Source organism: Nocardia sp. NPDC051833 (assembly GCF_040681225.1).
Classification (GTDB): Bacteria; Actinomycetota; Actinomycetes; order Mycobacteriales; family Mycobacteriaceae; genus Nocardia.
Map to the genome: position 1 here is coordinate 3,246,146 of NZ_JBFAYK010000001.1, position 115,343 is coordinate 3,361,488.

The window sequence follows — 115,343 nt, forward strand, 5'->3', positions numbered from 1 at the left end:
CCGCGATCGGCGCCGCCTCCGCCGGGCTCGCCACCGCGAGCCCGGCGCAGCCCGCCCAGCCCGCGACGGCCCAGCCGGTCGTCTTGCAGACCGGCTCGGCCGTGATCGACCTGCTCGCCTACTTCGCCGCGGGCTGCTTCGGCAGCTGGAGCCCCGCTCCGCCGCCGCACTGCGTCACGCAGTAGCGGCGCGATCCCGGCCGGTCCGGCCCCCGACCTGCGCCGACGCGCGGTCGGGGGCCTTTCCCGTTTCGGCGGAATCCGGGAACCGCGCTCGCGCGCTATCCGGTCGGCTTAGGGTGAGGGACCGGCGAGCAACCAGGAAGAGCCGATGCACATCTTTCGTCCGACGTCCCTGGCCACCGGCGTCTCGGCGGTCATCGCGGCGGCCACTGTCCTGATCGTGCCCGGCCGAGCCGCGGCCGCGCCCGAATCGTGTGCGCAGTGGACGACGCGGACCATCGCGACCGGCTACGGCGTGCTGGAGAACCTCGCGTTCGACGGCCGCGGCAACGTTCTGCTGTCGGAGCAATCGGCCACCGGCGCGAGCGGATCGGTGCGGCGCCTGGCCGCCGACGGCACGAGGTCGGTCGCCGTGGGGGATGTCGACGGGCCCGGCGGCGTCCTCGTCGTCGGCGACACGGCCTATTTCACCACCGGAAACAGCGTCACGGCCGCGCTGATGGGCCGCGCGGACGGGACAATTCGGGCGCTCGACCTCGCCACCGGCACGGTGACCACGGTCGCCACCGGCCTGACGATGCCGAACGGCCTGGCGCAACTGCCGAACGGCGATTTCATCGTCAGCAAGGACGTCGGCGCCGGTTCCATGACGCGAGTCTCGGCATCCGGCGTGACGGCGCCCTACGCGCCGCAGCTCACCTCCACCAACGGTCTGGCCTTCGACCGCGCGCGCGACCGCCTCGTCGTCTCGACGACCTTCGACCCGGCGACGGTGGTCACCTTCGTCGACTACGCCGACCCCGCCCGGCCCGCCCCGCAGACCGTCGTGCCCGGCTTCGGCCCGCTGAACTCGGCGGACGACCTGACCGTGGGGCCCGACGGCACCGCCTACGTGGCGCTCAACCTCGCGGGCCGGATCGAGCGGGTCGACCTGGATACCCGACAGAGCTGCGCGATCGCCCACGGGCTCCCGCTGTCCTCGTCGGTCCGCTTCGGCGCGGGCCCTGGCTGGAACCCCGACGCCCTGTATGTGACGAGCTTCCTGGGAACAGTCACCGAACTGATCCCACCCGGACCCTGAGCGCGCGGGCGATCACCCAGCCGTCCTCAGGCCGGGACGTTGGCCTCGTAGCCGAGCTTCCGGAGGGCGGCCTTGATCTTGGCCTGGGCCTCGTCGAGGGACTCGGGCGTGGGGGCGGTGTCGGCGCCGGAGATGTCGAAGTCGCCCATGGTGTAGGCGGGGAAGACATGGGTGTGCAGGTGGGGGACTTCCAGGCCCGCGATGAGCAGGCCGGCGCGGGGGGCGTCGAAGGCGATGCGGACGGCCTGGCCGATCTGCTGGGCGAGGCCGGTCATCCGCGCCATGACGGCGGGGTCGACGTCCTGCCACTGGTCGATCTCGGCGCGCGGCACGATGAGGGTGTGGCCCTGGGTGACGGGGGCGATGGTGAGGAAGGCGACGAACTCGTCGTCCTCCCAGACGAAGCGGCCGGGAAGCTGTCCGGCGATGATCGCGCTGAAGACGGATGCCATAGCGGCGAGCCTAGCTAGATCGCCACGAAATGCGACAGGATGCCCTGCACCTCGTAGATGTCGACCTGGCGGTTGAACCGCTGCTTGACCGGCTCGTTCCCACTGCCGATCCAGATGTAGAGCTCGGCGTCGAGGTCGAAGGTGCCCGCGGTCTCGACGGCGAAGTGGGTGATCGAGCGGTACGGGATGGAGTGGTAGCTGACCTTGCGGCCGGTGACGCCCTGCTTGTCGACCAGGATCAGCCTGCGGTTGGTGAACAGCATCGCGTCGCGCACCAGGATGAAGGCCGAATAGACCTGCTCACCCTGGCCGAACAGCTTGGCGTACTCCTGCTGGGCGGCGGCCGGGTCGATCCGGCCCGCGTTGCCCATCATTCCGTCGAGTAGTCCCATGCCGTGCTCCCCTCGCGCGTTCCCCGGCCGCCGGGGACCCAGCATCATTGTCCCCCAAGCGAACCCGCTGTGGGTGGCGTGTGCGGGTGAATTCCCGGTGCCGGGAGCGGGCGCGGATGGGCCGTCGCGGTCGGGCGGCCGCCGCCGGATATCCCGACCGGGCAGCAAGCCGGGGCGTGCGAAGTGCGTGCGAAGTGCGCGACTAATCTGTCACGCGTGCGCGTACTCGTCATCGGTTCCGGAGCCCGTGAACATGCCCTCGTCCTGGCGCTGCGCCGGGATCCGTCGGTGACGGCGGTGATCGCCGCCCCCGGTAATCCGGGCATCGGCCAGCACGCCCAGCTGCGTCCTGTCGATCCCTGCTCGGCCGAGGCCGTGGTCGCCCTGGCCACCGACGTCGCCGCCGACCTCGTGGTGATCGGGCCCGAGGTGCCGCTGGTGCTCGGGATCGCCGACGCCGTGCGGGCCGCCGGATTCCCGGTGTTCGGCCCGTCCGGTGACGCGGCGCGGATCGAGGGCTCCAAGGCGTTCGCCAAGGACGTGATGGCGGCGGCCGGCGTGCGCACCGCGCACAGCGAGATCGTCGACAACCCGGCCGACCTGGACGCCGCGCTCGACCGCTTCGGCCCCACCTGGGTGGTCAAGGACGACGGCCTCGCCGCCGGCAAGGGCGTCGTGGTGACCGACGACCGCCGCGCGGCCCGCGATCACGGCGCCGAGCTGCTCGAACAGGGGCACCCGGTGCTGCTGGAGTCCTTCCTGGACGGCCCGGAGGTGTCGCTGTTCTGCCTGGTCGACGGCGAGACCGTGGTCCCGCTGCTGCCCGCCCAGGACCACAAGCGCGTCGGCGACGGCGACTCCGGCCCCAACACCGGCGGCATGGGCGCCTACACCCCGCTGCCGTGGCTGCCCGAGGAGACGCTCACCGAGATCGTCGAGGACGTGGTGAAGCCGGTCGCGGCCGAGCTGGTCCGCCGGGGCAGCTCGTTCTCCGGCCTGCTGTACGCGGGCTTGGCCGTCGGCACCAACGGTCCCGCGGTCGTCGAATTCAACTGCCGCTTCGGCGATCCCGAGACCCAGGCCGTGCTGGCGCTGCTGGACAGCCCGTTCGCCGAGCTGCTGCACGCCACCGCCACCGGCCGCCTGGCCGAGGTCGAGCCCCCGCGCTGGAAGGACGGTTCCGCGATCACCGTCGTGCTGGCCGCCGAGAACTACCCGGCCCGCCCGCGCACCGGTGACGTGATCACCGGCGCCGAAGACGGTGCGCTGGAAGGCGACACGCTGGTGCTGCACGCGGGTACCGGGCAGCGCGAGGACAAGGCACTGGTCTCCGCGGGCGGCCGCGTCCTCAACGTCGTCGGCGTCGGCGCCGACCTCGCCGAGGCCCGCGAACGCGCCTACGCCCGCCTGGCCCAGATCAAGCTGCCCGGCAGCCACTTCCGCACCGACATCGGCGCCACCGAGGTCGTCGTCCCGGAGCGCAAGGGGTAGTACCTCCACATCATTCGAGCTGTTCCATCGCCGTGCGGACCCAGGTGCGAACCTGCTCGCTCTCGTCGTCGGCGTAGCGGGCGATGAGCGGCAGTGTGCCGTCGGCTTCCGCGAGGATGAGGGCTTGCACAGCCCACTGGCGGGTGCCGCGATCAGCGAGTGCGTCGACGGCGATCTGGATGGCCTCCGGTGTCTTCGATCGCCCGAGGTAGGGAAGCAGCGCGGCCCGTGGGTTGTCGTCGGTGAGCTCGTGGAACAGTGCCAGGATCTCGGCATAGTTCTGCGGGCCCGCGATCTTGTCCAGTGCCTCTGCCGCCCACCACTGCAAATCGGACGGCATGGGTGGATTCCGCCGCAGCTGGGCGATCAGTGCCGCGATCGCGTCCTGATCCCCGTACGCGGCCGGATCGGCGAGATTGTGCAGCAGATGAGCCCGGATACCCTCCCGGTGCCGTGATTCGGGTCCCGGAATCTTCTCGTCCAGGTTGGCGAGCCAGTCCGTGTAGACCGGAATCGCCTGCGGATCGGTCCCCGCGTAGTTGTCGAGGTCGGTGAGTCGATAACAGCGAACTCCGACGGCGGCGAGGTCGTGGGCAAGCCGTAATTCGAAGCCGCCGGTACCGTCCCGATACTGCGCCGGCACGTCGGCCAGCCAGTCGTCCCCCTCGGGCATCCCGGGATAATTCGATCCGGACCAGGTCGGCTTCGCCGGTTCCGCCGCCTCCTGCACGCGGGCCTTCGCTCGTGCCGCGGCGGCGGCCTCGGCGATGTCTTCGGTGCCCGACTCGATTCGATTGATCTGCTCGCGAAGCCGTTGCAGATTCAATGCTCGATCGTGGTTTTGCGTCATTGTCGGTCGCAGGAGAGGCGAATCATCAAGGGGTGTGCGGCGATTCTGGTCCGGAGTGGTTTCGGGTCAGGTGAGTTGGAGGCCGTGCATGGCGAGCCAGGCCTGGGGGTCGACGTGGTTGCCGTTCTGGACGATTTCGAAGTGCAGGTGGGGGCCGGTGGAGTCGCCGCGGTTGCCGATGCGGGCGATCTGCATGCCCGCGGGGACGCGTTCGCCGGGGGAGACGAAGAAGTCGTACATGTGGCCGTAGATGCTGATGGTGCCGTCGTCGTGGCGGATGCGGACCCACAGGCCGAAGCCCTGGGCCGGCCCCGCTTCGACGACCGTGCCGTCGGCGACGGCGTAGATGGGGCTGCCGATGGGGGCGGCGATGTCGATGCCGCGGTGCATGGTGCCCCAGCGGGAGCCGAAACCCGAGGTGAACGCGCCCTTGGCGGGCAGGCTGAAGCCGCCGATGGACGGGGTCGACCCGGGCGTCACGACGCCGGGGACCACCGGCGCCCGCGTCCCCATCCAGTCCTGCCACTCACCGGAGGCCGCGGCCGCCGCCTCGGCCTTCGCGCGCTCGAGGGTGGCGCGGGCCGCGGCCGCGACCACCGCCGCCTCGCGGCGCTTCTCGCCGTTGGCGATGGCGGCGAGCAGGCGCGTCGTCGACTGCGGATTCGGCGCGAGCTCCGGGACATAGGCGATCGCGACGCGCTGCGCTTCACCCGGGGCCAGCGGGCCACCCTCGACGTCGCTGCCGATCCGCCCGTCCGCCGCGACGAACACCGCGACGATCGCCACGCCCGCGATCAGCACGCGCTGCTCGATCAGTATCCGCCGCAACTGATCCCGGCTCGGCCGCCGCTCCCACAGTGCCTCGGCCCGTGCCCTGGGGCGCAGCCAGAACACCGTGCGGACATCGCCGTCGCGCAGTTCTCCGGCGATCGCACCGACCGTCGGATGCTCGCCGAGCCAGGTCGTCACGCGCTCGCGCGCACCGACTTTCGCCGGCAATTGCGCACGCCAATTCGCCCGCAGCACACGGCCGTTGATGCCGACGACGCGCTTGCTCGCGGTCGGCTTCGAGTTGTCTTCGGCGCCAAGGGATTCCGGAGACGCCGAGTCCGTACCGTCGGGTCGGTCGCGGACCGGCGGGCCACCCTCCGGCTCGCGGCTTTCCCCGGCCGCGGAACCTCGGCGGTCCGCGGCGGCCCGCTCGCGAGTCCCGCCCGCGGCTGCCTCGGCATCGTCCTCGACCGGCGACGCGGCGGCACGATCGACCGTGTCCGCCTTCGTCCGCCGCACTCGCCCCGCCGTCCTTACCCACTCCATGGTGCCCCCGCGGCCCTGCCCCGACGCGGCCTGACCCGCCGCGCCGGTGGCTGCGTATTCGCTGTCGGAGCCATTGTGCCGACCATATCTGTCAACGTCCGCAATCGGGTGCTCTACCGTCAGTCGGGTGTCCAGAGAATCGCGCCGGTCGACCATTCCCCCCTTCTACGTGATGGATGTGTGGAAGGCGGCCGCGGAACGGGCCAGGTCGCACGGGGACGTGCTGGTGCTGGCGGCGGGGCAGCCATCGACCAAGGCGCCCGCGCCGGTGTTGCGGGCGACCAAGGCGGCGATCGACGACGAGCTGCTCGGATACACCGAGACGTTCGGGATCCTGCCGCTGCGGGAGGCGATCGCGGAGCACCACCGGCGGACCTACGGGTACGACGTGCACCCGGACGAGGTCGTGGTGACCACGGGCTCGTCGGGCGCGTTCACGCTGATCTTCCTGGCCGCGTTCGACGCGGGCGACACCGTGGTGGTGGCCCGGCCGGGCTACCCCGCCTACCGGAACACGCTGACCGCGCTCGGCTGCGAGGTCGTCGAACTCGACTGCGGCCCGCAGACCCGGTTCCAGCCGACGGTGGCGATGCTCGAGGCCCTGCCCGAGCCGCCCGCCGGCCTGGTGGTGGCGAGCCCGGCCAACCCGACCGGCACGATGATCGACCCGGCCGAGCTGGCCGCGCTGGCGCGCTGGTGCGAGCAGCACGGCACCCTGTTGATCTCCGACGAGATCTACCACGGCATCACCTTCGACGACGCCACGCCGACCGCGTCGGCCTGGGAGACCTCCCGGCAGGCGGTGGTGATCGGCTCGGTGTCGAAGTACTTCTCGATGACCGGCTGGCGGCTGGGCTGGATGCTGGCCCCGGCCGACCTGCGCCCGGCGCTGCAGCGGCTGGCCTCGAACATGACGGTGTGCCCGCCCGCCATCTCCCAGTACGCCGCCGTGCACGCGTTCGGCGCGGAAGCCAAGGATGAGCTGGACGGCCACGTGCGCCGGTACGCGCGCAACCGCGCGCTGTTGCTGGAGGGCCTGCCGAGTATCGGCATCACCGAACTCGCCCCCGCCGACGGCGCGTTTTACGCCTATGCCGATATCGGTCATCTGACCAACGATTCCCGGGCCTGGTGCGCCGAGGTGCTCGAGCACACCGGCGTCGCGCTGGCACCCGGTCTCGACTTCGACACCGTGCACGGCATTCGCACGGTTCGCTTCTCCTTCGCGGGCTCGGGCGACGACATCGCCGCAGCACTGGACCGGTTGGGAAGGTTCCTGAAGGGTTGATCGGCACCGCTGTCAACAGTGATGTGCGACAACAACTTTGCCTAGTACGAACACTTCCGTGCCGGGATGCGGTAAAACTCAGTTATCCCGATTTCCCGCGTTTCCCCGATGACGATTGCGCACGGTTGAACTGATGATGACTGGCACGATGGCACGGTGACCACCGCGACGACCCCGAAAGGCGAACGGCGTCGCCAGGCCCTGGTGGCGGCGGCGGCTGAACTGTTGCTCGAAGGCGGCTTCGACGCTGTACGACATCGCTCGGTGGCGTCGCGGGCCGATCTTCCGCTCGCCTCGACCACCTACTACTTCGAATCCCTGGAAGATCTGATCGCCAGGGCCGTGGAATTCAGCGGCGCGATCGAGCTCGACGCGATGCGTCGCCGGGTCGGTGAGGTCAGCCATCGCAGGCGCGGTACCGACGCGACCGTCGACCTCGTTCTCGACCTGCTGGTCGGCCCCGACGACAGCGATCTGGACGCGCGCGGTCAGCTGATCGCCCGCTACGAGCGCTCGGTCGCCTCGGCTCGTCATCCCGAGTTACGCGAGGTCCAGCTCCGACTACGCACGCAGCTCGAAGAACTGCTCGCCGACGTGCTGCGCCGCTCCGATCGAGTGGTGCGCCCCGAGCAGTTGCGCAGGCTCGTCGCGGTGGTGGACGGCGCCGTGGTCGCCGCCCTGATCGAGGGTCACCCGGAGCCGAGGCGGCCCGCACGGGCCGGTCTGCTGGAGATGATCGACATCGTCGCCCCGCCGGTGGTGCCCAACATGATGCCCCAGCAGCTGGAACGGGCGCGGCAACTAGACTGAGTGTTCGTGAGCCTTGTCCCGAACGTCCTCGCCACCCGATACGCCAGCCCGGAGCTCGTCGCGCTCTGGTCGCCCGAGAACAAGATCGTGCTCGAGCGCAAGCTGTGGCTCGAGGTGCTGCGGGCGCAGTCGGCACTCGGCATCGATGTCCCCGCGGGCGTGCTCGACGACTACGAGCGCGTGCTCGAACACGTCGACCTGGCCTCGATCGCCGAGCGTGAGCGGGTCACCCGCCACGACGTGAAGGCGCGCATCGAGGAGTTCAACGCGCTGGCCGGGCACGAGCACGTGCACAAGGGCATGACCAGCCGCGACCTCACCGAGAACGTGGAGCAGCTGCAGATCCGGCTCTCGCTCGAGCACGTCTACGACCACGGTGTCGCCATCGCGGCCCGGCTGGCCGAGCGCGCCGCCGAGTACCAGGCGCTGGTGATGGCGGGCCGCTCGCACAATGTCGCCGCGCAGGCCACGACGCTGGGCAAGCGCTTCGCCTCGGCCGCCGACGAGGTGCTCGTCGCGCTGACCCGGCTGCGCGAGCTGATCGACCGCTACCCGCTGCGCGGCATCAAGGGCCCGATGGGCACCGCCCAGGACATGCTCGACCTGCTCGACGGTGACGCGGGCAAGCTGGCCGCGCTCGAGCAGCAGGTGGCCACGCACCTCGGCTTCGCGAAGGTCTTCACCAGCGTCGGCCAGGTGTACCCGCGCTCGCTGGACCACGACGTGCTCTCGGCGCTGGTGCAGCTGGGCGCGGGCCCGTCGTCGTTCGCGCACACCATCCGGCTGATGGCGGGCCACGAGCTGGTCACCGAGGGCTTCCAGCCCGGCCAGGTCGGGTCGTCGGCGATGCCGCACAAGATGAACACCCGCTCCTGCGAGCGCGTCAACGGCCTGCAGGTGGTGCTGCGCGGCTACGGCTCGATGGCGGCCGAGCTCGCCGGCGCGCAGTGGAACGAGGGTGACGTGTTCTGCTCGGTGGTGCGCCGCGTCGCGCTGCCGGACGCGTTCTTCGCCATCGATGGCCAGATGGAGACCTTCCTGACCGTGCTCGCCGAGTTCGGCGCCTACCCGGCGGTGGTCGCCCGCGAGCTGGACCGGTACCTGCCGTTCCTGGCCACCACCCGCATCCTGATGGCGGCGGTGCGGGCCGGGGTCGGCCGGGAGACCGCGCACGAGGTCATCAAGGAGCACGCCGTCGCGGTGGCGCTGGCCATGCGCGAGCAGGGCCGCGAGCCCGACCTGCTGGACCGGCTCGCCGCCGACGACCGGATGCCGCTGGACCGCGCCGCGCTCGACGCCGCGCTGGCCGACAAGTCCGCGTTCATCGGCGCCGCGTCCGATCAGGTCGCCGAGGTCGTCGCCCAGGTGCAGAAGCTGGTCGAGGCCAACCCGGAGGCCGCGCGCTACACGCCGTCGCCGATTCTCTGAGTCCCGGTGCGCGTCAGCCCGCCGCTGTCGCTGTGGCAGCACCGGCGGCGGGCGATCGCACGGCGGGTCCGTGCGGCGTTTCGCTACCGTACTCGGGTGAATCCGTACACGATCTTCGCCGACATCATCGCCGGGCAGGCGCCCGCCTCCAAGGTCTACGAGGACGATGATGTGCTGGCGTTCATGGACATCCGTCCGGTGACGCCGGGCCATGTGCTGGTGGTGCCGAAGGCGGCCGCGCCGAGCCTGGCCGAGCTCGATCCCACCCTCGGCGGCAAGCTGTTCCAGGTCGGGCAGCGGATCGCCGCCGCGTTGCGGTCCAGTGAGGTGGCCGCCGACGGGGTGAATTTCTTTCTCGCCGACGGGGTCACGGCCGGGCAGGAAGTCTTCCACGTGCACCTGCACGTGATCCCGCGGACGCCGGGCGACGGTTTCGGGCTGCGGGCCCGGCCGACGTCGCCCGCCCGCGCCGATCTCGATTACCTGGCCGGGTCGATTCGCGGCGCGCTGTCCCGCTGACCTGCCTTTTCGGGCGAACCGGTCATTGCATACCGGTAAGTTTGCTGAAGAAACGCCCGAAACGCCGAATGCTTCCAGTTCGTTCACCTCTGGGTTACTTTGGACTGTCATTGGCATGCGGTTATGGAGGGTGGATCGTGCGTCGTACAGGTGTTGCTGCTGCAGTGCTGGCTTTCGCCATCGCGGTGATCGGACCCACGGTGGTGCACCCCGCCCCCGCAGCCGCCGCGCAGATCATCGGGGTGAACAACCTCAGCCCCACCCGCACGGCGATCACCGTCGCCTCGCCCGCGATGGGCCGCAATGTCGACCTGCAGGTCCTGCACCCGGCGGGCGGCGGCTCCCGCCCCACGTACTACCTGCTCGACGGCCTCGATCCCGGCGTCGGCCAGAGCACCTGGACCAACGCGACCGACGCCGAGGCCTTCTTCCGGACCAAGAACGTCAACGTCGTGATGCCGACCGGCGGGCAGGCCAGCTACTACTCCGACTGGATCTCCGACGACCCGCGCTTCGGCCGGTACAAGTGGGAGACCTTCCTGACCCAGGAGCTGCCCGGACTGATCGACGCGGAGTTCGGCGGCAACGGCGTCAACGGCATCGGCGGCCTGTCCATGGGCGGTAACGCGGCCTACATCCTGGCCGCGCGGCACCCCGGGCTGTACCGGGCCGTCGCCGGCTACAGCGCGTGTCCCGACAGCGCGATGGCGGCGGGCGCGATCATGTTCTCCATCGCCAACCGCGGCGGCAACCCGCTCAACATGTGGGGCGCGCCCGGCAGCCCCGAGTGGGCCTCGCACGACCCGGCCCTGATGCTCGAGGGGCTGCGCGGCAAGGCGCTCTACATGTCCACCGGCACCGGCATTCCCGGCCCGCACGAGGCCGAACTGAAGCCGCAGCTGGCGGAGAACATCTTCCTCGGCGGGCCGATCGAACTCGGCGTCAACACCTGCATGGTCGCCTTCGATCAGCGCCTGCGCGGTGCCGGGATCGGCGCCAAGATCGACTACCACCCGGTCGGCACCCACTCGTGGTCCTACTGGCAGGACGCGCTGCACGCCTCCTGGCCGACCATCGGTCCCGCGCTCGGGGCCTGAGAGCTTCTTTCCCAGCGGCCCGGTTCGACGGCTACCAGCCCGAGAGCCGGGCCGCGGTGCGTTCGGGGCTACCTGGTTCGCCGCCGGAGCGCGACGCCCACGATCACGCCGAACACCGAGAGCCCGGCGACGAGCAGCACATAGCCCGCGGGGAAGCCGAGGATCTCGACGTACTCCCGGCTCACCACCCGGTCGCGGACGATGTCGTCGTTCGCGGCGGGGCCGAAGGCGAAATCGGTGGTGATGGTCGCGGGCCGGGGGATGGAGACGGCGAGCTCGGTGAGGTAGGTCCGGCCCGCCGCGAGGGCGGTCAGGCCGGGATCGGTGAGTTCGGCGATGGGGGCGGCGAATTCGGTGTACGTGGACTGCGTCGCGGTGTCGGCGTCGGTGCGCGTCACCCGGTGATCGCTGAAGACGTACAGGTGGACCGACTGGGAGCCGGTGGCAGCGGCCGACATGCGCATCGGATACACGAGCCGGTCGGAGTCGAAGGTCAGCCGGACCGGATCGAGCGCGCCGGAGAGGGGTTTCGCGCTGGTCAGCCGCATGGCGACGAAGGACCAGCCCTCGCGGAGATAGGGGTCGAGGGTGGCACTGACCTCGGGGCGGAGCTGATAGCCGTTGGCATCCAGCCATTCCCGGACGCCGGTGAGGTCGCCGCCGCGCAGGGTGGTCGCCTCCAGCGGGCCGAGCTGCACCTGCCCCAGTACCTCGGGCCCGGAACCAGGCGCGGCGCCCGAAGTGTCGCCGGAGGAGTAGTCGCTGCCGAACCAGTGGTACTCGGTGACGACGTCGGGCGCGGTGAGCCGGGACAGCTCGCTGAACGAGGCCGCCGTGCCCGCCGCGACGGTCGCCGGTGTCGGCGTCGGCACGATCAACGCCGCGTCGGCGCCGTCGAACCGCATGCCGAGGCGCATGAGCACGGTCTCGCGGGTGCCGTCCCACCCCAGCACCGCCGTCTCGCTGTCGACCCGTGCCGAGTTTCCGCCGCTGACCACCCCGCCGCACGCGCACGCTGTCGCCGGTGTCATCGCCGCGGACCCCGCCGCCAGCACCACCCCGACAGTCACGACGAACGATCGAACCGCGTACCGCATCCCCATGCGAGCAGGCTACGCACTCGCCGCCACGCGCACATGCGCAGAAATACTCACCGAGCGGGCCCGGCCCGGCCGCCGCCCCGGCCGAGTTGGCGGGCCCGGCCGCAAAGGTCCGGCTACGGTGGACCCATGGCTGGCGAGAATGAGACGGTGTCGGCGCCGATCGCGAAGAAGGTGCCCTTCGAGCGGGTGCATCACGGCGACACGTTCGTCGACGAGTACGAGTGGCTGCGGGACAAGGAGAACCCCGAGGTCATCGCGTACCTGGAGGCCGAGAACGCCTTCACCGAGGCGCAGACCGACCAGCTGCAGCCGCTGCGGGACAAGATCTTCGACGAGATCAAGGCGCGGACCCAGGAGACCGACCTCTCGGTGCCGACCCGGCTCGGCGAGTTCTGGTACTACTCGCGCAGCTTCGAGGGCAAGCAGTACGGCGTGCACTGCCGCTGTCCCATCGACGCGAACGCCGACGGCATCGACGCGTGGACCCCGCCCCAGCTCGAGGTCGACACGGTGATCGAGGGCGAGGAGGTGCTGCTCGACAGCAACGTCCTGGCCGAGGGCCTGGACTTCTTCGCGCTCGGCGCGTTCTCGCTCAGCCACGACGGCACCCTGCTGGCCTACTCGGTCGACAGCACCGGCGACGAGCGCTACACCCTGCGGATCAAGGATCTGCGCACCGGTGAGCTGCTGCCCGACGAGGTGGCAGGCGCCGCGCCCGGCGCGACCTGGTCGCTGGACGGCACGCACATCTTCTATCAGACCGTCGACGAGTCCTGGCGGCCCGACACCGTGTGGCGGCACCGTGTCGGCACGGCGTCCGACGCCGATGTGACGGTGTTCCACGAGCCCGACGAGCGCTACTGGGTCAGTGTCGGCGCGACCCGCTCCGAGAAGTACCTGATGATCTGGCTCGGCTCCAAGATCACCACCGAGGGCTGGGTGCTGGAGTCCGACAATCCCGAGGGCGAGTTCCGGGTGCTGCTGGAGCGTCGCGAGGGCGTGGAGTACTCGGCCGAACACGCGGTGATCGGCGGCGAGGACCGCTTCCTGATCCTGCACAACGACGTGGTCGACGGCGTGAAGGCGGAGAACTTCGTGCTCGCCGAGGCGCCTGCCACCGATCCGTCGAACATGACGATCCTGATCGGGCACCGCGAGGACGTGCGGCTCGAGGACATCGACGCCTTCGCCAACCACCTGGTGCTCGGCTACCGCCGCGACGCGCTGCCCCGCCTGTCGGTGTGGCCGCTCACCGCCGACGGCTACGGCGAGCTCACCGAACTCGACTTCGGGCTCGAATTGTTCTCCGCCGGTGCGGGTTCCAGCCCCGAGTGGGAGCAGCCGACGCTGCGGGTCGGCGTCACCTCCTTCATCACCCCGATGCAGGTGTTCGACTACGTGCCCGCCACCGGTGAGCTGCTGCTGCGCAAGGAGCAGCCGGTGCTCGGCGGTTACGACGCGAACGATTATGAACAGCACCGGGATTGGGCGGTCGCGCACGACGGCACCCGGATCCCGATCTCGATCATCAAGCGCCGCGGGCTCCCGGCGGGCCCGAAGCCGACGCTGCTCTACGGCTACGGCTCCTACGAGGCCAGCATCGACCCGTCGTTCTCGGTCTCGCGGCTGTCGCTGCTCGACCGCGGCATGGTGTTCGCGGTGGCGCACGTGCGCGGCGGCGGCGAGATGGGCAGGCTCTGGTACGAGCACGGCAAGACGCTGCTGAAGAAGAACACCTTCACCGACTTCGTCTCCTGCGCGAGCCATCTCATCGACACCGGGGCCACGGCGGCGGACCGGCTGATCGCCGACGGCGGCAGCGCGGGCGGTCTGCTGATGGGCGCGGTCGCCAACCTGGCGCCGGAGCTGTTCACCGGCATCCTCGCCAACGTGCCGTTCGTCGACCCGCTCACCTCCATCCTCGACCCGTCGCTGCCGCTGACGGTGATCGAATGGGACGAGTGGGGAAACCCGTTGGCCGACAAGGACGTCTACGAGTACATGAAGTCGTACTCGCCGTACGAGAACGTCGAGGCCAAGGACTACCCGGCCATCCTGGCCATCACCAGCCTCAACGACACCCGCGTGCTCTACGTCGAGCCCGCCAAGTGGATCGCCAAGCTGCGCGACACCAAGACCGGTGACAGCGAGCTGCTGCTCAAGACGGAGATGAGCGCTGGCCACGGCGGCGTGAGCGGGCGCTACGAGAAGTGGAAGGAAGTCGGCTTCGAGTACGCCTGGGTACTCGACAAGGTCGGCCTCGCGGACGCGTAGGGATGAGTGCGGACGACGCGCTCGGGACGAAACGACCGTCCCGAGCCCTGCCGATGGTGATCATCGCCCTCATGGTGGGCTTCATCGTGCTGGCGTTGCTCAATCCGTGGTTCTGGATCGGCGAGGCGCTGGTCCTGGCGTCGCTGCCGGTCCTGGCGCGATGGGAGAAGCGCAAGCTCGCTCGGTAGTCGCGGGGTCAGGCCTTCGGGGCGAGGAGCTTGCCGAGCAGCGTGGTGAGCTGGGTGCGTTCGTCGGCCGTGAGTGCCGCGAAGGTGTCGTCCAGGAAGGCCGGGGTGGCGGCCTCGGCCCGGCGTAGCCGATCGCTGCCCGCTTCGGTGAGGGTGACGGCGTAGGAGCGCCGGTCCAGTGGATTGCGTTCGCGGCGAACGTATCCCGACTTCTCCAGGTCGTCGCAGACGGTCACCATCACGCTGCGGTCGATTCGCAGTTCTGCGGCGAGTGTCTGCTGAGAGCAGGCGCCGACCTCGGCCAGCATCTTCAGCACCAGGTGCTGGCCGACACCGAGGCCCTGCGCGGTCGCGTGCGCTTCGGCGGCGCGGGCGACGGCGGTCGAGGCCCGGCACAGGGCGATATCGGGGCGCTCGGCGGCGAGGCGGGGGAAGTAGGGCATGGCACTCCTCGGGCGGGTGTCTCCATTAAATCATCTGTGCGCAGATTGTTTGACGGCAGACGATTTGAGTCCTACGGTCGGAATCATCTGAGCGCAGATAGTTCTGTGCTGGACGATCTTCGGCGCTAGGAGCCCGCATGACCCTCGATCTGACCCCTGACCAGCTGCTGTCCACCACCAGGGCGGTGCGCAAGCGACTCGACTTCGATCGGCCGGTGCCGCGCGAACTGATCGAGGAGTGTGTCGACCTGGCCACCCAGGCGCCGACCGGGCGCAACCGGCAGCGCTGGCATTTCCTCGTGGTCACCGACGCGCGGCGCAGGCGGGTGCTCGCCGACATCTTCCGGCGGTCGCTGGTGCTGGGCGAGGCGGCGCCGCTGACGGCGCGGGACCGGGAGCGGATGCAGGTGGATCCGGAGTCCACGGCTCGGGTCTTCGACGGCCTGCGGTACCTGGCCGACAATATCCACCGGGTGCCCGCGTTCGTGATCCCGGCGGTGGAGGGACGCACTGATCGCGCGTCGGTGGAGATCCAGGCGGGGACCTGGGGCTCCATCCTGCCCGCGGTGTGGAGCTTCATGCTGGCCGCGCGGGCACGGGGGCTCGGTACGGTGTGGACCACCGCGCAGGCGCCGCTGGAGCGGGAACTCGCTGCGGCCCTTGATGTCCCGTATGACGAGGTGATGCTCGCCGCGTTCCTGCCGCTGGCCTACACGATCGGCACGGATTTCAGGCCGGCGGTGCGCGTGCCTCGTGCGGAAACACTGCACTGGCAGCGGTGGTGAGGCGTGCGCGGATGTTCGTCGGGGCGTCATCGGTGGAGCACGCGGGTGTCACCTGGGGCTGACACCGTAGGTTCATGAACGCTGAGCTGATCGTTTCCGTATCCGGGATCCGGGACACGACCCGCGACGCCGCGATCGAGTTCGCGGCGGAGATGGACCAGCGGGATGTGCGGCTGTCCCTGCTGGTCGCGCCCCGGTTGAAGAACAAGTACCGGCTGGTCGACGATCCGGCGACGCAGTCGTGGTTGCGCGGCAGGCGGCTCGAGGGCGATGCGATCGTGCTGCACGGCTACGACCAGGCGGCCACCAAGACCCGTCGCGCGGAGTTCGCGAGTCTGCCGAGGCACGAGGCCACGCTGCGGCTCAAGGCGGCCGACCGGGTGATGGAACAGGTGCAACTGCGCACCCGGCTCTTCGCCGCGCCGCGCTGGGACGCCTCGGCGGGCGCGCTGGCCGCGCTGCCCGATGTCGGCTTCCGGCTCGCGCTCGGCCTGACCGCCGTCCTCGATCTGGAACGCGATGTGGCCCAGCGCGCCCGGGTGTACGGAATCGGTGAGGGATTCCGTGCCGAGCCGTGGTGGTGCCGGGCGCTGGTGATGGGCGCGGCGCGCACCGCCCGGCGCGGCGGCGTGCTGCGGCTGGCGATCTCGGCCGCGCAGTTGCAGCGCTCGGGTCCGCGCCAAGCGATGCTCGACGCCGTCGACCTGGCGCTGTACCACGGCGCCCGCAGCGACGTGTACCGCTGGGAGCCGTTCACCGCGGCCAGGGCTGCCTGACCGGCCACCGTCGCGCGCGTCGGCGATCAGGCGCGCGACGGTGGCCCTCTGTCACGGCTGGGGGTGCGGCAGAGCCACTTCGGGCGCGGCGTCATGGGTGAACCCGCCCGCTTGCTCGCGGGTCAGTGGGGTTCGCCACGGGTTGTCTTCCAGCTGGCGCAGGCCGCGCCGGATATCGGCGAGCAGGAGTTCGGCCATGTCCACGGTGAAGCCGTGCCGGAACACCGCGCGCATGATCGTCTCGTCCTGCCGGTCGGCGGGCAGCGGATAGGCGGCGATGAGCCAGCCGCGGGCGCGGAGCCGATCGGACAGATCGTAGAGGTTGTAGTCGGCGCCCTCGGTGAGCCGCCAGGCGACCGCGGTGATCCCGCGATCGGGTTCGGCCGCGTGGATCAGCTCGAACGGGCCGACCGCGGCCAGGCCTTTCGCGAAGTGCCGGGCGACGAGATAGATCGCCGACTGCACGCGGGTGTAGCCCTCGCGGCCGAGCCGGATGAAGTCGTAGTACTGGGTGATCACCTGCCCGCCCGGCCGGGAGAAGTTGAGGTTGAAGGTGGGCATGTTGCCGCCGAGGTAGTCCACGTCGAAGACCAGCTCGCGGGGGAGATCGGCGGCTTCGCGCCAGATCACCCAGCCGACCCCGAGCGGCGCGAGACCCGTCTTGTGCCCGGAGGCGTTGATCGATTTCACCCGGGGCAATCGGAAGTCCCACACCAGCTCCGGCGCGGTGAACGGGCCGAGGAAGCCGCCGCTGGCCGCGTCGACGTGGATCGGGATGTCCGGGCCGCCCGCGGCGTGCATGCGGTCCAGTTCGGCGCTGATGGCGGCAACGTCCTCGAACAGACAGGTGAAGGTCTGACCGAAGGTCGGCACCACCGCGATGGTGTTGTCGTCGCAGTATTTCGGCAGATCGTCGGGGTGCAGGGTGTAGCGGTTCGCGCGCAACGGCACCTGCCGCAGTTCCACGTCGAAGTAGCGGGCGAACTTCTCCCAGCAGACCTGGACCGGGCCGCTCACCAGGTTGGGCACGCCGGTGCCGCCACGGGCTCGCCAGCGGAATTTCGCCGCGAGGCCGCCGAGGATCGCGGCCTCGCTGGAGCCGGTGGTCGAGGTGCCGAGCGTGGCCGCGGGATCGGGGGCCTGCCACAGGTCGGCGAGCATGCGCACGCAGCGCTTCTCCAGCTCGGCGGTCTGCGGGTACTCGTCTTTGTCGACGATGTTCTTGTCGATCGATTCGGCCATCAGCCTGCGCGCCTGATCGTCGATCCAGGTCGTGCAGAAGGTGGCCAGGTTCATCCGCGCGACGCCGTCGAGAATCAATTCGTCGTGCACGATCTCGTAGGCGACATCGCCGGGTAGTTCGGCGGCGGGAAAGCCGCCGTGCGGAGCGGGGCGGGTGAATCCGGGAAGGCTGAAAAGGTCTTGGGATCGGAGATTCTCGGCCACGGTTCCTCCAGTCAGGAGCTGCACTGCCAGGTGATAGCTCTGATGGCATTCTGCAACGATTACATAGCGTATGCCCTCGATTCGAGCCTACTTGGCAGATGCTGAACAGTTACTATGCTTGGGCAGTTGGTCAAGGGTTTCCGCTAGTTGTGCATCCACAGCAGGAGGCAGCGCTGATGACGGGCTCCGCGACGAAAGCCGCGACGACGACGAAGTATTTGTCCTGGGTGACATTGGCGCTGATGACCACGAGTTCGGTGGCCAGCCTCCGCTCGGCGCCCACGATGGCGGTCTACGGACTCGCCTGTGTATTCCTCTACATCATTCCCGCGATTCTGTTCCTGCTACCGACCTCGCTGGTCGCCGCGGAACTCGCCTCGGGCTGGCAGGGCGGCGTCTACAAATGGGTCGGGGACGGGCTGAACAAGCCGCTCGGTTTTCTCGCCGTCTGGTGTCAGTTCGCCATGACGATTTTCTACTACCCGAGCTTGCTCGCTTATGTGGCAAGTACTTTCGCTTACATCATCGATCCGTCGCTGGCGTCCAACGGCCTGTATGTGGCGATCGTGATCATCACCGTGTACTGGGCAGGCGTTTACGTGTCCTCGCAGGGCACCAAGACGGTGGCCGGGCTGTCGAGTATGGGCCTGGTGATCGGCACGCTTATTCCCGGCACCGTGCTGGTGGTGCTCGGTCTGGTGTTTCTCGCGCAGGGTAATCCGTCTGCGGCGCCGATGGATTCGAGTCACCTGCTGCCCGCCTGGACCGGGCTGGCCAGCCTGGTGCTGATCGTGAACAACTTCCTGTCCTACGCGGGCATGGAGATGAACGCGGTGCACGTGTCGTCGCTGAAGAACCCGGCCAGGGAATTCCCGAAGGCGATGTTCCTGGCGATGGGCCTGGTGCTGGTCATCTTCATCCTGCCCGCGCTGGCGATCAGCTGGGTCGTCCCATCCGCCAGCCTGAGTCTCACGGCCGGTGTGATGCAGGCGTTCGACGGCTTCTTCAGCCACTTCGGCGTCGGCTTCCTCACCCCGATCGTCGGCATCGCGCTGGTGGCGGCCGCGGTCGGCGGCATGCTCACCTGGCTGGCCGGACCGTCCAAGGGACTGTTGCTGATCGGGCGCAGCGAGGGTTATCTGCCGCCCTGGCTGACCACGATGAACAAGCACGGCGTGCAGCAGAACATGCTGGTGGCGCAGGGCGTGTTCACGACCTTCATCGCGCTGCTCTACGCCTTCATCCCGAATGTCTCCAGCGCGTACTGGATTCTGTCGGTGATCACCACGCAGGTGTATCTGATCATGTACGTGCTGATGTTCGCGGCGGCCGCCAAACTGCGCCGCGACGATCCCGATCATCCGCGCGGCTATCGGGCGCCCGCCCTGTTCGCGCTCTGCGGTCTCGGCGCCGTGTCCTCGATCGCGGCCTTCGCGATCGGCTTCGTGCCGCCTTCGCAATTCGGTGCGGGCAGTCCGTGGGTGTATCTGCTCATCGTCGGCGGCGGCATGGGCATCGTCGGTCTGCTGATCCCGTACCTGTTCTACCGAAATCGCAGGGACAGCTGGAAACTCGCCGTTCCGGAAGGGGAGCAGGTATGACGACCGGAGACGCCCCCGAACACAAGCGCCGCTGGATCTACATCACCGCGGGTGTGCTGCTGGTGGTGTTCGCGCTGATCGGTCTGCTCACCTTCAGCGAGATCCGCGAGAGCACCCAGGCCACCGCCAAAGCCGAACAGCTGCACAACAATCTGGTCGCGGCCGGCCTGCCCGCACCGGAGCCGCAGGTGATCGCCGACGCGCTCGGCGAGGACGGCGGCTCGGTCTGCCAGGATCCGAGTTCGCCGCTGATCAAGGCGAAATACCAGGCCTCGATCACCAACGGCGCCGCAGGGCCGGGGCAGCGCCCGGTGATCGGCCCGCGCGACACCACCCAGGCGGTGGCCCTCACCATCGCCGTCTACTGCCCGGATCGCCTGTCGGACTATCTTTCTCATCTCGACACCCTGAAGCTGGACGACACCACGAAGTGAGGCGCGAGCGATGACGGATACCCCCGAAGTGGCTGCGTTGCGCACCACGATCGCCGGGCTGATGGGCCGGGCGAAGAAGGATCTCACCGAGCTGGTTTCGCTCAAATCGGTCGCCGACCCGCGCCAGTTCCCGCCCGAGGGCTGCGAGCAGACCGCGCAGTGGGTGGCCGACGCCTTCGCCGCGGCCGGGCTGACCGAGGTGGGCCTGCACGAGACGCCCGACGGCAGCAAGGCCGTCATCGGGCACAAGCCGGGCCCGCCCGGCACACCGACGGTGCTGCTCTACTGCCACTACGACGTGCAGCCCCCGCTGGGCGACGACGCCTGGAACACGCCGGTCTGGACGCTCACCGACAAGGATGGTCGCTGGTTCGGCCGTGGTGCCGCCGACTGCAAGGGCAATATCGTCACCCACCTGACGGCCCTGCGCGCGATCGGGCCGGACTTCCCGATCGGGATCAAGGTGGTGTCGGAGGGCTCCGAGGAGCAGGGCACCGGCGGGCTGGAGAAGTTCGTCGTCGCCAATCCCGACCTGCTCGCCGCCGATGTGATCCTGGTGGCCGACTGCGGCAACTTCGCGGTCGGCGTGCCCACCTTCACCCAGACCCTGCGCGGGAACGTCAATGTCGTGGTCACGGTGAAGACGCTGGCGGGGCCGATGCACTCCGGCATGTTCGGCGGCCCGGCGCCGGACGCGCTGGCCGCGATGATCCGGCTGCTGTCGTCGCTGCGGGACGAACACGGCAACACCACCATCGACGGGCTCACCGACGATCAGAAGTGGACCGGCGTGCAGTACCCGGTCGAGGACTTCCGGGCCGACGCGGGCGTGCTCGACGGGGTCGACCTGCTCGGCAGCGGCACCGTCTCGGACATGGTGTGGGCCCGGCCCGCGCTGACCGTGCTCGGCATGGACGTGCCCGCCGTCGTCGGATCGTCGGCGGCGATCCAGCCGAGCACCAGGGCCCGGCTCAACCTGCGCATCCCGCCGGGCACCGAACCCAAGCAGGCCCTCGACCTGCTGGAGAAGCACCTGCGCGCACACCTGCCGTGGAACGCCCAGCTCGAGATCGAGGTGGAGGCGCTCGGCGAGCCGTTCGTCGCTTCTGAACAGGGACCGGCGCGCTCGGCGCTGGAGCAGGCGATGGCGACCTCCTACGGCAGGCATGTGACCACCGAGGGGCAGGGCGGCTCGATCCCGCTGTGCAATGTCTTCGCCGACACCTACCCCAAGGCCGAGATCATGCTGATCGGCGTCGAGGAGCCGAAGTGCCTGATCCACGCGCCCAACGAGAGCGTCGACCCGACCGAGATCGAGCACATGGCGCTGGCCGAGGCGCTGTTCCTCAGCACCTACCGCTGATCAGAACTGCGCCTGGTCCTCCGGCTGGATCACCCGGAATTCGGTCCCGGCCGGGGCCATCTCGGTCAGCCTGCCGAAGTAGATGCCCTGCGCCGCCGGCTCGACGATCCCGAAGTGGACCGGGACGGCGGTGCGGGGATTGACCGCGCGCAGGTAGTCGACGGTGTCCCAGATCCGCATCCACGGCGCGACGGCCGGGATGGCGAGCACGCCGACCGGGACCGGCGGCACCCACAGCGAGTCGCCGGGGTGCACCAGCTGGGCCGGATCGGCCGCGGTGCCGAGCTGGAAGACCGTGTTGTCGATCACCGGGATGTCCGGGTGGATCACGGCGTGACGACCGCCACCGCCGGTGATCTGCAGGTCGCCGATGTCGAGCACCTGGCCCGCCGAGACCGGCTCCCAGCCCTCGCCGCGCTGCTGGGCGGTCTGCGGGTCCGACAGCAGGCGGGCAGCCGGGTTGGCCTCGATCAGCGCCTCGATCCGGGTCGGATCGATGTGGTCGGGATGCTGATGGGTCACCGCGATCGCGTCCAGTCCGGTGATGCCCTCGAAGCCGTGCGCGAAGGTGCCGGGATCGAACAGCACTTTCACGCCGTGCAGTTCCACGAGGATGCAGGAATGACCGAAGTGGGCGATGCGCATACCCGATGCTATCGCCGCCGATCCCGGTGGGCCCGGAGGCGGAAGCGGAGTGTGGCCACGCAGGGCCCTCGGGGGTCGGCGCCATCGAACACATCCGCCGCTACCCCGGAAGGCGGGTACGACGGCCGGGTCAACTAGGATTTCCGAGGTAACCCCCCACACCACATGAGGAGCAACGCGTGGCACGAGTCGTGGTCGAGGTCATGCCGAAGGCCGAGATCCTGGACCCCCAGGGACAGGCCGTGGTCGGCGCGCTCCCGCGTCTGGGATTCGCTGGAATCTCGGATGTGCGGCAGGGCAAGCGATTCGAGCTCGAGGTGGACGAGAGTGTCTCCGACGCCGAGCTCGAGCAGATCGCCGAGGCGCTGCTGGCCAACACGGTGATCGAGGACTGGAAGGTCGTTCGGGTCTCGTGAGCGCACGCATCGGCGTTATTACTTTTCCGGGCACGCTCGATGATGTCGACGCCGCCCGCGCGGTGAAGCTGGCGGGCGCCGAGGCCGTGAGCCTGTGGCACGCCGACGCCGACATCAAGGGCGTCGACGCGGTCATCGTGCCCGGTGGCTTCTCCTACGGCGACTACCTGCGCTGCGGCGCCATCGCCCGGTTCGCGCCGGTGATGGGCGAGGTCGTGCGCGCGGCCGGTCAGGGCCTGCCGGTGCTCGGGATCTGCAACGGCTTCCAGGTGCTGTGCGAGGCCGGGCTGCTGCCGGGCGCGCTGACCCGCAACGAGGGCCTGCACTTCATCTGCCGCGACGAGTGGCTGCAGGTCGAGGCGACGAACACCGCCTGGACCTCCCGCTACGAGCAGGGCGCGCAGATCCTCATCCCGCTGAAGTCGGGCGAGGGCCGTTACCAGGCGTCGCAGCAGGTGCTCGACGAGCTCGAGGGTGAGGGTCGCGTGGTTTTCCGCTACGCGGGCGACAACCCGAACGGCTCGCAGCGCGGCATCGCGGGCATCTCCTCGGCCAGCGGCCGGGTCGTCGGCCTGATGCCGCACCCCGAGCACGCCACCGAGGCGCTGACCGGCCCGAGCGACGACGGTCTCGGCATGTTCTTCTCGGTGATCGACAGCCTGATCAACGCCTGATTTTTGGAGCGCTGGCGCGCTCGAGTCGCGGCCCCTCCTGTCCCGCCGATCAGGCACCGTTGCTTGCTCCTTCGTCGCCTACGCAACGGCGCCTGATCGGCGGGACGGCCGCGACGGCCGACTGCGTCGGCCTGCCCCTCCTCGAGGTCGGGGCGTGGTGGTTGCTAGGGCAGTCGGTCGATGATGTCGAAGTCGACGCCTTCCGCTTTTGCCAGGTGGGCCGGGCCGACGGCCTGGTTGCCGAGGAAGCCGTTGCGGGTGGACGGGCCGTCCAGGACGATGCCGTCGGCGAGCCTGGCCGAGATGGTCGGGACGTCCAGGGTGCCGACGGTGTCGGCCAGCGTGCGCAGCAGGTGGACGGCCTCGTAGGTGGAATTGCTGAACGTCGTCAGCGCGGGGGCGAAGGCGCCGTGGTGCTCGCGGTAACGGGTGCGGCGGTCGCGGCCGGCGGCGGTGTGCTCGTCGACGAAGAAGCTCGACGCGACGAACATGTTGGCATTGGCCGCCGGGCCCGCGCTGAGCAGCACGTTCTCGTCGACGGCCGGACTCAGCCGCGGCATGATCGCGGGCAGGCCGGTGGCGGTGAACTGGCGATTGAAGCGGGCGGTGTCGGCGCCGACCATCAGGATCAGCACCGCGTCGGCGCGCAGCAGGGCCGGGCTGTCGAGGAACACGTGGAAATCGGTGGTGCCCAGCGGCACGTACTGCTCGAGCACGAGGTCGGCCGGTGAGGGCAGCGCGCGGCGCAGCGCGTTGACGGTCTGCCGCGGCCAGATGTAGTCGTTGCCGATCACCGCCCAACGGCGTACGCCCAGCTCACGGGCCATCCAGGCGACGGCGGGCACGGTCTGGTGATCGGGATGCTCGCCCACCAGCAGGACGCCGGGGCGCTCGTCGGGCAGGCCCTCGTGATCGGTCGCGTAGAGGTAGGGAACCCGGCCGTCGACGGCGTCGGCGACGGCGCGGCGCACGGCGGAGGTGTGCCAGCCGGTGATCGCGCCGACCATTCCGGTCGCCAGGAACGCGTCGACTTCGGCGGCCACCTCGTACGGCGGACGGCCGCCGTCGAGGGTTGTCAGCCGAATTTCCCGGCCCAGAATTCCTGTCCCGCTATTGATTTCGTCGACGGCCAGGGAAATGGCGGCGGTGCACGACGGTGCGATGATGCCACCGGGGCCCTGAGTGGGCACGATCGAGAGAATCTCGATCGTTTCGTCCCGACTCTCGTCGAACGTGGGCATTCTGTACTCTAACGCCTAGTGCGAACAGGTTTGTTCGAATGAATGTGTCGGCAGGTGGGAATGCAATCGGTGTCCATCATAAGTGGGTGTTCCACGCTGCACGGCGCGCTGCGCTCGGCAGAACGTAACTGGGTGCGCCAGCTGGAATCGGCGTTGTCGGCCGACAATCTCACGGCCGACCACTGGGCGATTCTGTCGCAGTTGTCCACCGACGACGGCATGACCATGTCGGAATTGGCGGCGGCCGCGCGGCTGGCGCCGTCCTCGGCCACCCGGCACGCCGATCATCTCGCCGAGCGCGGGCTGATCTTCCGGGTCGCCGCCACCGACGACCGCCGCCGGATCCTGATCGGGCTCAGCAGTCTCGGGGCGAAGCTGGTCACCAAGATCCGGGCCGAGGAACAGCTCGCGGAGGAAGAGCTCCGTGCCCGCTTGGGCGCGCGGCGCTACAGCGAGCTGGCCGCCGCGCTGTCCGTCATCGCCGAGCTCTAGCCGGAATTCACCGGGCGCCGGACGAATCTTCCCCAGGCCCGGTAGCGGTCCCGGGCGATGGTCGGCAGGTAGGCCGGGACCAGCGCACCCGGTGTCTGGTCGGCGAAGGCCGACACGTCCCGGCACAGGTGGGCCTGATCGGTGTACCCGCAGGCCGCCGCGACCTCGGCGGCCGGTGTGCCCGCCAGCAGCTCGTCGACGGCGGACCGGAAGCGGACCAGCATGGCCGCCCGCTTGGGGGTCAGGCCGATCTGGGACTCGAACCGCGCCCACAGCCGCTTGTGGCTCCAGCCGAGCGAGGCGGCGAGCGCGCCGATCCGCACCTGGCCGCCGGTGCTGAGGATGCGGCTCCAGCCGGCGAGCACCTCCGGGTCGGGCGTGCGCGTCGGCCGATCGCCGTGCGCGAGAAACGATCTGGTGATCGCGAAGCGGTCGTCCCAGGTCGGGGCGGACGCGAGTTGGGCACGCAGCCGCCGGGCCCGCGCGCCCCACAGGTCCTCCAGGTCGACCGCGCCCCGGCCCAGCTCCGCCGGGGACACACCGAGCAGCGAGTACGCCCGCACCGGTGACAGCCGGACCTCGACGCACGCCGCCCGCGCGGCCCGCACCCGCATGGCCTCGATGGGCAGTCCGGCGACGAAGCCGCCGAGGGTCCGGCTGCCGAACGCGTCGTCGACGTGCAGGTCGCGATCCCCGAAGTCGATCAGCACGGTGACCGACGCCGCGCCGGCGACGCGCAGATCCAACCCGGCCCCGGCCGCGTCGCGGTAGCCGATGATCCCGGTACCCGGCGTTATCACCGCGGCCGGACCTGCGAATTCCCAGTCACCGTCGGACCGGCGGTCGACGTCCACACTGCTCACTCGTCCAGGCTACGGACCGGCGTGGCGGGCGACCCTGGGGCTAGGATCGCGGCTGTGCCTGTATCCCTGACTGCGGCCACGGCGAGTGGCTTGTGCGCGTTCATCGATGCTTCGCCCTCGCCGTTCCACGTGTGCGCGACGGTCGCCGCCGAGCTGGCCGCCAACGGGTTCACGCCGTTGACCGAGGCACAGGCGTGGGACAGCGCGGGCGGGAAACACTATGTGGTGCGCGGTGGTTCGCTGATCGCGTGGGCCGACTTCGACGCGGCGCCCGCCGACCCGTTCCGGGTGGTCGGCGCGCACACCGACAGCCCGAACCTGCGGGTGAAGCAGCATCCCGACCTGGCGACGGCGGGCTGGCAGCTGGTCGGGCTCGAGCCCTACGGCGGTGCGTGGCTGAACTCCTGGCTGGACCGCGAACTCGGTCTCTCCGGCCGGTTGAGCGTGCGCGACGGCGCGCGGATGAGCGACGTGTTGGTCCGCATCGACGACCCGATCCTGCGGGTGCCGCAGCTGGCGATCCACCTGTCCGAGGACCGGCGCGGGGTGACGCTGGATCCGCAGCGGCACGTGAACGCCATCTGGGGCATCGGCGACGCCCCGGCCTCCTTCCTGGATTTCGTGGCCGACCGCGCCGGCGTCGACGGCGCCGATGTGCTCGGCTGGGAGCTGATGACCCACGATCTCGCGCCGAGCACGCTGGTCGGCCGGGACAACGACCTGGTGAGCGCGCCGCGCCTGGACAATCAGGGCACCTGCTACGCCGGGTTGCAGGCGTTCCTCGCCGCCGTCGACGAGCCGGGCGCCGCGACGCCGGTGCTGGTGATGTTCGACCACGAGGAGGTCGGCAGCCAGTCCGACCGGGGCGCGCAGTCGGACCTGCTGCCCGCGGTGCTCGAGCGCATCGTGCTGGCGCGCGGTGGCGGCCGGGCCGATTACCTGGCCGCGCTGGCCGGTTCGGTGGTCGCCTCCGGTGACATGGCCCACGCGACCCACCCGAACTACCCGGACCGGCACGAGCCGGCGCATCGGATCGAGGTCGGCGGCGGACCGGTGCTCAAGGTCAACCAGAACCTGCGTTACGCCACCGACGCGGCGGGGGCAGGTGCGTTCGCGCTGGCCTGCGCCCAGGCGGAGGTTCCGTTGCAGCGCTACGTGCATCGCGCCGATCTGCCCTGTGGGTCGACCATCGGGCCGATGACCGCGGCCCGCACCGGCATCTCCACCGTCGACGTGGGCGCGCCACAGCTCGCCATGCACTCGTGCCGAGAACTCATGGGCGCGGCAGACGTTCCCGCCTACGCGGCCGCACTCGCCGCGTTCCTCACCCCGGCTGCCCTGGACTGAGCGAATACCGGCGCCCGACCCGGCGGCGTCCGCGCCCTGGGCACGATGGGGCTCGGTGCGGCGAGTCGGACGCTGCGTTCGGGTCGATGCGCGGCGCGTGCTTCCCGCTGTCAGGCGGTCGCGAGTTCCGGTGCGGCGGGGGCCTTCTTGGCGGGGTGGTAGGTGATCACGGCGTAGACGATCACCGCGAGGGTGGTCCATACGTAGGCGCTGCCGATGATCTGCTGCCACCACGCCCAGTCGAGCTCCTTGCCGCCGGAATGCGGCAGCACCCACTGCGGGCCGATGATGAACATCACGGTGAACAGCGCGACCACGGTGGTGAACGCCCGCGAGCGGCGGCGGGTGACCTGATCGACGGCGACGACCAGCGCGGGCGCGACCCACACCCAGTGGTGCGACCACGAGACCGGTGACACCAGCAGCACGGCGGCCGCGTTGACCAGCAGCGCCGAGACGTCCTTGCCCGCGCCGATCAGCCGGTACATCCACACCGCGGCCAGCGCGACCGTGACGGCCGAGAGCGCGATCCACAGCCCGGTGGCGACCGACTCGTCCATCCCCAGGCGGAACAGCGTGCCCTTGATCGACTGATTGCCCGCGAAATACGGGGTGCCGATGCGGCCGGTATCGGTGACGGTGTCGAACCAGTACTCCACCGAATCGGCCGGGAACAGCAGGAAGCCGAGCCCGACCGCGCCGACGGCCGACACGACCAGGGTGATCGCGGCCTTCCAGTCCCGCTTCAGCAGGAAGTAGAGCAGGTAGGCCGCGGGGATGAGCTTGATCGAGACCGCGATGCCGATCAGCATGCCGCGCGGCCAGAACGGTTTGCGCACCAGGATGTCGAGGGCGATCGCGGCCATCAGGATCAGGTTGATCTGGCCGAAGTTGAAGGTCTGGCGGACCGGTTCGAGGAATTGGGCCAGGCCGAGACCGGCGATCACCACGGTCAGCACCGCGATCCGGTCGAGCTCGGGACGCACCCGGACCAGGACCAGCCACAGCGCGATCCCCAGGCTCAGCAGCGAGGTCACCAGCACGACGACCTCGGCGACCGGGATCGGCATCAGCGCCAACGGCACGAAGAACGCCGCGGCCAGCGGGGGATAGGTGAACGGCAGACCCAGCCCGTAGACCGGCGGCATCGGTCCGTACAGATCGCCGCCGTCGAGCCAGACGCGGGCGCCGTTGCGGTAGACCCGCAGGTCGATGTAGCCGTGCCACCAGTGCGCGAGCAGCGCGATCACGGCCGAGACGACGAACAATCCGATCGCGGCGGCCAGCCAGCGCAGCCGCCGGTTCCGGTCGGTCTGCGCGGGTGGGGGATCCGACGGTCCGGCCGGAGTGGAACTCGGCACCGCGTCATGCGCGGGAGCAGTCGACTCGACCTGCTCGGCAACCCCCGGACTCTCGTTCACGGCGTCAGACTAACGGGTAGGTAGCGAGGCGAAGCGTAGGTGTGACCAGGCCGGGTGCGAGGTCTGTCACTTGTTCGCAACACAGGCCCTGGGCGGGCGGCTTCCGCGTAGGCAACTAGACTCTGGTGGCAAGTCCCCCGGCCGAAAGGACCCTGGTCTCCCGTGACACTGCAGGTCGACACCGTCGCCACCGCCGTAGCCACCCCGGATGCTCCGCAGCCGTACAAGGAACTCGGTCTCAAAGACGACGAGTACGCCCGCATCAAGGAGATCCTCGGCCGTCGGCCCACCGACGCCGAGCTGGCGATGTACTCCGTGATGTGGAGCGAGCACTGCTCCTACAAGTCCTCCAAGGTGCACCTGCGCTACTTCGGTGAGACGACGACGCCCGAGATGAAGGCCTCGATGCTGGCCGGCATCGGCGAGAACGCCGGCGTGGTCGACATCGGCGACGGCTGGGCCGTCACCTTCAAGGTCGAGAGCCACAACCACCCGTCCTACGTCGAGCCGTACCAGGGCGCGGCCACCGGCGTCGGCGGCATCGTGCGCGACATCATGGCGATGGGCGCGCGCCCGATCGCGGTGATGGACCAGCTGCGCTTCGGCGCGGCGGACGCGGCCGACACCCGTCGCGTGGTCGACGGCGTCGTGCGCGGCATCGGCGGCTACGGCAACTCCCTCGGCCTGCCCAATGTCGGCGGCGAGACCGTCTTCGACGCCTCCTACCAGGGCAACCCGCTGGTGAACGCGCTGTGCGCGGGCGCGATGCGCGTGGAGGACCTGCACCTGGCCTTCGCCTCCGGCGCGGGTAACAAGATCATCCTGTTCGGCGCGCGCACCGGCCTCGACGGCATCGGCGGCGTCTCCGTGCTCGCCTCGGACACCTTCTCCGGTGAGGAGACCGGCACCGGCCGCAAGAAGCTGCCCGCCGTGCAGGTCGGTGACCCGTTCACCGAGAAGGTGCTCATCGAGTGCTGTCTGGACCTGTACAAGGCCGGCCTCGTCGTCGGCATCCAGGACCTCGGCGGCGCCGGGCTGTCCTGCGCCACCTCGGAACTGGCCGCGGCGGGCGACGGCGGCATGCACATCGACCTGACCAAGGTCCCGCTGCGCGCCAAGCACATGACCCCCGCCGAGATCCTGTCGAGCGAGTCGCAGGAGCGCATGTGCGCGGTCGTCACCCCCGAGAACGTGGACGCCTTCATGGCCGTCTGCAAGCGCCACGACGTGCTGGCCACCGTCATCGGTGAGGTCACCGACGGCGACCACCTCGTCATTACCTGGCACGGCGAGACCGTCGTCGACGTGCCGCCGCGCACCGTCGCCCACGAGGGCCCGGTCTACGAGCGCCCGGTGCAGCGTCCCGACACCCAGGACGCGCTGATCGCCGACACCACCGCCACGCTGCCCCGGCCCAAGACGGCCGACGAGCTGCGCGAGACCCTGCTGCAGCTGGTCGCCAGCCCGCAGCTGTGCAGCCGCAAGTGGATCACCGAGCAGTACGACCGCTACGTGCGCGGCAACACCGTGCTGGCCGAGCACGCCGACGCCGGTGTCGTGCGCATCGACGAGGAGTCCGGCCGCGGCATCGCCCTGGCCACCGACGCCTCGGGCCGCTACACCAAGCTCGACCCGTACACCGGCGCGCAGCTGGCGCTGGCCGAGGCCTTCCGCAATGTCGCCACCACCGGCGCCACCCCGAAGGCCGTCACCAACTGCCTGAACTTCGGTTCGCCGGAGGACCCGGGCGTGATGTGGCAGTTCCAGCAGGCCGTGCGCGGCCTCGCGGACGGCTGTGCGGCCCTGGGCATTCCGGTGACCGGCGGCAACGTCAGCTTCTACAACCAGACCGGCAAGGACGCCATCCTGCCCACCCCGGTGGTCGGCGTGCTCGGCGTGATCGACGACGTGCACCGCCGCATCCCGACCGGCCTGGGCCTGGAGCCGGGCGAGTCGCTGATCCTGCTCGGCGACACCCATGACGAGCTGGACGGCTCGATCTGGTCACAGGTCGTGCACGATCACCTCGGTGGCGTGCCGCCGAAGGTCGACTTCGCCCGCGAGCAGCTGCTCTCGGAGGTGCTCACCTCGGGTTCGCGCGACGGCATGATCTCCGCCGCGCACGACCTGTCCGAGGGTGGCCTGGCGCAGACCGTCGTCGAGGCCGCGCTGGCGGGCGAGACCGGCTGCCGCATCGTGCTGCCCGAGGGTTCGGACCCGTTCGTGCAGCTGTTCTCCGAGTCGGCCGGGCGCGTGCTCGTCGCGGTGCCGCGCTCGGAGGAGACCCGCTTCACCAAGATGTGCGACGCGCGGCAGCTGCCGTGGGTGCGCATCGGCGTGGTGGACCAGGGCTCGGATTCGATCGAGGTGCAGGGCCAGTTCTCGGTGACACTCGCCGAATTGCGCGAGGCGTTCGAGGGCACGCTGCCTAAGCTGTTCGGAGCGCACACCGCCTGATACGTCGGATGAGGAGTCGAGCTTGACCACAGAGGACACGAGCTCGACTCCCACTCCGGCCGCGCCCGAGACTCCCGTCGCGCCCGACAAGACGGCCGCGCCGGACAATCTGGTCCTGCGCGGAATCCATCTGGTCGAGCGGTTCTTCCACCCGAACTACACCGGCCTCGTCGTGGCCACGATCTTCTTCTGCTGGTCGCTGACACCGTCGCTGCTGCCGCGCGACTGGTTCTTCCAGGGCCTGGTCAGCGGCATCAACGCGACCATCGGCTACGGCATCGGCTCGGCCCTGGCCTGGGCCTGGGGCAAGTGGGTGCGGCCCAGGATCACCCTGCCCGCCCGGGTCGCCGAGCTCTGGGCGAAGCGCCCGAGCTGGACGTCGATCGCGGTGAAGTCCGTGATCGTGCTGGCCTGCCTGATCGTCTCGATCGCGCTGAGTATCCAGTCCGCGCACTGGCAGCACCAGATCACCGACCTGATGGCGATGGAACCGATCTCCGACTCCGGCTACCCGCGCACCGTGCTGGTCGGCGCGGTGGTCGTCGGCCTGCTGATCTGGCTTTCGCGCGGCGTGGTCCGGCTGGTGCGGTTCGTGGCGCGCGGCCTGAACCAGTGGGTCCGGATCCCGGCCTCGTTCGCGCGGCCGCTCGGTGTGGTCATCGTGATCATCGCCGCCGTGCTGCTGTTCAACGGCGTGCTCGCGAAAGGCTTCTTCACCGTGGCGAATTCGGCGTTCAGCGCCCGCAACAGCCACACCTCCCCGCACGCGATCCAGCCGACGCTGCCCGAACGTTCCGGCAGCCCCGAGTCGTTGGCGAAGTGGGACACCCTCGGCTCGGAGGGCCGGTGGTTCGTGTCCAACGCGCCGACCGCGCTGGCCATCGGGGAGGTCACCGGAAAGCCCGCGCGCGAACCGATCCGGGTGTACGCGGGGCTGGAATCGGCCGACGGCTTCGAAGCGCAGACCGATCTGGCCGTCGCCGAACTCGACCGGACGAAGGCCTTCGAACGGGAAGTGCTGGTGGTGATCAGCACGACCGGCACCGGCTGGGTCGACTCGACCAGCGCCGAGTCGATCGAGCTGATGTACAACGGGGACAGCGCCCTGGTGGCGACGCAGTACTCGTATCTGCCCAGCGCCCTGTCGTTCCTGTCCGACCGCGACAAGTCGATGACCATGGGGCGGCTGCTGTTCGACAAGGTGTACGAACGCTGGTCGGCGCTGCCCGCGGACGCCAGGCCCAAGCTGCTGGTCTACGGCGAGAGCCTCGGTTCACAGGGCTCCGAGGGCGCGTTCTCCGGCCTGGCCGACATCCGCAATCGCACCGACGGCGTGCTCTGGGTGGGTCCGCCCAACTCGAACCGGCTGTGGTCGGAATTCGTGCGCAGGCGTGATCCCGGCACCGAGGAGATCACTCCGATCTTCGCGGACGGGCTCTCGGTGCGCTTCGCCGCGAGCGCCGATCAGCTGGGCAGGCCCTCGGACAACTGGACCGACCCGCGCATCGTCTACCTGCAGCACGCGTCCGACCCCGTGGTGTGGTGGTCACCGGATCTGCTGTTCTCCGAGCCGGACTGGCTGCGCGAGAAGCGCGGACCGGATGTGTCCCCGGCGATGTCGTGGTATCCGATCGTCACGTTCTGGCAGGTCGCGGCGGATCTGCCCCGCGCGCAGACGGTGTCCAACGGGCACGGCCACAACTACGGCAACGTGGTGCCCGACGCGTGGGCCGCGGTGGCCGAACCACCGGACTACACACCGGAACTGGCGGAGCGGATCAAGGCGTATCTGGTGGAGTCGGCCGCCACCGAGCATCAGCTGAAGTAACCGGGCCGGGCAGCGCCGAACCCCTCGATCGGGGCTGCCCGGACCCGGCTACGACGCCGATCGGAACGGATTGTGCTCGGCGATCAGCTGTTCCAGCCGCGCCTCGTCGATCCGGCCGATCAGGGACTGGGCCTCCTGCTGGTCGCGCACGACCTTGGCGAGGGTGAAGCAACTGGTGACGAGGAACAGCCCCGACATCGCGAGGAAGCCGCGCTGCCAGGCGTCCAGCGGCAGGTAGGCGATCCCGGCGCCGGTGCCGATCAGGCTGACGCCGAACGCGATCGCGGCCTGGACCATGTACGCCGAGGTGTTCTTCGGCTTGGCATTGGGTGTGCTCATGTCCATCAGTGTGCTGACCGGGGGATTCGCGCGGGCGCGTGAAACTACTCGAGTGCGATGGGTAGTTGCCGGACCCGGCCGGGAGTGACCGACCCACCATCCACAACGCCCCGCCGGGCGAAATCGGCCAGCCATACTGGTCTGGTGTCCGCGACAGGCTCGACCCTCGTGACGCTGCGTGCGCGCGGCGCCCGGCTGCTGCGCCGGGTCGAGGACGTCGTCGACCTCAACTACCCCGGCCTGGTCCTGGCGACGCTGTTCTTCGCGCTGTCGGTGACGCCGTCGCTGGTCCCGCGCGACTGGCTGTTCCAGGGCCTGATCAGCGGGATCAACGCGGCGATCGGGTACGGGCTCGGCTGTGTGCTCGAGTGGCTCTTCCGGCGCTGGGTGCGCGCGCGGATCCCGATCCCGAGCCCGTCGGACCGGCTGCGCTACGCGATCAAGGCGACCGTGCTGGTCGTCTGCGCGCTGGTCGCGGCGGTGATGCTGGTGCAGTCGGCGCGCTGGCAGCGCGAGATCACCTCGCTGATGGGGATGACGGGGACGACCACGCCCGCCTACCTGCGGACCGGGCTGCTCAGCGTGGCCGTCGGGGTCGCCGTCGTCGCCGTCTACCGGACGCTGCGGATCCTGGTGCTGGTGCTGGCGCGCCAGCTCAACCGCTGGGTGCGGGTGCCGCGCGAGCTCGCGCCCGCCGCGGGCGCGCTGGTGCTGGTCGTCTTCGCGGTGACGGTGTTCAACGGTGTCGCCTCGCGGGCGTTCTTCGCGGTCGCCAACTCCGCGTTCAGCGTGCGCAACGACCACACCTCCGACTACGCGCTCCAGCCGGCGAAACCGGAGCGCTCGGGCAGCCCGGAATCACTCGCGCCGTGGCAGACCCTCGGGTTCGAGGGCCGCTGGTTCGTCGCCAACGGGCCGAGCGCCGACGACATCACCGAGGTGACGGGAAAGACCGCGCGCGAACCGATTCGGGCCTACGTCGGGCTGGAATCGGTGACCGGCGAGCAGACCGCCGCGCAGCTGGCCGTCGCCGAACTCGAGCGGACCGGCGCGTTCGAGCGCGAGGCCATGGTGGTGGTCACCACCACCGGGACCGGGTGGGTCAACGCGACAGCGGCGGGTGCGGTGGAGTACCTGTACGGGGGCGATACGGCCATCGTCGCCACGCAGTACTCGTATCTGCCCAGCGTGCTGTCGTTCCTGTCGGACCGGGAGAAGGCGGCCGCGGCGGGCCGGGAGCTGTTCGACGCGGTGTATGAGCGGTGGCTGGCGCAGCCGCCGGAGCATCGGCCGAAGCTGTTCGTCTACGGGGAGAGTCTGGGGTCGCAGGGCTCGGAGGAGGCGTTCGGCGGGCTCGGTGACCTGCGCGAGAAGGTCGACGGCGCGCTGTGGGTGGGGCCGCCGAATTCGAATCGGCTGTGGCGGCAGTTCGTCGATCGGCGCGACCCCGGTTCGCCCGCGGTGGCGCCGATGTACGCGGACGGGCTCGTCGTCCGATTCGCCGATGACGCGGTCGATCTCGGTCCCGCCGCGACCTGGCGCGAACCCCGCATCGCGTATCTCCAGCACCCGTCCGACCCGATCGTGTGGTGGTCGGCCGATCTGATCCTCACCCAGCCGGACTGGCTCAGTGAGCCGCGCGGACCGGATGTGTCCACCCAGATGCGGTGGGCGCCGTTCGTGACGTTCTGGCAGGTGACCGCGGATCTCACCAATGCCCAAGGGGTTTCGGACGGGCACGGGCACCGGTACGGGAGTCTGGTGCTGGACGGGTGGCTGGCCGTCGGGGCGCCGCCGGGGGTGAGTCCGGAGGTCGTCGAGAGTATCCGGGCCGCACTGGAATCCGCGGACGAGTACGAGCGGGCCGTCAAGTGAGCCGGGCTGCGTCGGCGCTCACGTACCGCGCGTCCAGCGGTGGGCGGTGCCGCCGGTGGGCCGCGGCGGGTGCGGATCGCGGGTGCGAGGGGCGGTCGTGAGGCGCAGTGGAGTACGCGCACTCGGTCTGCGCGAGCGGGTGCGGGTGGGTTTCGCGCTGAGTCTGCCACCGCTGTGGAGCAATTGGCTGCTGCCCGCGTCGCGCCTTCGGCTGCGTGGCCGCACCGTGGCGAACCTCGGCTTCGCGGCGAGCTACGCGATGGTGTTCGGGGGGAGGCCGAACTGGTCGTCGGCCAAGGGTTTTCGCTGGGGCCTGGGCGGTGCCGCGCTGGTATTCGCCGGTTACGGTGTGGCCCTGGCGGTTCCGGCGCTGCGAAGGCTGCCGCTCGAGGTGGCGGAGCGAGTGCCCGAGACCTCCACGCTCGAATGGATCGCCCTGCATATCCCCGTCGGCACCGTGCTGGCCGAGGAAGCGATGTTCCGCGGCACCCTCGACCCACTGCTCGACGAAACCACCGAACCACGCGTCGCGGCCCTGGCGGGGGCGCTGGATTTCGGGCTGTGCCACATCCGTCCCGCCCAGGCCACCGGCGAATCGGTGCCAGGAACCGTCGCGCTCACCACCCTCGCCGGTCTGGTTTTCAGCGCCCTGCGCAGGCACACCGGCAGCGCGACCGCCCCCGCCCTGCTGCATCTGGCGATCAACGCGGGGGGAGCGGTGCTTCCCCTGGTGGCCCAACGAATCGAACTCAGGTCGGGTCGCGGGGCCTGACCGCCGTCGTTTCCCGGTCAGGAATTCGTCGTCGCGTGCTGGTCAGGCCGTGGCGACGAAGCCTGCTACGGCGTCGGTGAAGGCGTCGTTGTCGTCGCCGGCGGCGGTGTGGGCGGCGGCGGTGATCTCGGCCAGGCGGGCGTGCGGGGCCAGGGCGAGGAAGGCGGCGGCGCCCTCGTCGCTGACCACGTCGGACTTGCCGCCGCGGACCAGCAGGACCGGGATGGTGAGGGCCTCGGCGGCGGCTTCCATGTCGTCGATGCGGGCCTGCGGGTTGTCCTCGAGGCCGGTGAGCAGGTCCGGGTCCCAGTGCCAGTACCAGCGGCCCTCGCGCTGACGCAGGTTGCGCAGCAGGCCGTCGGCGTTGTCGGGGCGCGGGCGGTGCGGGAGATAGGCGGCGACCGCGTCGGCGACCTGGTCGAGGGTGTCGAAGCCGTCGCGGTGCCTGCCGAGGAAGTCCATGACGCGTTCCACGCCCGCGGATTCCGAGCGCGGCACGATGTCGACCAGCACCAGCGCGCGAATGGCGGCGCCGCCGGGCGTGGCGGTGGCGAGCAGGCCGGTGATGCCGCCCATGCTGGCGCCGACGACGACCGCGCCGTTGCCTGGGGTGGCGCCGAGCTGGTCGAGCACGGTGAGCAGGTCGCCGACCATGGCGTCGCGGGTGTAGTCGCGGGTGGGCGACCAGTCGCTGTCACCGTGGCCGCGGGCGTCCACCGCGACGACGTGCATGCCCGCCGCGGCCAGGGCGCGGCCGGTGCGCTTCCACGAGTGCCGGTTCTGGCCGCCGCCGTGCAGCATCACGACCAGCGGGCCGCCCGGGGTGCCGAAGCTGTCGGCCACCAGGGTCAGCTCGTCGGAGCTGCGCAACCGCAGGGTCGTCGGTTCGGTCGGCTCGGTGGAGCGCGGCATGACACCTCCTGAACGTGGTTCACTGTGCTGAACGTTGTTCAGAATGTAGCGTGAGGCCCCGATCGAAGGGAAGTGGGGACCAGTGGCCGAATCGAGCCGGGCGGGGCGTCGCGACGAGATCGCCGAGGCCAAGCGCGCGATCATCCTGCGCGCGGCGAGGACGATCTTCGAGGAAGACGGCGTCGACGCGGCCAATATCCGGGCCATCGCCACCGCCGCCGGCTACACCCCCGGCGCGCTCTACGCCTACTTCCCGAGCAAGGAACACATCTACGCCGCCCTGCTCGGCGAATCGCTGGCCCGGCTCTCGGCCGAGGTGGCGGCGGTGACCGCCCTCGACAACCCCGCCGCCCGGTTCCGCGCCGCGGGCCTGGCCTTCTTCGACTTCTACGACGGCAACCCCCGCGACCTGGACCTGGGCTTCTATCTCTTCCGCGGCGGCATCCGCCCGCACGGCCTCGGCGCCGAACTGGACGCCGGCCTCAACGTGGCCATGCTGAGCGGCCTCGGTCCGATCGTCTCGGCGGCGGTGGAACTCGGCGCGACCGAGGAGCGCGCCCGCGTCATCACCGCCGACGTCCTGGCCCACCTGTCCGGCCTGCTCCTGCTCGCCCACACCAAGCGCCTCGCCCTGCTCGGCGGCGTCGACGCCCGCGCGATGATGGTCGAGTACCTCGACCTGCGCATCGATGCCCTCCGCGCCGGACGCGGCTGACCCGTCGCACCCCTTCGGTAGCGTTCCCGGGATGGCTGGACGGAAGACGGTGGAGCCCGCGCAGGTGCGGGCGGCGGTGCTCGCGGTGGCGGACTGGCTGCGGTCGGCGGCTGCGGCGGCGCCGGAGCGGTCCCAGGTGGCCGCGGCGGTGCGCGGCACGGCCAGGGCACTGGCGGCGGACGCGCCGGGGCACTCGGTGGAGGTCCGGGTGCCACCGTTCGTCGCCGTGCAGTGCATCGAGGGTCCACGGCACACCAGGGGAACCCCGCCGAACGTGGTGGAGACCGACCCGCGAACCTGGTTGCTGCTGGCCACAGGCTTGCTCGAGTTCGACGACGCGGTGGCATCCGGCGCGCTGTCGGTCTCGGGGCTGCGCGCGGGCGAGATCGCCGGTTGGCTGCCGATCGTCCCGCTGGCGGAGTGAGCCGCCGGTCGCGCAGCTCGTCGTCCCGCGCACGCCATCTCGCCCGCGGTTACTGGCACTGACCTGCGCTGTTCCGGCGTTCCTCGACCACTTGCCCGGAGTCGCGAGGAACCCACACAATGGCTGTAGGAGTGCCAGGGTTCGAATCCTGGGCCTGCCCGCTCTGCTCAGCGGTGCCACCGGAAGCTGGGCGACAACAGGCGGTCCCCTTGCGCGGGAGGAGCCGGATGACGTCGAACGAGCGAACGATGTTGCGCGTCGTGCGGACCGATGCCCGGGAGTGGGCGGGCGAGCACGCCGAGGAACTCAACAGCGAGAAGTTCCCCAAGTTCATCAGGGCCGACCGTGTGGTGGACCAGTACATGAGCAGAGTGCTGGAATTCTTCCCCGAACTCAGCCTGATGCTGCTGGATGAGCAGGACGTGCCCGTCGCGTCGGGCTCCGGGGTGCCGATCCGATGGGACGGGCGGACAGCCACGCTCCCCACCGGGTACACCCAGGCTCTCGTCCAGGCCGTCGAGGGCCGCGAGCGGCGCGAGCCGCCGGACACCCTGGTGATCTGCGGCGCTGTCGTCGTTCCGTCGCTGCGGGGGCGCGGATACGCGGGCCAGGCGCTGATGGCCCTGCGCCGGGCCGCCGAGGCGGCCGGGCTCAGCCGGGTGATCGTGCCGGTCCGTCCGACGACGAAGGCCTTCTATCCGCTCACGCCGATCGAGAGCTTCATGACGTGGCGTCGCGACGACGGAACGGCGTTCGACCCGTGGGTCCGCACCCATGAGCGGTTGGGCGCGAAGATCCTCACCGCTGCCCCCGCCTCGCAGACGATGACCGGCACGGTGTCCGAATGGGAACGCTGGACCCGCCTGCCGCTGCCGGAATCCGGTGACTACGTGATCCGGGGCGGATTGAGCGTGTTGCGCGTCGACCGTTCCGCCGATCAGGGCGTGTACCACGAACCCAACATCTGGATGCGACACGTCTGAGGGCGGACGGGGTCAGGCGGCGGTTTCCTTCTTGCCGACCATGTTCTCCCGGTGCAGTCCCTTGAAGTCGTAGTACTTGGTGATCGCCACCCCGCCGACCAGCGCCAGGAACAGCCCGAGCAGCGACATCCAGATCCCCCGGCCGAGTCCCGCGGTGTAGTCGGATTCGAAGTACAGGATCGAGCGCATGCCCAGGTACACCTGATGCATCGGCTCGAACTCGGCCAGCCAGGCGATGTAGGTCGGGACCGCCTGGATCGGGACGGTGCCGCTCGACGAGGGCAGGCCGAGGATCACGAACACGGCCAGGTTGATCAGCAGGCCCGCGGTGCCGAAGGCGGCCAGCGACGCCATGCAGGTCATCCCGACCGCGATCAGCGCGAGTATCGAGAACAGCAGCAGCTGCGTCGGCTGGTCACCGGCCACACCGAGGACCTTCGCCACCGCCAGGTAGAGCAGCGAGACCACGACGGCGACGACGACCATCACGCCCCACTTGATCAGCAGGGTGTGGAACCGGGAGATCGGCGTCGGCGGATAGTGCACGTACCAGGGGCCGTACTCGGTGGGCTGGAAACCGAGCTGGGCATCGACCATCGTGTGGATGACCATCGCGCCGACCACGCCCGCCATCAGGATCAGCAGCGCGTAGAAGAAGGCGGTCAGGCCGAGTCCCGAGCCCGCGCGCAGCGGTCGCCAGTCCTGCTCGACCACCTGGATCGGCTGGGCCAGGGTCAGCTGCGCGGCGCCGGAGATCTCGGGTGCCGGTGCGCCCGCGGGCGTCGCGGCGATGGTGTCGCGGACCCGCGTGGTCAGCTGCTGCCCGACCTGTTCGTTCACCTCGGCCATCGCCTGCGCGCCGATGCGGGTCACGATGCCCGCGGAGTACGGGCCCATCCCGGGGTTGGTCTGCACGGTGATGATCGGGCGCTCGATCTCGCCGCCGACCACGCTGCCGACCCCGAGAATTCCCAGCCGTTTGCTGAAGTCGCTGGGGATGATGATGGCGCCGTAGATCTGGGCGGTGCGCATCAGCCGTTCGGACTCGCTGATCCCGACCACGCGCAGGTCGACCTGATCGGCGGGAACACCGGCGACCAAGCCGTCGGCCACCTGCTTGCCGAAGTTGACCTGCTCGGTCCTCCCGCCGACGTCGATGGTGTCACCGACATCCTGGTTGACCAGGACGACCGGGAAATCGTGCAGGTTGCCCTCCGGATCGACGATGTAGGCCAGATACATGATGCCGAGCAGGGACAGCACGACCGCGAGAACAGTGGTCGGCGCCACGATGATCCTGACCCACTGCCGGGGAGAGATCCGGACTGTGGCCGACGTCGCATCGGTCCGGGGTGGTGTCCCGGAATCCCTCGGTTCCGAATCGGCGTTGACCGTAGGGGAATCAGCGGGTTCGTGCGCACTGCCATCGGTGGTCACGATCGGCACGGTAGCAGCTGTGCCTCCCGGAATCCGTGTGATCGCCCGCGGTCGATTGCGCGAGGTTTGCGCCGCGGTGTACGTCGCGGTGCGAATCACCCGTAGAATGACGGGTGCCCCCAGCCCGCCCGAACAGGGAGCAAACGGTGAATGACCCCCTAGAGCCCGAGAACGAGCCCCGTGAGGAGTGCGGCGTCTTCGGCGTCTGGGCTCCCGATGAGGACGTCGCCAAGCTCACCTACTACGGCCTGTACGCCCTGCAGCATCGCGGGCAGGAGGCGGCCGGTATCGCCGTCTCCGACGGCTCCCAGATCCTGGTCTTCAAGGATCTCGGCCTGGTCTCCCAGGTCTTCGACGAGCAGACCCTCGGCGCGATGCCGGGCCATATCGCCGTCGGTCACTGTCGCTACTCCACCACCGGTGGCGTCACCTGGGAGAACGCGCAGCCGATCTTCCGCACCACCGCCGTCGGCTCCGGCCTGGCGCTGGGGCACAACGGCAACCTGGTCAACACCGCCGAACTGGCCGGTCGCGCTCGCGAACTCGGCCTGATCGGGGCGGGCGTCATCGACGGCCGCCCGCAGATGACCGGCGCGACCTCCGATTCCGACATCGTCACCGCGCTGCTGGCGCACGCCGCGGCCGACTCGTCCATCGAGCAGGCCGCGATGGAGCTGCTGCCGCAGCTGCGCGGCGCGTTCTGCCTGACCTTCATGGACGAGCACACCCTCTACGCCGCGCGTGACCCGCACGGCGTGCGCCCGCTGGTGCTGGGCAGGCTCGACCGCGGCTGGGTGGTCGCCTCCGAGACCGCCGCGCTCGACATCGTCGGCGCCGCGTTCGTCCGCGAGATCGAGCCGGGCGAGCTGCTGGCCATCGACTCCGACGGCGTGCGCTCCATGCGCTTCGCCAACCCCGAGCCCAAGGGCTGCGTCTTCGAGTACGTGTACCTGGCCCGCCCCGACACCACCATCGCCGGGCGCTCGGTGCACTCCACCCGCGTGGAGATCGGCCGCAAGCTGGCCAAGGAGCACCCGATCGAGGCCGATCTGGTGATCCCGGTGCCCGAGTCGGGCACGCCCGCCGCGGTCGGCTACGCCCAGGGTTCCGGCATCCCCTACGGCCAGGGCCTGATGAAGAACGCCTACGTGGGCCGCACCTTCATCCAGCCGAGCCAGACCATCCGTCAGCTGGGTATCCGGCTCAAGCTGAACCCGCTGCGCGAGGTGATCCGCGGCAAGCGGCTCATCGTCGTCGACGACTCGATCGTGCGCGGCAACACCCAGCGCGCGCTGATCCGCATGCTGCGGGAGGCGGGGGCGCTGGAGATCCACGTCCGCATCGCCTCGCCGCCGGTGAAGTGGCCCTGCTTCTACGGCATCGACTTCGCCTCGCGCGCGGAGCTGATCGCCAACGGCACGGGCGCCGACGACAGCTACGTCGACATGGTGGAGAACGTGCGCCGTTCGATCGGCGCCGACAGCCTCGGCTACATCTCCACCGAGGGCATGATCGCCGCCACGGAGCAGCCGGCCACCCGGCTGTGCACCGCCTGCTTCACCGGCGACTACCCGATCCCGCTGCCGCAGGAAGCGGCCATCGGCAAGAACGTCCTCGAGGGCATGCTCTCGGGTCAGCCGGAGTCGAAGCTGCTGGGCGAGAACGTGAATGTCGACGCGCTGAGCAGGCCGTAGCGCCGCAACGCTTTCCAGGAGGGGCCGGTCAGGATAAACCTGATCGGCCCCTTTTGCGCTGTGTACGTGAATATTTCCGGTAACCGATAATTACGTAAGATTAGTTCATAACATCCCCGCAATTTTTCGCCCGATTTGAAACTGGGCGGTAATGGTTCGCCTGTACGGTCCCCCGATATATCGCTGGCTCACCGTGTGGTCGCCGCTCCCGTGATCCGGGCGCGGCGGCGACGTGGCGTTCGAGAATGGGACCTGATGTTGAACAGTGCATTGAGCGCTCGCAAGAATCGCGCGAAACAAGTTGCCGCAGTAGGTGTCGCGGCGGTGGTCGCGGCCGCGCTGGCGGGTTGCGGTTCGGGGCGCACCGATGAGGCGGGGTCCGGGGCGGGGCTGGTCGTCGGCACGACGGACAAGATCTTCTCGCTCGACCCGGCGGCCGCCTACGACAACGGCTCGCTGCTGGTGGAGAACCAGATCTATTCGTATCTGCTGAATTTCGCGCCCGGCGACACCACGCCCAAACCCGATGCGGCGGAGAAGTGCGAGTTCAGCACGCCCACCGTGTACACCTGCAAGATCAAATCCGGGCTGAAATTCGCCAGCGGAAATCCGTTGACCGCCAAGAGCGTCAAGTTCTCCTTCGACCGGATGCTGAAGATCAACGATCCGCACGGTCCCGCCTCGCTGCTCGGTAATCTCGACAAGACCGATGTGGTCGACGATCTCACCGTCGCGTTCACGCTCAAGGTCGCCAACGACCAGACCTTCCCGACGATCCTGCCGACCCAGGCGGGCCCGATCGTCGACGAGAAGGTGTTCCCGGCCGACAAGGTCGCCACCGACGACGAGGTCGTCGCGGGCAAGGGCTACTCCGGTCCGTACACGATCACCAGCTACGACAAGAACAAGCTGGTCGAGTACCGGGCCAACCCGGACTACCAGGGCATCCTCGGCACGCCGAAGAACTCCACGGTCTCGACCAAGTACTACGCCACCTCCGACAACCTCAAGCTGGACCTGCAGAACGGCGCCATCGACGTCGGCTACCGCTCGTTCACGCCCACCGACATCGATTCCCTGCGCGCCGATTCGAAGGTGAAGGTCACCGACGGACCCGGCGGCGAGCTGCGCTACATCGTGTTCAACATGAACACCATGCCGGGCAACACCCCCGAGCAGAAGCTGGCCGTGCGCAAGGCGTTCGCCTCCTCGGTGGACCGTGAGGCGCTGGCCTCGGCGGTGTACAAGAACACCTATCAGCCCGCGTACGGCTATGTGCCGCAGGGCATGACGGGCGCGGCCGAGCCGCTCAAGCAGCTCTACGGCGCCAAGCCGGACAAGACGGCGGCGGCGAAGTTCCTGGCCGACGCCGGCGTGGCCACCCCGGTGACGCTGAACCTGCAGTACAACCCGGACCACTACGGCTCCAGCTCGTCCGAGGAGTACGCCGCGGTGAAGTCGCAGCTCGAGGCGTCGGGCCTGTTCAAGGTGAACCTGCAGTCCACCGAATGGGTGACCTACCAGAAGGAACGGGCCTCCGACGGCTACCCGATGTACCAGTTCGGCTGGTTCCCGGACTTCCCGGACGCCGACAACTACCTCTCGCCGTTCTTCGGCCCGAACAACTTCCTGCAGTCGCACTTCGAGAACCCCGGCATCAACGCCCAGCTGACCGCCGAGACCACCGAATCCGATCCGGCCAAGCGGGTCGAGCTGCTGCGCAAGATCCAGACCGACCTGGCGCAGAACTTCCTGCCCACGCTCCCGCTGCTGTCGGGTAAGCAGGTCGCGGTGTCCAAGCCCGGGGTCTCGGGTGTCGATCAGACCCTCGACGGCTCCTTCAAGTTCCGGTTCACGGTACTGAGCAAGTGAGTGACGTACCCGCCGCGCCCGGATTGCTGATCCGGGCGCGGCGTTTCGGGTGGACGCGCGGCGGGGGTTCCCGCCAGGTGGCGCTGCTGCGGTACCTGCTGATCCGGCTGCTGCTGATTCTGCCGACCGCGTGGTTGCTGGTGACGGTGGTGTTCTTCCTGATGCGGGTGATCGGCGACCCGATCAGCGCGGCCATGGGTGGCCGGCTGACCCAGGACCAGATCGAGCAGCGCAAGGAGGCGGCCGGCCTCAATCGTCCGATCCTGACCCAGTATTGGGAGTACCTCACCGGTTTCCTGCACGGTGACTTCGGACGGACGCAGGACAACCAGGCCATCGGCGAGGTGGTGATCACCTACGGCGCCGCCACGTTCGAGCTGGTGTTCTGGGGTCTGCTGGTGGCCTTCGCCGTGGGCGTGCCGCTGGGCAGATATGCCGCGACACACCGGGATTCGACCTCGGACGCGGTGCTGCGGTTCTCGGCGGTGCTGGCGTACGCGGCGCCGGTGTTCTTCGTCGGCATGCTGCTCAAGCTGATCTTCTCGGTGTGGCTGGGCTGGTTCCCGGTCGGCGGGCGGGCGAGTACCGATGTGGAACTCGCGCTGCAACACGTCTCGCCGAAGACGAACATCCTGATCATCGACTCGATCCTGTACGGCGAACCGTCCTATGTGCTCGACGTGCTCGAGCACGCGGTCCTGCCCGCCGTGGCCCTGGGCCTGCTCACCGGCGGCATCTTCCTGCGGCTGGTGCGGGTGAACCTGATCCAGACGCTGCGCAGCGACTACGTGGAGGCGGCCAAGGCGCGCGGACTGTCCCAGCGTGTGGTCACCGGCAGGCACGCGGTGCGCAACGCGCTCATCCCGATCATCACGGTGATGGGCATGTGCATCGCGATGATGCTCGGCGGCGCGGTGCTCACCGAGACCACCTTCGAATGGAAGGGCCTGGGCTATCAGCTCGCCGAGTATCTGCGGGCGCGGGACTTCATCGCGGTGCAGGGCATCGTCGCGTTCATCGCGCTGGTGGTCGCGGTGATGAGCTTCGTCGTCGACGCCATCGTCGCGCTGATCGACCCGAGGGTGAGGTTCTGATGAGCACCGCAACGGTGAAGCGGCGCCGGATACCGGGCGCCGGACTGCTCTCGATGACCGCTGGGCTGCAACGGATCACGCTCGTCACGGGCCTGGTGCTGGTCGCGGGATTCGTGTTCGTCGCGGTGTTCGCGCCGCTGCTCGCGCCCTACGGGCTGGCCCAGAACAGTGCCGACGGTGTCGCTTTCGTGCCGCAGCAGGGGCCGTCGGCCGAGCACTGGTTCGGCACCTCGGTGCGCAGCGAGGACGTGTTCAGCCGGGTGCTGTTCGGCGCGCGCACCGCGCTGCTGGTGATCGTGATCGCGGTGGTGCTCTCGCTGCTGGTCGGCGTGCCGCTCGGGTTGCTGTCCGGCTTCGTCGGGCGCTGGGTCGACCGGGTGCTGGTGCTGGTCATGGACGCCATCTACGCGTTCCCGTCGCTGCTGCTGGCCATCGTGGTGTCGATCGTCGTCGCGGGCGGCACGTCGAGCAGTCTCGGCGGCATGCTGTCGGCGGCCATCGCGATCACGGTCGTCTATGTGCCGCAGTACTTCCGGGTCGTGCGCAACGCGACGGTGGCGGTGAAGACCGAGCCGTACGTGGACGCGGCGCGGGTCACCGGCGCCTCGACGGCACGGATCATGTTCCGGCACATCCTGTCCAACGTCACCGGCTCGCTGCCGGTGATCATCACCATCAACGCCGCCGACGCCATCCTGACGCTGGCCGCGCTCGGTTTCCTCGGCTTCGGCATCGAGCCGACCCAGGCGGCCGAGTGGGGTTACGACCTGAACAAGGCGCTCAACGACGTGTCCAACGGGATCTGGTGGACCTCGATCTTCCCCGGCACCGCGATCGTGCTCGTCGTCCTCGGGATGACGCTGGTCGGGGAGAGCATCGACGAGACGCTGAACCCGCTGCTGCGCACCCGGCGGGCGGTCACCACGGTGGACGAGAAGGAGACGACCGATGACTGAGACGGCGATCCGCACCCCCGCGCTGTCGGTGTCGGGGCTGTCGGTGACCTTCGCCACCGACAGCGGGCCGGTCGCGGCCGTGCGGGAGGTGTCCTACGAGGTGTTCCCCGGCGAGGTGCTCGCCATCGTCGGCGAGTCCGGGTCGGGCAAGTCGGTGAGCTCGCGCACCGCGATCGGGCTGCTGCCGCACACCGCGCAGGTGCGCGGGCTGGTCACCCTGGGCGACCGCGCGGTGACCTCGATGACCGAGAAACAGCTGACCGCCTTGCGCGGTGGCGAGGTCTCGATGGTCTTCCAGGAACCGGCCCGCGCGCTCGACCCGCTGTTCACCGCGGGCTTCCAGATCTGCGAAGCCCTGCGCGCGCACAGCGGGATGGGCCGCAAGGACGCCAGGGCCAAGGCGATCGAACTGTTGCGCACGGTCGGGCTGCCCGATCCGGAGCACCGGGTCGACTACTACCCGCACCAGCTCTCCGGCGGGCAGAAGCAGCGGGTGATGATCGCCATCGCCATCGCGTGCGAGCCCAAGGTGATCATCGCCGACGAGCCGACCACCGCGCTCGACGTCACCGTGCAGGCCGAGATCCTGGAACTGCTGCGCGACCTGCGCGACCGGCTGGGCAGCGCGATCGTGCTGATCACCCACAACATGGGCGTGGTGGCCGACCTGGCCGACCGGGTGGTGGTGATGCGGGCGGGCGAGGTCGTCGAGCAGGCGCCGGTGCACGAGCTGTTCGCGAGCCCGCAGGCGGAGTACACCAGGGCGCTGCTGGCCGCCGTCCCGCATCTGGGGGCGGCGACCAGCGCGCGGCCCGCCATCGACCCCGACGCCGAGCCGGTGCTCGCGGTGCGCGATCTGGTGGTCCAGTTCCCCGGGCCGTTCGGGCGCCCCGCGTTCCGGGCCGTCGACGGGGTGAGCCTGCGGATCCGGCCGGGGGAGACGCTGGGGCTGGTGGGGGAGTCGGGGTCGGGCAAGTCGACCATCGGCCGGTGCGTCGCGGCACTCCAGCGGCCCACCTCGGGCCGGGTGCTGATCCGTGGGCAGGACATCGCGGAGCTGTCCCAGCGCAAGCTGCGGCCCATCCGGCGGCGCTTCGGGTTCGTCTTCCAGGACCCGGCGGGCTCGCTCAATCCGCGCCTGACCATCGGCGAGTGCGTGGCCGAGCCGATGGTGGTGCACCGCACCGGCGACCGGGACGCCGTCCGGGCCAGGGTCAGGAAGCTGCTCGACGACGTCCAGCTACCCGCGGGCACCGAGCAGCGGTACCCGCACGAGTTGTCCGGCGGGCAGCGGCAGCGGGCCAGTCTGGCCAGGGCGCTGGTGCTCGATCCCGACCTGCTGGTGGCCGACGAGCCGACCAGCGCGCTCGACGTCTCGGTGCAGGCGGCGGTGCTCGAGCTGTTCGCGCAGCTGCAACGCGAGTGCGGCTGGGCCTGCCTGTTCATCAGCCACGACCTCGCCGTCGTCGACCAGCTCGCCGATCGGATCATGGTGCTGCGCGAGGGATCCTGCGTCGAGGAAGGCGACAACGAACAGATCCTGCGCCACCCGCGCCACGAGTACACCCGCCGCCTGGTCGCCGCGGTCCCCGTCCCCGACCCCGTGCGACAGCGCGGGCGCCGGGCTGAGATCGCCGCCACTTTCGCCACGGAGCTGGAACAATGAGTTAGGAGCCGCCAGCGGGCTGAACCGGCGGATCACTTAGAGTTACTAGGCATCTGTCCGCCGATTCGGTTTGGAGCTTTCCCCCACAATGACTGAACAGACCCCCAGCGGTGCCGGCGCTTCCTACGCCGCGGCAGGCGTGGACATCGAAGCGGGTGACCGCGCCGTCGAATTGTTCGGACCATTGGCGAAGAAGGCCAGCCGGCCCGAGGTGCAGGGTGGGCTAGGTGGCTTCGCCGGCCTGTTCGCCCTCAAGGGCGGATACCGCGAGCCGCTGCTGGCCGCGTCCACCGACGGTGTCGGCACGAAGATCGCCGTCGCCCAGGCGCTGGACAAGCACGACACCGTCGGCCTCGACCTGGTCGCCATGGTCGTCGACGACCTGGTGGTCTGTGGCGCCGAGCCGCTGTTCCTGCAGGACTACATCGCCATCGGCAAGGTCGTCCCGGAGAAGGTCGCCGAGCTGGTCTCCGGCATCGCCGAGGGCTGCATCAAGGCCGGTTGCGCGCTGCTCGGCGGCGAGACCGCGGAGCACCCGGGCCTGATGGACCCGGACGACTACGACCTGTCCGCCACCGGCGTCGGCGTCGTGGAGGCCGACTCGGTGCTCGGCCCCGACCGCGTTCGCCCCGGCGATGTCGTCATCGCGATGGGCTCCTCGGGCCTGCACTCCAACGGCTACAGCCTGGCCCGCAAGGTCCTGCTCGACATCGACCGGATGTCGCTGACCGGCTACGTCGAGGAGTTCGGCCGCACCCTCGGTGAGGAGCTGCTCGAGCCGACCCGCATCTACGCCAAGGACTGCCTCGCGCTGATCGCCGAGACCGATGTGCGTACCTTCTCGCACGTCACCGGTGGTGGCCTGGCCGCCAACCTGGCGCGCGTGCTGCCCGCCGGCCTGGTCGCCGAGCTGGACCGCGGCACCTGGAACCCGGCGCCGGTGTTCAAGCTGATCGCCCAGCGCGGTCGCGTCGAGCGCGTCGAGATGGAGAAGACGTTCAACATGGGCGTCGGCATGGTCGCCATCGTCGCGCCCGAGGACGCCGACCGCGCGCTGGCGGTGCTCACCGCCCGCCACATCGACTGCTGGACCCTGGGCCAGGTCAAGAAGGCCGCCGACGCCGACGCCCCGCGCGCCGTGCTGCTGGGCGATCACCCCAGGTTCTGACGCACTGTCTCCACCACGTGAGCCGGGTCGCTGCTGCGGCCCGGCTCACGTCTTTGCAGCGGTTTGTTTGTTCGCCGTAGAAACGGCTATCCCGAGCGAGTGGGGTAGGTGCCCGTCGGCTCGGGGCGGTCGGGGCCTCGAGGCGGCGAACACGACGAGCGTCCTGTGTGTGCACAGGACGCTCGTCGTCTATTCGGATGTTCGCCGTACTCCTGCGAGCCTGGCGCCGTGGACCGGACAACGGCTGAAGGGGGAGGCCGCATTGGCCTCCCCCTTCACCGGCGTTCGGTCAGCGGCGCCAGCTGTCGTAGTCGTCGTCCTCGTTGTTCCAACGGGATGCCGACTCGTCTGCGTCGTGCTCATCGGAAATCACGCCGCCACTTCTCGGTTGAGAGTGCGGAGTGCTATCCGACAGCTCGCGCTGAAGGCTCGCGAAGTCGGTCGGCGCGGAGCTGTACTTGAGCTCACGTGCGACTTTGGTCTGCTTTGCCTTAGCCCGGCCACGGCCCATGGCTGACCCCCTCGCGTCACTGCGGGGCGGCCTGGGGTTTGTTGGCGGCCCCGTTCGAATTAATACTCTTCCTGACAGACACTTTAGCGTGTGTTAGACGGTCGCGCTCCCAGGAGTGGGTGAAGAACTACCGAACCGCCGCCGTTTGCCCCTTCTTCGCCCGAACCGCCTGGTCTCAGAGCACTCCCGGGATCGCCCGGATGACGCCGACTCTGGCGTCGCCGCCGAGCACCGCGGTGGCCGCGAGGTCGGTGTGCCGGTCGGTCCAGTCGACCCCGAGCCTGCGCAGAATCGCCAGCGTCAGCGGCATCCTGGCCCGGTCGTGACCGTCGTCGATCTTGTACGCGAAGGCCCGGCCGTCGGGGAGCGCGCCCGCGTGCACGCCGTCCGCGCCGATCTTGCAGAACAGGCCGGGGGTCGCCGCCATGGCCAGCAGGTCCGGGCCCTTCGTGCCCGAAATCACTCGCGGATTCGCCCGAACGGCATCGGCGATCCGGCGCGGCGCGGTACCGGGCTCGGCCGTGGTGAAGCCGGCGAACGCGCGCGCGAGATTGATCAGCGAGACGGGCACGATCGGCAGGCCGCAGCCGTCGATGCCCAGGTCGGTCTCCGGTTCGCCGGTGACGTCGGCGACGGTGGCGAGCACGGCCTGCTGCAACGGGTGCTCGACGTCGAGATACCCGGTGCGCGGCCAGTCGTTGATCACGCAGGTGGCCAGCATCGCCGCGTGTTTGCCCGAGCAGTTCATGTAGAGCGGGCTCGGACCCGAGCCGGTGAGCGCGGCGGCGCGGGCCCGCTCCTCGAAGGGCAGGTCGGGCGGGCAGGCGAGGTCGGTCGGGCTGAAGCCGTAGCGGTCGAGCAGCCTGCGGACCAGGGCGATGTGGTCGGGCTCGCCGAAATGCGAGGCGGTGGCCACGGCCAGTTCGTCGTCGTCGACGGGGTCGAAACCGTTGCGCAGCAGGGTCAGCGCCTGCATCGGCTTGTTGGTCGAACGCGGGAAGATCGGGCCGTGCACCTCGCCGAGTTCGAGCGTCGGGGTGCCGTCGGCGTCGAGCACCACCACCGACCCGCGGTGCACGCACTCACGGAAGCCCGAGCGAACGACCTCGACCAGTTCCACGCTCATGACCGCACCTCCAGGTCGACGTCGGCGCGGGTTCTTGTGTGCCGGTCGATCTGTCTGCGGACGTCGTCGGAGATGGTCGGCTCCTCGGTCCGCAGGCGTTCGAGCAGGGCGGGATCGGCACCGGTGAACAGGTCGCGCACGGTGATGCCGTGCGCGGGGACGTGCACCACCCGCGCCTCGTCGCCCGCGCCGATCGTGCCCTCGGTCAGCACCCGGAAGTAGGCGCCGGTGTCGGAGCGCAGCGTGAAGCGCTTCACCCACTGCCGTTCGCCCGTCCACTGCTGGAAGCTCGAGCAGGGCACCCGCGGTGCGCTGACCTCGAGCAGGGTGTCGCCGATGGTGAGGTGCGCGCCGAGCACCGCGTCGCTGATCGGCAGCCCGCTCAGCCGCAGGTTTTCGCCGAACCAGCCGGCGGGCAGGTCGCGGTCGAGTTCGCCGCCCCAGCGGCGGGCGTCGTGCTCGTCGTAGGCGTAGACGGCCTGGTGCACGCCGCCGTGGTTGACGGTGTCGCAGACGTGGTCACCGGCCAGGCCGAGCGTGCTCACCGCGACCCGGCCGTCGACGGGCCGCTTGTCGATCGCGCTGCGGCCGACCCGGCCGCGGACCTCGATCTCGGCGTGCACGACGCACACGGCCTCGACCCGGCCGGTGTCACCGACACGCAGGAGCGGGCGGCTCATCGCCCGCGCAGCCGGTCGACGGCGGCCCGGCCCGCCTGCACGACGTCGTCGGCGGGGACGGAGTCGGGGTCGATGGCGGCGGCCATGGTGCCGACCACCAGTTCGGTGCCGGCGGGGACCGACCGCTTGACCAGCGCCAGCGCGATCGGGCCGAGTTCGTAGTGGTCGACGACGGTGCCGAGCCTGCCGACGGTGCGCCCGCCCGCGGTGATGTCGTCGCCGGTGGCCGGGCGCTCGTCGGCGGAACCGTCCAGGTGCAGCAGCACCAGGTTGCGCGGTGGCTTGCCCAGGTTGTGCACCCGGGCGACCGTCTCCTGCCCCCGGTAGCAGCCCTTGTTCAGGTGCACCGCGCCGTGCTCGTCGACGCCGCCGATCCAGCGGGCCTCGTGCGGGATGGTGCGCTCGTCGGTGTCGACGCCGATTCGCGGCCGCAGCGCGGCCACCCGCAGCGCCTCGAAGGCCCACATGCCCGCCGGCGCGGCTCCGGCCTGAGTGAGCTTGCTCCACCAGGCGGTGAGGTCGGCGCGCGGGACGACGAGGTCGAAGGCGTCCTCACCCGGCCACGGCATCCGGCGCAGGAAGCCGCCGCCCGGCAGCGCCACGGCGGCGTACACCTCGGGCAGCGCGTCGATGCCGAGCGCGCCGAGCAGCGTGCCGACCTGCGGGCCGAGCAGGCTCAGCACGGCGTAGTCGGGCGCGGCCACGGGCTTGGCGTCGGCCCAGAAGACCATCTTCTGCAGGAACGACAGCAGTTCTGCACCGCGCTCGGCCTCGGTGTCGAGCCAGACGGTGCCGTCGAGATCGGTGAGCACGAAGTGGTGCTGCACGCGGCCGTTGAGATCGAGGTCCAGATTCTCGGCGCTGTGCCCGTCGGGCAGCGCGGCGATGTGCTGGCTGGTGATGGTGTGCAGCCAGCTCAGACGCTCGGCGCCGGTGATCGTGGCGACGGCGCGATGGGACCGATCGACCACCGCGACCCGCTGCGCGGCGGCCTTCTGCTCACCGAACGGATCGCCGTAATGCCAGGCGACGGCAGCGTCCGGGGAACCCGGCGCGCCCGCGACAGCACCCGGAGTGTGGAGAACAGGACTGGGGGCGACAACCACCGACACATCAACCACTGTAGGCGCGTCCACCGACACGCGCCGCAGCCGGGCGTCCGATTCCGAGCAGCCGTAGGCATAACGGACCGATAACGCCTACGCTCGTCACATGGGAGAACGGGTTCTTGTGACACTCGACGGCGCGGTCGCTGATGCGGACGCGCCGTCGCTTTATGCCGACGACATAGGCGCGCTGCGCGGCGATGGCGTCTTCGAAACTATTTTGGTGCGCGGCGGCACGGCGACCGCGCTGGAATTCCACCTGGCGAGGCTGCGGCGGTCGGCGCAGGCGCTGGATCTGCCGGAGCCGGGACTGTCGAAGTGGCGCGCCGCCGTCGAGGTCGCGGTCAAGGAATGGGGTTCCGAGGAAGAAGGCTTGCTGCGGCTGATCTACACCCGCGGCCGCGACTCGGAATACGACGCGCCGACCGGCCTGACCTCCACGGACCCGAAGCCCACCGCGTATGTGCTCGTCTCCCCGGTCCCGGCCCGCGTCGCGACCGCCCGCGCCGAAGGCGTCAAGGTGATGTCGCTGGCCCGCGGCATCTCGGTCGACCTCGCGCAGGCCGCGCCGTGGCAGCTGCTCGGCGCGAAGACGCTGTCCTACGCGACCAATATGGCCGCGCTGCGCTTCGCCCGGCGGATGGGCGCCGAGGACGTGATCTTCCACAGCACCGAGCACCGCGTGCTCGAGGGCCCGCGCTCGACCGTGGTGATCGCGCGTGACAAGCAGCTCATCACCCCGCCCGCGAAGAGCGGTGTGCTGCCCGGGGTGACCCAGCGTTCGCTGTTCGCGGTCGCCGAGAAGCAGGGCTGGGAGTGCAAGTACCAGTCGCTGTTCACCGCCGACCTGTTCGACTGCGACAGCATCTGGCTGCTGTCGAGCATCACGCTGGCCGCGCGGGTGAACCAGCTCGACGGTGTGCGCATGTCGGCACCGGACAACGCGCAGGAAATCATCGATATGGTGGATCTGGGGATCGAGCGGCCGGGGACCATCGGCGACTGGTGAGTCGTGTGGGGGGCACGGGTGGGCGTGCCCCTGCGGCGCCGGGATTGCCCGGTCGGACCGCGTATATCCCATCGTGCAGCAACTTTTCGGCGTGTCGTGGCGGTTGTCACGCGCCACGGGGGTAAATCCGGGCGTACGATCTACTACGACTTGTCGTAGTAGAAGCTGGAGGGTCGGATGGACATTGTGGACGTCTCCCGGTGGCAATTCGGAATCACCACCGTCTATCACTTCATCTTCGTACCGCTGACCATCGGTCTCGCGCCGCTGATCGCCATGATGCAGACCGCCTGGGTGATCACCGGCAAGGAACACTGGTACCGCCTCACGAAGTTCTTCGGCAAGCTGTTCCTGATCAACTTCGCCATCGGCGTCGCGACCGGCATCGTCCAGGAATTCCAGTTCGGGATGAACTGGAGCGAGTACTCCCGCTTCATCGGTGACGTCTTCGGCGCGCCACTGGCGCTGGAAGCGCTCATCGCGTTCTTCATGGAGTCGACGTTCATCGGCCTGTGGATCTTCGGCTGGACCCGGCTCCCGAAACTGGTGCACCTGGCCACGATCTGGATCGTCGCCTTCGGCGTGAACGCCTCGGCCTACTTCATCGTCGCCGCGAACTCGTTCATGCAGCACCCGGTCGGCGCGCACTACAACCCCGAGACCGGGCGCGCCGAGCTGGAGAGCATCTGGGCGCTGCTCACCAACAACACGACGCTGGCCGCGTTCCCGCACGTCGTCGCTGGCGCGTTCCTCACCGCCGGCACCTTCGTCGCCGGTATCGCCGGCTGGTGGATGGTGCGCAACGCGCGCAGCGGTGACCCGGCGAAACTCGACGAGGCGCGCACGATGTGGCGCCCGGTCGGGCGGGCCTCGCTGGTGGTGGTCGCGCTGGCCGGCGTCGCGGTGATCTTCACCGGTGACATCCAGGGCAAGCTGATGTTCGAACAGCAGCCGATGAAGATGGCCTCGGCGGAATCGCTGTGCCACACCCAGACCGACCCCGACTTCTCCATCCTGACCGTCGGCACGCACAACAACTGCGACAGCGTCACCCACGTGCTCGAGGTGCCCTACGTGCTGCCGTACCTGGCCGAGGGCCAGTTCACCGGCGTCACCCTCGACGGCGTCGTCGACCTGCAGCAGACCTACACCGTCAAGTACGGTCCCGGCGACTACCGGCCGAACCTGTTCGTCACCTACTGGTCCTTCCGCGCGATGATCGGCCTGGCCGCCGGTTCGGTGCTGCTGCTGCTCGTCGGCTTCTGGGTGACCCGCGGCGGCCGCGTCCCCGACCAGCGCTGGTTCTCCTGGCTCTGCCTGATCGCGATCCCCACGCCCTTCCTGGCCAACAGCGCGGGCTGGGTGTTCACCGAGATGGGCCGTCAGCCATGGGCGGTGGTACCCAACCCGACCGGTGACCCGAACATTCGGATGACGGTGCAGCAGGCCGTCTCCGACCACGCTCCGGCGACGGTGGTGTTCTCCCTGATCGTGTTCACCCTGCTCTACGGCGTGCTGGCGGTGGTGTGGTTCTACCTCATCCGCCGGTACACGATCGCCGGGCCGGACGCGCCGACGCCGCCGACCCCGGACGACGGGCCCGACGGCCCGGACACCGGCAGGCATCGCAAACCGGAAGAGCCTGCCGTCGAGCAACTTTCCTTCGCTTACTAGGAGCCGGTGATGGATCTGCAGCAATTCTGGTTCGTCCTGATCGGCGTGCTCTTCACCGGCTACTTCGTGCTGGAGGGCTTCGACTTCGGCGTCGGCATGCTGATGCCGATTCTCGGGAAGGGCTCCGATACCCGGAAGCGGGTCGTGCTCAACACGATCGGACCCGTGTGGGACGCCAACGAGGTGTGGCTGATCACCGCGGGCGGCGCGATGTTCGCGGCGTTCCCCGAGTGGTACGCGAGCATGTTCTCCGGGTTCTACCTGGCGCTGTTGCTCCTGCTGGTGGCGCTGATCCTGCGGATCTGCGCGATCGAGTACCGCGCCAAGATCAACGATCCGAAATGGCGGGCCTGGTGCGACATCGGCATCGGGATCGGCTCCTGGATTCCCGCGCTGGCCTGGGGCTGGGTGTTCGCGAACCTGGTGCGCGGCGTGCCGCTGAACGCGGAGCGGCAGATCGTCGGCTCGGTGTGGGATCTGCTCAGCCCGTACGCCCTGCTCGGTGGCCTGGCGACCGGCATCCTGTTCGCCCTGCACGGCGCGGTGTTCCTGGTCCTCAAGACCGGCGGCGAGGTCCGTGACGACGCGCAGCGCATCGTCCGGCTGCTGCTGGTGCCGACCGCGGTGGTCGTCGGCGCGTTCGGGCTGTGGACCCAGCTCGCCTACGGCACCGGCTGGACCTGGGCGGTGCTGGTGACGGCGGTGCTCGGCCTGGTGCTCACCGGTGCGGCGAACGCGGCGGGCCGCGACGGCTGGGCCTTCGTCGGCACCACGGTCACCGTGGCCTCGGCGACCGTGCTCATCGTGGGCTCGATGTACCCGACCGTGCTGCCCTCGACCATCAGCCCGCTCTACGACCTGAACATCTACAACGCCGCCTCCAGCGCGTACACGCTGAAGGTGATGAGCTGGGCCGCGGTGCTGGCCACCCCGGTGGTGCTGGTCTACCAGGGCTGGACCTACTGGGTGTTCCGCCAGCGGCTGACCGTCGAGCAGATCCCGGCGCCGACCGGTCTGCCGCTGAGCAGCAAGGACTGAGCGATGACACGGGCGGACGCGGCCGCGGACGGATCGGCCGCCGAGCGGCAGCAGCCGGGCAGGCGTCCGCCCGTCGACCCACGGCTGTGGAAGTACGCCCGTTCGGCCCGGCCGCATCTGGTGGTGTCGGTGCTGCTCGCACTGGTCATCACGGCGACCATCGTGGTGCTGGCGGTGCTGCTCGGCCGGGTGCTGGCCGGGGTGATCACCGATCCCGGCAAGCGTGAGTTCGGCGCGTGGACAGGCGAATTGATCGGCCTGTCGATCGCGGTCGCGGTGCGTGGCGTGGCGAGCTGGTGGCAGGCGCGGCTGGCCCACCGGGCCGGTGCGACGGTCGTCGCCGAACTCGAATCGGCGGTGCTGCGGGCCGGTGCCGAGCTGCCGCCACGGGAACTCGACGCCCGGCGCACCGAGATCGCGGTGGTCGTCGGCAACGGCCTCAGCGGGCTGCGCGGGTGGTTCACCGGCTATCTGCCCGCCCTGCTGCTGGCCTGCCTGGTGCCGCCGATCGTGCTGGCGGTCATCGCCTTCCACGATCCGACCTCGGCCATGATCGCGATCATCACGGTGCCGCTGATCCCGGTGTTCATGATCCTCATCGGGCTGCTCACCCAGGGCCGCGCCGAGGCGACCCTCGCCGCGACCACCCGCCTGTCCGATCAGCTGCTCGACCTGTTCGCAGGCATGCCGACGCTGCGTGCCCTCGGCCGCGAGGGGCCCGACGGACCCAGCATGGTGAATCAGGTGAGGGCGCTGGGGGATTCGCTGCGCCAGCGGACCATGCGCGCGCTGCGGATCGCCTTCCTGTCCTCGATGGTGCTGGAATCGCTGGCGACGCTGAGCGTCGCGCTGATCGCCGTCGCGATCGGCCTGCGGCTGGTCTACGGCGAGATGACCTTGTACGCCGGGCTCGTCGCGCTGATCCTCGCGCCGGAGGTGTACTGGCCGCTGCGGCAGGTGGGGGAGAAGTTCCACGCGGCGCAGGACGGGATGGCGTCGGCCGACAAGGCTTTCGCGGTCCTGGAATCGGCGAATTCGTCGGCCGATCACGCGGATTCGATGGGCTCGCGGCCCGGCGGGGCGGCTCTCGGCGCCCACGGAATCGATGTCGGGCGCGAGACGCCCGGAATGGCCGCCGAGGATGCCGAGAGCACCGAGGCGGTGCGCGGTGCCGGGCTCGACCCGGGCGGTGTGGATCGCGGCGACGGACCCGGCGCGGCAGAGATCACCCGGTGCCGTGCGGACCGCGGTGGGCAAGCGGGACCGCACATCGTGGTGCGGGGGTTGACCATCGCAGCACGATCCGGGAACGCGCCCGATCGCCTGACCGCGGACCTGGCCCCTGGCCTGATCACGGTGCTCACCGGGCCGAACGGATGCGGCAAATCGACCACGCTGCAAGCGATTCTGGGCCTGATCGCACCCGACGCGGGCGCGGTCCTCGTCGATGGCGCCGACGTCCGCGCGCTCGACCCGGACACCTGGTGGGCGCGCATCGCCTGGCTGCCCCAGCGCCCCGTGCTGGTCCCCGGCACCCTGCGCGAGAACATCGAACTACTCGGCGCGCACTCCACCGCCGCCGACCTCGACGAGATCAGCGCCGCAACGGGTTTCGACACCGTCCTCGACGAACTCCCCGACCGCTGGGACACCCGGGTGGGTCAGGCCGGTCTGGGCCTGTCCCTCGGCCAGCGTCAACGCCTCGCCCTCACCCGCGTCCTGGCCGCCCGCCGCCCCGTCCTCCTGCTCGACGAACCCACCGCCCACCTCGACTCCCACAGCGAACAACAGGTGCTCACCACCCTGCGCACCCTCGCCACCGCGGGCGCGACCGTCGTCATCGTCGGCCACCGCCCGACCGTCCTGGCCGCCGCCGATGTCGTCGTGGAGGTGGTCGGGAACACTGCGCCCGGCACCGGCGACCCCGATCCCGCCCAGCCGCCCACAGCGCCCGGTGGCGAGCACTCCGTCGACCCCGCTACGCCGCTTGCCGTGCCGGGCGAGGGAGCGTCACCGGATGCGCAGCCGGACAAGGGCATCGGCTGCCACGGCGGCGACGCCGATCGCGGCGACAGCGCCCGGCCGACGAGCGCCGACGCGGCGCCGCGACGCGGAGGTGTGGCCGATGCGCATGTGGAATCCGGATCACTCGGGTGCGGTCGGGGCGATGTGGCCGTTCGTGGCGCGGAGGGGGTGTCGGTGTCGTGAGTGAAATCGGTTCGATGCGTGGGGGTTCCGGGAGCGGGTCGCTGATCCAGGACTTGCGGGAGATGTGGCGATTGCTGGCGCTCTCGCCGTGGCGGGTCGTGGTGGCGATCGCCTGGGGTGTGGCGGCGCTGGGCAGCGGGCTCGCGCTGGCCGCGCTGGCGGCGTGGTTGATCGCACGGGCCTGGCAGATGCCGCCCGTGCTGTACCTGAGCGTGGCGGTGGTCGCCGTCCGGGCACTCGGCATCTCGCGCGGGCTGTGCCGCTATCTGGAGCGGCTGGCTACCCATGATGTGGCGCTGCGGGCGATGACGACGGCGCGGACCACGGTGTATCGCACGCTCGCGCATGCGGATATCTGGTGGTGGGGCGGGTCGTCGGCCGACCGGCCCACAGCGATGTCGTCCGGCGGACGCGCTGATCCGCGGGAAGGGTCGGATGCGCTCGACGGTCAGCGCGAGGCGCCGGGCGCTGTTGACGAGTCGGGCGGGTATGCCGATTTGGGGGTGAGGTCGGGTGCTGTCGGCAATCTGCGCGAGGCGCCGGGCGTGGCCGTCGATTCGGGGAGGGGCGCCGGTGAGCTGTCTGAGTCTCCGGACAGCGGCGTCGGCGTGGGGGTGGATTCGCGGCGGAGCGGTGAATTGCCTGTGCTCTCGGGTGGTGGCGATCTGCGGGAGATGCGGCGGGGGGATCTGCTGGTGCGGGTCGGTGCCGATATCGATGATCTCGGTGCGGTGGTGGTGCGGGTGCTGGTTCCGGTCGCGGTGGCGGTGATCCTGTCGCTGGCGGCGATCGGGCTGATCGCGTTCATCTCGGTGCCAGCGGCGGGGATTCTGGCTGTCGCCCTAGCTGTTTCGGGGATGCTCGCGCCCTGGCTGGCCGGGGTGGCGGCGCGGGAAGCCGAGCAGGCGGTGCGGGCCGATCGGGCGGAGTTCACGGCGGAAGCGGTCACCGTGCTCGACCACGCGGCCGAACTGCGGGTGGCGGGCAAGCTCGACGCGGCACTCGCCCAGGCGGACACGGCGAATGGGCGCGCGGTGCGGGCCGAGGACACGGCCGCCGCGCACAGCGCGTGGGCCGCCGCGGCCACCCCGCTCTCGATCGGCGTCAGTGCGCTCGGCGCGCTCCTGGTCGGCATCGCGGCCTACGGCCCGACCGGCGGCCTCCCCGGCGGCATGACCCCGATGGCCCTCACCATCCTGGTCCTCGTCCCCCTGTCGGCCTTCGAAGCCGTCGGCGCCCTCCCCGCCGCCGCGACCACCCTGACCACCTCCCGAGCCGCCCTCCACCGCCTTCGCGCCGCCGAAACCGCCACAACTGACACCGCCACCATCGAGACGCCCCAAACCGATGTCGGGGCCACTGCGACCGGCTCGACTGGCACGACTGCCGCGACCGGCACCGCAGATCCCGGCACCCCTGCCCACAGTGCGGCGGACCCAGGGCGCGGGCCGGGCGAGAAACCGTCCTCGTCGCGATTTCCGCTACCCGATGGTCGTCGAATCGTCGTGGTGGGACCGAGTGGGGCGGGCAAGACGACGCTGCTCATGGCCTGGGCGGGCCTGTTCGATACGCCGCGAGACGGCGTCACCTTCTTCGCCGAAGACGCCCATCTGTTCGGCACCTCGATCCTGGAGAACCTGCGGGTCGCCAGGGGTGACCTGACAGCCGAGGACGCCGAGGCCGCACTGCGCCTGGTCGGACTCGGCCCCTGGCTGGGCTCCCTGCCGGACGGGGTGCACACCGGGCTGACGGCGGGCGCGGCCACGGTCTCGGGCGGTCAGCGCCGCCGCCTCCTGCTCGCCCGCGCGCTGGTCGCCCCCGCGCACACCCTGCTGCTCGACGAGCCAACCGAGCACCTGACGGCCGCCGAGGGGGAGCGGCTGGTGCTGGATCTGCTCGACATCGACAGCGGACTGGTCGCCCCGGATCGGACGGTCGTCGTGGTCACCCACCAGCTCCCGGCGCACCACCGCGCCGACACGATCGTCACCGTCGACGCGACCGGTGCCCGCCATGTCGTCCACCCCGCGCACTGACCGGCATCCGCCCAGGTCAGACCCGCGAGAAAATCAATTGCCGACCTCGCGGCGCACCGATAGATTCGTCGGTACACAAGAGAGGAGGTGGTCTGAAGAATGTATGTTCATCGGATGCGTGAGGTGGCTGCCCGCTAGCAGCACCACTGCGGGAGATTCCCCAGCGGTGCGCTGAGCGAATCCCAGGCAGTCACCCGACCCCCGAGCCCCCGGCCTATCCAACCGGGACCGTCATGTTCTCGAGCGTGGCGGAACGGCTCGGGGGTCGCTCCATTTCCGCGGCACGAAAACGACCTCATCGGCGGCAGAACGAGCCGCTACCATGTGCACATGACCGTCGATCCGGTGCACGAGTGGCCGATTCCACCTGCCGGTGGATTCACTGTTGACGACTTTCTCCAGCTGCGCGACCTGCCCAACCATACCGAGTTGATCGACGGGGGTCTTGTTTTCGTGAGTCCGCAGCGAAAGTGGCACCGGCAGGTAACTTCCATGTTCCGCCGGGCGCTGGACGCACAGACTCCCGAGAACCTGCGGGCGGACCGCGAAATGGCCGTATGGCTCGGTCCGCGACAGATGCCGGAGCCAGACGTACTCGTCGTGACGGCCGAGGCTTTCGATCGTCCGGAGCCGGAGAGCTACTACTTCGTCGAAGACGTAGTCCTCGCCGTCGAAGTAGTCTCCCCCGATTCCGAGGAGCGTGATCGCGATACCAAGCCGCGGAAGTACTCGATGGCGGGCATTCCGCACTTCTGGCGAGTCGAACGCGGTTCGGAAGACCGCGTGGTGGTCTACGCCTACGAGTTGGATCCAGTCTCCGTGCGCTATGTGCCGGTCGGGATCTATCACGACCGCCTGAAGACCAGCTCGCCCTTCGACCTGGACGTCGACCTGACAGCCGCGAGGGAACGCGGCTGAGTCACGGTTTTCGCTGCGGACGAGTGGCGAGCCGGACGGTCGCTAGCCGATGTAGCGCTGCAAGCGGGCCGACAGGCGGGGTTCGAGGGCGCCGTCGGCGTCGACGCGCTCCTCGACGTAGGCCAGATCGCCGCCCTCGACGATGCCGTAGAGGCGCTTGGCGCCGCCGACGACCGCGCCGGACTGGCTGCGGATCACCACGTCGGTGGCCAGTTCCCAGGAGGACTGGGTGCGGGCGGTGCCGTAGAACAGTTCGACGATGCCGTTGCTGTGGGTGAGCAGGAGTTCGAGCATCTCGTCGTCACCCTCGGTGCCGACGCGCCAGAAGCCGCTCTCGCGCAGATCGGTGCGCTCGAAATTGCCCTCGCCGTCGAGCTTCCAGGTCTGCGACTCCCAGATCAGGTAGTCGCCGCCGTCGTGCGAGACGACGATCTGCTGGCCGAAGCGGTAGTCGCCGTCGGCGGAGTGATTGCCCTCGCCCTCGCCGCGCCACACGCCGACCAGCGGCAGCAACGCCAGCATGGCGTGGTTCAGATCGGGACCCTCGCGCAGATTCGCGGTGTCCTCGGGCAGCGGAAGACCCGGCAGGACCGAAATGTTTCGGACGCCGGTCGCTTTCGCGCGTTCGGCAGCGGTGTTCACTGCCTCGTCGCCGCTTCGACGCTCGGCCGGAGCGTCGTGCTCGGTGCTCGCTCGCTCGGCCGGATCGGAACCCTCGCTCGCGAGCCCGCTCATGACTCGGTGAACAGCCGGTAGAAGACGTACAGGCCGAACCAGCCGATGAGGATCGACACGGCGATGAGGAGAATCTCGAAGAAGAGGACCACGATCGGAGTCTAGCGACTCGGCCGGGCGGACACGAAAACGGCCCTGGTAGTTCCCGCACAGGAACTACCAGGGCCGTTGTGAGGTACTTACTTCGCGACCTCGACGTCCACCGAGTGGATGCCGGCGCCCTCGGGGCGGACCTCGGCCGAGCCGTTGCCCGACGAGGACAGCGCGCGCAGGGTCCACGAACCCGGCGCGGCGAAGAAACGGAAGTCACCGGTGCCGGAGGCCACGACCTCGGCGGTGAAATCACCGTTGCCGTCGAGCAGACGCACGAACGCGCCGCCCACCGGCTGACCGTCGGCGCTCAGGACGCGGCCGGTGATGACCGTCTCCTTCTCCACGTCGACGCCGGCCGGGATGGCCTGACCCTGGGTAGGTGCTGCACACATAGATTTACGCTCCCAACTCGATAGGTGCACCGACGAGCGAACCGTATTCGGTCCAGCTGCCGTCGTAGTTCTTGACGTTCTGGTGGCCAAGCAGCTCCTGCAGCACGAACCAGGTGTGCGAGGAACGCTCACCGATGCGGCAGTAGGCGATGGTCTCCTTCTCGCCGTCCAGGCCCGCGTCCTTGTACAGCTCGGCGAGCTCGGCGTCGGAACGGAAGGTGCCGTCCTCGTTGGCCGCCTTGCTCCACGGCACGTTGATCGCGCCGGGGATGTGGCCGGGACGCTGGCTCTGCTCCTGCGGCAGGTGCGCGGGCGCCAGGATCTTGCCGGAGAACTCGTCGGGCGAACGCACGTCGACCAGGTTCTTGGCGCCGATGGCCGCGATGACCTCGTCGCGGAACGCGCGGATCGAGGTGTCGGGGGCGGCGGCCTTGTACTGGGTGGCCGGGCGCGAGACCGCGTCACGCGAGAGCGGACGACCGTCGAGCTCCCACTTCTTGCGGCCACCGTCGAGCAGCTTGACGTCGTTGTGGCCGTACAGCTTGAAGTACCAGTAGGCGTACGCCGCGAACCAGTTGTTGTTGCCGCCGTACAGCACGACGGTGTCGTCGTTGGCGATGCCGCGCGCGGAGAGCAGGTCGGAGAACTGCTCCTGGTTCACGAAGTCGCGACGAACCTGATCCTGCAGGTCGGTCTTCCAGTCCAGCCGGACGGCGCCCTCGATGTGGCCACCCTCGTAGGCGGAGGTGTCCTCGTCGACCTCGACGAAGACGACGCCGGGGGCGTTGAGGTTCTCTTCGGCCCAGTCAACGGAGACCAGGACATCGGAGCGAGCCATGTTGTTCCTTTCAGAGATGACTTGCAGGGGTTCAGTTCGATGCCGGGGCAGTGGACCGGCGGAAGCGGGCCACCAGCGGGTAGATCTGGCAGCCCAGGCAGACCCCGAACGCCGCGTTCAGGAACGCCGCGAACAGAGCGAAGCCGGCGAACACCGCGCCGACGATCGGGGAGCCGAGCGCGAAGCCCAGCAGGGAGAGACCGGCGAACGCGAAGCCGAGCAGCTGCGCGAAACGCAGCGGCGGCACGGGCTCGGTCTCGGTGGTCGGACCGTTGCGCGGCGCGACGAGCGCGGCGTAGATCCGGCCGTAAGGGTGCTTGGCGGGGCCGGCCGACGCGCCGATCGCGAACACGACGGCCTGCAGGCCGATCAGGAGCGCGGCGGCGGCGGTCGAGAAGGCGGCGGTGACGAGCACGAGAACCAGCACGCCGGTGGTGATCCAGGCCACGAAACGCGGCCCGCGAACATCCACCCGGGGGGTGGCATCAGGGGAAATGGTCATGGTGCGAACTCCTGCGCTGAGTCGATTCAGTGGGAACTGCAGTTCGCCGGGGGATCGTGTCGATCACTCGCGCGGCGGACAGAGGTCGGCGTCAGGAATCTCGGGAGAGAAGCCGACCGTTCAGCGGCACAGGCAGCAACAACCACCGAGCCGACACAGATCAACTGTGCGGCGTCGGGTGAGCATCAGCTCGTGGTCGGATTGCACGGGGAGTAGTTTACCCGGTCTCGTCGGGAAATGTCCCGGCCCCCCGGAACAGGGGGCCAGATCACACTGTCAGCGGTTCCAGCGCGGTGCGCAGATCGCCCGCCTTCGGCACCCCGGAGATGCGGAAACGCTCTTTGCCGTCGGCGTCGAAGACGAAGGTCGTCGGCAGTGAGAGGACGTTGAGCTCCCTTGCCAGCGCGGGGTCGGCGTCGATGTCGATCTCGATGTCGCGCGGGGCGTTCGGGGACGTGGCGAGGTCGGCGGTGACGCCGGCGACCACGCGGCGCACCGCGTCGCACGGGCCGCACCAGTCGGCCGAGAAGTGCAGCACCGCGGGGGTGGCACCGGTGACGCCCGCCGCGTCGAGCAGGCGGGCGCGCTGCGCGGTCTCGGGGTCGAGGGCGGCCGGGCGGACCCGGCCCTGGTTGCGCCGCAGCAGCAGGCCCACCGCGACGGCGGCCAGCACGACGGCGGCGAGGATGGCTAGTTCGATCATGGTTGCAGCAATCGGTCCAGGTCGATGGTCAGGGAGCGGCCGACACCGTAGACGATGATCTGGCCACCCTTGGCCTCCACTTCGGTGGGGGCGATGCCGAACGGCAATTCCTTGGTATCGATCGTACGGCTGAAGCGCTCGAGCACCGCGGGCCGATCGACGTCGAGGATCTCGGTCTTCGTGGTCGAGACCGGGGTGTCCGCGGTCGCGGAGCGGTCCTTGTAGAAGCGGGTGGCCTGGATCCGGATCTTGTCCCCGTCCAGCATCAGGTCGGCCTCGACCTGCACTTCGACCCTGGTCGTGTTGTTCGACGGGGTGACGCCCGGCGCGAGGATCCGGCCGTTGGGCGCGACCGGCAGTGTGCCCTTGAGCACATGGGCGCCCGCGGTGGTCAGGCCGGAACCGCCCGAACCGCCGGTGCCGTCGGCCTTGTCGGCGGGCGGGCCGAGGACCTGCAGATCGGGGATGCCGAACAGACGGCCGAGCTCGGTCGGCTCGATCGCCATCTGGGCCTCGACCCGGTCCACCTGCACCGCGCGCGCCGTGCCGTCGATCAGCTGACTCGCCGAGGCGTGCAGCCCGTAGAGATTGGCCTCGAGCGCGATCTCACCCGGGATATCGGGGCGCATGCTGCGGGCACGGACCAGGACGTCGTCGTAGCGGCCCGACACCGCCTGGGCGATGAACGGGAATCCCTTGATGGTCACTTCGGGGTCGGCCGACAGATCGGCTCCGGCCCGCAGTTGCCGCGATACGTGGTACTCGGTGTAGGCGGCGGCGCCGAAATCGATCACCACCGCCACACCGGCCAGGCACAGCAGCCCGATGATCAGCTTGCGCATGCGAGCCAGCCTATCCGGCGCTACCGTTCGGGCGAAGCGCGCGCCGACGCGTTACCTCGTGGCCACCATGTTGCGAGGTCATGGCCGCGCACGCGCTAATGTTGCAGACGACTTACCTGTGTTTCGGCGACGTAGCTACGCGGCTGCTGTCGTCCGCGGAGCCACGAGATAGGAGGAGAGCCCGGTGGAGCTGCTCCTACTGACCTCCGACCCCAACCCCGATGCGGTGTTGCCGTCGTTGTCGCTGCTGGCGCACAACGTGCGGCCCGCGCCGACCGAGGTGTCGTCCCTGCTGGAGGCTGCGAGCGCCGACGTCGCGCTGGTCGACGCCAGAACCGATCTGGCCGCGGCCAGGGGGCTGTGCAGGCTGCTCGGCAGCACCGGCTCCTCGGTGCCGGTCGTCGCGGTGCTGACCGAGGGCGGTCTGGTGGCCGTCAACGCGGACTGGGGCCTGGACGACATCCTGCTCCCCGGTACCGGCCCCGCCGAGCTGGACGCGCGCCTGCGCCTGCTGGTCGGCCGCAACGGTGGCGTGGCCAGCCCCGAGAACACGGGCAAGATCACGCTGGGTGAGCTGGTGATCGACGAGGGCACCTACACCGCGCGGCTGCGCGGCCGCCCGCTCGACCTCACCTACAAGGAATTCGAGCTGCTCAAGTACCTCGCCCAGCACGCGGGCCGGGTCTTCACCCGCGCCCAGCTGCTGCAGGAGGTGTGGGGCTACGACTTCTTCGGCGGCACCCGCACCGTCGACGTGCACGTGCGGCGCCTGCGCGCCAAGCTGGGCAGTGAGTACGAATCGCTGATCGGCACCGTGCGCAACGTCGGCTACAAGGCGGTGCGCCCGGCCAGGACGCCCGCGGCCAAGGGCGACGTGGTGAGTTTCCCCGACGAGGACGTCGACGGCGACGACACGCTGGCCCCGCTCAACGGCACCGCGCAGTAGTCGCGCCGAGCAGCGCCAGGACGGTACGGCGCGGCGCGGTAACGGCGCGCCGCGCACAGCGAGGAGGACGTCGATGTCGCAGACAGCAACCCTGACCTGGACCGGCCGGGTCGAGCCGGGCACCGCGCCGGTGGTGCGCGAGCTGCTCGCCAGGGCGAAGGCCGCCGACGGCGTCGCGCCGGTCTCCGAGCAGGCCGTGCTGTCCCTCGCCGAGACCGACCCGTCGACCAGGCATCTGCTCGCCGAACGCGGTGGCGAACTCGTCGGTTACGCGAATCTCGTTGCGGCACATGCCGAACATCCCGCCATGGCCGAGGTCGCGGTCGACCCGACAGCCCGGGGCGCCGGTGTCGGCACCGAGCTGGTGCGCGCCGCGCTGGCCGAGGGCGGACCCGGCGCGCGGGTGTGGGCGCACGGTGACCTGCCCGCCGCCAAGGCGCTCGCCGCCGGCCTCGGACTGGTCACCGCGCGGGAACTGTGGCAGATGCGCCGCTCGCTGGCAACACCGGAGCTACCTGAGCTGGTGGTGCCGGACGACCTCGTCCTGCGCACCTACGCCGGTCCCGCCGACGACGCCGAACTGCTGCGCGTCAACAACGCCGCCTTCGCCTGGCATCCCGAGCAGGGCGGCTGGACCGAGCGCGACATCGCCGCCCGCCGCGCCGAATCCTGGTTCGACCCGGCCGGGCTGTTCCTGGCCTTCGACGCCGCCGATCCGGCTCGGCTGCTCGGATTCCACTGGACCAAGGCGCATCCGGACGCCGCGCCCGCGGGCGAGGTCTACGTGGTCGGCATCGATCCGGCCGCGCAGGGGCGCGGTCTCGGCAGGCTGCTGACCCTGGCCGGGCTGCGGTACCTGCGCGCGGAAGGGCTCGCCGAGGTGCTGCTCTACACCGAGGCCGACAACACGGCCGCCGTGCACACCTACACCCGGCTCGGGTTCGCGCCCGCGCATATCGACGTCGCCTACGCGGCGTCCTGACCGGGTGCGAGACACCTCACACCCGCGGTGAATTCTTCTGCGCCGCTGAATAGTGCGCGGCTGACGGGGTACGCGCGAGTAAAACTGGGGCAAACGTCACAATCGTGGCCCTAATCGCGCCGGGCTGTTCATTTTGCGTTAACCCACGTCGGGCCAACTGTCAACCGGGCGACCTTACGTTACTTCTGGGCGGCACAGTCGTCGCCTGGTGCGCGCGTTTCCCCGCGATCCGCACCGCCCAACTCGCCCGGGCCGGTGAGGGACCGAGCGAGTCGTCAGCAATGTCGGAGGAAAAGTGAACTTCAAGCGCACCAGTGCCCTGGTCGGCGTCGTCGCCGTGGGCGCCATGACCCTGGCCGCCTGTGGCAGCGATGACAACACCACGGGTGACACCAGCAACGCCGCCAACACCAGCGTGGCCTGCGGTGGCAAGAAGGCGCTGAAGGCGTCCGGTGCCTCCTCGCAGAAGAACGCCATGGAGCGCTTCGTCGCCGCGTACGAGAACAACTGCGACGGCTACACCCTGAACTACACCTCCAGCGGCTCCGGCGCGGGCGTGAACGAGTTCATCGGCGGCCAGACCGATTTCGGTGGCTCCGACTCGGCGCTGAGCTCGAAGAAGGAAGAGCCGGCCAAGGCTCAGGAGCGCTGCGGCGCCCCGGCGTGGAACCTGCCGACCGTCTTCGGCCCGATCGCCATCACCTACAACGTCGACGGCGTGACCGACCTGGTCCTCGACGGCCCGACCGCCGCCAAGGTGTTCAACGGCTCCGTCGCCACCTGGGATGCCCCCGAGATCAAGGCGCTGAACCCCAACGCCAAGCTGCCCGCGGAGAAGATCGCCGTGATCTTCCGCTCCGACGAGTCGGGCACCACCGACAACTTCCAGCTCTACCTCGACGCCGCCTCCGACGGCGCGTGGGGCAAGGGTGGCGGCAAGACCTTCAACGGCGGTGTCGGTGAGGGCGCCAAGGGCAACGAGGGCACCTCGGCCGCGATCAAGAACACCAAGAACTCGATCACCTACAACGAGTGGTCCTTCGCCAAGGCGCAGAGCCTGTCGATCGCGCAGATCATCACCTCCGCGTCCAAGGACCCGGTCAAGCTGTCGGCCGAGTCGGCCGGTAAGTCGATCGACGGTGTGAAGGTCAAGGGCGAGGGCAACGACCTGGTGCTCGACACCAGCTCGTTCTACAAGCCGACCGCCGCGGGCTCCTACCCGATCATGATGGCGACCTACGAGATCGTGTGCTCCAAGTACGCCGACGCCGAGACCAGCAAGGCCGTCAAGGCGTTCCTGACCTCGGTCGTCACCAACGGTCAGGCCGGTCTGGCCGACGCCGGCTACGTGCCGCTGCCGGACGCCTTCAAGACCAAGCTGACCACCGCGATCAACGCCATCTCCTGATCGCTTCCTGGCCATGACCATGCACCCTGAGGTGACCGCAGTGGGCTCGTCGAATTCGACGAGCCCACGGGCGGCCGGAGATACTGCGAATATGCCGACCGAACCGAAAATCGACAAGGCCCCTGAGTCGGGTCGCGTAGGCCGTCTGAACGCCGAGACGATCTTCCGGTGGCTGGCCACCGCAGCTGGTGCGACCATCGTCGCGGCCATCGCGCTGATCGCGCTGTTCCTGCTGATCCGCGCGGTGCCCTCGGTCAGGGCCGACGAGGTCAACTTCTTCACCAGCACCGAGTTCGCCACCAACGATGCCAACCACCTGCGGTTCGGCATCCGCGATCTGTTCATGGTGACGGTGCTGAGCTCGATCTTCGCGCTCATCGTCGCAGTGCCGATCGGCGTCGGCATCGCGCTGTTCCTGACGCACTACGCGCCGTCGCGGCTCGGCAGGCCGTTCACGATGCTGATCGACCTGCTCGCCGCGGTGCCGTCCATCGTGTTCGGTCTCTGGGGCTTCCTGGTGCTGGCGCCGCAGATCGCGCCGGTCCAGCAGTTCCTCAACGACAAGCTGGGCTGGTTCTTCCTGTTCTCCGACGGCAACGTCTCGATCGGCGGCGGTGGCACCATCTTCACCGCCGGTGTCGTGCTCGCCGTGATGATCCTGCCGATCATCACCTCCGTCGCCCGCGAGGTGTTCGCGCTGACCCCGCGCGCCCACATCGAGGCGGCGCAGGCGCTCGGCGCCACCAAGTGGGAAGTCGTGCGGATGACCGTGCTGCCCTACGGCCGCAGCGGTGTGATCGCCGGTTCCATGCTCGGCCTCGGCCGCGCGCTCGGTGAGACCATCGCCGTCCTTGTGGTGCTGCGCACCGCGAGCCAGGCAGGCAGCTGGTCGCTGTTCGACGGCGGGTACACCTTCGCCTCCAAGATCGCCTCGGCGGCTTCGGAGTTCAGCTCACCGCTGCCGACCGGCGCCTACATCGCGGCCGGCTTCGTCCTCTTCGCGCTGACCTTCGTCGTCAACGCGCTGGCCCGCCTCGCTTCCGGCGGAAAGGTGAACGGCTGATGACCAGCACAACGACCCTCGACAAGCCGGTCAAGGCACCTACCTTCCGGCACGTCAGCACCGGTCGGCGGATCAAGAACAACGTCGCGACCGGCCTGGTCACGCTGTGCTTCGTGATCGCGCTGATCCCGCTGGTGTGGGTGCTCGGCCTGGTGGTCACCAAGGGCATCACCGCGATCGTCTCCGCCGACTGGTGGATGAACTCGCAGAAGGGCATCCTGCCGGATCAGACCGGCGGCGGTGTGTACCACGCGATCTACGGCACCATCGTGCAGGCCGCGGTGGCCTCGATCATCGCGGTGCCGCTGGGCATCATGGCCGCGGTCTACCTGGTCGAGTACGGTCGCGGTCGGCTCGCCAAGGTCACCACCTTCATGGTCGACATCCTCGCCGGTGTGCCCTCGATCGTCGCCGCGCTGTTCATCTTCGCGCTCTGGATCGCCACCTTCGGCATGCCGCAGAGTTCCTTCGCCGTCTCGCTGGCGCTGGTGCTGCTGATGCTGCCGGTCGTGGTGCGCAGCACCGAGGAAATGCTCAAGCTGGTGCCCGACGAGCTACGGGAAGCGTCCTACGCGCTCGGTGTGCCGAAGTGGAAGACCATCCTGCGGATCGTCATCCCCACCGCGGCGCCCGGCATGATCTCCGGTGTCCTGCTCTCCCTGGCCCGCGTCATGGGTGAGACCGCGCCGGTGCTCGTGCTGGTCGGCTACAGCAAGTCGATCAACCAGAACATCTTCGACGGCAACATGGCCTCGTTGCCGCTGCTGATCTACCAAGAGCTGGCCAACCCGGAGGCCGCTGGTCGCGAACGTGTCTGGGGTGCGGCGCTCACGCTCATCCTGATGATCGCGGCGCTGTACCTGGCCGCCGCCGGTGTCAACAAGTGGCTCACCCGGAACCGATAGAAGCGAACGGATAACTCAGATGGCCAAGCGGATCGACGTCAAAGATCTCAACATCTACTACGGCGCCTTCCACGCGGTGTCGAGCGTGGAGCTGACGGTGCTGCCCCGCAGCGTCACCGCCTTCATCGGTCCCTCCGGTTGTGGCAAGTCCACCGTGCTGCGTTCGCTGAACCGGATGCACGAGGTGACCCCGAACGCCCGCGTCGAGGGCGCGGTGCTGCTCGACGGCGAGGACATCTACGGCGCCAACATCGACCCGGTCGGTGTGCGCCGCACCATCGGCATGGTGTTCCAGCGGCCGAACCCGTTCCCCACCATGTCCATTCGCGACAACGTGGTGGCGGGCCTGAAGCTGCAGGGCGTGCGCAACAAGAAGGAACTCGACGAGGTCGCCGAGCGCTCGCTGCGCGGCGCCAACCTCTGGAACGAGGTCAAGGACCGCCTGGACAAGCCCGGCGGCGGCCTCTCCGGTGGTCAGCAGCAGCGTCTGTGCATCGCCCGCGCGATCGCGGTCTCGCCCGACGTGCTGCTGATGGACGAGCCCTGTTCGGCCCTGGACCCGATCTCCACCCTGGCGATCGAGGACCTGATCACCGAGCTGAAGAAGGAATTCACCATCGTCATCGTCACCCACAACATGCAGCAGGCCGCGCGCGTGAGTGACCAGACCGGTTTCTTCAACCTCGAGGCGCAGGGCAAGCCCGGCAAGCTGATCGAGATCGACGACACCGAGAAGATCTTCTCCAACCCCACCCAGCGTGCCACGGAGGACTACATCTCCGGCCGCTTCGGGTAGACACCACCACGAGAAAGCCCCCGCCTCCGATCGGAGTGCGGGGGCTTTCTCGTTGCCGTGACCTAGCTTTCGAGGTCCTCGTCGCCGGGGAGCACGCCGGTCACCAGGAAGATGACGCGGCGGCCGATCTCGACGGCGTGATCGGCGAAGCGCTCGTAGTAGCGGCCGAGCAGGGTGACGTCGACGGCCGAGGCGACGCCGTACTTCCACTCGCGGTCCATCAGCAGGGTGAACAGGTGACGGTGGAGGTCGTCCATCGCCTCGTCGTCCTGGTTGAGCTGGGCGGCGCGCTCGGGATCACGGGTCTCGAGCACCTCCTTGGCACCCGCGCCCATGTTCACCGCGATCCGGCCCATCTCGGCGAAGTAGCCGTTGACCGACTCGGGGAGCGCGTGGTTGGGGTGGCGGCGCCGGGTCACCTTGGCGACGTGCAGGGCCAGCGCGCCCATCCGGTTGACGTCTCCGACGATCTGGATGGCGCTCACCACCTGGCGCAGGTCGCCCGCGACGGGGGCCTGCAGCGCGAGCAGGGCGAAGGCCTTCTCCTCGGCCTCGGTGATCATCACCGAGATCCGGTCCTGCTCACCGATGACCTGCTCGGCCAGGGCGAGGTCGGCCTGCAGCAGGGACTGGGTGGCCTGTTCCATCGCCTGGCCAGCGAGACCGGCCATCTCGCCCAGGAGGTTGGCGAGATCGGCCATTTGCTCGTTGTAGATGACACGCATGATTGCAGACCCTAGTGGGTACCCCCGGCGCTGTCACCCAACGGTGGGTGAATGCCGTGTGGCAGTGTCGTGCCAGCTCAGCGGGGGTTGCCACTTTGCGGGTGGCGGATGGCTGGGGGGCTCAGTCGCAGCTGGTGTCGGCCGCGTTCATGTGTTCGAGGTCGGACGGGAGGGCCACCGGTGCGGCCGCGATCGCTTTGCCGGTCTCCACGTTGGGGATCTCGGTACCGACCGCGGTGGGGGTGCGCACCTGTCCGGCGAAGCTCGAACCCAGGATGACCTCGACGATCCCGTCCAGGCTGTCGTCGCGTTCGATGACAGCGCCGGGGATCGAACTGGCCACAGTCGCGGCCGCGGCCTCGTTGCCCATCGAGTAGTGCACCACCGTCGACTCGCTGCCGTCGGGGTAGTTCCCGACGCTGTAGATGCCGAAACCCATCGTGCTGAGCTTGTTGGCGGCCTGCTGTGCGACGCCGGTGCGGCCGGTTCCGTTGGATACCCGGACCGACACCGAACCCGGACTGACGGCATGCACCTTGGGCGCCTGCGTCGGCGGCGCCTCCACCGAGCTCGTGACCGGCGGGGCGGTCTGTTCTCCTGGCAGCGGCTGGTCGTCGATGATCGCGCGGAAGATCGCCTTGATATCGGACTCGCGCGGAATCTCGTTCCCGTAGGTCGTGGTCCCGGCGGTCGGTGCGGTAATGAACGTCACCGCACCGGCATTGACCTTCTGCAGCGATCGGCCGAGCAGCATCAGGTCCTGGGTACCGACGCCGTCGACGAACGTGTGCTGCCGGAAGGCATCGACGAAACCCTGCAGCTTGCCCGGGTCGAGCAGGACCTTGCTCGACAACGCCCCGCGGAGCAGGGCGGCCAGGAACTGCTGTTGCCGGTGGATCCGGTCGTAGTCGCTGCGCTCCTCGCCAACGACGTGGCGCGCGCGCACATAGTTGAGCGCGGTCTCACCGTTGATGCGCTGCTTGCCCGAGGTCTCGAGGACCGTGCCGAGCACGCTGTCGATGATCGGCTTGGTGGAGCAGACCTCGACGCCGTCGACCTGGTCGACCATCGCCTGGAATCCGGCGAAGTCGATGCCGATGAAGTGGCCGATGCTCAGACCGGACATCTTGCGCACCACGTCGACCAGGCAGCGGGGGCCGCCGATCGCGTAGACGGCATTGAGCTTGTCGCCCATGAACGGGGGGAACTTCTGGTCGGTGTAGGCGGCCTTCTCGTTGTCCCAGCCCGCGCACTGCGGCCGGGTGACGTCGAGGTCGCGGGGGAAGGAGACGACGACGACGCGCGAACGGTTCTTCGGGATGTGAACCAGCATGACCGTATCGGCGCGCGCGCCTTCGGCGTCGTCGGTGGTGCCTGCGCCCAGCTGGGCGTTGACGCCCGCCCTGGTGTCGGTGCCGACGATCAGGTAGTTCTCGTCGCCGAGCTGCATGTCGCCGTCGAGCACGTCCTCGGTGGCGCCGTCGAGCGCCGAGACCTGGTTGAAGCTGTTGTTGGTGGCGCGCAGATAGCTCCAGCCACCGCCGGTGACGACCAGCGTCAGCACCGCGAAGAAGATGAGGGCGCCCCGGCCCGCCATCCGCGCCTGCTTGCCGCGGCGGCCGTCGGCGGCGGGGCGGCGCGGTGGTGCGCCACCCGCGGCGGTCTTGACCGGGCGGGCGCGCTGCGGCGGCTCGGCGGTGACCGCGGGGAGGATGTCGGTGGCCGGGTCGCCGATCGGATCGTGGGTCCGGCGGGGCGGGGTCGGCTTGCGCGGCGCCCGGCCCGCCTCGGGGGCCTGGGCGGGCAGCGCGGTGGTGGCGGTGCGGTCGGCGGGGGATTCGGCGCGATGCGGAGTGCCCGCGATGTCGGCGACGACGGGCGAGCTCTCGACGCGCGGGGATAGGTCGGGGCGCTGGGTGGGCCGGGGCGCCTGCTCGCGGGCCCGGCGGCCCGCCCGCGATCCCTCGGCCTCGGCGGCGCCGTTGCGCCTGCCGCGCCGGGTCCGTTCGCTGTCGACGCGGTCGACGAGGTCCTGCACCGTCAGCGGGGCCGCCGCGGGGTCCTGGGCCGCGTCCGCGTGCCGGGAACGTCGCGCGCCCGTCTCCGGCTGCTCGGTGGGTTCGGCCGTCGGATAGCGCTCCCAGGGGGCGCGACTTCCGGGCCGGGGCGTTCGCCCACGCCGATCGTCACCCACCAACGAACCTCACTTCTCTATCTGCCGCAGCATGCGCGTCATCGCCCGGCTCCGCTTCGAACCGCAGCCGAACGATGTCCGCAATGATAACGATTCCGCCACGAGTGGCCACTCCTGTGCACAACAGATTCGCTGACGATCTCGTTGCGACGCTCTGACCGGCGCGGAAGGCGGAAGGTCGGGCAGGCGGAAATCAGCCGCCGCTGTGCATCACATCGGCGGCGGCGGGGACCGTGTCGTCCTCGGGGTCGTCGAGCCAGCCGTCGGGGAGGGCGACCTTGGTCTGCGGCGAGCCCTGGCGGCCGCGGGGGCCGAGGGCGTCGGTGGGGAAGGGGACAGCCGGGTCGAGCTGGGCGACGAGGTCTTCGAGCTGAGCGAGCCGGGAGACGGTGGCGAAGCTGCGGCGCAGCTGCGAGCCGACCGGGAAGCCCATCAGGTACCAGGCCATGTGCTTGCGGATATCGCGCATCGCCTTGTCCTCGCCGTCGTGGGCGGTGAGCAGGGTCGCGTGCCGGATCAGGATCTCGCCGACGCGGCCGAGCGTCGGCCCGTCGGGGATCGGCTCACCGCGCAGCGCGGCGCTGAGTTCGGCGAACAGCCACGGGCGGCCCAGGCAGCCGCGGCCGACGACGACGCCGTCGCAGCCGGTCTCGCGCATCATCCGCAGGGCGTCGTCGGCGGAGAAGATGTCGCCGTTGCCGAGCACCGGGATGGTGGTGACGGTTTCCTTGAGCCGCGCGATGGCCGACCAGTCGGCCGCGCCGGAGTACAGCTGGGCCGCGGTGCGGGCGTGCAGCGCGACGGCGGCCGCGCCCTCGGCTTCGGCGATGCGGCCGGTGTCGAGGTAGGTGTGGTGGTCGTCGTCGATGCCGACGCGGAACTTGAACGTCACCGGGACGCCGGCGGGTTCGGCCGCCGCGACCATCTCCCGGACGATGTTGGCGAACAGCCTGCGCTTGTACGGCAGCGCCGAGCCGCCACCGAGCCTGGTCACCTTGCGGACCGGGCAGCCCAGATTGAGGTCGATGTGATCGGCCCAGCCCTCGCCGACGATGATCCGCACCGCCTCGCCGAGCGTCTTCGGATCGACACCGTAGAGCTGCATCGAGCGCGGGTTCTCGTCGGCGTCGAACGACATCATGTGCAGCGTCTTCTCGTTGCGCTCGACCACCGCGCGTGCGGTGATCATCTCGCAGACGTAGATCGAGGTCGCGCTGCCGAATTCGCGGCACAGGGTGCGGAACGCGCGGTTGGTGATGCCCGCCATCGGGGCGAGCACGACCGGCGGATCGACCGGGTAGGGCCCGATCCGCAGCGGCGTCGTCACCTGGGGCATCGTGGTAGTCACGTCGGCCATTGTCTCATCACCCGAGGTCGCGACCACAAAAAGCCCTGGTGCGACCGATCACAGGGCCGCCGCGCGGCCGTTGCCGACCGGCTCGCGGGGCGTGTCGCCGACCGGACACGCGCGGTGTGATCGATATCGCGTACTACCTGTTTCGCGTGGTTACAGCATCATGACCGCGCCGGAGCACCCGCGCGTGTGAGCAACACGACAGCATTCGGCCGTGGCCGATCGCCGCGCGCGCTACGGCTCAGTAACCTGTGTCTGCCGGCACCGTCGCCTCGGGCGGTGCGCTGTCCCCACGTAATCGGAGAAACCACCCCATGGCCGAACCCGCTGACGACGCCACCGACCTGACCAAGCCCGCCGCCGCGCCCGCGCAGCCGGACAAGGGAACGGTCGCCGTGCAGATCTCGTCGCTGATCGGCGGCGCTGTCATCGCCGTCCTCGCGATCATCGCGATCGTGCTCGGCGTGCTGCTCGGCTCGGCGCGCTCCGAGCTGTCCGACCTGAAGGCGCAGGCCGCCGACGACGCGAAGGCCGAGCAGATCGCCCTCGACTACGCCGTCGGCTCGGCGACGCTGAACTATCAGGACGTCGACGCCTGGGTGGCCAAGCTGAAGGCGGGCACCTCGCCGGAGCTGTCCGGCAAGTTCGAGGCGACCGGCGACAAGCTGGAGCAGATCATCATCCCGCTCAAGTGGACCTCCAGCGCGACGCCGATCACCGCCAAGGTGATGTCGCACGAGGGCGACGTCTACAAGGTGGCCGCGTTCGTCGACGTGAGCACCACCAACGCCCAGAACCCCGACGGCCTGCGCAACACCGTCACCTACAACATCACCGTCGACGCGGGCAAGGACTGGAAGATCACCGACGTCGGCAGCACCGACGGCGCCCTGCCGACCAAGTAGCCCACCGACGACAACAGCGCCGCCCTCCGGATCCGGAGGGCGGCGCTGTGTGGTTGTCGGCTAGACGCGCGCCAGCTCGAGCTTCTTGGCCTCACGGGCCAGCATCTTGTCGCGCTGCTCCTCGAACTTGAGCACGTCCTGGCCCAGCTTGTCGAGGAAGTCGGCCAGGCGCTCACGGGTGGCCTCACCGCGGGCGGTGAAGTCGGTCCGCTCGAAGATGTTCCACTTCTTGAGCACCGGCTGCACGACCTCTTCGAGGTGCTGACGCAGGTCGTAGATGCCGTGCTTGGCCATCAGCACGCCGTTGCGCCGGAAGTTCGGCATGCCGGCGCCGGGCATCTGGAAGTTCTCCACGATCAGGGAGATGGCCTCGATCGCCTGGTCGGGGCTCAGGTCGAGGGCCGCGCCGCAGAGGTTGCGGTAGAAGATCATGTGCAGGTTCTCGTCGGCGGCGACGCGCTGCAGCATGCGATCGGCGATCGGGTCGTCGCAGACCTTACCGGTGTTGCGGTGGCTCACGCGGGTGGCCAGCTCCTGGAAGGTCACGTACGCGACCGAGTGCAGGAAGCCGGCGTCGACCTCGGTGGGCGAGGCGAAACCGTTGGTCATGTGGATCATGCGCGCGTTCTCGAGAGCGACCGGGTCCACACCGCGGGTGACCACCAGGTAGTCGCGCATCACGATGCCGTGCCGGTTCTCCTCGGCGGTCCAGCGACCGACCCAGGTGCCCCAGGCGCCGTCCTGGGAGAAGTTCTCGGCGATCTCACGGTGGTAGGACGGCAGGTTGTCCTCGGTGAGCAGGTTGGTGATCATGGCCGCCTTGGCGACCTCGTTGAGCTTGGACTGCTCCGGATCCCAGTCGATGCCGCCCATGGCGGCGAAGTTGCGGCCTTCATCCCACGGGACGTAGTCGTGCGGGTGCCATTCCTTGGCCAGCGACAGGTGCCGATTGACGTTCTCTTCGGCAACCGGCTCCAACTCTGTGAGCAGTTCGAGTTGAGTCAGATCCCTTGCCATGTAAAAAACCCTTCGCTGTCGTGCTTACGGTCGAACGTCGCGATGCGGCCATACCTTACGGCACCGTAGGTGTGATGCGAAACGCAACTGAGCGGAATACTGCCGAGTTTGATCAACGCCACAACCTCGGCCGACGCCGTCTCGTCGTGCTGACGAGTCTAGGTGTTCGGCCCGCAGCGTAGGGACTATCGCTGCGGGCCGCGCGGTGTTAGCTCCCGGTGGGGAACCTCTCAGCGCTTGCCACCGAGCAGGCCGCCCAGAATGCTGCCCAGACCGCCGCCCGCGTTCTTCGCCAGCGCCTCGCCGATCACGCCGCCGAGGCCGCCGCTGCTGGTGCTGCCGCCGATCAGCCCGCCCAGCAGATCGCCGAGACCGCCGCCGGAAGCCTGCGGCTGCGGTGCCGGTGCGGCCGCACCGCCACCGCCGGTGAGCTGCTTGGCGACGTAGGCGAGCACGATCGGCGCCAGGATCGGCAGCAGCTTGCCGATCAGGTCGTTGCCGCCGGTCCCGCCGGTGCCGCCGAGGGCGCTGATGACGGTGTTCTTCTCGTCGCCGAAGACGTTGTCGACGATCTTCTCGCCGTCGGCCACGTCCACCTGCTGCAGATCGACGGCGCCCTCGCCCTCGACGAGACCGCCGTGGTTGTCGAGCGCGCCGAGCAGCGACGCGGCGCCCTGCGGTTCGGCCGCGTTGGCCTGCAGCCCGCCGAGCAGCGTCGGGAGCGCCGCCTGGACGGCGTTGGTCGCGGTCGCCTGGTCGACGCCGAGCTGGTCGGCGATCTGGGCGATCGGTACCTGGGAGAGCAAATCATCGAAGGAAGTCATCGGCTCCGCCTGTGTCGAATGGGGCCCGGTAGTGCCCGGGTCGGGCTCAGGGTAGGGGACCGAGATGGCGGAATCGGGGGTTTCGGCGGCGTCTGCGTCTGGCGCGTCGCCACGTGACGTTGGTCATCCGGGCCTCGTTGGTCAACCCGAGTAGTCGGTTACGCGTGCCCCGGCGAGCGCGGAAGCCGACCGTGGAGAAAACGGCGCAGACCGGTTGGGAGTGAGGACGATGGCCGAGCCGATGACGATCGCGGCGGACCCGCCGCCGAAGCAGACGTCGCCGCCCACCTACGACGCCTTCCTGTCCTACTCGCACGCCGACCGCGCCATCGCGGCGGGCATCCAGCGCGGCCTGCACCGCATCGGCCGCCGCGTCGGCCGCCTGCACGCCCTGCGGGTCTTCCGTGACGCCACCGACCTGACCGCCAGCCCCGACCTGTGGGGCAAGGTCGCCGAGGCGATGGACCAGGCCCGCTACTGCATCGTCGTGCTGTCCCCGCATTCGGCCGCCTCGGAATGGGTGGACCGCGAGATCGCCTACTGGTTGCGCACTCGCGGCCCCGAACACCTGCTGTTCGTCGTCGCGGGCGGCCAGGTGAAATGGGACCGCGAGCTGCACCGCTTCGATCCCGACCGCTCGACCGTCGCCCTTCCGGTCCTGACCGAGCCCGGCGCACTCCCCACCGAACCCCTCTACGTCGACGTCACCGAAGACGCTCCGTGGGACCCGCGCGCCGCGCTCTTCCGGGAGAAGCTCACCGACCTGGCGGCGCCGATCCACGGCAAGCCGAAATACGAACTCGCGGGGGAGGATCTGCGGGAACAACGCCGGTTCCGGCGATTGCGCCGCGCCGCCGTCGCGGGGCTGGTCCTGCTCACCGTGCTCGCGCTCATCGCCGCTTTCGTCGCCGTCGACCGGCAGCGGGAGGCGGTGCGCCAACGCAACCAGGCGATCGGGCTGCGGTTGGTCTCCGACACCGAGTCGATGCTGGCCGGTGCTCGCCCGCGCGACGACGTGCGGGCGATCCAGCAGACGCTGGCGGCGCGCCAGATCACGCCCGACTTCGATGAGGGTGCGTTGCTGCGGACGTTGAATGCGGAAGCGGCGGTGGACAAGATCGTGCGGACGGGTAAGCCCTACGATCCGTTCTACCTGCCCGAGGACTTCCAGGTGCTGGCCGACTACATCCGGACGGTCAAGCCGGACATGGGGATCGCGTTCAGCCCGGCCGGCGACCGAATCCTCACCATCGGCATCGAGATGCGGCTCTGGGACGCGGCGACCGGATCTCGGATCGATCGGGACTTCGAGGCGTCGTCGCTCGGATCACGCGCCGTGTTCGCTGCGGCATTCAGCCCGGATGGTCGGCGGATCGCCGCCGCCACCGGGGACGGCCCGGTCCGGATCTGGGACGTCGATACCGGTCGGCTGACCGGCCCGCCCTTGGCCGGTTACGACACGGCCCCGAACAGGATCACCTTCTCGCCGGACGGCAAGTCGGTGGCAGCGGCCGGAAAGGACGGCACGATCCGGTGGTGGGATGTCGCCGACGGCCGGACGGAGGTCTTCACCGGCCACGACGGACCGGTGCACTCCGTGGCATTCAGCCCGGACGGGCGCAACCTCGTCTCGGGCGGCGAGGACACCACCGTGCGCATCTGGAATGTCGCATCCCCCGGGGCTGGCCCTGAGACTCTGCGCCGACACACCTATCCGGTGAAGTCGGTCGCGTGGAGCCCGGACGGCAGGCGCATCGCGACGGGCAGCGCAGGCTCGGCCAAGATAGCGGAGGTAGCGCCCGAATTCGGTATGACGCTGCTGCTCTGGGACGCGGAAACCCGCCAGCCGGTCGGCGCACCGCTCCTCGGGAACGAGGGGCTCGTCAGCGCGGTCCAATCCGTCGCGTTCAGTCCGGACAGCACCAAGTTGGCCTCCGGGTCGTCCGACACCACGGTCCGGCTGTGGGATGTCGGCTCCGGGCGTGCGGAAGGACAGCCGCTGACCGGCCACGTGGGCATGGTCACGGATGTCGCGTTCAGCCCGGATGGTCAGCGCCTCGCTTCCAGCGCGTGGGACGGAACAATGCGCGTGTGGAATGTCGGCCGATCCGGTTCGCTCGGCGCTCCCTGGCTACCCGACGACAGGTCGCCCAAGCCCGGCTTCGGTGCGGTGCTGGCGTTCGAGAGGGACGGGCGGCGGTTCGTGAAACTGGAAGAGGCGACCGGCACTGTCTGGTTGACGGACACGCAGACCGGCCGCAGTTTCGCCGTGGTGGACTTTCCCGACGACGCCGGCGCCCGCGCGGCGCTCAGCGCGGACGGCCGTCGCGTCGCGGTCGCCGGACCGGACCGGGTCGTTACTTTCTACGACACCGAGACCGGTGACCGGATCGGTCGCCCGCTGACCGGTTTCGCCGAGCCGGTAGGCGCGCTGAAATTCGATGCCCGCGGTACTCGTCTGGCCACGATCACGCTCGCGAATGTCGTCCAGCTGTGGAACACAGAGACCGCGGACGTCGTCGGCGGCCCGTTCGAGGGGCTGTCTGAGGCGGATGGGGTCGCGCTCAGCCCGGATGGGCGCCTTCTCGCCGCTACGGGCGGCCAGACAGTGCGCCTGTGGAGCACCGAAACCGGTACGCCGATCGGCGCACCCATGACCGGACATACCGCCGACTTCAGCAGCGTCGAGTTCGATCCCACCAGCACTCGCCTGATCACGCACAGCCCCGATTCGGTCCGGCTGTGGGATACGAGCACCGGCTCGCTCATCAAGGCGATCGAGGCCAATGCGATCTGGTCGTTGGCGGTGGCCCCGGACGGTTCCCGCTTCGTCACCGGCGAGGAGACCACGCTGCGCCGCTGGGATATGCGGACCGGTGAGCAGCTCGGTCCCGCGATGGACGGGCACGCGGCGATGGTGCGCAGCGTGGCGATCAGCGCCGACAGCCGCTACATCGTCTCGGGTTCGAGTGATCAGACCCTGCGCTTCTGGGACCTGGCCGACGGCCACGCCCTCGGCACGCCTTTGCACGGGTCGCCGGGCTGGATCGAGAACGTCTGGATCAACGCGGACGGCTCCGGCGTCCTCACCAGGCATCAGGACCTCACCAACAACTCGGCCCTGTGGACGTGGCCCGGTCCCACCACCTGGCCGGACCTGCTGTGCGACAAGCTGACATTCGAGATGAGCGGGCGACAGTGGGCGGAGTGGGTTTCCCCGGATCTGGAATACCGCCCTGTCTGCTCTGGCCTTCCGCCCCATCCGGACGACGGAAACACCCGATGATCGTGGCGGGAATCACAAGAACTCACGCCTACGAACTGAGGGTCCGTGCACAAGGAACCTCCCAGACCGAGTCGTGGGGAGGGGAATCGTCGAGAGGGTAAGCGGCGCACGTGCCCGTCGCTGGGGCATTCGTGGCGGCCTGCGAGCGAGCTCGGAGGGCCGCGCCGTCTATCCCCGCAGGTCAGCCAGGTAAAACATGGTGCCCCCTGTAGGACTCGAACCTACGACCTAGTGATTAAAAGTCACCAGCTCTACCAACTGAGCTAAAGGGGCGCGGTGGGGAGTCTAACCGACACCGGCCCGTCGGGCCGAATACCGGCCCCCGGCGCCGCCGGGAGCCGGGGGAGGCGCTGGTGGGCGCCGGTAACGAACCGTCGGGGCCGGACGATTCGTGGTAAACAACTGGTACCCATCACCGTTCGCGCTTCCGGCGCCGACGTGGTATCGAATACTGTTGTATTGCAACAGTTTTCGATGAGCAGGGGTTTCGTGGCCGATGAGGTGGTCCGGTGTTGGCGCGGTTCTCGCGACCGGCGGGCGAACAGCAGGGGGTTCGCGCGCGGGCGGTGGGCCGGGTCAACCAGGCTGTGCGCCTATGGAATTCGTAGCTTACGAAACCATTCCGGTTGCGCCTCGTTTGCTGGCCTGGATAACCGAACCGGATGTTCGGATGGGTGTTCCATTTGCCGCGTGTCGGCTGCGGAATGCGGGTACGGTGATCGCCTGGTGAATTTCGGAACAATCACCGGTGCTGCGTTATCCGACGGCCGCCCGGTGCTGGGTGCGGTGTCGAGGAATTCATCGAGGGTTCGAAGTGCCGGGGCAAACGCGATGGGCGCGCGAATCTTCGGCAAAGGGGCAATCGTTACCGCAGGAGGAGGCGGTTCTCACAGGTAGTTGAGCCCGAGTGTGCACCCCCTGCGGCGCACTCGGGCAGGCGAACTATACCAGCCGGAGGGGTACCGGCTTTTCTGCGAGATTTCATACCGAAAGTTTGTAATAAAACCACAATTCGCGCTACCGGTTGGTTATTGATCGTTAGCGACGAGAAGGTTCGGAGGCGTTTCGAGCATGGCACGGCAGCAAGAGCGGGCGCGCCGGACACGCGCGGCGATAATCAAGTCCGCGGCCGTCGAGTTCGGGAAGAGCGGATATGCGGCGGCATCGCTCAACCGCATTCTGGAAGGTTCGCGCGCGACCAAGGGCGCGATGTACTTCCACTTCGACTCCAAGGAAGACCTCGCGCGCGCGGTCCTGGAGACCGCGGTCGAGCGCTACCGCACCTGTGCGGAGCGCTGGCTGGCCCGCGCCGATCTGGGGCCGCTCGACGTCCTGCACGGGATGGTGGACGAGATCGCGCTGCGGCTCGAGCACGACACCATCGTGCAGGCCGAGTACCGGCTCGTGATCGAGCCCGAGTTCCATCGCGACGCGGGCAACGGGGGCGGCCGCATCGTCGGCCGGGCCACCCGGGTGCTGGCCGTGCGCGCGATCGACGACGGACAGCTGCGCGCCGACGCCGACCCCGACCGCTTCACCCGCACGCTCTCCGCGGCCCTGGCCGGCCAGCGCTATCTGGTCGACCCGATCGCCAACGGCTCGGCCGCCGATCTGCGCGCCCGGTTCGCGGAGGTGCTGGAGGTTATCGTGGAGGCGATGGCGACGCCGGTGTGGATCCAGAACTTCCGCAGCGACGGGTGGCGCTCACAGGCGCGCCTGGATGACCTCGGTTTGGGCGCCTGACCAGCCGATTTGGAAGTCTGCGCACACCTGTCATAAGCTATGCGAGCTCCCAACGGAAACGTTGAAAGCCGGTCCGGAGAGATCCGGGACGAGCCCCCTTCGTCTAGCGGCCTAGGACGCCGCCCTTTCAAGGCGGTAGCGCGGGTTCGAATCCCGTAGGGGGTACAGTCTTCGGACTGTGTAGTACAGCAAGGCCCTGTGGCGCAGTTGGTTAGCGCGCCGCCCTGTCACGGCGGAGGTCGCGGGTTCGAGTCCCGTCAGGGTCGCAAGTAAGCGCCGGAGTGATCCGGCGCTTCGCGTATGGCATTCCGTACGGGTGCCTGCGGCCAGGTAGCTCAGTTGGTACGAGCGTCCGCCTGAAAAGCGGAAGGTCGCCGGTTCGATCCCGGCCCTGGCCACTCAGGAAGACCAGCCTTTCGGCTGGTCTTCACTCATTTCCGGGCTCGGTAGCGAGGCTAGGTCGTGAGGTCGACGAGTGCGGCGCCCGCGGCGTTGGTCTGCACCGAGGAGATGCCCTTCTTGGCCGCGTCCTTGGACTCGTAGGCCTGCGACTGGGCGATGATCTCGTTGTTGCCCGCCTTGAGCCGCCACCGGAACTTACCCGCCGCGTCGGCGAAGATCTCGAACTTTCCTGCCATGATCGGGCCCCGCTTTCGTTCGAAGGGAAAACGCGCCTACCAGCACAGAATAGGCCAGCGGTGCGGCCAGGCGGGGGATTCGCCGCGTCAGCGGGTGGTGGGCATGCGCAGGGCGTTCACCCACAGGCGGGTGACGGTGTAGACGATGTCCTCGAGCGGGCGAGGCTCGCCGTCGAGGTGTCCGTCGGCGACGACGAAGTAGTGGAAGGCCAGGCGGCTGACCATGCCGGAGAGGGCTCGCGAGGTGAGCATCGGGTCGAGCTCGGGGTCGGCGAGGCCGCGTTTCTGCAGGTCGGCGATGCTGCGGGCGTTGCGGTGGATGAAGGCGTCGGCGCGGTTCTGGCGCAGCTTGCTGAACTCGGGATCGATATTGGCGACCTGTTCGAGCAGGCCCATCAGCTTGGCGTTGCGCCGGTAGGCCTCGAAGTAGGCGCGGTTGCTCGCCTCGACGATCGACGCGGGGTCGTCGTCGCCTGCCACGTGCCGCATGCCGGGGTGCAGCATGTCTTCCTGGGCGTGCTCGAGGATGGCCGCGAAGATCTCCTCCTTGCCCGCGAAATAGGTGTAGAAGGTGCCCGAGGAGCACTTGGCTTCCTGGGTGATGTCGACCAGCCGGGTGTCGAGGTAGCCCAGCCGTTCGAAGACCGTGCGGCCCGCGTCGATCAGGGCCGACCTGGTTCGCAGGCCACGCGGGGTGGCGGGTAGCTCACGCAGCAGCGAAGTGCGCGCCATCGAGGGCGGCGCGCCTTCGCTGTCGGTGTGGTCCATGCAGTATTTATAGCGCTCAGGGCTGGAACACGACGCGGCCGACCGTGCTGCCGTCGCCGAGCCTGCCGAGGCCGTCGGGCACGTCGGCCAGCGAAAGCCGCTCGCTGATCAGCGGTTTCAGCTGACCGGCGGCGGCCAGCCGGGTGAGTTCGGCGTGGCAGTCCGCGATCGCCTGCGGGTTGTACTGCTTGTACAAGCCCCAGTGCAGGCCGATGATCGAGTAGTTCTTGATCAGCGCGTGGTTGAGCGCGGGCTGCGGGATGGTGCCGCCGGCGAAGCCGATCACCAGGATGCGGCCCTCGAAGGCGACGCACTTGGTCGACTTGGCGTAGGCGTCGCCGCCGACCGGGTCGTAGATCACGTTCGCGCCGCGGCCGCCGGTGAACTCCTTCACGATCGGCACGAAGTCCTCGGTGCGCCGGTCGATGACGAGGTCGGCGCCGAGCCGACGGCAGTACTCGGCCTTGTCCGGCCCGCCGACCACGCCGATGACGGTCGCGCCCGCGGCCTTGCCCAGCTGCACGGCGGTGCTGCCGACGCCGCCCGCGGCCGCGTGCACCAGCAGGGTCTCGCCCGGCTTCAGCTGGGTGCGCCGGTGCAGCGCGAACCAGCTCGTCTGGTAGCCGATGGACAGCGCGGCCGCCTCGGCGTCGTCGAGCGCCGCCGGAGCGGGAAAGACGTTGTCGGCGTCGAGGACCGCCAGTTCGGCGAACGCGCCGCCCGGCAGGGTGGTGGTGCCGACGACCCGGTCACCGACCGCGCACCGGGTGACATCGGCGCCCACCGCGACCACCGTGCCGCACAGCTCCACCCCGGGCGTGAACGGCAGCGGCGGTTCGAGCTGATACTCCCCGCGGCACAGCAGCACATCCGGGAAGTTGGCGGGCGCGGCCAGCACGCGCACCAGCACCTGGCCCGGGCCGGCGACGGGGTCGTCGATGTCGTCGAGCCGCAGCACCGCGCGCGGTTCGCCGAGCTCGTGCAGCTGCCAAGCCTTCATGATGACCTCCTGCTAGATTCCGGCGTCGTCGGCGACGTCGCGGGCCAGACGCAGTACGGCGTCGAGGCGTTCGGTCGTCGGCGCGCCCGCCGCGGCCTTGTTCTCGGGGTTGTCCAGCGCGCGGCGCAGCACGCCCTCGCCGATGATCGCGAGCTTCCACAGGCCGAGGACCTGCCAGTACTTCAGCGCGGCCGGGTCGCGGCCGGTCAGGTCGAGGTACTGGCGGGCCAGCTCGGCGCGGTCGGGGAAGCCGTCGAGCGTGGACGCCGGGAAGTCACCGGCGATGAGCTCGCCGGGCTCCGCCCAGTAGGCGAGCATGCTGCCCATGTCGGCCAGCGGGTCGCCGAGGGTGGACAGTTCCCAGTCGAGCGCGGCCGTCACCGCGCCCGTCTCGCGCGAGGTGATGACGTTGCGAAGGTGGAAATCGCCGTGTACCAGGCAGACCTCGGTCTGCTCCGGCACCGCGGCGGTGAGCCTGCGGGTGAGATCGTCGAGCTCGGGCAGGTCCCTGGTCTTGGACCGTTCCAGCTGACCGCTCCAGCGCTTGAGCTGACGCGGCGCGTACGGGGTATGCGCGGCCAGATCGGCCAGGCCGACGGCGGCCGGGTCGACCGCGTGGATGCGCGCCAGCGTTCGCGGCAGGGATTCCGCGATCGCCCGGCGGCGCTGCGGCGTCAGCGATTCCACGATCGGCATGGTGTCGACCACCTGCCCGTCGACGTACTCCATCAGCACCAGCGGCGCGTCGACCAGCGCCGGATCGGTGAGCACGCCGAAGATCCGCGGCACCGGCACCTCGGTGGACTCGAGCGCGGCGATGATCCGCGCCTCACGCACCACATCGTGGGCCGAGGCCAGCAGCTTGCCGAGCGGCGGCCTGCGCAGCACCCACCGCCGGTCCGCGGTGTCGGTGACCAGGTAGGTCAGATTCGATTGGCCGAGCCCGATCCGGTCGAAGCGCAGTGGTGCCGCGCATTCGATGCCGAGGCTGCCGAACCAGCTGGTCACCACGGCCGGGTCGATCCCGACGACTGCTCGTGTGTCAGACACCGATCGACGCTCCGCTCCGGAACAGGGGCGCGTCGCCGAGGCGCTGTCCGCCGTCGATCACCAGGATCTCGCCGGTGATCCAGCGCGCCGCGTCGGACACCAGGAACGCGACGGCGTCGGCGATATCGCCGGGCTCACCGATCCGGTTCAGCGCGATGCTGTGCGCGACGGCGTCTTCCTTGTCCTTCCACAGCGCCTCGGCCAGCTTGGTACGGACCACGCCGGGCGCGATCGCGTTGACGCGAATCGCCGGCGACAGCTCGAGCGCCATCTGCTTGGTCAGGTGGATCAGGGCGGCCTTGGCCCCGTTGTACATGCCGATGTTCGGGTCGAGGACCAGCCCGCCGATCGAGGCGTTGTTCACGACGGCGCCGCCGTGCTCACCCATCCACGCCTCGGTGACCAGCGACGTCCACAGGATCGGCGCCCACACGTTCACGTCGAAGGTCTTGGCGAACCGGCCGTGGTCCTGGCCGACCACCGGGCCGTAGGCGGGATTGGTGCCCACGTTGTTGACCAGGATGTCGACGCTGCCGAAGTGCTCGACGGTCAGTTCGACGCATTTTCGGGCCGCCGCCTCGTCCGTGGCGTGCGCGCCGACGCCGATGGCGTTGCCGGTCACCTGCGCGGCGGCCGCGTCGGCCGCCTCCTTGGTCCGCGCGGTCAGCACGACATTGCCGCCCGCCGCCGCGATGGCCTGGGCGATCGCCAGCCCGATGCCGCGGGAGGCACCGGTGACGATCGCGGTGCGACCGGTCAGATCGAGTGCGGTCATCAGTTGCTCTCCTTGCCGCGGTACTTGCTCAGTTCCTGGCGCGCGATGGCGCGCTTGTGCACCTCGTCCGGGCCGTCGGCCAGCCGCAGCGAGCGCAGCTGGGCCCAGGCCAGCGCGAGCGGGAAGTCGTCGGTGACGCCGCCCGCGCCGTGCACCTGGATCGCGCGGTCGAGGACCTCGAGCGCGATGGTCGGCGCGGCGACCTTGATCGCGGCGATCTCGGTGCGGGCGGCCTTGTTGCCGACGGTGTCCATCAGGTGCGCGGCCTTGAGCGTCAGCAGCCGGATCATCTCGATATTGATCCGCGACTCGGCGATCCAGTCCTGGATATTGGCGTTCTCGGCGATCGGCTTGCCGAAGGTCACCCGCGACAGCGCCCGCTGACACAGCATCTCCAGCGCGCGTTCGGCCATGCCGATGCTGCGCATGCAGTGGTGGATGCGGCCGGGCCCGAGCCGGGCCTGGCTGATCGCGAAACCCTCGCCCTCACCCTTGAGCACGTCGGTGACCGGCACCCGCACGTCGGCGAAATCGATCTCGGCGTGGCCCTCGCGCTCCTGGTAGCCGAACAGCGGCAGGCCGCGCAGGATGGTCACGCCGGGGGCGTCGATCGGGACGACCATCATCGACTGCTGCCGGTGCGGCGCTGCGGTCGGATCGGTCTTGCCCATCACGATCAGGACCTTGCAGTTGCGGTGCAGGGCGTTGGTGGCGAACCACTTGCGGCCGTTGAGTACGTACTCGTCGCCGTCGCGCACCATCGCCAGTTCCACATTGGTGGCGTCGGAGCTGGCCACGCCCGGTTCGGTCATCGCGAACGCGGAGGCCATGGTGCCGTCGAGCAGCGGTTCGAGGTACTTCTTCTTGTGCTCCTCGGTGCCGAACAGCTCGAGCACCTCCATGTTCCCGGTGTCGGGGGCGTTGCAGTTGCAGGCCTCCGAGGCGAGATGGCTGCGGCCCATGATCTCGGCGAGCGGCGCGTACTCGAGGTTGGTCAGGCCGGGGCCGCGACCGGGGTGCGGGTGGAAGAGGTTCCACAGGCCGCGCCGCTTGGCCTCGGCCTTGAGCTCCTCGAGGATCGGCGGCTGGAAGTGCGGGTCACCGGACTCCCGCATCTGCTCCTCGTAGACGGGTTCGGCGGGGTAGACGTGCGCGTCCATGAAATCGAGCAGGTCGGCGCGGTATTTCTCGGCGCGCTCGGAGAGATCGAACAGCGACATGGGTGCTCCCGATGATCGGCGGTGACTTGTCAGCGAACTTATTAGAAGTTGACGTCAACTTCAAGTCTGTTCCGTCGACGCCGCCCAGGTGGGGTGGCCGAGCTGGGCGGGTGGCCTACGGCCGGACCAGGGTGGCGATCCAGGCGCGGGTGTCGGCGGGGTCGATGACGTCGTCGAGTTCGAATCCGGTCGCCGCGGTGAGCGCCTTGCCCTGCTGATAGGCGAGGGTGAGCAGCTGCTGGAACAGGGTCTCGCGGGCGGCCGGGTCCGCGGCGGCGGCCAGCTCCTTGCGGAAGCCGAGGCGCACCGCGCCCTCGAGCCCCATCGGCCCGATCTCGCCGGTCGGCCAGGCGACGGTGAAGTCCGGCGCGCGGAAGTGCCCGGCCGCCATCGCCATCGCGCCGAGGCCGTAGCCCTTGCGCAGGATGATCGTGCCGAAGGGGACGCTCAGCCGGGCGCCCCGCACGAACAGGTCGCTGAACCGGCGCACCGTCGCGGTCCGCTCCGCATCCGGGCCGACCATGAATCCCGGTGTGTCGCACAGGGCGACGACCGGGAGGCCGAACGCCTCGCACAGCCCGAGGAAATCGCCCATCTTGTCGGCGGCCTCGGCATCGATGGCGCCGCCGAGGTGATGACTGCTGTTGGCCACCAGGCCGAACGGCACGCCGTCGACCCGAATCAGCGCGGTGACGATGCCGACCCCGTAGTCGGAGCGCAGTTCCAGGATCGAGCCGAGATCGGCGATCGCCTCGATCGCGCGGTGGATGTCGTAGGCGCGCAGGCGGTTCTCCGGCACCACGTGCCGGGCCAGGCGCGGGTCGGGCGCCGTGTAGTCCGCGATCGGGCCCTGGAAATAGCCGAGGTACTGCGTGGCCAGCGCGACCGCGTGCGCCTCGTCGCGGGCGACCAGGTCGACCACGCCGTTGCGCCGCTGGACCTCGATCGGCCCGATGTCCTCGGGGCGGTACACACCGAGCCCGCCGCCCTCGATCATCGCCGGGCCGCCCATGCCGAGGTTGGCGTCGGGCGTCGCGATGATCACGTCGCAGACCCCGGCCAGGGCGGCGTTCCCAGCGAAGCAGCGCCCGGACACGATCGTCACCAGCGGCACCTGCCCGCGCAGCGCGGCGAGCGCGCGGAAGGTCGGCACATCCAGGCCCATGCCGGTCACGTCGGTGTCGCCGGGCCTGCCGCCGCCGCCCTCGGCGAACAGCACCACCGGTACCCGCTTGCGGGCGGCCAGGTCGAAGGCGCGGTCGGTCTTGGCGTGATTGTTCTTGCCCTGGGTGCCCGCGAGCACGGTGTAGTCGTAGGAGACCACCACCGCTTCGGCGGCCGCCTTGCCGAAACGGTCGGCGCCGATGGTGGCCAGTCCGGTGACCAGACCGTCGGCGGGGGTGTTGGCGATCAGGTCTTCCTCGGTGCGCCTGCTGCGCTGGGCGGCGACGGCCAGCGCGCCGTATTCGACGAAGCTGCCCGGGTCGACCAGGTCGGCGATGTTCTCCCTGGCCGTGCGGCGGCCGAGCCCGTGCCGCTTGGCCACCGCGTCCGGGCGGGATTCGTCCAGCGTGCCGAGGTGGCGGGCGCGGATCTCGTCGACATCGGCGCGCGAACGGCCCGGGTCCAGCTCGGCGTGCGCGCGGTCGGCGGCGTCGGCGCCGGTGCGGCTGACGATCACCAGCGGATCGCCGGGCGCGACGACCTGGCCCGGGTGGACCAGCACCCGGACGATTCGCACGGCGGCCGGTGCGGCGAGCACGTGCTGCATCTTCATCGCCTCGAGCACGAGCAGCTGCCCACCGGCCGCGATCTCGGCGCCCTCGCCGGTCACCTCGACCACCGTGCCCGCCAGCTGCGCCCGCACCGCTTCCTGTCCCGGATACAGCTCGACCGCGGCGATCGCGATCTCCGGCCGCCCGGCATCGGCCGCCGCGACCAGTGCGGGCAGGTGCTCGCCGAGATAGCCGGTGGTGACTGTGCCGGTCTGGAATCGGCGGTCGCCGAGGACTTCCCGTAGGAAGCCGAGATTGGTGCGCGGGCCGTCGACGGTGAATTCGGCCAGCGCGGTGGCCGCCTTGCGCGCGGCGGCGGGGAAGGAATTCCCCCGGGTGCGCGTGATGACCTTGGCCAGCAGCGAGTCGTAGCGCGGGCTCGGGGTGAGGCCTGGACGGCCGAAGGTGTCGACGCGCACGCCGGGGCCGGTCGGTGGGGCGAACGCGGTCAGCGTGCCCGCGGTCGGGACGGCCGACCCGTCGGCCGTCATCGTCTCCATGTTCACCCTGGCCTGGATCGCGATGCCGTCAGCGGTGGCGGGTGCGCCGTCGGATCGCGTTCCGTCGGAGACGATTCCGTTCGGCAGGCCCAGCTCGGCGAACGCCGCCCCCCGGGCGATGGCCAGCTGTACCGCCACCAGGTCGACACCGGTCACCTCCTCGGTGACGGTGTGCTCCACCTGGATTCGCGGATTCACCTCCAGGAAGACGAATCGCTCACCGGTGACCAGGAATTCGACGGTGGCGAGCCCGCGATAGCCGACCCGCGCGCACAGCCGGGCGGCCGCCTCGTGCAGGCTCCGGCGCAGGTTGTCCGAAAGTCCCTGCGCCGGGGCGATTTCGAGCAGCTTCTGATGCCTGCGCTGCACACTGCAATCCCGGTCGCCGAGCGCGAGCGCGGTGGTGCCGTCACCGGTAGGCGCGGCGACGATCTGCACCTCGATGTGCCGGGCGTCGGCGAGCAGTGCCTCGGCGAACACCGCCGGGTCGCCGAAGCCGAGCTCGGCCTCCGCGGCGCACTGCTGGTAGGCGTCGTCGATCTCCGCGGCCGTGCGGACCACCCGCATGCCGCGCCCACCGCCACCGGCCAGCGCTTTGATCATGATCGGGCCCGGCTGGGCCGCGAAGAACGCGCCGACCTCGGCGAGCGTGCTCGCGCCGTCGGTGGCGGGCAGGACGGGGACGCCCGCGGCGACAGCGGTGCGCCGGGCCGCGGACTTGTCGCCGAACAGGTCGAGCACGGCGGGGTCGGGGCCGACGAAGGTGCGCCCCGCCGCCGCGCACGCCCTGGCGAACTCGGCGTTCTCGCTCAGGAAGCCGTAGCCGGGATGGATGAGCTCGGCACCGGATTCCTTGGCGGCGGCCAGGATCGCGGCCTGGTCGAGATAGGGCGCCGGTCCGGCGCCGACCAGGCCGATCGCCTCGTCGGCCGCGTGCACATTCGGATTGTCCGCGTCGTCCTCGGCGTAGACCGCCACGGTGCGCAGGCCGAGTTCGGCGGCGGTGCGGATGATGCGCAGGGCGATCTCGCCGCGATTGGCGATCAACAGGGTCACGTGGCGTCCTCGATGTCGGCGAAGCCGATCAGCCGTTGGGCGATGGCGATGTGGTCGGTGACGAACTGTTCGCGCTGGTCCGGGCGGGCGCGGGCGGCGCCGATCAGCAGTGCGTCGGAGAGGGTTTCGACAATGCGTGGCAGCGGCGCGCAGGGGTCGATCTCGCCCTCGACACGTTCGAGAAACGCGGTGAACCGGTGCCGCAGGCGCTCGCGCACCCGGGTCCATTGCGCGCCGATCGCCGGGTCGACATCGGCGCGATGCTCGATCAACGTCACCAGCGCGCCGTTGGCGAACACCGCCGCCGCGAAAGCCCGTGTGGTGGCGGCGATGACCGTCACCGGTGCGGTGACCTCGACGTCGACCACCAGCTGCGCGTCCAGGAACCGCGCGCACACCCGCTCGGTGATCGCCTGGAACACCTCGTCTTTGGAGGAGAAGTACGCGTAGAACGTCGCCCGCGAGACCCGTGCCCGCGTGGTGATCGTCTCCACCGAGGTCTGGTCGTACCCGAGTTCGGCGAAGCACCCCGCCGCCGCGTCGAGCAGCTCGCTCCGCCGCGGCCCGGCGCTGTCCTTGCGCGCCGACCTGGCCCGTTGCTGCGCCTCGCTGGTGGTCACCGCTCGAGTGTCGTTGACATTGACGTCAATGTCAACGCTCGGTCGACCGGCCCACCTGCACGATTACCGCCCGAACCCTTCCACGGGGTACAGTCCAGCCTCGTTGTAGCGATACATCACGGCCCTGTGGCGCAGTTGGTTAGCGCGCCGCCCTGTCACGGCGGAGGTCGCGGGTTCGAGTCCCGTCAGGGTCGCAACGAGATCCCCTCACCGATCATCGGTGAGGGGATCTCGCGTTTCCGGGGTCAGCGGCGGTGGTCGATGCTGGTGATGCGGTAGCGGCCGGGGGCCACTTCGGCGGTGCGCATGGTCTGCTGGATCTTCTCGATGGCGGTGTCGCCGGGCCACTGCTGCTGCACGGTGACGTTCCAGACGGTGGGGTCGGTGGAGTCGGCGCGGGTGATGTGGATGCAGTACTTGACGCCGGTCGGGAAGGTGGAAATACCTGCGGCCAGGGCTGATTCGTCGCCGACGTGGGCATCGTCGGTGACGTAGGTGCGGGCCTTGGCGGCGTCGCGGTCGACGTAGTAGCTGTACTCGAAGCCGAGGATCGCGCCCTGCGGGGTGGCGGTGTCGCCGCGTTCGGCGCTGATCGTGATGGACTGGCTGCGGAAGGATTCGCAGCCGGCCACCGCGTGCCCGGGCAGTGGCGGAACGGTGGTCGCGGTGGATCCCGTTGTCGGCGAACCGGACACGGACGCCTGTTTCGCCGCGACCGGCTTGTCGCCGGAGCCGAGGAAGATGTTCGCCGCCAGGCCGAGCACGACCACGAACACGAGCGCGCCGACGATCCCCTTCACCGCGGCGGCGGCTTTCGCCCGGCCGTTGGGGTCGTCGTAGCGTTCGTCGTCGTACTTCTTGCGCGGCCTGCGCGCGATCGGCCCGCCACCGCCGAAGTCCTTGAGGCGCGGCAGGACCGGCATCTCGACCCGGTCACCGCTCTGTTCGGTCGCGGTGGCGGTCGCCCAGTCGTTCCAGTCGACATCGTCGGTGCGGTGCGGCGTCTCCTCGGCGGGCGCCTCGTCGTTCCAGTCGTTCCAGTCGCCGGTGAACCCGTCCTCCTCGGCGGCGGTGCGATAGATCGGCTCGGTCGGCGCGGTGGCGAGCTGGCCGTCGGCCTCGTCGTAGTGCTCCGGCTCCGGCGGCGGCCACGTCTCGGGATTGGTGCCGATGGTCTGCGGTTCTGCCTCGCGCCGCCGCCTGCGTCGCCGTTTGCCCTGCGGACGACGGCGCGCCGGATCGGCGGGCGAGGAGAAATAGGCTCCGAACGGATTGTCCATCCGGTGGCCTTACGCGGTCGCCGGGACGACTCCCGGCTGCCCGTGCTTGGGCGCGGCCGACGGACGCTCGCTCTCCTGATCCTGTTGCGGACGGCTCGCCGGCGGAATCACGCCGGTCTGGCTCGGCTGCTGCTGCGCGGGCGCGGGCGCGGCGGGTGCCTGCTGCGGCTGCTCGACGACGGGTGACTGGCCCGAGGGTGCCGGTGTCGACGGGGCCGCGGGGGCGGGCTTGGTCGACGCGCCGTTGTTGTTGTTCGACGGCTCCGGCTTGGTGGTGGTGTCGCCGTTGCCGAGCCCGGCGAACAGGCCGCCGGAGTTGCCGCCGCCGTTGGTGGACGGTGTGGTCGGCGACGGTGTCGTGGTGGCCGGCGTGGTCGCGGTGCCGTCGGTGCCCGTGCCGGTGACATTCGCGGCGAGGGTGTCGATGCCGGTGGTCGCCAGGTCCGCGCCCGCGTCGATGCCGTGCATCGCGACCTCGGCGATCTTGTCGATCAGGTGCGTGCCGAAGGTGACGCCCGCGTCGATCGCCGCGGTGCCCAGCGCGACGCCACCGTCGATCAGCGCCTCCTGCAGCGCGATCTGGGCCGCCGTGGCCGGATCGGTCGTGGTGGTGTCGGTGTCGATGGTGTTCGTCGACGTGCCGCCGGTGCCGAGGACGTAGACCCCCGGCGACACCTCGACCGCGCCCGGCGGCACGGTGACGCCGTTGGTGCCGCCCAGATCGGAGGTGAGCTCCTTGGTGTTGCGGGTGTGCTCGTCCATCTCGGTGCTCGCGGTCCCGACGACGGTGACGGCCTCCTCGATCGCCTCCTCCGCGAGCTCGACGATCGCGTCCAGGTTGTTGCCGTTCACCGCGGGCGCGGCGGCCTTCGCCTTGGCGCGGAAGTCGGCGATGATCGCGTCGACCTTGGCCGCCGCGGTGGACTGGGTCGAATGCGCCTGGCCGAGCAGGGTACTGAGCCGCTGGCCGCGGTCCGCGGCCGCGGACACCTCGGTCGCGGTCTGGCGCAGGGTCGGGGTGGCCGGTGCGGCGGTGTCGGTCGACTCCAGCGCGTACAGGCCGAGCCGGTGCGGGTCCTCGGTCGCGCTGGTCGCGGTGCTCGCGGTGGTCAGCGCGCTGACCACGGTGGCGTCGGGGTCGGCGGAGGTGTTGGAGCCCAGCGATTTCCGCAGTTCCAGCAGCGGCACCTCCAGCAGCGCGACCACCGGCGCGATCTTCGCCTCGGCCTCCTCCTGGGTGATCGTGCTCAGCGTGGTCTCGGTGACCAGGGATTTCGCGCGCATCACGCCACCTCGCTCTCGATCGCGACCAGGTCGCCCGCCAGCCCGGTATCCACCCCGGTGACATCGGCGCCGTACCGGTTCAGGATGTCCTGATACGCGGTGACCAGATTCCCCGCGGTGCTCAACGTCGACGCGTGCGCTCCCGCGGCCGCCGTCCACGCGGCCGCGAATTCCTTCCCGAGCACCCCGAGTCCCGACAGGTCCACCCCCGCCGCCGTCGTCGTGCTGGTCGCCGCTTCTCCGAGTAGATCCGCGACCCGAGCGGCAGCGCGCTGATACGCGTCGAGCGCTGATGGGTCGAATGACATTTCCGCCACGATGCTCTTCCCCTTCACGATCGCGGGTGCTCGTCGGGCACTCCCGGCACGAAAAGCGTAACGAGATCGGCGCGGTTGTGGGTGGTACTGGGTCGGACCCACCGACCGGGACACGCGTGGCGCGGCGAGTAGGGTCGCGGGGGTCATGGGTGTCCTGTTGATCACGTTGCTGGGGTTTGCGGTGGTCGACGCGCTGGATGTGCTGTTGGTGGCGATCACGACGGCGGTGGTGGCGGACAGTCGGCTGGCGCGGCGGTCGCCCGTGGTGGGTGGGCTCAGTTTTCTCGGTGGCGTGTTCGCGGTGTCGGTGGCGTTCGGGATCGCGACGGTGCTCGGGATCGATTTCCTGGTCCGGTTGTTCGACTTCGAGCTGACGCCGGTGCTGCGGTACTGGGGTGAGCTGCTGATCGGGGTGGTGCTGATCGCGGTGGCGGCGTTGCCGATGGATACGACGATGAGCGGCGGTGGGCGCTGGGTCCGGCCGGTGCGGAAGTATCCGTGGCTGATGGGGGTGGTCGGGGTCACGCTGGGGCTGGCGAAGGTGCCGACCTCGGTGCCGTACCTGGCCGCGCTGGCGCTGGTGTCGGCGCAGCGTCCGCTGCCGGTGGTGTGGCCGTTGATCGTGGTCGTCTATTGCGCGATCGCGCTGCTGGTGCCGCTGGTGGTGCTGGCGCTGGCCCTGCGCGAGACCCCGCGCGCCCGCCGGGTCTATCGGCTGCTGGTGCGGTGGATCACCCGCTACGGGCCGCCGGTGGTCCGGGTGTTGTTCGTCGTTTTCGGCGTCGTCCTGGTGGTCGACGCGCTGGTCCACGCCCGCCAGCTGTGGTGACGCGGCCACGGCCGCTCAGGTTCGCGTCAGGTCGATCGAGTACGGTCATAACGAATCGATGACATGCTCGCGCGCCCGTTCGGTGGGGCGCGGGGCGTAACCAGGTGAGCAGGGAGGGCGACCCTTGAGGGTTACCGTTGTTGTGCCGACCTACAACGAGCGGGAAAATCTGCCGGTGGCGGTGGAGCGGCTGACGGCACTGCCGGTTCCCGATCTGCACGTGCTGGTGGTGGACGACAACTCACCCGACGGCACGGGCGAGGTGGCCGACAAGCTGGCCGCCGAGCTGCCGAACGTGGTGGGCGTGCTGCACCGCACCGAGAAGGACGGCCTCGGCCGCGCCTACATCGCGGGCATCACCAAGGCCCTCGACGAGGGCGCCGACGTGGTGATCCAGATGGACGCCGACCTGTCGCATCCCGCCGAGGTGATCCCGGCCATGCTGGAGAAGCTGAGTTCCGCCGATGTCGGCGTCGTGCTCGGCTCCCGCTACGTGCCCGGTGGTTCGACCGCCGCGGAGTGGAAGTGGTACCGCAAGGCACTCTCGGCCTGGGCCAACTTCTACGTGAACCTGATCCTGCGCCTCGGCGTGAAGGACGCGACCGCCGGCTTCAAGGCGTGGCAGGCCGACACCCTGCGCGCGATCGACGTGGCCTCGATCCGCAGCAACGGCTACTCGTTCCAGGTCGAGATGAACTACCGCGCGATCAAGAAGGGCTACACGATCGCGGAGGTGCCGATCCGCTTCGAGGAGCGCACCCTCGGCGCGTCGAAGATGAGCCTGAAGGTGCAGCTGGAGTCGGCGCTGATGCCGTGGAAGCTGCTGTTCGGCCGCTCGGTCTAGGACATACGGCGAAGGGCCCCACCGGTTTTCCGGTGGGGCCCTTCGTCGTCTTCGGACTACCGAGTGGTGATGCTGCGCCGCACGCCCTCCAGGGCGACCACGATGACCGGCACCAGCACCACGTGCATCACCGACAGCGCGATGGTGGAGGCGGTGTCGAAGTCGGCGTCGACGGTCATCGCGATCGTCGCGATCGACAGCAGCGATCCGACGACCGCCGCGACCCGCAGCACCCCGGTCCACAGGTAGGACACCAGCACGGCGACGGTCAGGCCGATCAGCAGCGGCACGGTCGACATGAAGATCACGCCGCCGGGAGCGACGTCCATCACCTTGCCGCCGTCGGTGGTGATGAAGGATCCGCCCGCGGCCGCGCCGATGCCCCAGACGATCAAGTTCGCCACGACGGCGGCGACCACGCCACCCAGCACGGCGACGGGCCGGTTCAGCGCGGGCAGGGTCAGCGAGCGGGTGGCGGAGGCGGTGGTGGTGGTCATGATGTGCTCCCTCATTCGGTGGTGAGACAATCATCAAACCTAAACGTTCCTTGAGGTCAAGCCCGCATCCGAATTCTTTTCGCCGGATCGATGAGACGCTGGTCATACGCCCTGCGCCCGGTTACTACGACAGTTGGTCGTAGCATGGCGGGGTGCGTTCACCGACGGATCACACCGCGCGCTTACGCGGCGCTGCGGTGGGTGCCGCGTCGGGTGCGGTCGCCGTCCTCGCGCACGGACTCGGTGGCGCGACCGCTGTTCCCAGCGGATCGTCGGTGACGCTGCTGCTCGCCGCCTGCGCACTGATCGGCGTCGTCACCTCGGCCCTGCCGCGCGGGAACACGCCGCTGGCGACGATGGCGGTGCTCGCTGTCGGCCAGGGCATCGGGCACACCGCGCTCTCGCTGGGACACGCCCAGCATCACCACTCCTTCTCCGCCGCCATGCTGCTCGCCCACCTGGTGGCGATCCCGGTGGGCGCGCTCGCGATCCGCGCCGCCGAGGTCGGGGTGCGCCGGGCGATCACCAGCGTCCGTCGGCTGGTCCGCGTGCTGGATGGGGTGTCGTCCCCGTCCGCGCGGCCGATTCCGCTACCGCGCGCCGACGATCGCGCGGTGCTGCGGCAACTCCTCCTGCGACCCGGAATCGGGCTGCGCGGTCCGCCCGCCGACGGCCACATCACCCTTCACCCCGTTCCGGCGTAGCCGCCGAAATCCGCCGTAGCCGCGGATGATTCGCCGTGCCGGTCCGGGTTCTCACCTCACCCGATGATCGGAGATCATTCGTGTCCGTATTCCCGCGTACCCACCTGCGTTCGCCCCGCGCCGCCCGTCGGCTCGGTGCCGCGACCGCGCTGTCCGTCCTCGCCGTCTTCGCCACCGCCTGCTCGGATTCCGAGCAGGCGCCCGCCACCCCCGCCGCGGCGGGTGACCGGGTCACCATGAGCGATCAGTGGATCAAGGCCGCCGACTCCGGCATGTCCGCCGCCTTCGGCAATCTGCGGAACACCGGTGACGCGCCGGTGACCCTCGTCGCCGCGACCAGCCCCGCCTCGGACCGGGTCGAGATCCACGAGGTGGTCCCGGACAGCACCGGCGCCAAGACCATGCGTCCCAAGGCGGGTGGCATCACCATCCCCGCGCACGGTGAGGTGACGCTGAAGCCCGGCGCCGAGCACCTGATGTTCATGGATCTGAAGCAGCCGCTGCGCACCGGCTCGGAAACCTCGCTGACCCTGACCTTCGCCGACGGCTCGAGCACCGTCGTCACCGCGCAGGTGCGCGACTTCGCCGGCGGCAAGGAGAACTACGCGCCGGGCACCGAGAACTCCTCGCACGGTGGCTGATCCGCATACCAAGCTCTCCCGCCGGCGGTTGCTCGGTGGGGGAGCGGCGGCGGTCGGCGTGGTCGGCGCGGCCGGGATCGGCTGGGGCGCGGCCGGTCTCGCCGAGCGGGAACCCGAACGAGACGACGCGCTCGAGGTCGTCCCGTTCTACGGCGCGCACCAGGCGGGCATCGAGACGACGCCACCCGGTCACGTCGCCTTCGCCGGTTTCGATCTGGCGCCGGGCGTCGGCCGCGAGGACGTCATCGGCCTGCTCCGGATCTGGACCGACGACGCGTCCCGGCTCACCCAGGGCCTGCCCGCGCTCGCCGACACCGAGCCCGAGCTGGCGGTCCGGCCCGCGCGCCTGACGATCACGGTCGGGTTCGGTCCCGAGCTGTTCACCGTCACCGGCCTGACCGACCGTCGGCCGAGCTGGTTGCGACAGCTGCCGCCGTACGCCATCGACCGGCTCGAACCCGCCTACACCGGCGCCGACCTGGTCCTCCAGGTCTGCGCCGAGGAGGCGACGACGGTCGCGCACGCGGTGCGGGTGCTCTCCAAGCACGTGAAGTCGCTGGTGACGGTGCGCTGGGTGCAGCGCGGTTTCCGGGACGCGCCGCGCGGGCAGACCATGCGCAATCTCATGGGCCAGGTCGACGGCACCGTCAACATCGCCCCGCGCACGGTCGACTTCGACCGGCTGGTGTGGGACGACGGCACCTCGGCGCCGTGGCTGGCGGGCGGCACCTCCCTGGTGCTGCGCCGCATCGCCATGGACCTCGACACCTGGGACGAACTCGACGCCGACGGTCGCGAACTGACCGTCGGGCGCCGGGTGGCCGACGGCGCCCCGCTGACCGGCACGTCCGAACACGACGAGCCGGACCTGGCCGCCGTCGACCGCAACGGCATCCCGGTGATCCCGCCGTCGTCGCACGTCGCCAGGGCCAGGCACACCCATGACGGGGAGCGGTTCCTGCGCCGCGGGTACAACTACGACGAGGCGCCCGCCCCGGGGCAGGTGTCGAATTCGGGCCTGCTGTTCGTCGCCTACCAGCGCGATGTCGCCGCCCAGTACCTCCCGGTCCAGGCCCGGCTGGCGGAGTTCGACGCGCTGAACGAATGGACGACCCCGGTCGGCTCGGCGGTCTTCGCCATCCCGCCCGGCGTCCCCGGCCCCGGCCACTACCTGGGCCGGCAGCTGTTCGAGGGCTGAAGCCGAGTCCGGCCGGGCACCCACCCGGCCGGACTCAGCCGGCCTGCGGCCAGTCCAGCAGGGTGTTCTCGAACAGTCGGCGGACCCCTTCGACCTCGTCGTCCATGTCGGCGGGGTCCCAGCCGGAGACGTCGATCGGCGGCAGCACGGCGACGTCGACCAGGCCCGAGCGGGCGATCGGTGAATCGCGCCAGGCGATCTCGCCCGCGTTGCGGATCACCACCGGGATCACCGGGACACCCGCCTGGATGGCGATGTGGAAGGCGCCCTTCTTGAACGGGCCGACGCCCGGGGTGTAGGACCGGGTGCCCTCCGGCGCCACGGCGATGGACAGCCCGTCGCGCAGGGTCGAGACCACCGGCGCCAGCGCGGCCTTGGCGCGTTCGGTGTCGGTGCGGTCGATGAAGGTGACGCCGACGAACCGCATGAGCGGGCCGAAGAGGGGATGGTTGGCGAGTTCCTTCTTGCCGATGCCGGTGACCGCGCCGTCGAGCACCTTGGGCACGATGATCACGTCGAACTGGCTCTGGTGGTTGAACAGGAACACCGCAGGGCGCGGGGAGCGGGCGTGTTCGGCGCCGACGACCCGCAGTTCCACGTCGATCGCCGCGAGGGTCGCGGTGGTGGCGTCGTGCATCAGCCCGTCGGCCATCGATTGCCGCTTGCGGGTGTAGGTCTTGCGCAGCACGCCGACCAGCGCGCCGCCGAGCAGCGCGGCGAATCCGGCGACCGTGCGCAGATAGTCGATGGGCTTGGGCGCGAGCCGGGGACGGAACGTCAGCGCGGGCCAGCCGCGGTCGGTGGCGATCCGCGCGAGTTCGGGGTCCGGGTCGACGACGGTCGGGATCTCGGCCAGGTCGAGCAGGGTCAGGTCGGTGATGCTGTCGGCGTAGGCGTAGCCGATCTCCACCTCGGCGGCGGCGGCGAATTCGGCCACCGCCTCGGCCTTCTCGACCCGCCACAGCGGCGCGCCGTCCGGCTGTCCGGTCACCAGCTCGTCACGCACCGCCAGCTGGGTGCACAGCACGTGGTCGATGCCGAGCCGCTCGGCGGCGGGTTGCACCTGGAAGCGGGTGAGTTCGCTGACCAGCACCACCGTGTGCCCGGCCAGCTGATGGGCGCGCACGAGCTGCCACGCCTCGGGGAACAGCCGACCGTAGATCTCCCGGCGGAAAGCGCTGCGGCCCAACTCTTCCAGCTCGGCTTCCGACATCCCGGCCCAGGTGCGGTCGACGGCTTGCAGGAACCGGCCGAAGTCGCCGTCGCTGCCACCGCGCCGGATACCGCCGAGCAGCGCGGCCCGGCGGGCGTCACCACGGCGCAGCACCCGGCTGGCCAGGCCGCGACGGGGCAGCCCGTCGACGACGGTGCCGCCGAAATCGAAGACGGCGGCCACGCCCGGCCCTTGCGGACCCGTTCTGATCGCGGCGACGGCCTCGGCGAGGGTGCCCATCAGATCGTGGTCCGGTTCGACGGGTCGAGACTGGCCGCGCGCGCGATGCGATCACCGAGATCGCGCAGGCGCTCGGCGAATTCCATTCTGCGCGCGGTCAAGTTGTCCTCGGTGCCCTCGGCGGCGGGACCGATGAGGCCGTGGTTGGCGGCCAGTTTCCAGGCGCTGGTGAACAATTCGGTCGACACCGATTCGGGGCTGTGCAGCCGCTGTTGCAGCAGCATCTGTTTGCCGACGGCCACGCACTCGTCGATGAACTCCTTGCGATCGATCGTCGCGTCGGCCGGGCGCGCGGCCAGTCGTTCGGCCACCACGAGCTGCGCGTCGAAGAACGAGCGCAGCACGCGATGGGCCATCACGAAGCCGGAATCGGTGAGGGCGCCGAGGAATTGGCGATTCAGCCGGTCGTCGGGGGTGTTCTCGTCCCATTCCGGCACGATCAGCCGAACCTCGTCGATGATCTGCTCGGCGAACTCCTGGCGCTCGGGGAAGAAGAACTCGAACTTGAGCAGGTCGCGCAGCGCGAAGGCGGCCTTCCAGGCCGAGCGCAGCGGATCCTCGCCGGGTTCCTCGACGGCGGTGAGCGCGGCCAGCTCGAGGATCGCGCGGTTGACGAACCAGTGCACCGCGCTGTTGCGGTAGAACGCGGCCTCCAGGTGCGCACCGGGTTCGATCGCGTAGACCGGTTCCAGCCCACCGCGATACACGGTGACCACGCCGGCCAGCGCGAGCTGTTCCAGGACGACGCGCAGACCCTGTTCGTCGCGCAGCGTGGACAACTCGCCGCTGGGCAGGCCACGCTGGGCGATGTAGCCGAGCACCGGATCGACCACCGTGCGCACCTGCCCGAGGGTCAGCGCGCGCTCGTGCACGCCGAGCAGGGCCAGGGTGACCAGCGCGTTCACCGTGATCGGGGTGACCGCGTTGATCCCGACGGCGACGTCGAAGGCCAACCGCTGCACCGCTTTGCGCTCGGTCTCGGCCAGCGCCGACTCGTCGGGGACGCTGGTCGCGCCGGTGGTGGTGTCGCGCAGCGGGATGGTCAGCGGACGCTGGTCCATCGGGTCGCCGTGCGCGCCGAGCCGTTCCCGGGCCGAGAGCGGTTCGCCGAACCGCACGTACACCCGACCCGCCGAATGCTGCTGGCTGCGGACGTATCTGGCGAGCCAGGCGATGCCCTCCGGCTTCTTCTTGCCGCCGGACTGCTCGCTCGCGATCGCCCCGAGCTCGTTGAGCCGCTCGTAGGTGATCGACACCGGCACCAGCAGCACGTCCTCGACCCGACGCGAACGCACCGCGGCGGCGAGGTAATTCAGCAGGCCGTATCGCGGCGGGCGCAGCTTGCCGGTGCGGGTGCGCCCGCCCTCGAAGTACCACTCCATGTTGAAGCGCTTGGCCAGCAGATAGGCGAAGTACTCCTCGACGACGGCCTTGTACACCTCGTCGTCGCCGAAACTGCGGCGGATGAACACCGTTCCGGTGCGCCGGGCGATCGGGCCCATCGGCCAGAAGTTCAGGTTCGCGCCGCCGATCACGTGATTGGGCGGGAAGTCGTTGCGCGCCAGCACGTCACCGAGGACGAACGCGTCGACGTAGGACCGGTGCGAGGGCAGGAACACCAGCGGGTACTTGCGGTTGAGCTTGCGCAGCGCGTCCAGGCCGTGCAGATCGGTGTCGACCTTCCAGGTCGAGGCGTGCACCGGCCGCATGGCCTGGGTGAACAGGTCCGAGACCAGCCTGCTCTGCGCGGCGACGAGTTCGCGCAGCGCCTTCTCCGCGTTGCGGTACACCTGGTCGGGCTCGGAGCCGATCTCCTCGGCGATGTAGTCGAGTTTGCGCTGGAACTCGGGGGAGTCGAGGATCTCCTCGGCCACCAGCTGGGGCACCTTGTAGCGGTCGCCGATGACGGTGCGCTCGGCCCGCTCCAGCGCGACGACCGCCGCGCGCACCACCGACCGCGCGAACGGATCGGCCGTCCCCGCGCGCAGCAGGGCGGCGGCCTCGGGGTTGTTGGTGCGCAGTTCGCTGAGCCGGGCGGGCGCGCCGACCAGCACCCGGTGCCGGTCGGGTTCGGTGCGCAGCAGCCTGCGCTGGACCAGCCGATTGGGCTTGCGCGGGTTGGTGAGCATGGCCAGATCGGCGAAGGTGACCCGGCGGACGCCGTCGCGCTCGGGTGGTAGCCACAGCACCCGGACCGGGACGACGAGCGGGTCGTCGTGCCTGCCGACCAGGCGTTTGGTGATCGCCTTCGCGTCGAGGTCGAGCTGGGTCACCGGGGCATCGGAGCCGATGTCGCGGGCCAGGCCGCCCTCGGCGATCCAGTTGCCGATCAGTTCGCGTTCGACGCCGGAGGCCGCGTCGACCAGGGCGACCACCGAGTCCGCCCCGGATCCCGTTCGCGGGCCGCGCCGCCCACCGATGTCGATCATCCCTCCATTCAAGCGGCAGATCCGCCTCGGCGCACCGAACTTGGGCTACCGCGCGTTGCGACGGCCGATCGGGGTGGCCTAGGTTACCCAATACTGGTCTGGCTAACCGACGAGGTAATGCTAACCTAACCCGAGAAAGTTAGGTCAGCATTACCTTGGAGGATCGTTGTCGTCGACGGAGCAGCCCGTACGGGTGGAGTATGTGACCGATCCAGCGGCAGCGATGGCCCGCCTGGCAGCGGCGGACCGTTTCGGTGAGTACGTGATGTACGAGCAGCCCGGGGAATGGGTGTTCGCCGCCGATCCGCTCGGCAGTGTGGAACTAGACGCCGGTGAGCTGCGCACGGTCTGGGGCGGGCAGACCACCGCGCGCGCGTGGACGGGCAGCCCCGCGCAGGTCGTCGACGCCGCGCTGGCCGAGCTGCCGCTCGACGGCCGCAACGCCTTCGGCTGGATCGGGTTCGAGTTCTGCGCCTACTCGCTGGACGCCACCCGCTACCTGAACCAGCGGACCCCCCTCGCGCACCTGATGATCCCGCGGATCGAGGTGCGCATCGACGCCGCGGGCGTGCGGATCAGCGGCGCCACCCCGAACGAGGCCTGCGATATCCACGACCTGATCGCCGCGTCGCAGGGCACCGACCTGCCGGTCGCGTACCCGGTCGACGTGCGCCCCGACCCGACCGACTACCAGGGCCGCGTCGCCGACGCGGTGGCCGAGATCCGTTCCGGCAGCTACCAGAAGGTCATTCTGTCGCGCAAGGTCGCGCTGCCCTTCGCGGTCGACGTCCCCGGTACCTATCGTCTCGGCCGGGCCAACAACACGCCCGCTCGCTCGTTCCTGCTGCGTCTCGGTGGGCTGGAAGCCGCCGGCTTCAGCCCGGAACTGGTGGCCTCGGTCGACGACGATCGCATCGTCACCACCGAGCCGCTGGCGGGCACCCGCGCCTTCGGGCTCGGCGCCGCGGCCGACGACGCGGCCCGCACCGAACTGCTCGCCGATCCGAAGGAGATCGTGGAGCACGCGATCTCGGTGCAGACCTCCTTCGCCGAGATCACCGCGGTGGCCGTGCCCGGCACCCCCGCCGTCTCCGACTTCATGGCGGTGCGTGAGCGCGGCAGCGTGCAGCACCTGGCCTCGACCGTGCGCGGCACCCTCGCCGCCGACCGGACCAGCTGGGACGCGCTCGAGGTGCTGTTCCCGTCGGTGACCGCCTCCGGCATCCCCAAGCGCGAGGGTGTCGACTCCGTCTTCCGCAACGACCACGACCCGCGCGGCCTGTACTCCGGTGCGGTGGTGTGTGTCTCGCCGACCGGTGCGCTCGAGGCCACCCTGGTACTGCGCGCCATCTACCAGACCGGTGCGGGCGCCTGGCTGCGTGCCGGCGCGGGCATCGTCGGGCAGTCGCGGCCGGAGCGCGAGTTCGAGGAGACCTGCGAGAAGCTCGGCAGCGTAGCGCCTTACGTCGTCAAGGCTTGAGACAGCAGAACGGCGGCTCACCTTTCGGTGGGCCGCCGTTCTGCGTTCCGGTCAGCCGTGCAGCGCGCGCAGGGCCTTCTTGTCGATCTTGCCGACCGCGGTGATCGGGAGCGCATCCGCCTGGCGGACCAGGTCGGGCAGCTTGTAGGTGGCCAGGCCGCGCTCGGTGAGGAAGGTCTTGATCTCGCCGAGGCTGGGCAGCTCGCCCGTGACGACCAGGACGACACACGCCTTCTCGCCGAGCGAGGCGTCGGGCAGGCCGACCGCGGCCGCGTGCCGAACGGCGGGGTGGGCGAGCAGGTGCTCCTCGAGCTCGTCGCAGGAGATGTTCTCGCCGCCGCGGTTGATCACGTCCTTGATCCGGCCGCTGACCACCAGGTGCCCGCTGGGCAGCTGCCGCACGAGATCACCGCTGCGGTAGTAGCCGTCGGGGGTGAAGGCGCGCGCGTTGTGCTCGGGCGCGCGGTAGTAGCCGCGCAGCGTGTACGGGCCGCGGGTGAGCAGTTCGCCCTCCTCGCCGGGCGCGACGTCGTCGCCGTCGGCGTCGACGACGCGCAGTTCGTCGGCGGGGGAGAGCGGGCGGCCCTGGGTGGTGTAGACCAGCTCGTCGTCATCGTCGAGGCGGGTGTAGTTGAGCAGGCCCTCGGCCATGCCGAACACCTGCTGGAGACGGCAGTGCAGCGCGGGCTCCACGTCGCGGGCGTTGACCTCGGCCAGGCGCGCGCCGCCGACCTGGAGCAGGCGCAGCGAGCTCAGGTCGGCGTCCTCCCAGTCGACCGCGGCGCTCCACAATTGGGCCAGCGGCGGGACGACGGCGGTGACGGTGACGCCGTGCCGCTCGATCGCGGCGAAGGCCGCCTCCGGGCTCGGGTCGAGGGTGAAGGCGATCGCGCCGCCGGTCGCGACGACACCGAGGATGCCGGGGCAGGCCAGCGGGAAGTTGTGCGCGGCGGGCAGGGTCGCGAGGTAGACGTCGTCGCTGGTGAGTTCGCAGACCGCCGCGCTGGCGGTCGCGTTGTAGGCGTAGTCGTCGTGGGTGCGGGCGATCAGCTTGGGCAGGCCGGTGGTGCCGCCGGAGACCAGCATCAGCGCGATCTCGGACGGGTCGACCACCGGCAGCGACGTGCCGTCGGCCGCGATCGAATCCAGCGCGGTGAACTCGCCAGGATCGCCGGCGACGAGGACGTGGCGCAGGCTCGGGACGGCCGCGCGCACCGTGGCGGCGAGCTCGCGGTAGTCGAAATCGGCCAGGGTGTCGGGGATCAGGTAGGCCACGGCGCCGGAGAGCGCGGCCAGGTGCTCGATCTCGGCGCGGCGGTGCGCGGGCAGCGTCAGCACCGGGATGATGCCCGCCCGCAGCAGGCCGAACAGGGCGGTGGCGAACTCCGGGATGTTCGGCAGCTGGACGACCACCCGGTCGCCGGGGTTGATGCCGAGCGCGAGCAGGCCGTGCGCCATCCGGTCGGCGGCGGCGTCGAGTTCGGCGTAGGTCCGCGCGCCCTCGTCGGTCAGGATCGCGGGGCGGTCCGGCCCGCTGCGGGCGGAGTCGCGCAGGAGGTCACCGAGGGTGCGCCCGGCCCAGTAGCCGTCGGCGCGGTACTGCTGTGCGGCGGCCTCGGGGAAGGGGACGTAGCCCTCGCGATGGTCTGCTGCGGCTGATGTCGACGTCACGTTCTGCCTCGCTGCTCTGGCCGGTAGTGCGGTGGTTCGGCGCCCGCGTCGCAGGCTACCCTTGCATAGGTTAGGCAACCCTATCTCAATGGAGTAGGCTGCCGCCGAGCAGTACCGAAATCCGTCCGGCTCGGACGGCGAGCAAGGAGTGAACCGGCAGATGGACACAGCACCCGCAGGCGTCGTGATCGACCGCGCCGAGATCCGTGCCGCGATCGCCCGCCAGCTCGAGCTCACGCCCGACGACGTCGCCGGCGCCACCGACCTGATCCAGCTCGGCCTGGACTCGATCCGCACCATGAAGCTCGCCGGCGGCTGGCGCAAGCGCGGCATCGCGGTGAACTTCGCGCTGCTGGCGGCCCATCCGACGGTCGACGCCTGGTACGCCTTACTCAACGGCGCCGACCCCGACGAACTCGCGGCCGGTCCCGTCGCGCCACAACCGCTCGCGGAGGGCGGGACGCAGGCCGACGCGAGCGCCGACCTGCCCGCAGGCCCCAGCGACGCGGCCGCATCCGGAGCCGCACGACCCGCCGACGGCAGCCCGGCTGTGCCCGCCGACGGCAGCCTGGTTGTGCCCGACGGCAGCCCGGTTGTGCCCGACGGGGGCTCGGTCGTGCCAGACGGCGGCCCGGCTGTGGCCGACGGCGGCCCGGCCGTGGGCGACGACTTCGGCACGCCCGCAGGCGAATTCGCGATCGTGCCCGACGACGGCACCCCGTTCGCACTGGCCCCGATGCAGCACGCGTACTGGATCGGCCGGTCCGACGCGCAGGAACTCGGCGGTGTCGCCGCGCACCTCTACGTCGAATTCGACGGTGCCGATGTCGATCCCGAGCGCCTGGAGCGGGCCGTCGAGCAGCTGCTGGCGCGGCACCCCATGCTGCGCACCCGATTCCTGCCCGACGGCACCCAGCAGACCCTCGACCGTCCGAGCCGCGCCGTGTACAGCGTCACCGACCTCCGCGAATCCGCCGCCGACGAGGCCGAGCTGCGGCTCGAGGAACTGCGCACCGCGCGCACCCATCAGCGGATGGCCGTGCAGGACGGTCAGGTGATCGATATCGCGCTGACCCGCCTGGTCGACGGCCGCACCCGCCTGCACCTCGATGTCGACATGCTCGCCGCCGACGCGATGAGCTACCGCGTCCTCGTCACCGACCTGGCCCGGCTCTACCACGGCGAGCAGCTGCCGCCCCAGGACTACACCTTCCGGCAGTACCTGGCCGAGCACCCGGCGGGCACCGGCGACGAGCACGCCCGCGACCGCGCCTGGTGGCAGGACCGCCTGTCCGAGCTGCCCGGCTCGCCGGAACTGCCGCAGTCCCAGCACCTCTCGGACCCGAGCCGGACGGTCCGCCTGCACCGCTGGCTGTCCCCGCAGGCCAAGGCTCAGGTCTTCGACGCCGCCCACGCGCGCGGCATCACCCCCGCGATGGCGCTGGCCTCGGTGTTCGCCGAGACCATCGGCGGCTGGTCGGCGCAGCGCCGGTTCCTGCTGAATCTGCCGCTGTTCCACCGGGAACCGGTGCACCCGCAGGTCGACGGCGTCGTCGGCGACTTCACCTCCTCGGTGCTGCTCGAGGTCGACGTCACCGAGCCCGCCACCGTCGCCGACCGGGCCCGCGCCCTCCAGCAGCGGCTGCACGAGGCGGGCGCGCACTCGGCCTACTCGGGTCTGGAAGTACTGCGTGACCTGGGCCGTCACCGTGGTGAGCCGGTACTCGCCCCCATCGTCTACACCAGCGCGCTGAACCTGGGCGAGCTGTTCGCCGACACCGTCACCGACACCTTCGGCGAGCCGGTCTGGATCATCTCCCAGGGCCCGCAGGTGCTGCTCGACGCGCAGATCACCGAGGTCCGCGGCGGCCTGCTGCTCAACTGGGACATCCGCGAATCCGCCTTCCCCGCCGGCATGGTCGAGTCCATGTTCGCCCGCTACATCGACGCGATCGAGCGGCTCGGCGGCCAGAGCACCGAGCTCGGCGGTGCGGAGCCGACGGTCGGGGCGGAGCCCGCAGGCGTCGACCCGGTGACCGGCGCCGCGCACGCCGGGTCGAACGACGGCGCCGCGCAGGGCGGTGACGCATCGTCGACGGCCGGCTTCGCCGGCTCGGCCGAACCGGTGTCGAGCGGCGTCGACGACGCGTCCCCGTTCGAGCAGGGCCGCCGCGCGCGAATCGCGGCGCCGGTTGGCGACGCGGGCTGGCAGGCCGAGGCCGGGGTGCGTATCCCGGTGGAGCAGGCCGCTACTCGGGCCAGGGTCAACGCCACGGCGGGACCGGTCAGCGGCGGTCTGCTGCACACCGGCTTCTTCGCGAACGCGGCGACGAACCCATCCGCACCCGCGGTGCTCTGGGAGCCGACCGGGCAGCTGACCTACGGCGAACTGGCCGCCGACGCACTGGCCGTGGCCGGTGCGCTACGCGAAGCCGGTGTGGCGCCCGGTGATTCGGTCGCCGTGCAGCTGCCGAAGGGTCCGGACCAGGTCGTCGCGGTGCTCGGTGTGCTCGCGGCGGGCGCGGTGTACGTGCCGATCGGCTTCGATCAGCCCGCCGCCCGGCGCGCGGAGATCCTGCGCACCGCCGACGCGGTCGCGGTGCTCACCGTCGGCGGCGCGCTGATTCCCGACGCGCGCGCGATCGATCTGGCCGAGGCCCGCACGCACGCGGAACCGTTGGCGCGTCCCGTCTTCGGTGATCCGGAGAACATCGCCTATGTGCTGTTCACCTCCGGCTCGACCGGCAAGCCCAAGGGCGTCGAGGTGCCGCATCGCGCCGCGATGAACACCATCGACGACCTCAACGAGCGCTTCGGCCTCGGCGCGGACGATCGGGCGCTGGCCCTGTCCGCGCTGGAGTTCGACCTGTCGGTCTACGACATCTTCGGCCTGCTCGCCGTCGGCGGTGCGGTCGTCGCGGTCGACGACACCCAGCGCGCCGACCCGGCCCGCTGGGTCGACCTCATCCGCCGCCATCGGGTGTCGATGCTCAACTGCGTGCCGAGCCTGCTCGACATGCTGCTCACCGCGGCGGCGGGCGAGGCGCTGCCGTCGCTGCGCACGGTGATCCTCGGCGGCGACTGGGTCGACGTGGCGCTGCCCGCGCGCCTGGCCGCCGTCGCGCCGGAGTGCCGGTTCGCCGGTCTCGGCGGCGCCACCGAGACCGCGATCCACTCGACCATCTGCGAGGTCGTCGACGCCGAGGTACCCGCCGAGTGGAGTGCGGTGCCCTACGGCACCCCGCTCCGCAATGTGCGGTGCCGCGTCGTCGGCCCCGCGGGCAACGACTGCCCCGACTGGGTGACCGGTGAGCTGTGGATCGGTGGGGACGGTGTCGCCGCCGGCTACCGCGCCGATCCGGAGCGCACCGCCGACCGGTTCGTCACCCACGAGGGCCTGCGCTGGTACCGCACCGGTGACCTGGCCCGCTATCTGCCCGACGGCGGCCTGGAATTCCTCGGCCGCGCCGATCACCAGGTCAAGATCCGGGGCTACCGGGTGGAGCTGGGTGAGGTGGAGAGCGCCCTGCGCGCGGTTCCCGGCATCCGGCACGCGGTCGCTGCCGTGGTCGGCGCCGCGGCACCGAAGCTGGTCGCCGCGATCGTGGCGACCCCCGACGCCGCCATCGACGTCGACACCGTGCTGGCCGCGACCGCCGAGCTGGTGCCCGCCTACATGGTCCCGACCCGGCTGGAACTGCTCGCCGACCTCCCACTCACCTCCAACGCCAAGCCCGACCGCAAAGCGGTGCGCGCGGTGCTGGAGCGCAACGAGACGGCGGTCGAGTTCGTCGCGCCGCGCACCGAGCTCGAGCGCGCGCTCGCCGCGGTGATCGGCGAGGTGCTGGCGACCGAGCGGATCGGCGTCACCGACGACTTCTTCGCCCTCGGCGGCGACTCGGTGCTCGCCACCACCGCCGTCGCCCGCGTCCGCGAGTGGCTCGACGCCCCCGACACCGTGGTCGCCGACCTGTTCACCGCGCGCGATATCGCCGGACTGGCGGCGCGCATGCTCGAGCGCGAAGCCGCCGCGGGCACCACCGGCAGGCTCGCCGCGGTCGCCACGATGTACCTCGAGGTCGCCGCGATGACCGACGAGGAGATCCTCGCGCAGTCCTGACGACGAGAGCCGGTGCGAACCACGCACCGGCTCTTGCCGATTCGCGCTTTTCGCAGGTCGCAGTAGACTTTCGCCGGTGAGTAAGTGGACTACCGCGAACCTGCCCGACCAGACCGGCCGCACCATCGTCGTCACCGGAGCCAACAGTGGCCTAGGCGCCGCCACCACGCGCGCGCTCGCCGCCGCGGGCGCCCAGGTGATCCTGGCGTGCCGAGATACGGGCAAGGCGGAGCGGGTCGCGGCGAGCCTGCCGGGCGAGACCGAGGTCCGCGAGCTCGACCTGGCGAACCTGAACTCGGTCCGCGCCTTCGCCGACTCGATCGAGCGGGTCGACGTGCTGATCAACAACGCGGGCGTGATGGCGCTGCCGCTGCGCCGCACCGCCGACGGCTTCGAGATGCAGTTCGGCACCAACCACCTCGGCCACTTCGCGCTCACCAACCTGCTGCTGGACCGGATCACCGATCGCGTGGTCACGGTGTCCAGTGGCGCGCACCGCATCGGCCGGATCGACCTGGACGACCCCAACTGGGAGCGCCGCCGCTACGACCGCTGGCTGGCCTACGGCCAGTCCAAGCTGGCCAACCTGATGTTCGCCTACGAATTGCAGCGCAGGCTGGCCGGTGAGGGCGCCGCGGTGGTCTCGGTCGCCGCGCACCCCGGCTACGCCGCCACCGAACTCATGTCGCACACCGAGTCCATCCAGGACGCGGTGATGTGGCTGGGCAACCGCACCCTGGCGCAGAGCGCCGAGCAGGGTGCGCTGCCGACGCTGTACGCCGCCACCGCCGACATCGTGCCCGGCGCGTTCTACGGCCCCGACGGCCTGCTCGGCCTGCGTGGCTACCCGGCCCGCTGCGGCAGTACCGCCGCGTCGAAGAATCGCGCGGTCGCGGCCGAGCTGTGGGAGCTCTCCGAGAAGCTCTGCGGCCTGATCTGATTCATGGTGACCGGCATCACATTCGGTGGTGTCACACCCTGGGTGGCTCCCTCGTCGTCTCTGTAGAACCCCGCAGAACGACGAAGGAGTCATCATGGAACCGCGCTTCAACCTCTACGGCAACCCGGTCGCCACCAGCTTCACCAAGCGCCTGACCATGGCGAGCAAGGTGATCGACGACTCGACGCTGGACAAGGCGACCTACGAGCTGGTCAAGCTGCGTGCCTCGCAGATCAACGGCTGTAGCTACTGCACCGATATGCACTTCAAGGACGCCGTGCACGCGGGTGAGTCCACGACCCGGCTGAACCTGGTCGCCGCCTGGCACGAGGCCACCGTGTTCACCGAGGCCGAGCGGGCCGCCCTCGCGCTGACCGAGGAGGCGACCCGCGTCGCCGACGGCGGGCACGTCTCCGACGACACCTGGGAGCGGGTGCGCAAGCACTTCGACGACGACCAGACCGCCGCGTTGATCGCCGCCATCGCGATGATCAACGCCTGGAACCGGATGAACGCCATCGCCCGCACCCCCGCGGGCGACTACGTGCCGGGTCAGTGGGGCTGAGCGAACCGGGCGCTCGGCCCGGTCGGCTGGCCGGAGCGAATCGGCGCCGGGCGCTCGGCGCGGTCAGCTGACCCGGGCGAACCGGTGTCCGTGTTCGGCCGCCCACTGCGCGAAGGTGCGCGCCGGGCGGCCGAGTACGTTCTCCACCGTCGGATCCACCGTGTACGACTCCGGGCTCGACTCCGCGTACCAGCCGATCACGTAGTCGGCGTCGGCCTGCGAGACGCCGGTGGCGATCAGCCGGTCGACGGCCTGCTGGTGGGTGATCCTGGCGAACTCGATCGGCCTGCCCGCCGCCGCGGCCAGGATCGCGATCCGCTCGTTGGTGCTCAGCGGCGCGGGCCCGGTCAGGTTGTAGGCGCGGCCGTGATGGCCGTCCGCCAGCAGCGCGACCGCGGCGACCGCGCCGATATCGGCCTCGTGGACCACCGCGCTCGGGTGGTCGTAGGGCTCGCGGACCACGCCGTCGGCCAGGATGGTCGCCCGCCAGGTGAGCGCGTTCGACATGAATTCCTGTGGCTCCAGCCGCGTCCATTCCACGCCGGACTCGGCGACGGCCTGCTCGACCGGCCCGACGCCGCCGCCCCACACCACCGTGATGCGGCGCACCCCCGCCGCGACGGCTCGGCCGATCAGCTCCGGCCCGACCTCGGCGAGCCCGGCCGTCACCGTCACGTGCAGCCGATCGACGCCGTGCCAGGCATCGTCGAGCGTCGACGGCACGGTGTGCGTGCCGGTGATCAGTTCCACCTCCGGACCGAGCAGCGCGCGTGCGGCGGCGGCATCGCGGGTGAGCGCCTTGACCTTCTCCCCACGGCCGACGAGTTCGCGGACCACCTGGCGACCGGTGTTGCCGGTCGCGCCCGTAACCAGTGTTGTCACAGTCGATTTCCTTTCCTCGGCTACCGACGCTAAAAGCTCGAGCAAGGTAGAGGTCAAGGGGTTTCGGCCGGAGGATTCGCGGACGCGGGGATGTGATGGTCCACACTCCGGGCAACCAGGCCCCGGCCGTCGACGTTTCACCGGTGGTACAGTCCACGGCATGCAGCGCGCATATTTCTGGTTTAGCGAGCCGGCCCTGGGTGGGCCGGTCTGCGACCCTGCGCGCTGACCTCTTCCACCCCGAGCCGGACACTGACCGGCTCGACGGGTTCGCGAAAGTCCGTGGGTCGGCCTCGAAGAATAGGAAACCCACACATGACCACCGCAGCCGATGTCGACTCGCGGCATTCCGATCTCGATGACCAGCGCACCCTCAGCGTGAGCCCGTTGCGCTCGCCCGCCGAGGTGCGCACCGTCCACCCCATCACCGACGAACTCGCCGACACCGTGCGCGCGGGCCGCAAGGCCACTGTCGACGTGCTCAACGGCGTCGACGACCGCCTCATGGTGATCGTCGGCCCGTGCTCGGTGCACGACCCGGCCGCCGCGCTGGACTACGCGCGCAAGCTGGCCGCCAAGGCCGCCGAGCTGAACGACCGGCTGCACGTGGTGATGCGGGTGTACTTCGAGAAGCCGCGCACCACGCTGGGTTGGAAGGGCCTGATCAACGATCCGCACCTGGACGGTTCGTTCGACGTCAACACCGGCCTCGGCATCGGCCGCAAGGTGCTCGTCGACATCACCGCGCTCGGCCTGCCGGTCGCGTGCGAGTTCCTCGACCCGATCACCCCGCAGTACATCGCCGACCTGGTCTCCTACGGCGCGATCGGTGCCCGCACCGCCGCCAGCCAGGTGCACCGGCAGCTGTCCTCGGCGCTGTCCATGCCGGTCGGCATCAAGAACGGCACCGACGGTGACGTGCAGGTCGCCGTCGACGGTGTGCGCGCCGCCGCGGCCAGCCACGTCTTCCCCGGCACCGATCTCGACGGCCGTTCCGCGCTGATCCGCACCACGGGCAACCCGGACTGCCACGTCATCCTGCGCGGTGGCAGCAACGGCACCAACTATGACGCCGCCTCCGTCGCCGAGGCCAAGCTCCGGCTGGAGAAGTCGTCGCTGGCCCAGCGCGTGGTGGTCGACGCCAGCCACGGCAACAGCAACAAGGACCACAACCGCCAGGTCGACGTCGTCACCGACATCGCCGAGCGGCTCGCCGCCGGTGAGCAGGGCGTGGTCGGCGTGATGCTGGAGTCGTTCCTCGTCGCGGGCCGCCAGGACCTGACCCTCGGCAAGGCCGACGAGCTCACCTACGGCCAGTCCATCACCGACGCGTGCATCGACTGGAACGTCACCGCGGCCCAGCTCGACCGCCTCGCCGCCGCCGTCGAATCCCGTCGCGGCTGAGTGCTTTTCGCTCTGTGGCCCCGGAGAAATCCGGGGCCATAGTGCTTTCCGCTACTGGTTCTGCGTCGCGAGGCGGCCGGCGAGCGCGACGAACGAGGCGCCGAATACCCGGCGCATCCACGTCACCACGACCGGGCGCGCCAGGATGTGCGAGCGCACCGCGGCCGCGGCCGCACCGTAGACGGCGAAGACGACGAACGTCGCCAGCATGAACAGTCCGCTCAGTTCGAGCA

General features: G+C 69.9%; 103 protein-coding genes, 5 tRNA genes and 1 pseudogene (1 of these 109 cut by a window edge). 62 read left to right on the forward strand and 47 right to left on the reverse strand.

What is annotated here, in order from left to right:
* Together AB0L91_RS14800 and AB0L91_RS14805 are read left to right on the forward strand one after the other, a co-directional pair.
* Positions 1-185: hypothetical protein (locus AB0L91_RS14800; protein WP_365010164.1), on the forward strand; the 185-nt coding region annotated here is incomplete at its 5' end.
* 145 nt (positions 186-330) lie between these two features.
* Positions 331-1,263: an SMP-30/gluconolactonase/LRE family protein gene (locus tag AB0L91_RS14805; RefSeq protein WP_365010167.1), complete on the forward strand. Its 933-nt coding sequence runs from the start codon at positions 331-333 to the stop codon at positions 1,261-1,263.
* 26 nt (positions 1,264-1,289) lie between these two features.
* Here AB0L91_RS14805 and AB0L91_RS14810 read toward each other — a convergent pair whose 3' ends face one another.
* A complete protein-coding gene (locus AB0L91_RS14810; RefSeq protein ID WP_365010169.1) occupies positions 1,290-1,715 on the reverse strand; it encodes an HIT family protein in 426 nt (141 codons plus the stop codon).
* Between the two features lie 14 nt (positions 1,716-1,729).
* Positions 1,730-2,107, reverse strand: coding sequence for a PH domain-containing protein (locus AB0L91_RS14815; RefSeq protein WP_355270903.1), 378 nt, complete (start codon positions 2,105-2,107; stop codon positions 1,730-1,732).
* 216 nt (positions 2,108-2,323) lie between these two features.
* On the opposite strand from AB0L91_RS14815, the gene purD reads away from it, so the two are divergent.
* Positions 2,324-3,598, forward strand: coding sequence for a phosphoribosylamine--glycine ligase (gene purD, locus AB0L91_RS14820; RefSeq protein WP_355270904.1), 1,275 nt, complete (start codon positions 2,324-2,326; stop codon positions 3,596-3,598).
* Positions 3,599-3,608: 10 nt separating this feature from the next.
* On the opposite strand, the gene AB0L91_RS14825 is transcribed toward purD, so the two are convergent.
* Both AB0L91_RS14825 and AB0L91_RS14830 read right to left on the reverse strand, forming a co-directional pair.
* Positions 3,609-4,424, reverse strand: coding sequence for a HEAT repeat domain-containing protein (locus AB0L91_RS14825; protein ID WP_365010172.1), 816 nt, complete (start codon positions 4,422-4,424; stop codon positions 3,609-3,611).
* A 90-nt stretch (positions 4,425-4,514) separates the two neighbouring features.
* Positions 4,515-5,738, reverse strand: coding sequence for a M23 family metallopeptidase (locus AB0L91_RS14830; RefSeq protein WP_365010174.1), 1,224 nt, complete (start codon positions 5,736-5,738; stop codon positions 4,515-4,517).
* 154 nt (positions 5,739-5,892) lie between these two features.
* Between AB0L91_RS14830 and AB0L91_RS14835 the strand changes: the two genes are divergently transcribed.
* The 5 genes from AB0L91_RS14835 (at position 5,893) to AB0L91_RS14855 (ending at position 10,907) form a co-directional block, all read left to right on the forward strand.
* A complete protein-coding gene (locus AB0L91_RS14835; RefSeq protein WP_355270916.1) occupies positions 5,893-7,053 on the forward strand; it encodes a pyridoxal phosphate-dependent aminotransferase in 1,161 nt (386 codons plus the stop codon).
* Between the two features lie 156 nt (positions 7,054-7,209).
* Positions 7,210-7,863 (forward strand): TetR family transcriptional regulator, encoded by a 654-nt coding sequence (locus AB0L91_RS14840; RefSeq protein ID WP_218718730.1) that lies wholly within the window; start codon positions 7,210-7,212, stop codon positions 7,861-7,863.
* Between the two features lie 6 nt (positions 7,864-7,869).
* Positions 7,870-9,291: an adenylosuccinate lyase gene (gene purB / locus AB0L91_RS14845; RefSeq protein WP_365010178.1), complete on the forward strand. Its 1,422-nt coding sequence runs from the start codon at positions 7,870-7,872 to the stop codon at positions 9,289-9,291.
* Positions 9,292-9,387: 96 nt separating this feature from the next.
* The gene (locus AB0L91_RS14850) at positions 9,388-9,810 is read left to right on the forward strand and encodes an HIT domain-containing protein (protein WP_365010181.1); all 423 of its coding nucleotides are present in this window, start codon (positions 9,388-9,390) and stop codon (positions 9,808-9,810) included.
* Positions 9,811-9,974: 164 nt separating this feature from the next.
* Positions 9,975-10,907 carry an alpha/beta hydrolase family protein gene (locus AB0L91_RS14855; protein WP_365010184.1) on the forward strand — a complete coding sequence of 311 codons (933 nt, stop codon included), beginning with the start codon at positions 9,975-9,977 and terminating at the stop codon, positions 10,905-10,907.
* A 68-nt stretch (positions 10,908-10,975) separates the two neighbouring features.
* Here AB0L91_RS14855 and AB0L91_RS14860 read toward each other — a convergent pair whose 3' ends face one another.
* The gene (locus AB0L91_RS14860) at positions 10,976-12,010 is read right to left on the reverse strand and encodes a DUF2330 domain-containing protein (protein ID WP_365010186.1); all 1,035 of its coding nucleotides are present in this window, start codon (positions 12,008-12,010) and stop codon (positions 10,976-10,978) included.
* Positions 12,011-12,136: 126 nt separating this feature from the next.
* Here AB0L91_RS14860 and AB0L91_RS14865 point away from each other — a divergent pair, with 126 nt between their 5' ends.
* The gene (locus tag AB0L91_RS14865; protein WP_355270925.1) at positions 12,137-14,284 is read left to right on the forward strand and encodes a S9 family peptidase; all 2,148 of its coding nucleotides are present in this window, start codon (positions 12,137-12,139) and stop codon (positions 14,282-14,284) included.
* Positions 14,285-14,286: 2 nt separating this feature from the next.
* The gene (locus AB0L91_RS14870; RefSeq protein WP_365010189.1) at positions 14,287-14,472 is read left to right on the forward strand and encodes a hypothetical protein; all 186 of its coding nucleotides are present in this window, start codon (positions 14,287-14,289) and stop codon (positions 14,470-14,472) included.
* Between the two features lie 8 nt (positions 14,473-14,480).
* On the opposite strand, the gene AB0L91_RS14875 is transcribed toward AB0L91_RS14870, so the two are convergent.
* Positions 14,481-14,915, reverse strand: a complete 435-nt coding sequence (locus tag AB0L91_RS14875) for a MarR family transcriptional regulator (RefSeq protein WP_365010192.1) — start codon at positions 14,913-14,915, stop codon at positions 14,481-14,483.
* A gap of 137 nt (positions 14,916-15,052) precedes the next feature.
* Between AB0L91_RS14875 and AB0L91_RS14880 the strand changes: the two genes are divergently transcribed.
* Together AB0L91_RS14880 and AB0L91_RS14885 are read left to right on the forward strand one after the other, a co-directional pair.
* Complete coding sequence (locus AB0L91_RS14880) at positions 15,053-15,700, forward strand: nitroreductase family protein (RefSeq protein ID WP_365010195.1); 648 nt, start codon at positions 15,053-15,055, stop codon at positions 15,698-15,700.
* 74 nt (positions 15,701-15,774) lie between these two features.
* The gene (locus AB0L91_RS14885) at positions 15,775-16,476 is read left to right on the forward strand and encodes a DUF2334 domain-containing protein (RefSeq protein WP_357346295.1); all 702 of its coding nucleotides are present in this window, start codon (positions 15,775-15,777) and stop codon (positions 16,474-16,476) included.
* 51 nt (positions 16,477-16,527) lie between these two features.
* Here AB0L91_RS14885 and AB0L91_RS14890 read toward each other — a convergent pair whose 3' ends face one another.
* Complete coding sequence (locus AB0L91_RS14890) at positions 16,528-17,922, reverse strand: glutamate decarboxylase (RefSeq protein ID WP_365010197.1); 1,395 nt, start codon at positions 17,920-17,922, stop codon at positions 16,528-16,530.
* Between the two features lie 176 nt (positions 17,923-18,098).
* Between AB0L91_RS14890 and AB0L91_RS14895 the strand changes: the two genes are divergently transcribed.
* Genes AB0L91_RS14895 through AB0L91_RS14905 form a run of 3 tightly spaced genes read left to right on the forward strand, consistent with a single transcriptional unit; the run spans position 18,099 to position 21,320 of the window.
* Positions 18,099-19,523 carry an APC family permease gene (locus tag AB0L91_RS14895; protein WP_365010199.1) on the forward strand — a complete coding sequence of 475 codons (1,425 nt, stop codon included), beginning with the start codon at positions 18,099-18,101 and terminating at the stop codon, positions 19,521-19,523.
* Positions 19,520-19,957 carry a hypothetical protein gene (locus AB0L91_RS14900; protein ID WP_365010202.1) on the forward strand — a complete coding sequence of 146 codons (438 nt, stop codon included), beginning with the start codon at positions 19,520-19,522 and terminating at the stop codon, positions 19,955-19,957. Before AB0L91_RS14895 ends, AB0L91_RS14900 begins: the two co-directional genes overlap by 4 nt.
* A 10-nt stretch (positions 19,958-19,967) precedes the next feature.
* Positions 19,968-21,320, forward strand: coding sequence for a dipeptidase (locus AB0L91_RS14905; RefSeq protein ID WP_357346297.1), 1,353 nt, complete (start codon positions 19,968-19,970; stop codon positions 21,318-21,320).
* On the opposite strand, the gene AB0L91_RS14910 is transcribed toward AB0L91_RS14905, so the two are convergent.
* Complete coding sequence (locus tag AB0L91_RS14910) at positions 21,321-21,965, reverse strand: MBL fold metallo-hydrolase (protein ID WP_365010204.1); 645 nt, start codon at positions 21,963-21,965, stop codon at positions 21,321-21,323. It abuts the gene before it with no gap.
* Between the two features lie 179 nt (positions 21,966-22,144).
* Here AB0L91_RS14910 and purS point away from each other — a divergent pair, with 179 nt between their 5' ends.
* Both purS and purQ read left to right on the forward strand, forming a co-directional pair.
* Positions 22,145-22,381, forward strand: coding sequence for a phosphoribosylformylglycinamidine synthase subunit PurS (gene purS, locus AB0L91_RS14915; protein ID WP_022565847.1), 237 nt, complete (start codon positions 22,145-22,147; stop codon positions 22,379-22,381).
* Complete coding sequence (purQ, locus tag AB0L91_RS14920) at positions 22,378-23,055, forward strand: phosphoribosylformylglycinamidine synthase subunit PurQ (protein ID WP_365010207.1); 678 nt, start codon at positions 22,378-22,380, stop codon at positions 23,053-23,055. Before purS ends, purQ begins: the two co-directional genes overlap by 4 nt.
* Before the next feature lie 164 nt (positions 23,056-23,219).
* Here the strand turns inward: purQ and AB0L91_RS14925 are convergent, their stop codons facing one another.
* Positions 23,220-24,296, reverse strand: coding sequence for a substrate-binding domain-containing protein (locus AB0L91_RS14925; protein WP_365010210.1), 1,077 nt, complete (start codon positions 24,294-24,296; stop codon positions 23,220-23,222).
* Between the two features lie 60 nt (positions 24,297-24,356).
* On the opposite strand from AB0L91_RS14925, the gene AB0L91_RS14930 reads away from it, so the two are divergent.
* Entirely contained in the window at positions 24,357-24,788 is a 432-nt protein-coding gene (locus tag AB0L91_RS14930; protein WP_355270942.1) for a MarR family transcriptional regulator, read from the forward strand.
* On the opposite strand, the gene AB0L91_RS14935 is transcribed toward AB0L91_RS14930, so the two are convergent.
* The gene (locus AB0L91_RS14935; RefSeq protein WP_365010214.1) at positions 24,785-25,651 is read right to left on the reverse strand and encodes a helix-turn-helix domain-containing protein; all 867 of its coding nucleotides are present in this window, start codon (positions 25,649-25,651) and stop codon (positions 24,785-24,787) included. The genes AB0L91_RS14930 and AB0L91_RS14935 overlap by 4 nt on opposite strands.
* 54 nt (positions 25,652-25,705) lie before the next feature.
* Between AB0L91_RS14935 and AB0L91_RS14940 the strand changes: the two genes are divergently transcribed.
* A complete protein-coding gene (locus tag AB0L91_RS14940; protein ID WP_365010216.1) occupies positions 25,706-26,998 on the forward strand; it encodes a M18 family aminopeptidase in 1,293 nt (430 codons plus the stop codon).
* 110 nt (positions 26,999-27,108) lie between these two features.
* On the opposite strand, the gene AB0L91_RS14945 is transcribed toward AB0L91_RS14940, so the two are convergent.
* Entirely contained in the window at positions 27,109-28,419 is a 1,311-nt protein-coding gene (locus AB0L91_RS14945; protein ID WP_365010218.1) for a glycosyltransferase 87 family protein, read from the reverse strand.
* 162 nt (positions 28,420-28,581) lie between these two features.
* On the opposite strand from AB0L91_RS14945, the gene purL reads away from it, so the two are divergent.
* On the forward strand, positions 28,582-30,876 hold the full coding sequence (gene purL, locus AB0L91_RS14950) for a phosphoribosylformylglycinamidine synthase subunit PurL (protein ID WP_365010221.1): 2,295 nt from the start codon (positions 28,582-28,584) through the stop codon (positions 30,874-30,876).
* Between the two features lie 22 nt (positions 30,877-30,898).
* Positions 30,899-32,704, forward strand: coding sequence for an alpha/beta-hydrolase family protein (locus tag AB0L91_RS14955; protein WP_365010224.1), 1,806 nt, complete (start codon positions 30,899-30,901; stop codon positions 32,702-32,704).
* A gap of 48 nt (positions 32,705-32,752) precedes the next feature.
* On the opposite strand, the gene AB0L91_RS14960 is transcribed toward AB0L91_RS14955, so the two are convergent.
* Positions 32,753-33,043, reverse strand: a complete 291-nt coding sequence (locus tag AB0L91_RS14960) for a YiaA/YiaB family inner membrane protein (protein WP_365010226.1) — start codon at positions 33,041-33,043, stop codon at positions 32,753-32,755.
* Positions 33,044-33,187: 144 nt separating this feature from the next.
* Here AB0L91_RS14960 and AB0L91_RS14965 point away from each other — a divergent pair, with 144 nt between their 5' ends.
* Complete coding sequence (locus tag AB0L91_RS14965; protein ID WP_365010230.1) at positions 33,188-34,918, forward strand: alpha/beta hydrolase; 1,731 nt, start codon at positions 33,188-33,190, stop codon at positions 34,916-34,918.
* 97 nt (positions 34,919-35,015) lie between these two features.
* The gene (locus AB0L91_RS14970; protein ID WP_365010233.1) at positions 35,016-35,690 is read left to right on the forward strand and encodes a type II CAAX endopeptidase family protein; all 675 of its coding nucleotides are present in this window, start codon (positions 35,016-35,018) and stop codon (positions 35,688-35,690) included.
* Between the two features lie 42 nt (positions 35,691-35,732).
* Here the strand turns inward: AB0L91_RS14970 and AB0L91_RS14975 are convergent, their stop codons facing one another.
* Positions 35,733-36,602 carry an alpha/beta hydrolase gene (locus tag AB0L91_RS14975; RefSeq protein ID WP_365010235.1) on the reverse strand — a complete coding sequence of 290 codons (870 nt, stop codon included), beginning with the start codon at positions 36,600-36,602 and terminating at the stop codon, positions 35,733-35,735.
* Positions 36,603-36,684: 82 nt separating this feature from the next.
* On the opposite strand from AB0L91_RS14975, the gene AB0L91_RS14980 reads away from it, so the two are divergent.
* The 3 genes from AB0L91_RS14980 to AB0L91_RS14990 all read left to right on the forward strand — a co-directional run bounded on the left by AB0L91_RS14980 (position 36,685) and on the right by AB0L91_RS14990 (position 38,724).
* Positions 36,685-37,317, forward strand: coding sequence for a helix-turn-helix domain-containing protein (locus AB0L91_RS14980; RefSeq protein ID WP_365010237.1), 633 nt, complete (start codon positions 36,685-36,687; stop codon positions 37,315-37,317).
* A 31-nt stretch (positions 37,318-37,348) separates the two neighbouring features.
* Entirely contained in the window at positions 37,349-37,741 is a 393-nt protein-coding gene (locus AB0L91_RS14985; protein WP_357346309.1) for a sterol carrier family protein, read from the forward strand.
* Positions 37,742-37,968: 227 nt separating this feature from the next.
* Positions 37,969-38,724, forward strand: a complete 756-nt coding sequence (locus AB0L91_RS14990) for a GNAT family N-acetyltransferase (RefSeq protein WP_365010241.1) — start codon at positions 37,969-37,971, stop codon at positions 38,722-38,724.
* Between the two features lie 12 nt (positions 38,725-38,736).
* On the opposite strand, the gene AB0L91_RS14995 is transcribed toward AB0L91_RS14990, so the two are convergent.
* Positions 38,737-40,014, reverse strand: a complete 1,278-nt coding sequence (locus tag AB0L91_RS14995) for a DUF3533 domain-containing protein (RefSeq protein ID WP_365010243.1) — start codon at positions 40,012-40,014, stop codon at positions 38,737-38,739.
* Positions 40,015-40,307: 293 nt separating this feature from the next.
* Here AB0L91_RS14995 and purF point away from each other — a divergent pair, with 293 nt between their 5' ends.
* From purF to purM, 6 genes are all read left to right on the forward strand, one after another.
* Positions 40,308-41,855 (forward strand): amidophosphoribosyltransferase, encoded by a 1,548-nt coding sequence (purF, locus tag AB0L91_RS15000; protein WP_357346312.1) that lies wholly within the window; start codon positions 40,308-40,310, stop codon positions 41,853-41,855.
* Between the two features lie 255 nt (positions 41,856-42,110).
* Positions 42,111-43,727, forward strand: a complete 1,617-nt coding sequence (locus AB0L91_RS15005; RefSeq protein WP_365010247.1) for an ABC transporter substrate-binding protein — start codon at positions 42,111-42,113, stop codon at positions 43,725-43,727.
* A 77-nt stretch (positions 43,728-43,804) separates the two neighbouring features.
* A complete protein-coding gene (locus AB0L91_RS15010; protein ID WP_355271719.1) occupies positions 43,805-44,821 on the forward strand; it encodes an ABC transporter permease in 1,017 nt (338 codons plus the stop codon).
* Positions 44,821-45,777: an ABC transporter permease gene (locus AB0L91_RS15015; RefSeq protein WP_357346314.1), complete on the forward strand. Its 957-nt coding sequence runs from the start codon at positions 44,821-44,823 to the stop codon at positions 45,775-45,777. Before AB0L91_RS15010 ends, AB0L91_RS15015 begins: the two co-directional genes overlap by 1 nt.
* Positions 45,770-47,443, forward strand: a complete 1,674-nt coding sequence (locus AB0L91_RS15020) for an ABC transporter ATP-binding protein (RefSeq protein ID WP_357346315.1) — start codon at positions 45,770-45,772, stop codon at positions 47,441-47,443. Before AB0L91_RS15015 ends, AB0L91_RS15020 begins: the two co-directional genes overlap by 8 nt.
* Before the next feature lie 88 nt (positions 47,444-47,531).
* The gene (purM, locus tag AB0L91_RS15025) at positions 47,532-48,611 is read left to right on the forward strand and encodes a phosphoribosylformylglycinamidine cyclo-ligase (protein WP_355270972.1); all 1,080 of its coding nucleotides are present in this window, start codon (positions 47,532-47,534) and stop codon (positions 48,609-48,611) included.
* A 289-nt stretch (positions 48,612-48,900) separates the two neighbouring features.
* Here the strand turns inward: purM and AB0L91_RS15030 are convergent, their stop codons facing one another.
* The 4 genes from AB0L91_RS15030 to AB0L91_RS15045 form a co-directional block, all read right to left on the reverse strand.
* A complete protein-coding gene (locus AB0L91_RS15030) occupies positions 48,901-49,122 on the reverse strand; it encodes a DUF3073 domain-containing protein (protein ID WP_355270973.1) in 222 nt (73 codons plus the stop codon).
* A 175-nt stretch (positions 49,123-49,297) separates the two neighbouring features.
* The gene (locus AB0L91_RS15035; RefSeq protein ID WP_355270975.1) at positions 49,298-50,248 is read right to left on the reverse strand and encodes an asparaginase; all 951 of its coding nucleotides are present in this window, start codon (positions 50,246-50,248) and stop codon (positions 49,298-49,300) included.
* Positions 50,245-50,928 (reverse strand): MOSC domain-containing protein, encoded by a 684-nt coding sequence (locus AB0L91_RS15040; RefSeq protein ID WP_365010249.1) that lies wholly within the window; start codon positions 50,926-50,928, stop codon positions 50,245-50,247. Before AB0L91_RS15040 ends, AB0L91_RS15035 begins: the two co-directional genes overlap by 4 nt.
* Positions 50,925-52,049, reverse strand: coding sequence for a folate-binding protein (locus AB0L91_RS15045; protein ID WP_365010252.1), 1,125 nt, complete (start codon positions 52,047-52,049; stop codon positions 50,925-50,927). Before AB0L91_RS15045 ends, AB0L91_RS15040 begins: the two co-directional genes overlap by 4 nt.
* A 91-nt stretch (positions 52,050-52,140) precedes the next feature.
* Between AB0L91_RS15045 and AB0L91_RS15050 the strand changes: the two genes are divergently transcribed.
* The 6 genes from AB0L91_RS15050 to AB0L91_RS15075 all read left to right on the forward strand — a co-directional run bounded on the left by AB0L91_RS15050 (position 52,141) and on the right by AB0L91_RS15075 (position 60,917).
* A complete protein-coding gene (locus AB0L91_RS15050) occupies positions 52,141-53,043 on the forward strand; it encodes an aminodeoxychorismate lyase (RefSeq protein ID WP_355270981.1) in 903 nt (300 codons plus the stop codon).
* A gap of 177 nt (positions 53,044-53,220) precedes the next feature.
* On the forward strand, positions 53,221-54,717 hold the full coding sequence (locus tag AB0L91_RS15055) for a cytochrome ubiquinol oxidase subunit I (RefSeq protein WP_357346318.1): 1,497 nt from the start codon (positions 53,221-53,223) through the stop codon (positions 54,715-54,717).
* 9 nt (positions 54,718-54,726) lie between these two features.
* Positions 54,727-55,755, forward strand: coding sequence for a cytochrome d ubiquinol oxidase subunit II (gene cydB / locus AB0L91_RS15060; protein WP_365010256.1), 1,029 nt, complete (start codon positions 54,727-54,729; stop codon positions 55,753-55,755).
* A 3-nt stretch (positions 55,756-55,758) separates the two neighbouring features.
* Positions 55,759-57,963 carry a thiol reductant ABC exporter subunit CydD gene (cydD, locus tag AB0L91_RS15065; protein ID WP_365010259.1) on the forward strand — a complete coding sequence of 735 codons (2,205 nt, stop codon included), beginning with the start codon at positions 55,759-55,761 and terminating at the stop codon, positions 57,961-57,963.
* 14 nt (positions 57,964-57,977) lie between these two features.
* Positions 57,978-59,999 carry a thiol reductant ABC exporter subunit CydC gene (cydC, locus tag AB0L91_RS15070; protein ID WP_365011309.1) on the forward strand — a complete coding sequence of 674 codons (2,022 nt, stop codon included), beginning with the start codon at positions 57,978-57,980 and terminating at the stop codon, positions 59,997-59,999.
* 330 nt (positions 60,000-60,329) lie between these two features.
* On the forward strand, positions 60,330-60,917 hold the full coding sequence (locus AB0L91_RS15075; RefSeq protein WP_365010262.1) for a Uma2 family endonuclease: 588 nt from the start codon (positions 60,330-60,332) through the stop codon (positions 60,915-60,917).
* A gap of 42 nt (positions 60,918-60,959) precedes the next feature.
* Here AB0L91_RS15075 and AB0L91_RS15080 read toward each other — a convergent pair whose 3' ends face one another.
* From AB0L91_RS15080 to AB0L91_RS15105, 6 genes are all read right to left on the reverse strand, one after another.
* Complete coding sequence (locus AB0L91_RS15080; protein ID WP_365010264.1) at positions 60,960-61,652, reverse strand: FABP family protein; 693 nt, start codon at positions 61,650-61,652, stop codon at positions 60,960-60,962.
* 179 nt (positions 61,653-61,831) lie between these two features.
* Positions 61,832-62,137, reverse strand: coding sequence for a DUF1416 domain-containing protein (locus AB0L91_RS15085; protein WP_022565856.1), 306 nt, complete (start codon positions 62,135-62,137; stop codon positions 61,832-61,834).
* Between the two features lie 4 nt (positions 62,138-62,141).
* Positions 62,142-62,975 carry a sulfurtransferase gene (locus AB0L91_RS15090; RefSeq protein ID WP_357346321.1) on the reverse strand — a complete coding sequence of 278 codons (834 nt, stop codon included), beginning with the start codon at positions 62,973-62,975 and terminating at the stop codon, positions 62,142-62,144.
* Positions 62,976-63,006: 31 nt separating this feature from the next.
* The gene (locus tag AB0L91_RS15095; protein WP_355270991.1) at positions 63,007-63,477 is read right to left on the reverse strand and encodes a DUF4395 domain-containing protein; all 471 of its coding nucleotides are present in this window, start codon (positions 63,475-63,477) and stop codon (positions 63,007-63,009) included.
* 268 nt (positions 63,478-63,745) lie between these two features.
* Positions 63,746-64,180 (reverse strand): thioredoxin family protein, encoded by a 435-nt coding sequence (locus AB0L91_RS15100; protein WP_355270993.1) that lies wholly within the window; start codon positions 64,178-64,180, stop codon positions 63,746-63,748.
* On the reverse strand, positions 64,177-65,022 hold the full coding sequence (locus AB0L91_RS15105; protein ID WP_355270994.1) for an LmeA family phospholipid-binding protein: 846 nt from the start codon (positions 65,020-65,022) through the stop codon (positions 64,177-64,179). The genes AB0L91_RS15100 and AB0L91_RS15105 overlap by 4 nt, the downstream gene beginning before the upstream one ends.
* Before the next feature lie 184 nt (positions 65,023-65,206).
* Here AB0L91_RS15105 and AB0L91_RS15110 point away from each other — a divergent pair, with 184 nt between their 5' ends.
* From AB0L91_RS15110 to pstB, 6 genes are all read left to right on the forward strand, one after another.
* Positions 65,207-65,968 carry a response regulator transcription factor gene (locus AB0L91_RS15110; protein ID WP_365010269.1) on the forward strand — a complete coding sequence of 254 codons (762 nt, stop codon included), beginning with the start codon at positions 65,207-65,209 and terminating at the stop codon, positions 65,966-65,968.
* Between the two features lie 73 nt (positions 65,969-66,041).
* Positions 66,042-66,950: a mycothiol synthase gene (mshD, locus tag AB0L91_RS15115; RefSeq protein WP_365010272.1), complete on the forward strand. Its 909-nt coding sequence runs from the start codon at positions 66,042-66,044 to the stop codon at positions 66,948-66,950.
* Between the two features lie 295 nt (positions 66,951-67,245).
* A complete protein-coding gene (pstS, locus tag AB0L91_RS15120; RefSeq protein WP_365010274.1) occupies positions 67,246-68,358 on the forward strand; it encodes a phosphate ABC transporter substrate-binding protein PstS in 1,113 nt (370 codons plus the stop codon).
* 91 nt (positions 68,359-68,449) lie between these two features.
* A complete protein-coding gene (gene pstC, locus AB0L91_RS15125) occupies positions 68,450-69,421 on the forward strand; it encodes a phosphate ABC transporter permease subunit PstC (RefSeq protein ID WP_355271001.1) in 972 nt (323 codons plus the stop codon).
* Complete coding sequence (gene pstA, locus AB0L91_RS15130) at positions 69,421-70,326, forward strand: phosphate ABC transporter permease PstA (RefSeq protein ID WP_355271003.1); 906 nt, start codon at positions 69,421-69,423, stop codon at positions 70,324-70,326. Before pstC ends, pstA begins: the two co-directional genes overlap by 1 nt.
* 19 nt (positions 70,327-70,345) lie before the next feature.
* Entirely contained in the window at positions 70,346-71,122 is a 777-nt protein-coding gene (gene pstB / locus AB0L91_RS15135; protein ID WP_218715899.1) for a phosphate ABC transporter ATP-binding protein PstB, read from the forward strand.
* A gap of 62 nt (positions 71,123-71,184) precedes the next feature.
* Here the strand turns inward: pstB and phoU are convergent, their stop codons facing one another.
* The 3 genes from phoU to dusB form a co-directional block, all read right to left on the reverse strand.
* Positions 71,185-71,847, reverse strand: coding sequence for a phosphate signaling complex protein PhoU (gene phoU / locus AB0L91_RS15140; RefSeq protein ID WP_355271007.1), 663 nt, complete (start codon positions 71,845-71,847; stop codon positions 71,185-71,187).
* A 121-nt stretch (positions 71,848-71,968) separates the two neighbouring features.
* On the reverse strand, positions 71,969-74,041 hold the full coding sequence (locus AB0L91_RS15145; RefSeq protein WP_365010278.1) for an LCP family protein: 2,073 nt from the start codon (positions 74,039-74,041) through the stop codon (positions 71,969-71,971).
* 193 nt (positions 74,042-74,234) lie between these two features.
* Positions 74,235-75,377, reverse strand: coding sequence for a tRNA dihydrouridine synthase DusB (dusB, locus tag AB0L91_RS15150; protein WP_355271722.1), 1,143 nt, complete (start codon positions 75,375-75,377; stop codon positions 74,235-74,237).
* A gap of 332 nt (positions 75,378-75,709) precedes the next feature.
* Here dusB and AB0L91_RS15155 point away from each other — a divergent pair, with 332 nt between their 5' ends.
* Positions 75,710-76,300, forward strand: coding sequence for a hypothetical protein (locus tag AB0L91_RS15155; protein ID WP_357346326.1), 591 nt, complete (start codon positions 75,710-75,712; stop codon positions 76,298-76,300).
* A gap of 60 nt (positions 76,301-76,360) precedes the next feature.
* On the opposite strand, the gene AB0L91_RS15160 is transcribed toward AB0L91_RS15155, so the two are convergent.
* Complete coding sequence (locus AB0L91_RS15160; protein WP_357346327.1) at positions 76,361-77,317, reverse strand: acyl-ACP desaturase; 957 nt, start codon at positions 77,315-77,317, stop codon at positions 76,361-76,363.
* 230 nt (positions 77,318-77,547) lie between these two features.
* Entirely contained in the window at positions 77,548-78,141 is a 594-nt protein-coding gene (locus tag AB0L91_RS15165) for a DUF937 domain-containing protein (protein WP_365010279.1), read from the reverse strand.
* 229 nt (positions 78,142-78,370) lie between these two features.
* Here AB0L91_RS15165 and AB0L91_RS15170 point away from each other — a divergent pair, with 229 nt between their 5' ends.
* Complete coding sequence (locus AB0L91_RS15170) at positions 78,371-81,427, forward strand: TIR domain-containing protein (protein WP_365010281.1); 3,057 nt, start codon at positions 78,371-78,373, stop codon at positions 81,425-81,427.
* A 197-nt stretch (positions 81,428-81,624) separates the two neighbouring features.
* Here the strand turns inward: AB0L91_RS15170 and AB0L91_RS15175 are convergent.
* Positions 81,625-81,700, reverse strand: a tRNA-Lys gene (locus AB0L91_RS15175).
* 798 nt (positions 81,701-82,498) lie between these two features.
* Here AB0L91_RS15175 and AB0L91_RS15180 point away from each other — a divergent pair.
* From AB0L91_RS15180 to AB0L91_RS15195, 4 genes are all read left to right on the forward strand, one after another.
* Entirely contained in the window at positions 82,499-83,170 is a 672-nt protein-coding gene (locus tag AB0L91_RS15180) for a TetR family transcriptional regulator (protein WP_355271014.1), read from the forward strand.
* Positions 83,171-83,262: 92 nt separating this feature from the next.
* Positions 83,263-83,335, forward strand: a tRNA-Glu gene (locus AB0L91_RS15185).
* A 27-nt stretch (positions 83,336-83,362) separates the two neighbouring features.
* Positions 83,363-83,436 (forward strand) — tRNA-Asp (locus AB0L91_RS15190).
* Between the two features lie 58 nt (positions 83,437-83,494).
* Positions 83,495-83,568: transfer RNA gene (locus AB0L91_RS15195), tRNA-Phe, on the forward strand.
* 57 nt (positions 83,569-83,625) lie between these two features.
* Here AB0L91_RS15195 and AB0L91_RS15200 read toward each other — a convergent pair.
* The 8 genes from AB0L91_RS15200 to AB0L91_RS15235 form a co-directional block, all read right to left on the reverse strand.
* Entirely contained in the window at positions 83,626-83,808 is a 183-nt protein-coding gene (locus AB0L91_RS15200) for a DUF1508 domain-containing protein (RefSeq protein ID WP_355271016.1), read from the reverse strand.
* A gap of 87 nt (positions 83,809-83,895) precedes the next feature.
* Positions 83,896-84,576, reverse strand: coding sequence for a TetR/AcrR family transcriptional regulator (locus AB0L91_RS15205; protein ID WP_357346329.1), 681 nt, complete (start codon positions 84,574-84,576; stop codon positions 83,896-83,898).
* A 16-nt stretch (positions 84,577-84,592) separates the two neighbouring features.
* On the reverse strand, positions 84,593-85,576 hold the full coding sequence (locus tag AB0L91_RS15210; protein WP_365010285.1) for an NADPH:quinone oxidoreductase family protein: 984 nt from the start codon (positions 85,574-85,576) through the stop codon (positions 84,593-84,595).
* A 12-nt stretch (positions 85,577-85,588) separates the two neighbouring features.
* A complete protein-coding gene (locus tag AB0L91_RS15215) occupies positions 85,589-86,626 on the reverse strand; it encodes a phosphotransferase family protein (protein ID WP_365010288.1) in 1,038 nt (345 codons plus the stop codon).
* The gene (locus AB0L91_RS15220) at positions 86,619-87,401 is read right to left on the reverse strand and encodes an SDR family oxidoreductase (protein ID WP_365010289.1); all 783 of its coding nucleotides are present in this window, start codon (positions 87,399-87,401) and stop codon (positions 86,619-86,621) included. Before AB0L91_RS15220 ends, AB0L91_RS15215 begins: the two co-directional genes overlap by 8 nt.
* Complete coding sequence (locus AB0L91_RS15225) at positions 87,401-88,621, reverse strand: acyl-CoA dehydrogenase family protein (RefSeq protein WP_365010292.1); 1,221 nt, start codon at positions 88,619-88,621, stop codon at positions 87,401-87,403. The genes AB0L91_RS15220 and AB0L91_RS15225 overlap by 1 nt, the downstream gene beginning before the upstream one ends.
* A gap of 115 nt (positions 88,622-88,736) precedes the next feature.
* Positions 88,737-91,952 (reverse strand): carboxyl transferase domain-containing protein, encoded by a 3,216-nt coding sequence (locus AB0L91_RS15230; RefSeq protein WP_365010295.1) that lies wholly within the window; start codon positions 91,950-91,952, stop codon positions 88,737-88,739.
* Positions 91,949-92,572, reverse strand: a complete 624-nt coding sequence (locus AB0L91_RS15235; RefSeq protein ID WP_365010298.1) for a TetR/AcrR family transcriptional regulator — start codon at positions 92,570-92,572, stop codon at positions 91,949-91,951. Before AB0L91_RS15235 ends, AB0L91_RS15230 begins: the two co-directional genes overlap by 4 nt.
* A gap of 120 nt (positions 92,573-92,692) precedes the next feature.
* Here AB0L91_RS15235 and AB0L91_RS15240 point away from each other — a divergent pair.
* Positions 92,693-92,766 (forward strand) — tRNA-Asp (locus AB0L91_RS15240).
* A gap of 51 nt (positions 92,767-92,817) precedes the next feature.
* On the opposite strand, the gene AB0L91_RS15245 is transcribed toward AB0L91_RS15240, so the two are convergent.
* From AB0L91_RS15245 to AB0L91_RS15255, 3 genes are read right to left on the reverse strand one after another with little or no spacing between them, the layout of a single operon-like run.
* Positions 92,818-93,852, reverse strand: coding sequence for a hypothetical protein (locus AB0L91_RS15245; RefSeq protein ID WP_365010300.1), 1,035 nt, complete (start codon positions 93,850-93,852; stop codon positions 92,818-92,820).
* Positions 93,853-93,861: 9 nt separating this feature from the next.
* Positions 93,862-95,136, reverse strand: coding sequence for a hypothetical protein (locus tag AB0L91_RS15250; RefSeq protein ID WP_365010303.1), 1,275 nt, complete (start codon positions 95,134-95,136; stop codon positions 93,862-93,864).
* Complete coding sequence (locus AB0L91_RS15255; protein ID WP_357346338.1) at positions 95,136-95,444, reverse strand: hypothetical protein; 309 nt, start codon at positions 95,442-95,444, stop codon at positions 95,136-95,138. The genes AB0L91_RS15250 and AB0L91_RS15255 overlap by 1 nt, the downstream gene beginning before the upstream one ends.
* Positions 95,445-95,598: 154 nt before the next feature.
* Between AB0L91_RS15255 and AB0L91_RS15260 the strand changes: the two genes are divergently transcribed.
* Positions 95,599-96,282 (forward strand): GAP family protein, encoded by a 684-nt coding sequence (locus AB0L91_RS15260; protein WP_365010305.1) that lies wholly within the window; start codon positions 95,599-95,601, stop codon positions 96,280-96,282.
* A gap of 124 nt (positions 96,283-96,406) precedes the next feature.
* Complete coding sequence (locus AB0L91_RS15265) at positions 96,407-97,126, forward strand: polyprenol monophosphomannose synthase (RefSeq protein WP_357346340.1); 720 nt, start codon at positions 96,407-96,409, stop codon at positions 97,124-97,126.
* A gap of 56 nt (positions 97,127-97,182) precedes the next feature.
* Here the strand turns inward: AB0L91_RS15265 and AB0L91_RS15270 are convergent, their stop codons facing one another.
* Entirely contained in the window at positions 97,183-97,623 is a 441-nt protein-coding gene (locus tag AB0L91_RS15270) for a DUF6069 family protein (protein WP_365010308.1), read from the reverse strand.
* Between the two features lie 152 nt (positions 97,624-97,775).
* On the opposite strand from AB0L91_RS15270, the gene AB0L91_RS15275 reads away from it, so the two are divergent.
* From AB0L91_RS15275 to AB0L91_RS15285, 3 genes are all read left to right on the forward strand, one after another.
* Positions 97,776-98,327 (forward strand): hypothetical protein, encoded by a 552-nt coding sequence (locus tag AB0L91_RS15275; RefSeq protein WP_365010311.1) that lies wholly within the window; start codon positions 97,776-97,778, stop codon positions 98,325-98,327.
* A gap of 80 nt (positions 98,328-98,407) precedes the next feature.
* Positions 98,408-98,968, forward strand: a complete 561-nt coding sequence (locus tag AB0L91_RS15280; protein WP_365010313.1) for a copper chaperone PCu(A)C — start codon at positions 98,408-98,410, stop codon at positions 98,966-98,968.
* Positions 98,961-100,166 (forward strand): Dyp-type peroxidase, encoded by a 1,206-nt coding sequence (locus tag AB0L91_RS15285; RefSeq protein ID WP_365010315.1) that lies wholly within the window; start codon positions 98,961-98,963, stop codon positions 100,164-100,166. Before AB0L91_RS15280 ends, AB0L91_RS15285 begins: the two co-directional genes overlap by 8 nt.
* A 34-nt stretch (positions 100,167-100,200) precedes the next feature.
* Here AB0L91_RS15285 and AB0L91_RS15290 read toward each other — a convergent pair whose 3' ends face one another.
* Complete coding sequence (locus tag AB0L91_RS15290; RefSeq protein WP_365010318.1) at positions 100,201-101,619, reverse strand: 1-acylglycerol-3-phosphate O-acyltransferase; 1,419 nt, start codon at positions 101,617-101,619, stop codon at positions 100,201-100,203.
* Positions 101,619-104,048: a glycerol-3-phosphate 1-O-acyltransferase gene (locus tag AB0L91_RS15295; RefSeq protein ID WP_365010319.1), complete on the reverse strand. Its 2,430-nt coding sequence runs from the start codon at positions 104,046-104,048 to the stop codon at positions 101,619-101,621. Before AB0L91_RS15295 ends, AB0L91_RS15290 begins: the two co-directional genes overlap by 1 nt.
* A 166-nt stretch (positions 104,049-104,214) precedes the next feature.
* Between AB0L91_RS15295 and AB0L91_RS15300 the strand changes: the two genes are divergently transcribed.
* Entirely contained in the window at positions 104,215-105,528 is a 1,314-nt protein-coding gene (locus AB0L91_RS15300; RefSeq protein WP_365010322.1) for a salicylate synthase, read from the forward strand.
* A 51-nt stretch (positions 105,529-105,579) separates the two neighbouring features.
* Here AB0L91_RS15300 and AB0L91_RS15305 read toward each other — a convergent pair whose 3' ends face one another.
* Positions 105,580-107,199, reverse strand: a complete 1,620-nt coding sequence (locus AB0L91_RS15305) for an AMP-binding protein (RefSeq protein ID WP_365010324.1) — start codon at positions 107,197-107,199, stop codon at positions 105,580-105,582.
* Positions 107,200-107,359: 160 nt separating this feature from the next.
* On the opposite strand from AB0L91_RS15305, the pseudogene AB0L91_RS15310 reads away from it, so the two are divergent.
* The 4 genes and pseudogenes from AB0L91_RS15310 to AB0L91_RS15325 all read left to right on the forward strand — a co-directional run.
* Positions 107,360-107,581, forward strand: a pseudogene (locus AB0L91_RS15310) (phosphopantetheine-binding protein); the annotation flags it as partial.
* A gap of 276 nt (positions 107,582-107,857) precedes the next feature.
* Positions 107,858-111,319, forward strand: coding sequence for an amino acid adenylation domain-containing protein (locus tag AB0L91_RS15315; RefSeq protein WP_365011311.1), 3,462 nt, complete (start codon positions 107,858-107,860; stop codon positions 111,317-111,319).
* 76 nt (positions 111,320-111,395) lie between these two features.
* Positions 111,396-112,259, forward strand: a complete 864-nt coding sequence (locus AB0L91_RS15320) for an oxidoreductase (RefSeq protein ID WP_365010327.1) — start codon at positions 111,396-111,398, stop codon at positions 112,257-112,259.
* 94 nt (positions 112,260-112,353) lie between these two features.
* A complete protein-coding gene (locus AB0L91_RS15325) occupies positions 112,354-112,824 on the forward strand; it encodes a carboxymuconolactone decarboxylase family protein (protein WP_365010329.1) in 471 nt (156 codons plus the stop codon).
* Positions 112,825-112,887: 63 nt separating this feature from the next.
* Here AB0L91_RS15325 and AB0L91_RS15330 read toward each other — a convergent pair whose 3' ends face one another.
* Positions 112,888-113,706 (reverse strand): NAD(P)H-binding protein, encoded by an 819-nt coding sequence (locus AB0L91_RS15330; protein WP_365010331.1) that lies wholly within the window; start codon positions 113,704-113,706, stop codon positions 112,888-112,890.
* Positions 113,707-114,021: 315 nt separating this feature from the next.
* Here AB0L91_RS15330 and AB0L91_RS15335 point away from each other — a divergent pair, with 315 nt between their 5' ends.
* Complete coding sequence (locus tag AB0L91_RS15335; RefSeq protein ID WP_365010333.1) at positions 114,022-115,110, forward strand: 3-deoxy-7-phosphoheptulonate synthase; 1,089 nt, start codon at positions 114,022-114,024, stop codon at positions 115,108-115,110.
* A gap of 51 nt (positions 115,111-115,161) precedes the next feature.
* On the opposite strand, the gene AB0L91_RS15340 is transcribed toward AB0L91_RS15335, so the two are convergent.
* Positions 115,162-115,343, reverse strand: the 3' portion of a protein-coding gene (locus AB0L91_RS15340; RefSeq protein WP_365010335.1) for a LysE family translocator. The gene runs 436 nt beyond the window's last position; the window shows 182 of its 618 coding nt (coding positions 437-618); its start codon lies off the right edge, out of view; its stop codon occupies positions 115,162-115,164.

Coding starts and splice junctions, on each gene's coding strand:
- AB0L91_RS15335 (WP_365010333.1), top strand. CDS start 114,022: ATGACCACCGCAGCCGATGTCGACTCGCGGCATTCCGATCTCGATGAC.
- AB0L91_RS15245 (WP_365010300.1), bottom strand. CDS start 93,852: ATGGACAATCCGTTCGGAGCCTATTTCTCCTCGCCCGCCGATCCGGCG.
- AB0L91_RS15160 (WP_357346327.1), bottom strand. CDS start 77,317: ATGGCAAGGGATCTGACTCAACTCGAACTGCTCACAGAGTTGGAGCCG.
- AB0L91_RS15290 (WP_365010318.1), bottom strand. CDS start 101,619: ATGGGCACCCTCGCCGAGGCCGTCGCCGCGATCAGAACGGGTCCGCAA.
- AB0L91_RS15015 (WP_357346314.1), top strand. CDS start 44,821: ATGAGCACCGCAACGGTGAAGCGGCGCCGGATACCGGGCGCCGGACTG.
- AB0L91_RS15040 (WP_365010249.1), bottom strand. CDS start 50,928: ATGAGCCGCCCGCTCCTGCGTGTCGGTGACACCGGCCGGGTCGAGGCC.
- AB0L91_RS14810 (WP_365010169.1), bottom strand. CDS start 1,715: ATGGCATCCGTCTTCAGCGCGATCATCGCCGGACAGCTTCCCGGCCGC.
- AB0L91_RS14875 (WP_365010192.1), bottom strand. CDS start 14,915: ATGCCCTACTTCCCCCGCCTCGCCGCCGAGCGCCCCGATATCGCCCTG.
- AB0L91_RS14885 (WP_357346295.1), top strand. CDS start 15,775: ATGAACGCTGAGCTGATCGTTTCCGTATCCGGGATCCGGGACACGACC.
- AB0L91_RS14870 (WP_365010189.1), top strand. CDS start 14,287: ATGAGTGCGGACGACGCGCTCGGGACGAAACGACCGTCCCGAGCCCTG.
- AB0L91_RS15165 (WP_365010279.1), bottom strand. CDS start 78,141: ATGACTTCCTTCGATGATTTGCTCTCCCAGGTACCGATCGCCCAGATC.
- AB0L91_RS15035 (WP_355270975.1), bottom strand. CDS start 50,248: ATGAGCGTGGAACTGGTCGAGGTCGTTCGCTCGGGCTTCCGTGAGTGC.
- AB0L91_RS14925 (WP_365010210.1), bottom strand. CDS start 24,296: ATGCCCACGTTCGACGAGAGTCGGGACGAAACGATCGAGATTCTCTCG.
- AB0L91_RS14805 (WP_365010167.1), top strand. CDS start 331: ATGCACATCTTTCGTCCGACGTCCCTGGCCACCGGCGTCTCGGCGGTC.
- AB0L91_RS15100 (WP_355270993.1), bottom strand. CDS start 64,180: ATGATCGAACTAGCCATCCTCGCCGCCGTCGTGCTGGCCGCCGTCGCG.
- AB0L91_RS15210 (WP_365010285.1), bottom strand. CDS start 85,576: ATGAAGGCTTGGCAGCTGCACGAGCTCGGCGAACCGCGCGCGGTGCTG.
- cydB (WP_365010256.1), top strand. CDS start 54,727: ATGGATCTGCAGCAATTCTGGTTCGTCCTGATCGGCGTGCTCTTCACC.
- AB0L91_RS14905 (WP_357346297.1), top strand. CDS start 19,968: ATGACGGATACCCCCGAAGTGGCTGCGTTGCGCACCACGATCGCCGGG.
- AB0L91_RS15205 (WP_357346329.1), bottom strand. CDS start 84,576: ATGGACCACACCGACAGCGAAGGCGCGCCGCCCTCGATGGCGCGCACT.
- pstB (WP_218715899.1), top strand. CDS start 70,346: ATGGCCAAGCGGATCGACGTCAAAGATCTCAACATCTACTACGGCGCC.
- AB0L91_RS15260 (WP_365010305.1), top strand. CDS start 95,599: ATGGGTGTCCTGTTGATCACGTTGCTGGGGTTTGCGGTGGTCGACGCG.
- pstC (WP_355271001.1), top strand. CDS start 68,450: ATGCCGACCGAACCGAAAATCGACAAGGCCCCTGAGTCGGGTCGCGTA.
- purM (WP_355270972.1), top strand. CDS start 47,532: ATGACTGAACAGACCCCCAGCGGTGCCGGCGCTTCCTACGCCGCGGCA.
- AB0L91_RS14990 (WP_365010241.1), top strand. CDS start 37,969: ATGACGTCGAACGAGCGAACGATGTTGCGCGTCGTGCGGACCGATGCC.
- AB0L91_RS15255 (WP_357346338.1), bottom strand. CDS start 95,444: ATGTCATTCGACCCATCAGCGCTCGACGCGTATCAGCGCGCTGCCGCT.
- AB0L91_RS14930 (WP_355270942.1), top strand. CDS start 24,357: ATGCAATCGGTGTCCATCATAAGTGGGTGTTCCACGCTGCACGGCGCG.
- AB0L91_RS14815 (WP_355270903.1), bottom strand. CDS start 2,107: ATGGGACTACTCGACGGAATGATGGGCAACGCGGGCCGGATCGACCCG.
- mshD (WP_365010272.1), top strand. CDS start 66,042: ATGTCGCAGACAGCAACCCTGACCTGGACCGGCCGGGTCGAGCCGGGC.
- AB0L91_RS14880 (WP_365010195.1), top strand. CDS start 15,053: ATGACCCTCGATCTGACCCCTGACCAGCTGCTGTCCACCACCAGGGCG.
- AB0L91_RS15075 (WP_365010262.1), top strand. CDS start 60,330: ATGACCGTCGATCCGGTGCACGAGTGGCCGATTCCACCTGCCGGTGGA.
- pstA (WP_355271003.1), top strand. CDS start 69,421: ATGACCAGCACAACGACCCTCGACAAGCCGGTCAAGGCACCTACCTTC.
- AB0L91_RS15155 (WP_357346326.1), top strand. CDS start 75,710: ATGGCCGAACCCGCTGACGACGCCACCGACCTGACCAAGCCCGCCGCC.
- phoU (WP_355271007.1), bottom strand. CDS start 71,847: ATGCGTGTCATCTACAACGAGCAAATGGCCGATCTCGCCAACCTCCTG.
- cydD (WP_365010259.1), top strand. CDS start 55,759: ATGACACGGGCGGACGCGGCCGCGGACGGATCGGCCGCCGAGCGGCAG.
- AB0L91_RS15020 (WP_357346315.1), top strand. CDS start 45,770: ATGACTGAGACGGCGATCCGCACCCCCGCGCTGTCGGTGTCGGGGCTG.
- AB0L91_RS15325 (WP_365010329.1), top strand. CDS start 112,354: ATGGAACCGCGCTTCAACCTCTACGGCAACCCGGTCGCCACCAGCTTC.
- AB0L91_RS15295 (WP_365010319.1), bottom strand. CDS start 104,048: ATGATCGACATCGGTGGGCGGCGCGGCCCGCGAACGGGATCCGGGGCG.
- cydC (WP_365011309.1), top strand. CDS start 57,978: ATGCGTGGGGGTTCCGGGAGCGGGTCGCTGATCCAGGACTTGCGGGAG.
- AB0L91_RS15030 (WP_355270973.1), bottom strand. CDS start 49,122: ATGGGCCGTGGCCGGGCTAAGGCAAAGCAGACCAAAGTCGCACGTGAG.
- AB0L91_RS15055 (WP_357346318.1), top strand. CDS start 53,221: ATGGACATTGTGGACGTCTCCCGGTGGCAATTCGGAATCACCACCGTC.
- AB0L91_RS15250 (WP_365010303.1), bottom strand. CDS start 95,136: ATGCGCGCGAAATCCCTGGTCACCGAGACCACGCTGAGCACGATCACC.
- AB0L91_RS14985 (WP_357346309.1), top strand. CDS start 37,349: ATGGCTGGACGGAAGACGGTGGAGCCCGCGCAGGTGCGGGCGGCGGTG.
- AB0L91_RS15170 (WP_365010281.1), top strand. CDS start 78,371: ATGGCCGAGCCGATGACGATCGCGGCGGACCCGCCGCCGAAGCAGACG.
- AB0L91_RS15270 (WP_365010308.1), bottom strand. CDS start 97,623: ATGACCACCACCACCGCCTCCGCCACCCGCTCGCTGACCCTGCCCGCG.
- AB0L91_RS14860 (WP_365010186.1), bottom strand. CDS start 12,010: ATGGGGATGCGGTACGCGGTTCGATCGTTCGTCGTGACTGTCGGGGTG.
- AB0L91_RS15085 (WP_022565856.1), bottom strand. CDS start 62,137: ATGTGTGCAGCACCTACCCAGGGTCAGGCCATCCCGGCCGGCGTCGAC.
- AB0L91_RS14895 (WP_365010199.1), top strand. CDS start 18,099: ATGACGGGCTCCGCGACGAAAGCCGCGACGACGACGAAGTATTTGTCC.
- AB0L91_RS14975 (WP_365010235.1), bottom strand. CDS start 36,602: ATGCCGCGCTCCACCGAGCCGACCGAACCGACGACCCTGCGGTTGCGC.
- AB0L91_RS14900 (WP_365010202.1), top strand. CDS start 19,520: ATGACGACCGGAGACGCCCCCGAACACAAGCGCCGCTGGATCTACATC.
- AB0L91_RS15090 (WP_357346321.1), bottom strand. CDS start 62,975: ATGGCTCGCTCCGATGTCCTGGTCTCCGTTGACTGGGCCGAAGAGAAC.
- AB0L91_RS15180 (WP_355271014.1), top strand. CDS start 82,499: ATGGCACGGCAGCAAGAGCGGGCGCGCCGGACACGCGCGGCGATAATC.
- dusB (WP_355271722.1), bottom strand. CDS start 75,377: ATGCCCCAGGTGACGACGCCGCTGCGGATCGGGCCCTACCCGGTCGAT.
- AB0L91_RS15220 (WP_365010289.1), bottom strand. CDS start 87,401: ATGACCGCACTCGATCTGACCGGTCGCACCGCGATCGTCACCGGTGCC.
- AB0L91_RS15200 (WP_355271016.1), bottom strand. CDS start 83,808: ATGGCAGGAAAGTTCGAGATCTTCGCCGACGCGGCGGGTAAGTTCCGG.
- AB0L91_RS15095 (WP_355270991.1), bottom strand. CDS start 63,477: ATGACCATTTCCCCTGATGCCACCCCCCGGGTGGATGTTCGCGGGCCG.
- AB0L91_RS15050 (WP_355270981.1), top strand. CDS start 52,141: ATGGGAGAACGGGTTCTTGTGACACTCGACGGCGCGGTCGCTGATGCG.
- AB0L91_RS14960 (WP_365010226.1), bottom strand. CDS start 33,043: ATGAGCACACCCAATGCCAAGCCGAAGAACACCTCGGCGTACATGGTC.
- AB0L91_RS14910 (WP_365010204.1), bottom strand. CDS start 21,965: ATGCGCATCGCCCACTTCGGTCATTCCTGCATCCTCGTGGAACTGCAC.
- AB0L91_RS15005 (WP_365010247.1), top strand. CDS start 42,111: ATGTTGAACAGTGCATTGAGCGCTCGCAAGAATCGCGCGAAACAAGTT.
- AB0L91_RS15225 (WP_365010292.1), bottom strand. CDS start 88,621: ATGTCGCTGTTCGATCTCTCCGAGCGCGCCGAGAAATACCGCGCCGAC.
- AB0L91_RS15080 (WP_365010264.1), bottom strand. CDS start 61,652: ATGAGCGGGCTCGCGAGCGAGGGTTCCGATCCGGCCGAGCGAGCGAGC.
- AB0L91_RS14865 (WP_355270925.1), top strand. CDS start 12,137: ATGGCTGGCGAGAATGAGACGGTGTCGGCGCCGATCGCGAAGAAGGTG.
- AB0L91_RS15105 (WP_355270994.1), bottom strand. CDS start 65,022: ATGCGCAAGCTGATCATCGGGCTGCTGTGCCTGGCCGGTGTGGCGGTG.